79 protein-coding genes and 2 pseudogenes are annotated in these 87,783 nt (G+C 49.1%); 30 read left to right on the top strand and 51 right to left on the bottom strand.

Annotated elements, in window-relative coordinates; all coding sequences use genetic code 11:
* Window positions 1-72: 72 nt before the first annotated feature.
* From JK211_RS08795 to JK211_RS08785, 3 genes and pseudogenes are all read right to left on the bottom strand, one after another.
* Entirely contained in the window at window positions 73-648 is a 576-nt protein-coding gene (locus JK211_RS08795) for a hypothetical protein (protein ID WP_212708298.1), read from the bottom strand.
* Window positions 649-675: 27 nt separating this feature from the next.
* Window positions 676-989: pseudogene (locus JK211_RS08790) on the bottom strand (Tn3 family transposase); the annotation flags it as partial.
* A 26-nt stretch (window positions 990-1,015) separates the two neighbouring features.
* Window positions 1,016-1,768, bottom strand: a complete 753-nt coding sequence (locus tag JK211_RS08785; RefSeq protein ID WP_212708297.1) for a S9 family peptidase — start codon at window positions 1,766-1,768, stop codon at window positions 1,016-1,018.
* Between the two features lie 240 nt (window positions 1,769-2,008).
* Here JK211_RS08785 and JK211_RS08780 point away from each other — a divergent pair, with 240 nt between their 5' ends.
* Both JK211_RS08780 and JK211_RS08775 read left to right on the top strand, forming a co-directional pair.
* On the top strand, window positions 2,009-2,878 hold the full coding sequence (locus JK211_RS08780; protein WP_001567390.1) for a DMT family transporter: 870 nt from the start codon (window positions 2,009-2,011) through the stop codon (window positions 2,876-2,878).
* Between the two features lie 133 nt (window positions 2,879-3,011).
* On the top strand, window positions 3,012-4,235 hold the full coding sequence (locus tag JK211_RS08775) for a MalY/PatB family protein (protein ID WP_212708296.1): 1,224 nt from the start codon (window positions 3,012-3,014) through the stop codon (window positions 4,233-4,235).
* A 185-nt stretch (window positions 4,236-4,420) separates the two neighbouring features.
* On the opposite strand, the gene JK211_RS08770 is transcribed toward JK211_RS08775, so the two are convergent.
* The 3 genes from JK211_RS08770 to JK211_RS08760 form a co-directional block, all read right to left on the bottom strand.
* Complete coding sequence (locus tag JK211_RS08770) at window positions 4,421-5,194, bottom strand: SDR family NAD(P)-dependent oxidoreductase (RefSeq protein WP_004729618.1); 774 nt, start codon at window positions 5,192-5,194, stop codon at window positions 4,421-4,423.
* A gap of 65 nt (window positions 5,195-5,259) precedes the next feature.
* On the bottom strand, window positions 5,260-5,961 hold the full coding sequence (locus JK211_RS08765) for a DsbA family oxidoreductase (protein ID WP_001194072.1): 702 nt from the start codon (window positions 5,959-5,961) through the stop codon (window positions 5,260-5,262).
* Between the two features lie 65 nt (window positions 5,962-6,026).
* Window positions 6,027-7,133: an alkene reductase gene (locus JK211_RS08760; RefSeq protein ID WP_006687059.1), complete on the bottom strand. Its 1,107-nt coding sequence runs from the start codon at window positions 7,131-7,133 to the stop codon at window positions 6,027-6,029.
* Window positions 7,134-7,346: 213 nt separating this feature from the next.
* On the opposite strand from JK211_RS08760, the gene JK211_RS08755 reads away from it, so the two are divergent.
* Complete coding sequence (locus tag JK211_RS08755; RefSeq protein ID WP_002431133.1) at window positions 7,347-7,676, top strand: co-chaperone YbbN; 330 nt, start codon at window positions 7,347-7,349, stop codon at window positions 7,674-7,676.
* 29 nt (window positions 7,677-7,705) lie between these two features.
* On the opposite strand, the gene JK211_RS08750 is transcribed toward JK211_RS08755, so the two are convergent.
* From JK211_RS08750 to JK211_RS08735, 4 genes are all read right to left on the bottom strand, one after another.
* The gene (locus JK211_RS08750; RefSeq protein ID WP_000888080.1) at window positions 7,706-8,044 is read right to left on the bottom strand and encodes a carboxymuconolactone decarboxylase family protein; all 339 of its coding nucleotides are present in this window, start codon (window positions 8,042-8,044) and stop codon (window positions 7,706-7,708) included.
* Window positions 8,045-8,048: 4 nt separating this feature from the next.
* A complete protein-coding gene (locus JK211_RS08745) occupies window positions 8,049-8,630 on the bottom strand; it encodes a TetR/AcrR family transcriptional regulator (RefSeq protein WP_000210409.1) in 582 nt (193 codons plus the stop codon).
* A gap of 141 nt (window positions 8,631-8,771) precedes the next feature.
* Entirely contained in the window at window positions 8,772-9,329 is a 558-nt protein-coding gene (locus JK211_RS08740; RefSeq protein ID WP_000108589.1) for an OsmC family protein, read from the bottom strand.
* A 185-nt stretch (window positions 9,330-9,514) separates the two neighbouring features.
* Window positions 9,515-10,099, bottom strand: a complete 585-nt coding sequence (locus tag JK211_RS08735) for a recombinase family protein (RefSeq protein ID WP_012695450.1) — start codon at window positions 10,097-10,099, stop codon at window positions 9,515-9,517.
* Window positions 10,100-10,258: 159 nt separating this feature from the next.
* Here JK211_RS08735 and JK211_RS08730 point away from each other — a divergent pair, with 159 nt between their 5' ends.
* Window positions 10,259-13,243 (top strand): Tn3 family transposase, encoded by a 2,985-nt coding sequence (locus JK211_RS08730; RefSeq protein ID WP_212708295.1) that lies wholly within the window; start codon window positions 10,259-10,261, stop codon window positions 13,241-13,243.
* A 231-nt stretch (window positions 13,244-13,474) separates the two neighbouring features.
* Here the strand turns inward: JK211_RS08730 and JK211_RS08725 are convergent, their stop codons facing one another.
* Window positions 13,475-13,780 (bottom strand): helix-turn-helix domain-containing protein, encoded by a 306-nt coding sequence (locus JK211_RS08725; protein ID WP_249213776.1) that lies wholly within the window; start codon window positions 13,778-13,780, stop codon window positions 13,475-13,477.
* Window positions 13,781-13,884: 104 nt separating this feature from the next.
* Between JK211_RS08725 and JK211_RS08720 the strand changes: the two genes are divergently transcribed.
* Window positions 13,885-14,358, top strand: a complete 474-nt coding sequence (locus JK211_RS08720) for a hypothetical protein (protein ID WP_212708294.1) — start codon at window positions 13,885-13,887, stop codon at window positions 14,356-14,358.
* Window positions 14,359-14,440: 82 nt separating this feature from the next.
* On the opposite strand, the gene JK211_RS08715 is transcribed toward JK211_RS08720, so the two are convergent.
* The 7 genes and pseudogenes from JK211_RS08715 to JK211_RS08685 all read right to left on the bottom strand — a co-directional run bounded on the left by JK211_RS08715 (window position 14,441) and on the right by JK211_RS08685 (window position 22,952).
* Entirely contained in the window at window positions 14,441-16,357 is a 1,917-nt protein-coding gene (locus JK211_RS08715; protein WP_212708293.1) for a DNA topoisomerase III, read from the bottom strand.
* Entirely contained in the window at window positions 16,354-16,830 is a 477-nt protein-coding gene (locus JK211_RS08710; protein ID WP_212708292.1) for a hypothetical protein, read from the bottom strand. The genes JK211_RS08715 and JK211_RS08710 overlap by 4 nt, the downstream gene beginning before the upstream one ends.
* Complete coding sequence (locus JK211_RS08705) at window positions 16,823-18,700, bottom strand: site-specific integrase (protein WP_212708291.1); 1,878 nt, start codon at window positions 18,698-18,700, stop codon at window positions 16,823-16,825. Before JK211_RS08705 ends, JK211_RS08710 begins: the two co-directional genes overlap by 8 nt.
* Complete coding sequence (locus JK211_RS08700) at window positions 18,700-20,484, bottom strand: hypothetical protein (RefSeq protein WP_212708290.1); 1,785 nt, start codon at window positions 20,482-20,484, stop codon at window positions 18,700-18,702. The genes JK211_RS08705 and JK211_RS08700 overlap by 1 nt, the downstream gene beginning before the upstream one ends.
* Before the next feature lie 2 nt (window positions 20,485-20,486).
* Complete coding sequence (locus JK211_RS08695; RefSeq protein ID WP_212708289.1) at window positions 20,487-21,818, bottom strand: site-specific integrase; 1,332 nt, start codon at window positions 21,816-21,818, stop codon at window positions 20,487-20,489.
* An 82-nt stretch (window positions 21,819-21,900) separates the two neighbouring features.
* A pseudogene (locus JK211_RS08690) lies at window positions 21,901-22,218 on the bottom strand (toprim domain-containing protein); the annotation flags it as partial.
* Window positions 22,219-22,403: 185 nt separating this feature from the next.
* The gene (locus JK211_RS08685; protein WP_212708288.1) at window positions 22,404-22,952 is read right to left on the bottom strand and encodes an NAD(P)H nitroreductase; all 549 of its coding nucleotides are present in this window, start codon (window positions 22,950-22,952) and stop codon (window positions 22,404-22,406) included.
* 172 nt (window positions 22,953-23,124) lie between these two features.
* Here JK211_RS08685 and sppA point away from each other — a divergent pair, with 172 nt between their 5' ends.
* Together sppA and ansA are read left to right on the top strand one after the other, a co-directional pair.
* A complete protein-coding gene (gene sppA, locus JK211_RS08680; RefSeq protein WP_212708287.1) occupies window positions 23,125-24,990 on the top strand; it encodes a signal peptide peptidase SppA in 1,866 nt (621 codons plus the stop codon).
* Between the two features lie 103 nt (window positions 24,991-25,093).
* Window positions 25,094-26,107 (top strand): asparaginase, encoded by a 1,014-nt coding sequence (gene ansA / locus JK211_RS08675; RefSeq protein WP_212708286.1) that lies wholly within the window; start codon window positions 25,094-25,096, stop codon window positions 26,105-26,107.
* 39 nt (window positions 26,108-26,146) lie between these two features.
* On the opposite strand, the gene JK211_RS08670 is transcribed toward ansA, so the two are convergent.
* Together JK211_RS08670 and msrB are read right to left on the bottom strand one after the other, a co-directional pair.
* A complete protein-coding gene (locus tag JK211_RS08670) occupies window positions 26,147-26,428 on the bottom strand; it encodes a YeaC family protein (RefSeq protein ID WP_212708285.1) in 282 nt (93 codons plus the stop codon).
* A gap of 3 nt (window positions 26,429-26,431) precedes the next feature.
* Entirely contained in the window at window positions 26,432-26,842 is a 411-nt protein-coding gene (gene msrB / locus JK211_RS08665) for a peptide-methionine (R)-S-oxide reductase MsrB (protein WP_212708284.1), read from the bottom strand.
* A gap of 320 nt (window positions 26,843-27,162) precedes the next feature.
* On the opposite strand from msrB, the gene gapA reads away from it, so the two are divergent.
* Together gapA and JK211_RS08655 are read left to right on the top strand one after the other, a co-directional pair.
* Window positions 27,163-28,161 carry a glyceraldehyde-3-phosphate dehydrogenase gene (gene gapA, locus JK211_RS08660; RefSeq protein WP_212708283.1) on the top strand — a complete coding sequence of 333 codons (999 nt, stop codon included), beginning with the start codon at window positions 27,163-27,165 and terminating at the stop codon, window positions 28,159-28,161.
* A gap of 88 nt (window positions 28,162-28,249) precedes the next feature.
* Window positions 28,250-29,119, top strand: a complete 870-nt coding sequence (locus JK211_RS08655) for a D-hexose-6-phosphate mutarotase (protein WP_212708282.1) — start codon at window positions 28,250-28,252, stop codon at window positions 29,117-29,119.
* Between the two features lie 62 nt (window positions 29,120-29,181).
* Here the strand turns inward: JK211_RS08655 and JK211_RS08650 are convergent, their stop codons facing one another.
* A complete protein-coding gene (locus JK211_RS08650; protein ID WP_249213060.1) occupies window positions 29,182-29,931 on the bottom strand; it encodes a MipA/OmpV family protein in 750 nt (249 codons plus the stop codon).
* A 393-nt stretch (window positions 29,932-30,324) separates the two neighbouring features.
* On the opposite strand from JK211_RS08650, the gene JK211_RS08645 reads away from it, so the two are divergent.
* The 5 genes from JK211_RS08645 (at window position 30,325) to JK211_RS08625 (ending at window position 37,155) form a co-directional block, all read left to right on the top strand.
* On the top strand, window positions 30,325-32,259 hold the full coding sequence (locus JK211_RS08645) for a PrkA family serine protein kinase (RefSeq protein WP_212708281.1): 1,935 nt from the start codon (window positions 30,325-30,327) through the stop codon (window positions 32,257-32,259).
* 88 nt (window positions 32,260-32,347) lie between these two features.
* Window positions 32,348-33,622, top strand: coding sequence for a YeaH/YhbH family protein (locus tag JK211_RS08640; protein ID WP_212708280.1), 1,275 nt, complete (start codon window positions 32,348-32,350; stop codon window positions 33,620-33,622).
* Between the two features lie 197 nt (window positions 33,623-33,819).
* Window positions 33,820-33,918: a YoaK family small membrane protein gene (locus JK211_RS08635; protein WP_212708279.1), complete on the top strand. Its 99-nt coding sequence runs from the start codon at window positions 33,820-33,822 to the stop codon at window positions 33,916-33,918.
* 204 nt (window positions 33,919-34,122) lie between these two features.
* Complete coding sequence (locus JK211_RS08630) at window positions 34,123-35,838, top strand: potassium/proton antiporter (protein ID WP_371734598.1); 1,716 nt, start codon at window positions 34,123-34,125, stop codon at window positions 35,836-35,838.
* Between the two features lie 126 nt (window positions 35,839-35,964).
* Window positions 35,965-37,155, top strand: coding sequence for a multidrug effflux MFS transporter (locus tag JK211_RS08625; RefSeq protein WP_212708277.1), 1,191 nt, complete (start codon window positions 35,965-35,967; stop codon window positions 37,153-37,155).
* A gap of 41 nt (window positions 37,156-37,196) precedes the next feature.
* Here JK211_RS08625 and dadX read toward each other — a convergent pair whose 3' ends face one another.
* Window positions 37,197-38,273: a catabolic alanine racemase DadX gene (dadX, locus tag JK211_RS08620; protein ID WP_212708276.1), complete on the bottom strand. Its 1,077-nt coding sequence runs from the start codon at window positions 38,271-38,273 to the stop codon at window positions 37,197-37,199.
* A gap of 18 nt (window positions 38,274-38,291) precedes the next feature.
* Entirely contained in the window at window positions 38,292-39,590 is a 1,299-nt protein-coding gene (locus tag JK211_RS08615) for a D-amino acid dehydrogenase (RefSeq protein WP_212708275.1), read from the bottom strand.
* A gap of 457 nt (window positions 39,591-40,047) precedes the next feature.
* On the opposite strand from JK211_RS08615, the gene JK211_RS08610 reads away from it, so the two are divergent.
* Window positions 40,048-41,580, top strand: coding sequence for a SpoVR family protein (locus JK211_RS08610; protein WP_212708274.1), 1,533 nt, complete (start codon window positions 40,048-40,050; stop codon window positions 41,578-41,580).
* On the opposite strand, the gene fadR is transcribed toward JK211_RS08610, so the two are convergent.
* The gene (fadR, locus tag JK211_RS08605; RefSeq protein WP_212708303.1) at window positions 41,577-42,290 is read right to left on the bottom strand and encodes a fatty acid metabolism transcriptional regulator FadR; all 714 of its coding nucleotides are present in this window, start codon (window positions 42,288-42,290) and stop codon (window positions 41,577-41,579) included. The two genes, JK211_RS08610 and fadR, sit on opposite strands and share 4 nt — an antisense overlap.
* A gap of 258 nt (window positions 42,291-42,548) precedes the next feature.
* On the opposite strand from fadR, the gene dsbB reads away from it, so the two are divergent.
* Window positions 42,549-43,067: a disulfide bond formation protein DsbB gene (gene dsbB, locus JK211_RS08600; RefSeq protein ID WP_212708273.1), complete on the top strand. Its 519-nt coding sequence runs from the start codon at window positions 42,549-42,551 to the stop codon at window positions 43,065-43,067.
* A 27-nt stretch (window positions 43,068-43,094) separates the two neighbouring features.
* Here dsbB and JK211_RS08595 read toward each other — a convergent pair whose 3' ends face one another.
* The 3 genes from JK211_RS08595 to JK211_RS08585 all read right to left on the bottom strand — a co-directional run bounded on the left by JK211_RS08595 (window position 43,095) and on the right by JK211_RS08585 (window position 44,784).
* Complete coding sequence (locus JK211_RS08595) at window positions 43,095-43,544, bottom strand: YcgN family cysteine cluster protein (RefSeq protein WP_212708302.1); 450 nt, start codon at window positions 43,542-43,544, stop codon at window positions 43,095-43,097.
* Between the two features lie 67 nt (window positions 43,545-43,611).
* A complete protein-coding gene (locus JK211_RS08590) occupies window positions 43,612-44,271 on the bottom strand; it encodes a fumarylacetoacetate hydrolase family protein (protein WP_212708272.1) in 660 nt (219 codons plus the stop codon).
* 240 nt (window positions 44,272-44,511) lie between these two features.
* Window positions 44,512-44,784, bottom strand: a complete 273-nt coding sequence (locus JK211_RS08585) for a YcgL domain-containing protein (RefSeq protein ID WP_212708271.1) — start codon at window positions 44,782-44,784, stop codon at window positions 44,512-44,514.
* A gap of 159 nt (window positions 44,785-44,943) precedes the next feature.
* Here JK211_RS08585 and minC point away from each other — a divergent pair, with 159 nt between their 5' ends.
* The 3 genes from minC to minE are packed head-to-tail and all read left to right on the top strand — an operon-like array spanning window position 44,944 to window position 46,776.
* Complete coding sequence (gene minC / locus JK211_RS08580) at window positions 44,944-45,657, top strand: septum site-determining protein MinC (protein ID WP_212708270.1); 714 nt, start codon at window positions 44,944-44,946, stop codon at window positions 45,655-45,657.
* 33 nt (window positions 45,658-45,690) lie between these two features.
* Window positions 45,691-46,503 (top strand): septum site-determining protein MinD, encoded by an 813-nt coding sequence (minD, locus tag JK211_RS08575; protein WP_212708269.1) that lies wholly within the window; start codon window positions 45,691-45,693, stop codon window positions 46,501-46,503.
* Window positions 46,504-46,506: 3 nt separating this feature from the next.
* Window positions 46,507-46,776: a cell division topological specificity factor MinE gene (gene minE, locus JK211_RS08570; protein WP_212708268.1), complete on the top strand. Its 270-nt coding sequence runs from the start codon at window positions 46,507-46,509 to the stop codon at window positions 46,774-46,776.
* Window positions 46,777-46,828: 52 nt separating this feature from the next.
* On the opposite strand, the gene rnd is transcribed toward minE, so the two are convergent.
* The 5 genes from rnd to JK211_RS08545 all read right to left on the bottom strand — a co-directional run bounded on the left by rnd (window position 46,829) and on the right by JK211_RS08545 (window position 53,306).
* Window positions 46,829-47,950: a ribonuclease D gene (rnd, locus tag JK211_RS08565; RefSeq protein ID WP_212708267.1), complete on the bottom strand. Its 1,122-nt coding sequence runs from the start codon at window positions 47,948-47,950 to the stop codon at window positions 46,829-46,831.
* Between the two features lie 99 nt (window positions 47,951-48,049).
* Window positions 48,050-49,744, bottom strand: a complete 1,695-nt coding sequence (locus JK211_RS08560; RefSeq protein ID WP_212708301.1) for an AMP-binding protein — start codon at window positions 49,742-49,744, stop codon at window positions 48,050-48,052.
* 129 nt (window positions 49,745-49,873) lie between these two features.
* The gene (locus tag JK211_RS08555) at window positions 49,874-50,473 is read right to left on the bottom strand and encodes a Slp family lipoprotein (protein ID WP_212708266.1); all 600 of its coding nucleotides are present in this window, start codon (window positions 50,471-50,473) and stop codon (window positions 49,874-49,876) included.
* 61 nt (window positions 50,474-50,534) lie between these two features.
* Complete coding sequence (gene tsaB, locus JK211_RS08550; RefSeq protein ID WP_212708265.1) at window positions 50,535-51,245, bottom strand: tRNA (adenosine(37)-N6)-threonylcarbamoyltransferase complex dimerization subunit type 1 TsaB; 711 nt, start codon at window positions 51,243-51,245, stop codon at window positions 50,535-50,537.
* 144 nt (window positions 51,246-51,389) lie between these two features.
* Complete coding sequence (locus JK211_RS08545) at window positions 51,390-53,306, bottom strand: ATP-dependent DNA helicase (protein ID WP_212708264.1); 1,917 nt, start codon at window positions 53,304-53,306, stop codon at window positions 51,390-51,392.
* Between the two features lie 122 nt (window positions 53,307-53,428).
* Between JK211_RS08545 and JK211_RS08540 the strand changes: the two genes are divergently transcribed.
* A complete protein-coding gene (locus JK211_RS08540; RefSeq protein ID WP_212708263.1) occupies window positions 53,429-53,773 on the top strand; it encodes a RidA family protein in 345 nt (114 codons plus the stop codon).
* An 11-nt stretch (window positions 53,774-53,784) separates the two neighbouring features.
* Here JK211_RS08540 and JK211_RS08535 read toward each other — a convergent pair whose 3' ends face one another.
* Entirely contained in the window at window positions 53,785-53,982 is a 198-nt protein-coding gene (locus tag JK211_RS08535) for a YoaH family protein (protein WP_212708262.1), read from the bottom strand.
* A 112-nt stretch (window positions 53,983-54,094) separates the two neighbouring features.
* On the opposite strand from JK211_RS08535, the gene pabB reads away from it, so the two are divergent.
* The 3 genes from pabB to JK211_RS08520 all read left to right on the top strand — a co-directional run bounded on the left by pabB (window position 54,095) and on the right by JK211_RS08520 (window position 57,528).
* Window positions 54,095-55,474, top strand: a complete 1,380-nt coding sequence (pabB, locus tag JK211_RS08530) for an aminodeoxychorismate synthase component 1 (RefSeq protein ID WP_212708300.1) — start codon at window positions 54,095-54,097, stop codon at window positions 55,472-55,474.
* Window positions 55,464-56,027: a CoA pyrophosphatase gene (locus tag JK211_RS08525; RefSeq protein WP_212708261.1), complete on the top strand. Its 564-nt coding sequence runs from the start codon at window positions 55,464-55,466 to the stop codon at window positions 56,025-56,027. Before pabB ends, JK211_RS08525 begins: the two co-directional genes overlap by 11 nt.
* A 136-nt stretch (window positions 56,028-56,163) precedes the next feature.
* The gene (locus JK211_RS08520) at window positions 56,164-57,528 is read left to right on the top strand and encodes an L-serine ammonia-lyase (RefSeq protein WP_212708260.1); all 1,365 of its coding nucleotides are present in this window, start codon (window positions 56,164-56,166) and stop codon (window positions 57,526-57,528) included.
* 45 nt (window positions 57,529-57,573) lie between these two features.
* On the opposite strand, the gene JK211_RS08515 is transcribed toward JK211_RS08520, so the two are convergent.
* The 5 genes from JK211_RS08515 to JK211_RS08495 all read right to left on the bottom strand — a co-directional run bounded on the left by JK211_RS08515 (window position 57,574) and on the right by JK211_RS08495 (window position 61,615).
* Window positions 57,574-59,136 carry a TerC family protein gene (locus JK211_RS08515; protein ID WP_212708259.1) on the bottom strand — a complete coding sequence of 521 codons (1,563 nt, stop codon included), beginning with the start codon at window positions 59,134-59,136 and terminating at the stop codon, window positions 57,574-57,576.
* A gap of 274 nt (window positions 59,137-59,410) precedes the next feature.
* On the bottom strand, window positions 59,411-60,229 hold the full coding sequence (rlmA, locus tag JK211_RS08510; protein WP_212708258.1) for a 23S rRNA (guanine(745)-N(1))-methyltransferase: 819 nt from the start codon (window positions 60,227-60,229) through the stop codon (window positions 59,411-59,413).
* Between the two features lie 138 nt (window positions 60,230-60,367).
* Window positions 60,368-60,577, bottom strand: coding sequence for a transcription antiterminator/RNA stability regulator CspE (cspE, locus tag JK211_RS08505; protein WP_001062678.1), 210 nt, complete (start codon window positions 60,575-60,577; stop codon window positions 60,368-60,370).
* Between the two features lie 42 nt (window positions 60,578-60,619).
* Complete coding sequence (locus tag JK211_RS16895) at window positions 60,620-60,706, bottom strand: hypothetical protein (RefSeq protein WP_249213072.1); 87 nt, start codon at window positions 60,704-60,706, stop codon at window positions 60,620-60,622.
* 612 nt (window positions 60,707-61,318) lie between these two features.
* A complete protein-coding gene (locus JK211_RS08495; protein WP_212708257.1) occupies window positions 61,319-61,615 on the bottom strand; it encodes a YebO family protein in 297 nt (98 codons plus the stop codon).
* Window positions 61,616-61,821: 206 nt separating this feature from the next.
* Here JK211_RS08495 and JK211_RS08490 point away from each other — a divergent pair, with 206 nt between their 5' ends.
* On the top strand, window positions 61,822-62,076 hold the full coding sequence (locus tag JK211_RS08490) for a YobH family protein (RefSeq protein ID WP_212708256.1): 255 nt from the start codon (window positions 61,822-61,824) through the stop codon (window positions 62,074-62,076).
* 31 nt (window positions 62,077-62,107) lie between these two features.
* Here the strand turns inward: JK211_RS08490 and htpX are convergent, their stop codons facing one another.
* From htpX to JK211_RS08470, 4 genes are all read right to left on the bottom strand, one after another.
* Window positions 62,108-62,989 (bottom strand): protease HtpX, encoded by an 882-nt coding sequence (gene htpX, locus JK211_RS08485; protein ID WP_212708255.1) that lies wholly within the window; start codon window positions 62,987-62,989, stop codon window positions 62,108-62,110.
* Between the two features lie 238 nt (window positions 62,990-63,227).
* Complete coding sequence (gene prc / locus JK211_RS08480) at window positions 63,228-65,261, bottom strand: carboxy terminal-processing peptidase (RefSeq protein ID WP_212708254.1); 2,034 nt, start codon at window positions 65,259-65,261, stop codon at window positions 63,228-63,230.
* A gap of 19 nt (window positions 65,262-65,280) precedes the next feature.
* On the bottom strand, window positions 65,281-65,961 hold the full coding sequence (proQ, locus tag JK211_RS08475; RefSeq protein ID WP_212708253.1) for an RNA chaperone ProQ: 681 nt from the start codon (window positions 65,959-65,961) through the stop codon (window positions 65,281-65,283).
* Between the two features lie 95 nt (window positions 65,962-66,056).
* On the bottom strand, window positions 66,057-66,557 hold the full coding sequence (locus tag JK211_RS08470; RefSeq protein ID WP_212708252.1) for a GAF domain-containing protein: 501 nt from the start codon (window positions 66,555-66,557) through the stop codon (window positions 66,057-66,059).
* A 220-nt stretch (window positions 66,558-66,777) separates the two neighbouring features.
* Between JK211_RS08470 and yebS the strand changes: the two genes are divergently transcribed.
* The 3 genes from yebS (at window position 66,778) to rsmF (ending at window position 72,126) form a co-directional block, all read left to right on the top strand.
* On the top strand, window positions 66,778-68,022 hold the full coding sequence (yebS, locus tag JK211_RS08465; RefSeq protein WP_212708251.1) for a paraquat-inducible protein A: 1,245 nt from the start codon (window positions 66,778-66,780) through the stop codon (window positions 68,020-68,022).
* Window positions 67,991-70,618, top strand: coding sequence for a PqiB family protein (locus JK211_RS08460; RefSeq protein WP_212708250.1), 2,628 nt, complete (start codon window positions 67,991-67,993; stop codon window positions 70,616-70,618). Before yebS ends, JK211_RS08460 begins: the two co-directional genes overlap by 32 nt.
* 80 nt (window positions 70,619-70,698) lie before the next feature.
* Window positions 70,699-72,126, top strand: a complete 1,428-nt coding sequence (rsmF, locus tag JK211_RS08455; protein ID WP_212708249.1) for a 16S rRNA (cytosine(1407)-C(5))-methyltransferase RsmF — start codon at window positions 70,699-70,701, stop codon at window positions 72,124-72,126.
* 162 nt (window positions 72,127-72,288) lie between these two features.
* Here rsmF and JK211_RS08450 read toward each other — a convergent pair whose 3' ends face one another.
* Window positions 72,289-72,630, bottom strand: coding sequence for a DUF2511 domain-containing protein (locus JK211_RS08450; protein WP_212708248.1), 342 nt, complete (start codon window positions 72,628-72,630; stop codon window positions 72,289-72,291).
* Between the two features lie 45 nt (window positions 72,631-72,675).
* A complete protein-coding gene (copD, locus tag JK211_RS08445; protein WP_212708247.1) occupies window positions 72,676-73,551 on the bottom strand; it encodes a copper homeostasis membrane protein CopD in 876 nt (291 codons plus the stop codon).
* A gap of 234 nt (window positions 73,552-73,785) precedes the next feature.
* Here copD and JK211_RS08440 point away from each other — a divergent pair, with 234 nt between their 5' ends.
* Both JK211_RS08440 and exoX read left to right on the top strand, forming a co-directional pair.
* Window positions 73,786-74,019: a DNA polymerase III subunit theta gene (locus JK211_RS08440; RefSeq protein ID WP_212708246.1), complete on the top strand. Its 234-nt coding sequence runs from the start codon at window positions 73,786-73,788 to the stop codon at window positions 74,017-74,019.
* A complete protein-coding gene (gene exoX, locus JK211_RS08435; protein ID WP_212708245.1) occupies window positions 74,019-74,693 on the top strand; it encodes an exodeoxyribonuclease X in 675 nt (224 codons plus the stop codon). The genes JK211_RS08440 and exoX overlap by 1 nt, the downstream gene beginning before the upstream one ends.
* On the opposite strand, the gene JK211_RS08430 is transcribed toward exoX, so the two are convergent.
* On the bottom strand, window positions 74,684-76,756 hold the full coding sequence (locus tag JK211_RS08430; RefSeq protein ID WP_212708244.1) for a S9 family peptidase: 2,073 nt from the start codon (window positions 76,754-76,756) through the stop codon (window positions 74,684-74,686). The two genes, exoX and JK211_RS08430, sit on opposite strands and share 10 nt — an antisense overlap.
* Window positions 76,757-76,960: 204 nt before the next feature.
* Between JK211_RS08430 and purT the strand changes: the two genes are divergently transcribed.
* Entirely contained in the window at window positions 76,961-78,139 is a 1,179-nt protein-coding gene (gene purT / locus JK211_RS08425; protein WP_212708299.1) for a formate-dependent phosphoribosylglycinamide formyltransferase, read from the top strand.
* Window positions 78,140-78,358: 219 nt separating this feature from the next.
* On the opposite strand, the gene JK211_RS08420 is transcribed toward purT, so the two are convergent.
* From JK211_RS08420 to JK211_RS08395, 6 genes are all read right to left on the bottom strand, one after another.
* Window positions 78,359-80,653: a catecholate siderophore receptor Fiu gene (locus JK211_RS08420; RefSeq protein ID WP_212708243.1), complete on the bottom strand. Its 2,295-nt coding sequence runs from the start codon at window positions 80,651-80,653 to the stop codon at window positions 78,359-78,361.
* A gap of 269 nt (window positions 80,654-80,922) precedes the next feature.
* The gene (gene zwf, locus JK211_RS08415; protein ID WP_212708242.1) at window positions 80,923-82,398 is read right to left on the bottom strand and encodes a glucose-6-phosphate dehydrogenase; all 1,476 of its coding nucleotides are present in this window, start codon (window positions 82,396-82,398) and stop codon (window positions 80,923-80,925) included.
* Window positions 82,399-83,500: 1,102 nt separating this feature from the next.
* Window positions 83,501-84,643: a hypothetical protein gene (locus JK211_RS08410; RefSeq protein WP_212708241.1), complete on the bottom strand. Its 1,143-nt coding sequence runs from the start codon at window positions 84,641-84,643 to the stop codon at window positions 83,501-83,503.
* An 83-nt stretch (window positions 84,644-84,726) separates the two neighbouring features.
* Window positions 84,727-85,140, bottom strand: a complete 414-nt coding sequence (locus JK211_RS08405) for a hypothetical protein (protein WP_212708240.1) — start codon at window positions 85,138-85,140, stop codon at window positions 84,727-84,729.
* Window positions 85,141-85,570: 430 nt separating this feature from the next.
* Window positions 85,571-86,260 carry a Rha family transcriptional regulator gene (locus JK211_RS08400; RefSeq protein WP_212708239.1) on the bottom strand — a complete coding sequence of 230 codons (690 nt, stop codon included), beginning with the start codon at window positions 86,258-86,260 and terminating at the stop codon, window positions 85,571-85,573.
* A 746-nt stretch (window positions 86,261-87,006) separates the two neighbouring features.
* Complete coding sequence (locus JK211_RS08395; protein ID WP_212708238.1) at window positions 87,007-87,213, bottom strand: hypothetical protein; 207 nt, start codon at window positions 87,211-87,213, stop codon at window positions 87,007-87,009.
* Window positions 87,214-87,783 lie beyond the last annotated feature (570 nt).

The raw sequence follows: 87,783 nt of genomic DNA, 5'->3' as shown, positions 1-87,783 counted from the left end.
AGTCAGTTGAACTGCATGACAAAGTCATCGGGTACTACATGACAATAAATCACTATCAATAAATTGGAATCATTACCGACATGTAGTATCACTCTCTCTCGCGACACTACCGACAAGTAGTTCCCAGATGAAACCAGCATGAGTTTCATCGACTTTAATTCTACCCAAAGCAAGATAGGCTTGGTTTCTAACAGCGCTATTGCTATGAATAATCAGCTTTTCTATAGTTTGGATAGCTTCATGCATACGATTTGAATCATAAGCAAGAATCGAGCAAGATAGAAAAGGTGCGTATAAGTCAAGTTCATTTTGGGTAAGGATTAATTCAACGCTTACTTTTGAACGTTGAGCATCCACCTGACAGAAATGCTGAAAGGCCCCATACAATCTGCCAGCAAAATTCTTTTGTGTCAGGTGAACCAAACAACTTATGACATCTTCAACTTTTGACTTAAGTAAAGGTAATGTGATTTCAAATATGTGCAGAATCGTAAAAAAATTTTTGCAGGAGCTTTTATCAATTTCTTTCACTATTTTGACGAAATCAATATCTCCGGAATTGTGCAGCTCAGATAGTGCTTCAGCTAAAACGAGCTTCTCGGAACGTTGCTCTTGGTAATAGGGGTCCGCTTGGAAAACGGAAATCATCCCACGCTAAGACTATATTTTGTACAGCAGTGGAGAAGGATGAGAGACCAGCAGTTCATTAACAGGGACTCCTTTTTGCTTAAGCGGCTCAATGGTTCTTTCTATATAAACCGTATTCCAGAGTGTTATCGCCGCCGTATGTAGTGTCAGCGCCGGTGGCGTGGTAACGCTGATCCTCTCACCCCCAGATCCCTGATTTCATTCAGCCGGTGCATGAAGGATGCTCGCCCAAGGGCCTCACCCTTATTCAGCCCCACCTGTATGCATCGGCCTAAGCCTTTATCGCAAAATCAGTCCAGCATAAACAGCGTCCGATCTCTGCAGAAAATCGCCCTCTGCGCTACGAGTTTGAACGCATTTACTCTGTTTATAGGTAACATTCGCTCCACGATATAATGATATCGGCAACGTATTCAGCATCCTGAGTATGAGTCAGAAGGTGATCCGCCTTACCCAACGAAATGAAACTCTTGGGATGCTTTGCTGCTTTGAATATTTTTTCGGCCTGCTCAATTAACACAGTATCATCTTCAGTCGCATGAAAAATAAGCAGAGGCTTGTTCATGGCGAACACCTTATGAGCGATTTTGTGTTCCTGAATATTGTCCAGCATCTGTTTCTTTAAGGTAAATACCCGCCCGGCCAGCTCAACGGGATAGGCTCCATGCTGGTTAATGTTTTCAACATCATCCTTAAAAAGACGTTTTACGTGTGTCAGTTCTCCGGGTGATCCTATGGTGACAACGGACTTTGCCTCAGGAACTTCGCCGGCAATAGACAGAATGGCCGATCCCCCCAGGCTATGGCCGATGAGCAAAGAAGGCGCTTCGTACTGTCGGCGGAGATAATCTACCGCGCAAAGCAGGTCCGAAATATTGGATGAGAAGTTGGTGTTGGAAAAATCCCCTTCGCTGTTTCCCAGACCAGTAAAATCAAACCGGAGAACGGCGATAGCATTCTCTGTCAGTTTCCGCGCAATACGCGCCGCGCCTTTGAGGTCTTTGCCACACGTAAAACAATGAGCTAACAGCGCAAACGCTTTAGGATTTTCAGGAAGTTCAAGCAATCCGGCCAGTTCTTCACCAGCCGCATTTTTGAACGTAAATTTTAGTTTTTTCATAGGATATTCCAGGTCTTAAACTGATTTCATATGTTTGATCGCAGGGAAAAATAATCTTCTGCTCTGCATCTGGCATTACGCGTTTTCCTTCCTCTACTGGGGATGTGAAACAGAATTCATTCCGAATGCCTGTCCTCACCTTCCAGTTTGAAAGCTGATTATTGCTTCCTGTTCGGTGATCACTTACGCTATGCTACCAACTAGATGGTAGTTTACAAGAATTTTATGAGGTCTCACTGAATGGCCAATTGCGCGCTCATTCTTAAAATATCCCTGGCAATGCTGGCATTTGCTGCAAACTCTATTCTGTGCCGTCTGGCCCTGCAGGGAGGCCACATTGATCCCCTTTCATTCAGCAGCCTCAGGCTGGCCAGTGGTGCACTCGTCCTGTCACCTTTCTTGTTTTATCACGCAAAAACTACATTATCGCTGTGGCGTCCGCTGAGCGGATTTTACCTCATGGTGTACGCAGTGCTCTTCTCTGTCGCCTATATCCATCTCGATACCGGGGCAGGTGCGCTGTTACTTTTTGGTGCCGTACAGTTTGCGATGGTGATCCACGGATTATTTAAAGGGGAATCACTCTCCGTTATGCGGGCTTGCGGTTTAGTTATTGCTCTGGCAGGAATTGCTGCCCTGCTGTTACCCGGGGCGAAGGCACCGCCGCTTTACAGTGCACTTATGATGATCGTTGCCGGATTAGCCTGGGCCGCCTATTCCGTCAGGGGGAGGGCGGGCCAGGCGGCCGGGGCTTCAACGGCGGCAAATTTTGTACTCGCCACGCCGATGGCTCTCGCTCTTTCGTTGCTGTTTATGAAGCAGGGTCACTATGATGCTGCGGGCATTGCTTTGTCATTGCTGTCCGGTGCCGCCGCCTCAGCCGGTGCATATGTATTGTGGTATACCCTTTTACCCTCTCTCGGCTCTATCACCGCCAGTACCCTTCAGCTCAGCGTTCCCTGTCTGGCAATGCTAGGGGGTGTGGTATTCCTGGATGAATCACTGACGGTCAGAACGATATTTTCTGCCCTGGCGGTGCTGACTGGCATTGTGATGGTGACACGCGAGAAATCCCCCCGTCAGTCGATGACAAAGGCGAGAGAACCTTAATAACGCAATTAATTCATGCAGTTGTGATGATTCTCTTATGTTAATCACACGAGCCAGTTTTCCCGCTCCGGCATCAGACTGACAGTAATACTGAGGTCGACGTTTCTGACTACACCTAAGGCAGGTTTATGAAATGAAATATGATTTTGATGAGTACGTAAGCAGAGAGAAAACAGACAGTCTCACCGTGGACGGCTGGCGGGAATACCTGTTTTCGGGACAGTCCGAATTTGCAATGCGGTATCCGGCAGAAGGGCTAATCAACCTCTGGGTTGCTGACATGGCTTTTGCCACACCAGAGCCGATTCTTCAGGCCATCAGAGACCGTCTGGATAGAAAAATACTCGGCTACACTAAAATCTACGACGAAGAATACTATGAGATCTTTGGCAGCTGGTGTGAGCGACAATATGGTCACCGTTTCAAAACGGAAGACATTGTGCTGTCTCCGGGCATTATTCCCGCGCTGAACCGTCTCGTCCCGCTTCTGACCGACATGGATGACAGTATTCTTATTATGACGCCTTCATATGGCCCGTTTAAAAAGGCGGGTGAATACAGTCAGCGTCGCGTGGTGTACTCGGCGTTAAAAAAATCAGCAGGCGGCTGGGAACCTGACTGGGAAGACTTTGCACGCAAAGCCAGTCAGGCCGATTTACGTGTGAAAATTCTTTTCCTGTGTAATCCGCATAACCCGACCGGACGAGTCTGGCGGCCTGATGAACTTAAGCGGATTATTGAAATTTGCCTGGCCAATGACATCTGGGTGATATCTGACGAAATTCACTGCGACCTGTCCCGAAGCGGTATCGGTCATACACCGGCCGCCTCTCTTTTCCCTGATTCTACACGCATTATTACCTGCATGTCCTCGAGTAAAACATTCAATCTGGCCGGGAATTTGTTGGCAAATATTATTATTCCGGATCCCGGTGTCAGAAGCGAGTGGCGTCTCAGACACGACGAGTTCATCTCTCCACTGAGCCTGGCAGCAAACAAAGCGGCGTGGAGTGAATGTGATGACTGGCTTGTCCATCTGAGGGAATATATTGACGGCAATTTCCAGTACCTGCACGACTATCTCAAAAACTATTTACCCGAAACCAGGTTCTCGATCCCCGAAGGGACATATCTGGCCTGGATAGATATTAGCCGCTACCTGCCCGACACCGCAGGTGAGGATTTATCGCTGTATTTTGCCCGGGAGTCAGGGGTCCTTCTTGAAGGGGGCTTGCTGTTTGTCGACAATGGGGACGGATATATCCGGTTAAATCTGGCCTGCCCACGGAGTATGCTGACAGCAGGGATGAAAAGAATTTCACAGGTACTGCGGATACCGGATCCTCATCGTGTATAACCCCTTTCTCTCTGGCCGTTTTGTCCTGTCAGGATGTCGTCAGAACCCGGCATAACACCCTGTGCCGGGAACACAAAAGGCACGGATGAACAGGTCGTGAATATTCTTAGTGAAGCCTGCTGATGACATGTCTGGCGACAAAAAAATGCCGCCCTTAAGGGGCGGCTTATGCCAGCGTCACGGGGTTATCGTCTGACCGCCATGATGCCCGCATCGACATCCCAGATAGCGCCCGTCACCCATGAGGTTTTGTCAGACAACAGGAAGAGAATAGTGTTTGCCACATCTTCGGCAGTTCCGACGCGTCCCAGCGGGTGGAAATCGTTCAGCGACTTCATAGCATCTGCGATATCCGCTTTGTCCATGAAGCCTTCGTATATCGGCGTATGAACAATCCCGGGAGACACCGCGTTGACACGAATACCCGCGCTGGCCAGCTCAATCGCCAGATTACGCGTCAGGGCATGCAGACCCGCTTTTGCCATTGAATAGGCCGAGGCCGGCGAGTCACCCAGTGCAGCCTGAGCACCAATCGAACCGACGTTGACGATAGACCCTTCGAGCTTCGCGGCGAGCATGTTCTTCACGACATCCTGTGTAATAAAGAACGTGGCTCGGTTCAGCGAAAGATACATGTCATAATCGGCAAAGCTGTGCTCGGTAAATCCTTTGGGCATGAAGATACCGGCGGCATTCACCATCAGGCTGATATCGCGATGGTGAGCATTAATTTCCTGACGGATAGTTTCCATACCTTCTTCGGTCATCAGGTTCGCCGCGATGACCGCAACCGGTCCCAGAGGGCTCAGTTCTTTTTGCACCGCTTCGGCTTTGTCTTTTTTATTCCCGGTCAGCACGACACTGCCGCCCGCTTCCAGTACCATGCGTGCCACGGCCAGGCCCATGCCGCTGGTACCGCCGACGACGAGCAGTTTTTTACCTTTGAAAAAAGTGTTCATTTTCTGACTCCATTACTGGTGGGTAAGACGTTGCCGGCAGCGTGAAACTGCCGGCGGTTGACGGATTAAATACTGCAGCCATCCGTTCCGCAGGTCTGACCCGCAGTGGCTGAAAATTCGGTTTGCTGTTCATCCCAGACCTGACGCAGGGCATTCAAAAAGTTATCTGCTGCCTGAGCCCCGCTGATGGCATATTTTTCGTTCATCACAAAAACCGGAACGCCGCTGAGGCCAATAGACTGTGCGTGGGCTTCATCGTCGGAAACGGTGGCGCGAAAATCGTCATTTTCCAGGGCGGCTTCAGCGTCAGCTTTCGGCATACCGGCTTCTACGGCCATGGCAACGAGCTGCTGACGGTCAAAGAGAGAGCGACCTTCGGTGATACTGCCATGATAAAAACGTTCTTCCACCGCGTCCGCAATTCCGGCCTTACGCGCGGCAACCAGCAGGGTGTGTGCATCTTCTGTATCACCAAACATCATGCCGTCGAAGTTGTAGATCAGACCTTCAGATTTACCGGCGGTGCCCACCTGATTCATCATCAGCTCCGCTGAATGCTGACTGCCCAGCTTTTTAACGATGGCATCCTTAAAAGGCATCGCGGGAGTACCACCGGCCAGACGGTAGCTGTGATGGCGGATCACCACCTGGTCGCGAAATTCAAAGCGATTCAGACCCTGTTCAAATCTTTTTTTAGCAATCCAGCACCACGGGCAGACCAAATCTGACCAGATATCGATGGTAAGGGTGGGTTTCAGCGTTTGCATAATGATTCCTCAAAGACGTTGGGCGGTCGGATCTCACTTATCAGAGAACCGCGACCGTATGGGATTTATTGCGCCTGCCAGACCGGGTAATCGGTATAGCCTTTTTCCGGGGAACCACTGACGCCGTAGTAGGTGGCGCGGTCACTTTCTGCCAGTGGCCAGCCGTTTTGCATTCTTTCAACCAGATCCGGGTTAGCGATGTAGGGCACACCAAATGCCACCAGATCCAGCTCATCATCTTCCAGAGCCTGCTCTGCGATATCACGGGTAAAACCGCCGGCAGCGATGATGGTGCCTTTAAACGTGTTGCGAAAACGGCGGCGGAAGCCTTCCGGAAGTGGCGCTTTGGTGTACACCGGCTGATAGTAAAGGTGTACGTAGGCCAGTTCCCGCTGACCGAGCGCGTCGGTGATGGCTGACCAGGTTTGCTCTTCACCTTCATACGGCGCGAGGTCATAAATGCGGCCGAACGGTGACAGGCGCACGGCAACGTGGCTGTTACCCACGGCTTCCGCCACGGCGTCAATGGTCTCCAGCAGGAAACGCTGACGATTTTCCACCGAGCCGCCGTATTCGTCGGTGCGGGTGTTCAGTTCGCTACTGAGGAACTGGTCAAAGATGAATCCGTTTGCCGCCATGATTTCCACGCCGTCAAAGCCGGCTTCCATCGCCAGGCGTGCGGAGTGCACGAAGTCTGCAGTGATGCGTTTAACTTCATGCGTTTCCAGCGCGCGTGGCTGGCTTGGTACAACCGGGCCCGGTTCTCCGGATTCGGTCAGCGCAAAAACGGTGGTATTGACCGCCTGAACGGTGCCCGCTGAAACCGGCGCTATGTGGCCTGGCTGAAGAGAGACGTGAGACATACGGCCGACGTGCCAGAGCTGCGCGAAAATACGGCCACCTTTGGCGTGAACCGCTTGTGTCACCTTACGCCAGCCCTGGACGTGTTCGTCGTTGTAGATACCAGGGGTATAAAGGTAACCCCGGCCTTCTTCTGAAACCGGCATCCCTTCGGTGATGAGCAGGCCAGCAGAAGCACGCTGTGCATAGTACAAAGCCACGACCTCATCCGGCACGTCATTCATGGTGCGGGTGCGGGTCATCGGTGCCATGACTACACGGTTTTTTAACGCCAGGCCAGACAGATTGTAGGGGGTGAAAAGCTTACTCATCGTATACCTCACAAAAAACAAAAAGGAGTATCCCGGCAGGGATTTGCACAGCCCGGCAGTATCATCGACTGGACGTCGCGCACTGAAGTTGCATAAACATCTGATGGGTGGCAATATATCAACCATCTAGTAGGTAGGTCAATGGGTGTGTCGTATTTTTTTGTCATAACGCAGCCATTTCTGAATTGTCACTCATTTTGCGAGGTCATCACCATGCGTACATTAACAGCTTATAACGAAGATAATTTCCGCCAGATAGAGCAGTACAAAGGAATATCGGTGGTACGTTTCTCTGCACCCTGGTGTCCGCCCTGTCAGGCCAGCGAAGAAATGTTCAGTCAGTTTGCAGACCGGCTCGATAGAGATATTCAGGTGGGGAAAGTCAATGTAGATCAGGCGCCGGTGCTGACAACCAAATACGAGATCTGGGGGCTGCCGTCTGTGCTGATATTTCATGAAGGGCAATTAGTTAAACGCATACCGGGTGTGAAACCTGCATCGGTATATGCTCAGGCTATTGCGGACATAAAAAAAGGGCAGTAATGCCCTTTTAACGTGGAATTTATTAATGCTTAACCGCGTGCCTGACCGACGGCATCCAGAGTGCGGGCTGAATAAATGACCGCCGCGCCAGCGTTGAGGTTAATCGCCACGCCCAGCGCTTCAGCAATTTCAGCGTCGGTTGCACCGGCTTTCACAGCGGCGTCGGCGTGAAAAGCAATACAGCCGTCGCAGCGGGTTGTGACTGCGCACGCCAGGGCAATGAGTTCACGCACTTTTGCGCCCAAAAGGTCAGTTTTGTTACCTGCGTTGCCCAGGGCAACCACGCCTTTCATGGTCTCGGGGGTCAGTTTGCCCAACTCGCCTAAACGTTGCATTAACTCTGAGCGATAGTTGTTCCAGTCCAGCATAGTGTCATTCTCCTGAATGAGGGGTATTAAGAAGCAGTTTTATATACTTAAGGCTGTTGGCGAAGACTTCGGGTCTGGCCGTTGCATGCGCCACTACGCTTGAGCCTTCACAGACATTAATGATCATCAAAGCAATATCTGATGGTTCGGCATGGGATGAAAACTCACCTGACTCCATGCCCGCCCTGACGACTTTTGTGAGCCACTCGATTTGCATATCGAAATAAAGTGATGTCTGTACAGTAATTGCCTGAGGCAGATTGGCGGTCTCTGCTGACAACGCACAACACAGTGGCAGTAGCGAAGCTTTATGGCTTTGCGCGAAGATATCGATGTAAGCCGCAATTCTTCTCTCCGCGCTTTTCTCAGTCGCCTCTATCTGCTCAAATACGCGTTGTGTATCAGAGAACGCCTGTATTACCACCTGCTCACCCAGAATATCTTTGGTCGGGAAATGGTGATGAATACTGGCCTTGGTGATACCCACTATTTTTGATAAATCAGCATAGCTGAATGCTGAATACCCTTTTTCGCGCATCAGGTGTTCTGCTTCGCTGAGCAGCCGTTCCCGTGTCATGGTTGTCATAATTACTCCATATAATCTACTAGTTGATAGATTATATTGTTGCTATTTTTCCGTAGCAAGTTGTATCACTGACTCAGTATCGTGCAGAGCTGAACGTCACTGCCATCCTGCATTCTGAATGGCAGCATTACATCTCTGACATCACGCCAGGCGTGTAATCATTTCAACCGGATTAGCCAGAGTATCGTGGATTGGCGAATTCTTTTGCATTTCGCTGACCAGCGCTTCTAACTCCTCGCGACTGGCGGTCTTGCTCGTAAGGTGAACATCGACGCGAATAGATTTCGCACCTTTACGCACGTTGCTGTCCAGCCCAAGGAAGCCGTTGAGGTTGATATCGAAATTAAGATCCAGCTCGATACCGTCCAGGTCGATCCCTTTTTCAGCAGCCATCATGGTAAGGGTGGCGGTATAACAGCCAGCCAGCGCCTGCATGATGTATTCAGTCGGGCTCATGCCGGTATCGGTGCCGAGTAAACCTGCGGGTTCATCACCGATATTAGAAAATTTCCCCACACGGCTGGTATCGATAACGCCGTTCTGGATTGTGGCGCCGGTCTCTGTGCGAACGGTTAATCCGCCGCTGGAACGGGCTTTCATCTGGAAAGTCAGGTTACCCAGGCCAGGCTGGCTGCGAACTGCTTCACGGGTATTGTGGATCGCAGCTGCGTCTGCAGAAGGTTTAACGGTAGTAGACATAATGGCTCCTGTAATTTCTTGATAAAAGGTATAGCTGGTGTAATCAGTACCAACCATCTAGTTGGTAGATTAATATCGCGAACCTCTTTTGTCTACTCTTTTATAAAAGATAGGGGGAAAAGAACCCAGCAGGCTGTTTTATTTCATAATAACCATTTGATTTTTTTTATAATCTTCCCAGCCGCTCACTCTTGCAGCAATCCAGCCTTTACCCGAAGGATAGTCTGGCGGGTGGTATTAAATTCCCGGGCAATAGCACTGATACTGATGCCAGCATTTAGGCGCTCTGTCACTGTTTGCTTTTGTTCCTCGCTCAGGATGGGGGGGCGACCGAAGCGTTTTCCAGCCGCTTTTGCCCTCGCAATACCTGAATACGTTCGCTCAAGCAGCAAATCCCGCTCAAACTCCGCTACAGCAGAAATTACCTGCATAGTCATTTTTCCGGCCGGACTGGTCAAGTCAACGCCTCCGAGTGCGAGACAATGAACGCGAATATCTAAAGCCGCCAGTTGCTCTACTGTTTTTCGGATATCCATCGCATTACGACCCAGACGGTCAAGTTTGGTGACAATCAGTACATCCCCATTTTCCATGCGATCTAGCAACCGGATAAATCCGGGGCGTTCGCTGGCAGCAACCGAGCCACTGATATGCTCCTCAATAAGTCGTTGGGATCTGATGGCAAAACCCGCCGCTTCAATTTCACGACGCTGGTTTTCTGTGGTCTGTTCCAGAGTTGAGACCCTGCAGTAGGCAAAAACACGTGACATGGGAAACTTTCCGTACGAAATGGATGTCCGAATTATAACGTGTGTCCGAAATTAATTTCACTAAGTTTCGGACATGTGCTGTAAGTGGTGTACGAAACCGACCGGTTTCGGTCACAGCGAACAAATAACAGATGAAAACTATACGCGAGGGAGGCATTTATGCCACGGCGACAGATACTGAGCAGCGAAGAGCAGGAACGCTTACTGGTTATACCAGATGATGAAATTATTCTGACCCGAATGTGTTTTCTGAACGAACCGGATATTGCGCTCATTAATAAGCACCGAAGGCCAGCGAATCGCCTGGGCTTTGCTGTATTACTCTGTTATCTGCGTGGACCTGGATTTATTCCGGACAAAAGCAGTGCTCCTCACAATGGCGTTGTATCCAGGGTTGCTTCCCGACTGAAACTTCAGCCTGATTTATGGCCGGAATATGCATCCAGAGAGCAAACCCGCTGGGAACATCTGACCGAACTTTATCGCTACCTGGAACTATCCCCGTTCAGCCGGTCAATGCAAAAAGACTGTATCCGTCATCTGCACCCCTATGCCATGCGAACTGACAAAGGATTTATGCTGGCGGAAGAAATGCTCAGCTGGCTACATAACAATAATGTTATTTTCCCTTCTGTTGAAGTGATCGAACGGACGCTTGCCGAAGTCGTCACGCTCGCTAACAGATCGGTATTTTCGACACTTACCGCGCAACTGGAAAAGCAGCATAAATCAGCACTCGACAGCCTGCTCATATCAGAGGGTGAACAACCTTCCCGTCTGGCATGGCTGCTACAGCCTCCGGGTAAAATAAACGGTAAAAATGTGCTGCAACATATCGACCGGCTTAATTCCATCGCTGCGCTGGGGTTGCCTGATGGTATTGCACTTTCCGTTCACCAGAACAGGTTGCTTAAACTGGCGCGTGAGGGCCGGAAAATGAGCAGCAGGGACCTGGCAAAATTCACCGATGTCAGACGTTACGCTACGCTGGTTTGTATAATAACAGAGGCCAGGGCCACCCTGACTGACGAAGTGATTGATCTGCACGAGCGTATCCTGGGTAGTCTGTTCAGCAGGGCGAAACGCACGCAGGCCGAACGGCTCCAGCAAACGGGAAAGCTTATTCAGAGCAAGCTGAAGCAGTACGTTACCGTCGGGCAGGCGTTACTTAACGCCAGAGAATCCGGGGAAGATCCCTGGACTGCAATAGAAGATGTCCTTCCCTGGCAGGAATTCATCAACAGCGTGGAAGAAACGCGGTTTCTTTCCCGTAAGGGCAATTTCGACGCGCTTCATCTGATCACCGAAAAATACAGTACGTTGCGTAAATATGCCCCGCGTATGCTGTCAGCATTGCAGTTCATGGCGACACCTGCGGCGCAGGCGCTCAGCGATGCGCTGGACACCATAACGGAAATGTACCGTAAACAACTTCGTAAAGTGCCGCCATCAGCGCCAACAGGGTTTATCCCTGAAAGCTGGCGAAAACTGGTGCTCACGCCTTCAGGCATCGACCGCAAGTACTACGAGTTTTGCGTACTGAATGAACTCAAGGGTGCATTACGTTCCGGTGATATCTGGGTAAAAGGATCGCGCCGCTACAAAAATTTTGATGATTATCTCATCCCAACTGCTGAGTTTGAGAAATCCCGACATAATGACCAGTTACAGTTGGCCGTTCAGACCGATAGCCAGGCATACCTTCAGGCCCGTATGACTCTTCTTGCATCTCGGCTGGAAGAAGTTAACGCGATGGCGCTTGCCGGTGATTTGCCCGATGTAGATATCTCAGATAAAGGCGTAAAAATCACTCCACTGGAGAACAGCGTTCCTTCAGGTGTTTCGCCCTTTGCAGATTTGGTCTATGGCATGCTTCCCCATCCGAAAATTACGGAGATACTGGAAGAAGTTGATAGCTGGACGGGATTTACGCGTCACTTCGCGCACCTCAAAAATAATAACGTCAGACCAAAAGACGGAAGACTGTTGCTGACCACCATTCTGGCTGACGGCATCAACCTTGGGCTGACAAAAATGGCGGAATCCTGCCCTGGGGCCACAAGATCGTCACTCGAAGGTATTCAGGCATGGTACATCAGGGATGAAACTTATTCAGCGGCACTGGCCGAGCTGGTCAACGCGCAGAAAGAGCGGCCTCTGGCCGCATTCTGGGGCGACGGGACAACATCGTCGTCAGACGGGCAGAACTTTCGGGTAGGCAGTCACGGACGTTATGCCGGTCAGGTCAATCTTAAATATGGTCAGGAGCCGGGCGTGCAGATTTATACGCATATCTCAGACCAATACAGCCCGTTCTACGCCAAAGTGATCAGCCGGGTGCGCGACTCAACCCACGTGCTTGATGGCCTGCTGTACCATGAAAGCAATCTGGAAATTACCGAGCATTACACCGATACCGCAGGCTTCACTGAACATGTTTTCGCCCTGATGCACCTGCTGGGATTCGCTTTTGCGCCAAGGATCCGTGATCTTCATGACAAGCGGCTGTTTATTCATGGAAAGGCCGAGCGCTATCCGGGGCTTCAGTCTGTCATATCAACAACCTGCCTGAATATCAAAGACATTGAGTCGCACTGGGATGAGGTATTGCGCCTGGCAACCTCGATTAAGCAGGGGACAGTCACCGCATCACTGATGATGAAAAAGTTAGCCAGTTACCCAAAACAGAATGGACTTGCCAAAGCGCTGAGAGAGATTGGCCGCATCGAACGGACACTATTTATGCTGGACTGGTTCCGTGATCCCGGTCTGCGCCGACGCGTGCAGGCGGGGCTGAATAAGGGTGAGGCCCGTAATGCCCTTGCGCGAGCGGTCTTTTTGCACCGTCTGGGTGAAATAAGGGATCGTGGGCTGGAGAATCAGAGTTATCGCGCCAGCGGGCTGACATTACTGACAGCAGCGATCACGTTGTGGAACACGGTATATATAGAAAGAGCTATTGAGTCACTAAAACGAAAGGGTATCCCGATAAATGAGCAACTGGTCTCTCATCTTTCTCCCCTGGGCTGGGAACATATCAATCTGAGTGGAGATTACGTCTGGCGTAATAATCTTAAGCTGGGATCCGGAAAATACCGCTCATTACGTACAGTCGATACCGTTTTGTACAAAAAACAGTCTTAGCGTGGGATAATTTCCGTTTTCCAAGCGGACCCCTAATACAAGTCAGTAACTTGAGTAAGCAGATCTATCGCCGTTCGATTTGCAGATAGCAACCTAGCTTTTATTTCTTCTAATAACATTCCTGTGCCCCACAATTATGCTACAAACTTAGTTTTCCCAAATTACTTCTAGTCGATTTAGCTGTTCTGAAGTGGTTCTCTGAATGGTAGTTCCTGATTAATTCTCCTGAAATTATATAGTTTCACGTAGTTTACTAATCAGATTTAGCTTTGACTGTTCATCTAGATTATTAAACAGACAAACAAGTTCTGCACTCAATTCATCTTCACAAAAAAAGTAACTCAACGGGACGCCAAGTTCACTCGCAAGCTTCTTGAGCATATCCATATCAGGGATATGCCGCCCCTTTTCATAATGATTCATACGTCCGCTTGCCGAGCCCTCATCCATACCGGCTTTGATCCCCAGATCCTTTTGGGACCAACCGGCTTTTTTTCTGGCCTGCTTGAGTCGTTCGGGGAAGGGATTATTCTGCAAAATTTTTTCATCATCTGGCGTCTCGAATGTATAGATTGTCTAAGTTTCTCTCACTCCTGTATACTTAGCAATCCTAAGTTTTAGACCTATGAGTTATGATTTATATGAACCAAGGGATCTTGTTCAGCAGCAGCAAAAAATTTCTTCACATTTTAAACCAGCTAACCAATCATAAAATATTACGTAATGACTTGATTAATATTGCAATTATTGAATTTCAGCTTTCTAAGAAACAGGCTGTGGGGCTGATTGATCGTGGTATCTATCAGCTTAAGCACCAAGATCTTGTACAGGCTAGTGGGAACGTTAAAAACATTAGTTACCAATTTTCATTGGAGGTAATGAGTCATCTACCAGTTAATGTGGCTTATGATGCGGCTCAATTGCTCACTTCTGAAAAACAAGGTTTAGAAAAAGAACTCATGCAGATCCACTACGAGCAAGAAGCCTATCAAGAATTCTTGGAAAAAATTCCGAATAAGAAGCTTTCAATAATGAGGTTACAACAAGAGACCGCAGAAAAGTTTAACCAGTTGAATGGCAAGCTACGAGCAATTAACCAACTGTTAGCTCTGTAGATCAAGAGGGGTGCCAAACAGTTGGCAACCTTCTTTGCTACATGAAGTCGTAACAACCTCGCTACTAATATCAGTCTTTACTCTACCGTTTAACTGACTTTTTCGCTGAAGGCTTTTTATAGGGAGCCTTTCCTAAACCTCTCAACCCTTCAAAACGGATATTATCTACCTGATGAATAAATACATGTAGCCCATCAACCAACGGTTGCATAAACTGGCTATACTTGATTTTTTTCTCAGAAATAGCCTCTAGCTGAGATTCCCAATGTGCTGTCATATCAGGCTTTGTCATAGCTTCTGGAAGAGATAGTATCAACCTACGGCCAATATCAGTAGCATGAATTTCTTTGCCTTTTTTGGTCAAATAGTCACGCTTAAATAGTAATTCAATGATACCGGCTCGGGTCGCTTCTGTTCCCAAGCCATCTGTCTCTCTGAGCACCTTTTTAATCGCTCTATCGGTGACGTATCTGGCTATGCCCGTCATGGCTGATAGCAAAGTGGCATCGGTAAAGTGACGTGGCGGTGAGGTGTTTTTTTCATCCAGCTTGCCATCCACACAGAGTACCTCCTCCCCTTTGATGACCTCTGGCAATCTTACAGCTGAGAACTCTGGATCTTCAGATGTTGATTTCCGCTCCGGTAATAGTGCCTTCCAGCCTTTATCCACAACTTCTTTTTGCCTGCTGATAAATAAGCCGCCGTGCACTTCTGTATCGATCTGCTTTTCCTGATATTGAAAAGGTGGATAAAACTGCATCAAATACTGTCTGGCGACCAGTTCATAGATGTTCTGCTCATCAAGCGACAGACGGCTCGAATCAACGCCACGACTGGTCGGGATAATGGCATGGTGCGCACTCACTTTATCATCATTCCACGCCTTAGATTTGACTGACAAATCGGCAATTTCAACAGCTGTCGCCAGTCCAGGGATAGTTTTAGGGATCGCTTGAGTGACTCTATGTGTATCGCCAAAGTGTCCGCTGGGCAGATAACGGCAATCTGAACGAGGATAGGTAATCAGCTTATGTTTCTCATACAGCTGCTGGCACACATCGAGCGTCTTTTGGGCATTGAGATTAAAACGTCTGGAAGCATCGATTTGCAGTGCTGACAAATTATAGGGTAATGGCGGGGCTTGTTTCGCCCGTTCTTCAGTTACCGCAACCACAGTTGCTGGCTGGCCTGTTACTTTATTCAATACGGTTTCAGCCAATTTTTTCAACACCAATCGCCCCTCTTCATCCATATACGGTTCACAGGCGGCACTCGGTTTCCATTTTGCCGTATAAATTTGGTCTTTATCGGTTTTAAGATCGATAAACACGTCATAGAAGGGTTTTGAGACAAAAGTCTCGATTTCTAAATCCCGATTAACGACCAAACCTAATACTGGCGTCTGTACTCGCCCTACAGACAGCACACCGTTATAACCCGATGACTGCCCCCGTAAGGTACATAAACGAGTCATATTGATGCCATAGAGCCAGTCAGCTCGTGCACGCGCTAATGCTGAAGTAGCCAGAGGGATAAAATCGATATTACGGCGTAGGTCATTTAGCGCACGTTGGATAGCATCGGCGTTCATATCGTTAATCAAACAGCGCTTGGCTGCTTCACGCTTCTCTTTTGGTACACCGCAATAATTGATAATCTCATCAACCAGAATTTGCCCGACTCTATCGGGATCGCCCATATTGACCAGCACATCAGCTTCGTTAATTAGTTTTTTTATAACGTTAAATTGCTTTTGTGTGGCGGGCTTTACTGAGTGTTTCCACTCCACTGGCACAATAGGTAGGTGCTCCCTGCGCCACTTTTTAAAATCAGGGTTATAGGCATCAGGCTCAGCCTGTTCGAGTAAATGGCCAATACACCAAGTTACCACATCACCGTTGGCGGTTTTAATAAACCCGTCACCCTTTTGATGCGGTTTAGGCATAACATCAGCAACTGCCCTGCCAACACTCGGCTTTTCAGCTATGTACAAAATCACTGACTTCTCCTGCTGCTTATATCAACAATCTTGAGTGCTGATACTTCCCTTTCCAGATCTTTGATCTTATCGAATGCTTCGAACAAAGAGAATTCTAACTGGGCATTTTTAGCAATAATCTTATCGCAAAAGGCTTTGATATCGTCTCTTTGCACCTTATAGCGCTCCTTTAACTCGCGTTCCTTATCTCTTTGTGCGCGTATTTTGTCTACCGAAGCTTTACCAGAAGCTACAAGATCTGTTGCACTTTCAAATTTTTGTCTATCTATAATATCCTTTGCTTTTACAACAAAGTCTTTATAATAATAAATACCACCAGAACTAAGCCCAGCCTCTTTGTTTATACGGCTAAGACTCAATCTCCCATCATTTGGGGTACGCTCAGGAACTCCATTTACTAGCCTATTCAAAGCTTGCTCAAGCCTTTCAAGTGTGAGCAATGCTCTATCATCAATATTTTTATAATTATTCATTAATGAATATCCTTTTATCAAAAGGAACATATCCAAGATCATGCTCTGATAAAACTTGCTCAATAGATTTTATTTCATAAAACAGTTTAGATGTAACATTAGGCATGTCTAACCCAAGAGATTCAATATCACTGAACTTTTTAATTAACTTTTCTCTAATATCGAGAAGTGATTTTGCTTTATCTGTTGTCACAACTTTGTACTTACATGTAGTCATGTCACAAATTCTATCACAATTTGGATTAGTACAATACCCTGCGGGGTGCTCAACAATAGAAAGTTGACCATCCTGTAATTGTTTACGAATCTCATTTCTATCTAAATAAAAACGCGTATCACCCTGCTCTCGAAGGCTTTTAATTCTCTTACCCTCATGACCAGACAATATTTCTGCGTCATTATATATGTGATAGAAGACCTCTGTCATATGCTCTTGATTCTCTCCAGCGATTTCATTTTGTAGATCTGTATCAATCATCATATCAACATACGACGCAATATTTGCTTGATTTGCATACCAAGACGTCATAGTAATATTCATATGTTTAAACTGATACTTAACATCAAGTAATGATGCTAATTTATTCCTAACCAAATAGACAGCAAACGTCCGACGAAATGCGTGAGGATGTACTTTTAAAGTTTCTCCAACTTTTAGCTCACCCTTTCTTGTGGGATTGAGCAAATCAAACTCTCGGACATCATTTTCTGTTGCTCGATAACCAAGTAACTTTACGAAGTTATTAAGAGAATGAGACATTGATTGTCTACTAGCATTGGGTCGATGACCTCTCATATGGGGAAGAGTTATAAATAAGCAGTCTACTTTCTTTAAGAAATTATTCTTTTCATCAATATGCGTTATCGAATCTGCTTGTTTTTTCCATTTTTCACGGGCAAAACCAAAAGCATCCCAAAGTAGCTCTATTGCTTTTTTCGCACTCGGTATGGTGACCCATGATGTAGAACGAGCTATTCCACCTAGATTAGGTTTTGTATCCAAACCATGTAATATAGGAATGGTCATGCCTGCATATTTTTTCTCTTGATAAGAATGTATATTAAAAGACTTTATTTCTCCATCCCTACAACCTGTAAATGCAGCTATTACAATATAGCAAGCACCTCTAAGCCAAGATAACCACAATCCACTGTAGTCTAATTCTATATTTAGATCATTTGGTATTTCGCCCATACTTTTAAGAGCATGTCTTTTAACCGTAGCAGTACAAGAATAATGCTTCTCCCATTTGGTATATAAAAACATAAACTCCTCATACAAAGTGGATATCACTTTTCGATGCGGATGATAAAAATCAACTATTCTTAAAGCTTCGCCATAATATTTTGAAGAGATTTTTTCAGGGATGCAAACTGCTTGAGATACAGACTCTCCACTTACCGATAGGTAATGGGATAAACTTTCGTAATTTTCAACTATTCTTTTCGTGAATCCAAACTCATATAAATGAGACAAAAAAATAAGATAGTTTTTCCACGTTTTGAACTTCAGGCCTTGTTTTTTTGCAATAAATAATATATTTCTGTATTTTTCATCATCATTAATATCATCGTATGAAGTACCATTGTTTTCAATGATGCACTTTTGAAAAATAACCCCACCTGAAATAATATTCAAAATGGTGCTTTTTTTAGATTTAAGACTATTAGCCAATATTATTTCATGAACTAAGGACTTTACCGTTAGTTTGAATTCACCAGACAAACGTGTAAATGAAACATCAAAATCCAATGACCAAAAATTCCAAACATCTGAATTATAATAGCTGTAAGGTTTTCCTTCAGAGTCCCTTGAAACAATAATATCACCAGCAGAGAGGTCATGTTCTGTTTTTTTAAATTTTTTCATTAGTAAATTCCCAACATTAACTCTAAGTCATCAACACTATCCCAAAGGGGGTGAACACTATCCAGATATTTGTTATAAGCTTTATTATATATTATTGTGTGATCTTTTTTCATTCTATCAATAATGAGTTGTACTGTATTACTAACCTTACTTAATAAGTAAGATGGATGAGAATTAATTGCTGGCCTTGTTATTGATTCCAAAATGATATCATTGAAGGAAAGTAATAACCAAACATCATCAACTTCAGCAACAACAGCATGATGTTTACATCCAAAACATTCAAGAAACTTATGGCAAGCAACTATATCACTATCATTTGCCAATCCATTTTTTATTAAGTCACTTTTTAAATTCTTTGATTTATGTTTAAAGGAACCACCACATCTTAACCCATTAGTAAGTTTCTTAAATTTTTGGCTCACCTCACTCTCTTTAAGTGGGTCTTTATAAATGAATTTACTATCCTCAATTACTTTATCTAATGGTTTTCCTAATGCAGACTGCTCCCTAATATATAGTGCAGACGCCAGTGAAAATTCAACTGTGGTAGGATTACCATCAGCATAATATTTTGCTGATGTTTCTACTGTGTTATTCAAACCTTGTGAAACAAAAAAAACACTTTCTGTTGCTCGCATAATAAGTGATGCTTTGGTTTTTCTAAAGCGCTGGCTACTTAGTATCGGCAATCCAAGATCTGTAAATAAATTACTCAGAATTCTCGCACTAGAATCTGTCATATATGACTTTTTCCCATCAGATGGGTTAGGAAATAAAAAACCATCCTCATAAGGATCTATGACATCAATTATTCTAATCCATCTTTCGAAAAAAATCTTTGCCTCGCGAGTAAAACCGACATTTATTTCATTGACTCGACCATTCTGGCGCCCCTTCTTGATTTTGAGCTTATATATCTTCCTTGTAATATCAGTGAATAACTCATCACTTAGATCTGATTTTTTCATTTTCAAGAGTGATGTTGCATTTGCACCTGTATAAAAGCATGTTAGGTAATAAGCTACTCTAACTAAATCACTCACCCATACCATATCATGGCTATAATATGAAACCGTTCTTTCTGACAAATTCACATTCTCATATCTCTGCTCACCATTAGAATCATCAATATCATAAAGAGGAAAAATTTTTGGTATAGTTCCACTCTCAATATGTTTGCAATAATCATTGAAAATAAAACTTAACGCAGGAATTAACTCTTTGATTTCATCATCAGTATAAGGCTCAGCACTTTTAGTATCATGAGGAAATTTAATAAAGTAGTCATTGCATTTGTTAAAAAGATCTGGATCTAATTGTCTTAATAAGACTTTAATTGAATTCTGTCTTGAAAGTAGAGTTTTACCTTTAACCCCTTTATTGTAATGATCAACAAGACTTTTGGAATAAAACAAAATAGAACCAATGCAAAATATCTCTTCAAAACCCTGAGCCTCAGACATTCTTATAAATCTAACTAATTCATTGAAAATATTAATTTTAGTTCTATTAGTAGCATCTAAGTAACATAATATATTAAATATACTGACAACGAGACTCCTCCTATTAGCGTCAACAATATCTGGTTGATTTATTGGTATAGCTACTCTATATCCATCCAGGGGTAAAATTGGACATCCCCGATACAGTAACCGCTCAAAATTCGCTATTTTACCATTATCAACTATCGTGTGATCACGCATATTAATATTAACTAAATTATCCTCATTGAGGAACGATGGCATCATTGTTTTCCTTGAATTATTTTTTATAAATGCCATATTTATTCTCCATTATTGAGGATAGAGTCAATTGCTAATTCATGAATCTCATTTGCAGTTAAAATACCGCGTTCACAAAACTTGAGGTAGCCTAATAGAGTTTCTCTATTTTTATGTCCCATAACTGACTGTAGATAATCAAGAACGTTACCTTCTTTCATCCCTGCATTGAGTAATTCGTTCAATCTTTCTACGGCATATGTAGATCGTAAATTATGAAACTTATGGGAAAAGTTAGGAAATTTGTTTTTCACTAAATTCCTCACCTCTCCCCAGCGAGCATCCAATGTTTTAGAAGCATAGTAATCTCCATTTTGATTTATTAATAAGGGTGGATTTTCTTTTTGCTCTGGATGAAGAATTTCAAATTTCTTCCTACGCTCTATATATCTTGATGAATTAATATAATCATACAGTTCTTGCATCAACGTAGAAAGAATCTCTACTTGACGTACTGTCCCATTTTTCGTTTCAATACCTAATAATGGGTCAAGCAATAATCCCTCAGCACCAATCAGATATTTCCTCTTATTCTGCTCAGGATCTGGTTTATAAATCCCTTTATTCCTAAGAGTGATAATCTCATTTCTTCTTAATCCAGAATATCTACTCAGCTTAATAGCCAGAAGAAATTCCTCAGATAACACAACGAACTTATCTCCATTTTTACTTTTCGATACTCCAATTTTACTAACATTGCATATTAGCTCTACTGACTCCCACTCTATTCTGTTCAGAGGAATAAGCTTTCTAGGTAATCCAAACTGACTCGTATTATTAGGTAGCTTTAACCTTAAATCAGTTGTATCTACATAAATAAATTTACTGCGCATGTATTCATGTGTGGATCCTCTATGTAAACTAACCACTTCATAATTGAAGGGAGGATATCGAAAATTATGTTTTCTCGACAAATAAAATTTATAGAAATTAATTACTACTCTCAGGTAACTATTAGCTGTACTTCGTGCTAACGCACCCTTTTCGAATATGTTTTTTAGATGTCTCCGAAACATATAAGTTGGACGTTTTCTTAAAGGAGCCGGCATATCATCCCATAAGACATTAATATCACTGAGAAAAGTAAAATAATGTAATAATGCCTGAGCCTGTGTATTGACCTCTTTTTTCCTTAAGTTAACCTTTAAATGAATAAGCCAATTATTAACAACATGTATATTATCCCCCTCTTCTGTAAATAAAAGTGGTAATTTACCTATACACAGTCCATCACCTTCAAAATTAACTGATAACCCACCAGTGGCAGGACTAATATCTATTTTAATTTTTTGATCGACAACAAAGTTTGGCACTTCCCAAAGAATAAGACTCATCTAATCGTTTACCGTCAAAATTTCACAATTTCATTGATTATATACGTAACAATCTAATTCAATGGAAACATCGTAACAGTACCCGATCCGGGTCACCGGCATGGACAACCCGGGTGGCTTTCTGCAACAGTTCTTCAATAACGCTCAGTTGTCTGGCGACTTCCGGACGAGGCCTGAGTTGCCATTGTTCCGGCACAATCGGCAGATCAGCCAGTGACCAGCGGGCATAACGGGGATCATAATGTTCCGGCTGCGCCTGTTCCAGCAAATGACCGACGCACCAGGTGACTGTCTGATCATTCCCGCAGGCAATAAACCCCTGACCACGACGGTGCGGTTTAGGTAAAACATCAGCAATAGCCCGCGCAAGACTGGGCTTTTCGGCAATAAACAAACGCATTAACCGTGCTCTTCCTTTGTTAATCCGGGTGGGTATCTGTAAAGTTACTGTTTTCACACAGAGGAAGCAGCAGGCATCGCCCGGCAGAATACTCTTCTGAGTGATGCTCCGTGATAAAATCACGTCCTGACTCAGCCACTGACTGGCTGAGTCAGGATAATGCCAGATTCAGGGAGATAACACTGTCAGAAATAACTGACAAAAGCGCCAGTATCTTCCGGCGCGACCGGAGGGGCTTTTAATTGCGGTGTTCCGAGGTAGAGAAAACCGACAATCTGATCCTGCGGACGACAACCGAATCCTTCCCTGACGATCTGGTGTTCGGTCCATGCGCCGCTGCGCCAGATTCCGTTAAAACCCTGAGCCTGAGCAGCCATTTGCATCGCCATCACCGCACATCCGGCAGAAACAACCTGCTCCCACTGCGGCACCTTAGGATGTTCTTCACAATGAGCAATAACGGTAATAATCAGCGGCGCACGGAAAGGTGCGTTACGGGCTTTTTCCTGCCCTTTATCATCCAGACCGTCCTGTACTGCGGCCGCAGAAAGTAACTGGCTGAAACGTTCCAGTCCCTGCTGCTCTATCAGCACAAAACGCCAGGGTTTAAGCCCGCCATGATCAGGTGCACGTAGGCCTGCCTGTAAAATAGTGTCTAACGCTTCCCCTTGTGGTGCTGGTTCAGCCAGTCTGGCCGCAGAGCGGCGCTGTAATAAGAGTTCCAGAGCGTCCATATATTTCCCGTAATAAAAAGCAGTGATATGGCTAAGTCTGGCATAACAACGTCTTTTGTAACAGTCTGTCGTGATTTCCTGCTGACATTTCAGGCGCTGCTCTTTAGGATGATGCCTGAATGATCAAAACTCAGGCCGGCTTTCTGCCTGCTGACCTATTAATGGAGAAATTATGCGCACATTGGGGCGATTCATCGTCAGGCTGCTATCGGCCGGCTGGCGGGTATTGAATTTTATCAGGGAGTTCATTCTTAACCTGTTCCTGCTGGTACTGATTGTGGCAGGTGTCGGCATCTGGATGCAGGTCAGCGGTGGCTCATCTTCTTCAGCGAAAACCCTGACCGGCGGTGCATTAAAGCTTGATATCGACGGAACTATTGTCGATCAGCCTTCGGCCAATAACCGTCTGGGTAAAATAGGCCGCGAGCTTATCGGTAGCCGCAGTGAAACCCTGCAGCAGAATTCATTGTTTGATATTGTCGATGCGATCCGTCAGGCGAAAACCGATGATAAAATTACCGGCATCGTACTGGACCTGCGTAACTTTGCCGGCGGCGATCAGCCTTCCCTGCGTTATATCGGTAAAGCTTTACAGGAATTCCGCGACAGCGGTAAACCGGTTTATGCGTATGGCGATAATTACAGTCAGGCGCAATACTACCTGGCCAGTTTTGCCAGTACTGTCTACCTGTCGCCTCAGGGTGCGATTGATATTCATGGTATGGCGACCAACAATCTGTATTTCAAAACCCTGCTGGATACTCTGAAAGTCTCTTCACATGTGTTCCGTGTCGGGACTTACAAATCAGCCGTCGAACCCTTCCTGCGTGACAATATGTCACCGGCCGCCAGAGATGCCGACAGCCGCTGGATAAACCAGTTATGGGACAGCTACCTGGCGACGGTGGCTGCTAACCGGAAACTGACACCTCAGCAGGTGTTCCCCGGGGCAGATAATCTGATTGCCGCTCTGAAAGCAGACGGCGGCAATACCGCCACCTATGCCCTGAAAAGTAAGCTGGTGGATGAATTGCAGACCCGATCCGCGGTGGATCAGCAACTGATCAAAAAGTTCGGCTGGGATCCTCAGGAAAATGACTATCGCAGTGTCAGTATCTACAATTATCCGGTCAACGATCCCCACAGCAGCCAGCAAGGAAATATTGCGGTCATTGTTGCTAACGGGGCAATTGTTGACGGCGAATCTTCGTCCGGTAATGTCGGCAGTGAAACAACCGTCGCGCAAATCCGTGCTGCGCGGTTAAATAAAGCAGTCAAAGCGATTATCCTGCGGGTTAACAGCCCGGGAGGCAGTGTCACTGCTTCTGAGGCTATTCGCGAAGAACTGATGGCCGCAAAACAGGCAGGGAAACCGGTCGTTGTTTCCATGGGCGGTCTGGCCGCTTCCGGCGGATACTGGATTTCAACGCCCGCCAGTTACATTATTGCCAGCCCGACCACCCTTACCGGCTCTATCGGTATTTTCGGGGTAATTAATACCATCGAAAACACCCTGAGTACGATTGGCGTGCATACGGATGGCGTCGCCACGTCGCCACTGGCTGATGTTTCAATGACCAAAGCCCTGCCGCAACAGGTTGAGCAGATGATGCAAATCAGTATCGAAAACGGATACAGCAACTTCCTGAATCTGGTCGCTGCATCGCGGCATAAAACCACCGAACAGGTTAACCAGATAGCCCAGGGCCATGTCTGGACCGGCAGTGATGCTAAAGCAAATGGCCTGGTGGACCAGTTAGGTGACTTTGATGATGCAGTGAAAAAAGCCGCTGAGCTGGCACAAATCAAAACCCCGGTCCTGGACTGGTATCAGCAACAGCCTTCATTGTTTGACCAGGTGCTGGATCAGATGAGTGCCTCTGTCAGTGCGGCGCTGCCAGTCAGTGTCCGTGCCCTGTTACCGGCCCCGCTGGCAGAAGTGATGACCGATATCAGTAAGCAACCGGGAGTCACTGGCCAGACCGTTGATCCGCAGAATCGTTATGCTTATTGCCTTAACTGTGGCGTATTGAATTAAAAAATATGCAGCCTGAACCCTGTTCAGGCTGTTTTTCATGACAATTACTTTTATACTGCCGCCATCCTGTCTTCTGTTTTATTACTACTGACACTGAGTTTTCATGCAGAGAAAAAATATTTATGTCGCCTATACCGGCGGAACCATCGGTATGCAGCGTTCCGTTCATGGTTATGTGCCGGTCTCTGGTCATCTGCAACAACAATTGCTGACCATGCCTGAGTTCCATCGTCCTGAAATGCCTGAATTTACTATTCATGAATATCAGCCATTAATGGACTCGTCGGATATGACACCGCGTGACTGGCAGGTGATTGCCGATGATATACAGCAAAACTACGACCTGTATGACGGTTTTGTGATATTGCATGGTACAGATACCATGGCATTCACCGCATCGGCGTTGTCATTTATGCTGGAAAACCTCAGCAAGCCGGTTATTGTCACCGGATCACAAATTCCCCTGGCAGAACTGCGTTCAGATGGTCAGCAAAACCTGCTGAACTCGCTATTTGTGGCCGCGAATTACCCGATTAATGAAGTGTCGTTATTTTTCAATAATACGCTTTATCGCGGTAACCGTACTACCAAAGCCCATGCCGATGGCTTTAATGCTTTCGCCTCCCCTAATCTGACACCGTTGCTGGAAGCCGGTATTCATATTCGTCGTTTACACACTCCCCCGGCACCGGCCAGCAGCGGGCCTCTGAAGGTGCATCCCATCGAACCTCAGCCGGTTGGTGTCGTGACCCTGTATCCCGGTATTTCGGCCGATGTCGTGCGTAACTTTTTACGTCAGCCGGTGAAAGCACTGATCCTGCGCTCTTACGGAGTCGGCAACGCACCACAGAACCCGGAGTTTCTGGCCGAACTGCAACAGGCTTCACAACGCGGAATTGTGGTTGTCAATCTGACACAATGCCTTTCCGGCAAAGTGAATATGGGGGGCTATGCGACCGGTAATGCGCTGGAAAATGCAGGGGTTATCAGTGGTTTTGATCTGACGGTGGAAGCAACCTTAACCAAACTCCATTATCTGCTTTCCGCCGGTTATTCGCCGCAAGAGATTCGTCAGCTAATGCAGTGTAATCTGCGGGGCGAATTAACTCCCGACTGAGGCAGTACGGATCTGCCTGCCGGCAGATCCGTGATATTTTCAGTTCAGGGTCAGTCTGACCCTGCTCTCGTCAATACCAAACGCCTGTTTGAGCTGTTGTTTAGTTTTGATCACCATCTCTCCGCCTTTGCCAATCGACATATGTGCCGGATTATCATTGTGCTGAGCCTGCCATAACATAACCAGCTGCAGACTGTGCTCACGCTGTTGCGGTGTCAGCGCGACGCCATCAGGCCACTTTCCGGTTTCAGTCGCGGTCACCAGCCGCTGATAAACGTCCGGTGTCATGCCTGCCAGTAAGGTTTCAAGTGTTTTATTCATCAGTTATCCCGAAGTAACTTTGCCTTGTGGATCAGTAAAATTCAGTGACGCCGAATTGACGCAGTAACGCTCACCGGTTGGCTGCGGTCCGTCCGGGAAAACATGTCCCAGATGAGCATCACAGTGAGCACAGCGGATCTCAATGCGCTGCATACCATGAGAAATATCTTCCAGGTAACGAATGGCCTTATTATTCACCGGCTGATAAAAGCTTGGCCAGCCGCATCCTGAGTCGTATTTACTGTCCGAGTAAAAAAGCGGCACATTACAGACCAGGCAATGATAAATCCCCTGTTGCTTGTTATGCAACAAAGCCCCGCTGAACGGCGGTTCCGTACCGCGTTGCTGTGTAACATAGTGCTGCATTTCGGTAAGCGCAGGCTGTGAGCCATGGTTTTTATTTTCTGACGACATTGGACATCCATTGACTGTAAACAAACACAACTATCGACTACTATAACAAACAGGTAACAAAATGGGGCTGGCAATTTGTGCTGATGCCGCTAACCCCGGCAGTATCACCTGAAACTGTGAGCTATACCTTTTTTTTCGCCCCGCCGCGGACAGGCTCTGCAGCGCGTTCTGATAAGGTAAACTAATCATTTTTCGGTGTGCAAAGGGCGTCCGATGATTGATCTGCCACAACAATTGACACGATTAAGCTTGACGCCTGCAGCGGTTTTTGTAATTTTACAGCCAACCTTTTATTCAATAACCAATAGCTGGTGGAATATATGACTATCAAAGTAGGTATTAACGGTTTTGGCCGTATCGGTCGCATTGTTTTTCGTGCTGCGCAACAGCGTTCAGATATCGAGATCGTTGCAATCAACGACCTGCTCGACGCGGATTACATGGCGTACATGCTGAAGTATGACTCCACTCATGGCCGGTTTGACGGTACTGTTGAAGTAAAAGAGGGTGCATTAATCGTCAATGGTAAAAAAATCCGCGTAACCAGCGAAAAAGATCCTGCAAACCTGAAATGGGATGAAGTGGGTGTTGACGTGGTTGCCGAAGCGACAGGTATCTTCCTGACCGACGAGACTGCACGTAAACACATTACTGCGGGTGCCAAAAAAGTTGTGCTGACTGGCCCTTCTAAAGATAACACCCCGATGTTTGTACGCGGTGCTAACTTTGAAAAATATGCCGGCCAGGATATCGTTTCCAATGCCTCCTGTACTACCAACTGCCTGGCTCCTCTGGCAAAAGTTATCAACGATAACTTTGGTATCATCGAAGGTCTGATGACCACCGTTCATGCAACGACTGCTACCCAGAAAACGGTTGATGGCCCGTCTCATAAAGACTGGCGTGGTGGCCGTGGTGCTTCTCAGAACATCATCCCTTCTTCTACCGGTGCAGCTAAAGCTGTCGGTAAAGTGCTGCCTGAACTGAACGGTAAACTGACCGGTATGGCTTTCCGTGTACCAACACCAAACGTTTCTGTCGTTGACCTGACCGTACGTCTGGAAAAACCAGCCACTTACGAACAGATCAAATCAGCTATCAAAGCCGCTTCCGAAGGCCCGATGAAGGGTGTTCTGGGCTATACCGAAGACGACGTAGTCTCTACCGACTTTAACGGCGAAGTCTGCACCTCCGTATTCGATGCCAAAGCAGGTATCGCTCTGAATGATAACTTTGTAAAACTGGTTTCCTGGTACGATAACGAAACCGGTTACTCTCACAAAGTACTGGATCTGATTGCACTGGTTGCTGCTAAATAATCAGCTGCCACTAACACAGAAACAGCTATGGGCGACTTCGGTCGCCCTTTTTTCTATTATCAGGGCTATCATTTTTTGAGGTGAGAAAATGCAGGACACTTTATATAAACTGCCGGTAATCCGTCAGATAACCCCTTATATTTCTCAGCGTCAGAAAGATCAGTTACCACTGATTGTCGTTAATCATCCTCTGGTACATGCAGTGGTTGCTTTACAAGGTGCCCAGCTGATCTCGTGGCAGCCCTCAGGTGAAAAACCGGTGATCTGGCTGAGCAGTCAGACGCCCTTTAAGACAGGAAAAGCTCTGCGCGGCGGGGTTCCCGTCTGCTGGCCATGGTTCGGGCCAGCCGGTACACCGGCACATGGTTTTGCCCGCAACCTGCCCTGGACGTTACTGGCCCATGATGAAAATGACCAGGGTGTTATGTTAACTTTCGAACTGAAGCATTCACCACAGACCCTGAAACTCTGGCCTTATGAGTTTTCCCTGATTGCCCGTTTCAGGCTCGGCCGACAGTGTGAAATTGAACTGGAAGCTCACGGTGATTATCAGTCCACCGCGGCACTGCACAGTTACTTTCAGGTCGCTGATATCAGCGGGGTATCCGTCAGCGGTCTGGGGCAGCCATTTACTGATAAAGTGACCGGCAATACACAAGGTGAGCTGACGTCACCGCAAACTTATCCGGCACGTGTCGATCGCATTTTTACCGCAGCTGATGACTGTAATGTCATTACAGATAGCCGCGGCGAACGTCAGCTGGGCATCTGCCACCACAATAAAAGTGACGTTGTCACATGGAATCCGGGGCCTGAATTGTCCTGCAGTATGGATGATATGGCGAATGATGGTTATAAAACCATGGTGTGTGTGGAAACCGCGCGGATTTCGGTCCCGATGGTCAGTAAAGCTGATGCCCCTGCCCGTTTAGGCGTCACTTTTCGGGTCAATAAATAACCTTATAACGTACCGCAAGTAAAAACGGGACTGTGTTGATTGTCCCGTTTTTATCTGATCACTCAGAAAGTGTAACTGACACCACTCCACACCATTAACTGGCCGGATTTTGCCACCATCGGGCTGTCTTTAATGGCGCTGTCAAACCACTGATAACGACCGCCGAATCCCAGTTGCCAGCGTTCGGTTAATGGATAAATAGCGCTGACTTCGGCATACGGATTCCAGCTGTCCCCCGTATGATAGCGCGAGATCCCGGATCTGGCCGATTCAGCAGAAGAGACGCCGTAGTAATAATCTGTCTGATGAGCACTATTCCAGCTGACCCCCGCCCCCGGGTTGACGGCAAACCCGCCAATCATTAACGGATAATGCCAGTTAGTATTCCAGATCAGCCCGTTGCTTTCGTCGAGTACATCGCCTGTCAGTGACGTTTTCAGAACCCCCCAGTCGGCAGTGTGCTGCCACATCCCACCGCCCATCAGAGTCATATGACGTTTATCCAGCCGCTTCATGTCACTGTAGTCATTTTTACCCGGTTTGAACTCTTCCCCGGAGGTCGTAATAATCAGGGAGAACTGGTCCTGATCATCTTTCCACAGATTATAACCCGCCTGCCAGCCGGAAATAAAAAAGTGCTCACCCTGATAATCCACCAGCGGCAGCGGGTAATATTTATTTTTATCGCCGTGATATGGCGATTGCATAAAGAGTACCGACGCGCCTAAGGTTAACGGCGTATTTTCCGCCAATACCTGACCAGAAAAGCACGCCCCTATCAGGGTGCTTACGCAAAAAAGTGATTTTTTCAAAATAACAAAGTCCTGTAATTATATTAACTGGCGCAGTTTATCCTTACAGGATGCTGACTAGAATCACCTGAGCACAGATTGATCACATTTTATTTTACATTATTTCCCTGTCCGCCGGGCGGCAGCAAACCGCAACTTAGCCGGAAAGCCCGCACTTATAACTCCTCCGTTAATCATAAGGGTTACGCCGCATCTGATAAACAGAGGAAAATTGCCAGATAATTACTACAGTTAAATGATACGGCCCGGTAAACAGTGACTGTTTTCCGTCCCTTATATTTTTGTGCCCCCGGTCAGGGGGAAATGACTGATCACCGGGCCGTATCTCCGGGGGCAGATCCTGCAGGAACACGCTCCTCTACCTGTGCTAACACTGAAAGGACGGGCATCCCTATGAATATATTCGATCATTATCGCCAGCGTTACGAAGCGGCCAAAGACGAAGCGTTCACATTGCAGGAATTTCTTTCACTCTGTAAACAGGACCGCAGTGCCTATGCGAATGCCGCCGAACGGTTACTGACCGCTATCGGAAAACCGGTGATGGTAGACACGGCTCAGGATCCGAGGTTATCGCGGATTTTCTCTAACCGGATTGTGTCACGCTATCCTGCCTTTGAAGAATTTTACGGGATGGAAGACGCGATAGAACAAATCGTTGCTTATCTGAAGCACGCCGCTCAGGGCCTCGAAGAGAAGAAACAGATCCTTTATCTGCTGGGGCCGGTAGGGGGAGGTAAATCCTCGCTGGCTGAACGGCTGAAAGCCCTTATTCAGCGGGTCCCCATCTATGTGCTGAGTGCCAACGGGGAGCATAGTCCGGTCAATGACCATCCTCTTTGTCTGTTCAGTCCTCAGGAAGATGCCGGACTGCTGGAGAAAGAATATGCTATCCCGCGGCGTTACACTGGCACGATTATGTCGCCCTGGGCAGCGAAACGTCTGCATGAATTCGGCGGCGACATTACCCGTTTCCAGGTGGTTAAGGTCTGGCCGTCAGTGCTGCATCAGCTGGCTATCGCAAAAACTGAACCGGGCGATGAGAATAATCAGGATATTTCGGCACTGGTGGGTAAAGTCGATATCAGAAAACTGGAACACTTTGCACAAAATGACCCGGATGCTTACAGTTATTCCGGAGCCCTGTGTCGTGCTAACCAGGGGATCATGGAGTTTGTCGAAATGTTTAAAGCGCCAATCAAGGTGCTTCATCCGTTACTCACCGCGACCCAGGAAGGTAACTATAATGGTACCGAGGGCATCTCTGCCCTGCCGTTTAATGGTATTATTCTGGCCCACTCTAATGAATCCGAATGGGTCCGGTTCCGTAATAACAAAAACAACGAAGCCTTCCTTGACCGTGTTTATATTGTCAAAGTTCCTTACTGCCTGCGGGTATCAGAAGAAATCAAGATTTATCAGAAACTGCTGAGTAACAGTGAGCTGGACAATGCCCCTTGTGCACCCGGCACCCTGGAAACCCTGGCGCGTTTTATTATCCTTTCGCGGCTGAAGTCTCCTGAAAATTCGAGTATTTACTCAAAAATGCGGGTCTATGATGGCGAAACCCTGAAAGATACAGACCCGAAAGCAAAATCCTGGCAGGAATATCACGATTATGCCGGTGTCGATGAAGGTATGAACGGCTTATCTACCCGTTTTGCTTTTAAAATATTGTCACGGGTTTTTAACTTTGATCATACGGAAGTGGCTGCCAATCCGGTTCATCTGTTTTATGTCCTGGAACAGCAGATTGAACGGGAACAATTCCCTGAGCAACAAGCCGGAAACTATCTGGAATGTATCAAAGGCTATCTGATCCCGAAATATGCTGAGTTTATCGGTAAAGAGATACAAACAGCCTATCTGGAGTCTTACTCCGAATATGGACAGAATATTTTTGACCGCTATGTGACTTATGCTGATTTCTGGATCCAGGATCAGGAGTACCGCGACCCGGATACCGGACAACTGTTCGACCGTGAGTCACTGAATACTGAACTGGAAAAAATTGAGAAACCCGCCGGGATCAGCAATCCTAAGGATTTTCGCAACGAAATAGTTAACTTCGTCTTACGGGCCAGAGCACAGAATGGCGGCAGTAATCCGAACTGGACCAGTTATGAAAAGCTCAGGACGGTGATAGAGAAGAAAATGTTTTCCAATACGGAAGAACTGTTACCGGTGATCTCGTTTAATACCAAAACTTCTACCGATGAACAGAAAAAGCATGATGATTTTATCGACCGGATGATGGAAAAAGGTTATACCCGCAAACAGGTACGTCTGCTGTGTGAATGGTATCTGCGGGTACGCAAATCTTCTTAACTACTAAGCTAACGGAGGATCTGAGGGTCTTCCGTTAGCGGGCTGTCGTAAGCTGGCCCGTTTCACAGAATATGCCCGGGGGTATGCTATGTCCTATTTTATCGATCGGCGACTCAACGGCAAAAATAAAAGTGCGGTCAACCGGCAGCGCTTTTTACGTCGTTATAAATCACAAATTAAGAAGTCGCTTTCAGAAGCCATCAAGAAACGTTCTGTCACTGATACAGAAAGCGCTGAGTCTGTGTCGATTCCGGTCGCTGATATCCTTGAACCGGTATTTCATCAGGGGGCCGGCGGCAACCGGGTGCGGGTGTATCCCGGAAATGATCAGTTTATCACCCGCGACCGTATCGAACGTCAGTCAGGCGGTGCGGGAAATGGCAGTGCTCAGGGGGATGCCAGCCCGCAAGGTGAAGGCGAAGATTCATTCAGCTTTACCCTGTCTAAAGACGAATATCTGGATCTGTTGTTTGATGATTTGGAGCTGCCGGATTTACAGAAAAATGACCATCACCGGCTCACTGAATACAAAGTACAGCGTGCCGGCTATACTGCTCACGGCGTTGCTTCGAATATCAGTGTGGTTCGTTCGTTACAAAATTCACTCGCCCGCCGTACCGCCATGACTGCGGCTAAACGCCGTCAGCTCCGGGAGCTGGAACAGTCACTGCAAGCCATCCGCGATCAGGACCCGGTTCAGCTGATGGAAGAGCAGCGATTATCCGCTGAAATTGCCAGCCTGAAAGCGGCGATAGACAGAGTGCCTTTTATTGATACTTTCGACCTGCGCTATAAAAATGTTGAAAAACATCCCGAACCTTCCAGCCAGGCTGTCATGTTCTGCCTGATGGATGTTTCAGGTTCGATGGATCAGCCGACCAGGGATATGGCAAAACGGTTTTATATTCTGCTGTATTTATTTCTTAGCCGCCGTTATAAAAATGTCGAAGTAGTCTATATCCGGCACCATACGCAGGCTAAAGAAGTCGACGAACAGGAATTTTTTTACTCTCAGGAGACCGGGGGAACCATTGTCTCCAGTGCCCTGAAACTGATGGACCAGGTGATTAAACAACGCTACGACCCGTTACAATGGAATATTTATGCCGCACAGGCTTCTGACGGTGATAACTGGGCCGATGATTCGCCGTTGTGCTACCAGCTACTGGCCAGTCAGCTGCTGCCGGTAGTCCGTTATTACAGTTATATAGAAATCACCCGCCGTGCTCATCAGACTCTGTGGCGGGAATATGAACAGCTACAGCATCAGTTTGATAATATTGCTATCCAGCCGGTCCGCGAACCTGAAGATATCTATCCGGTATTTCGTGAATTATTCCGCCGCCAGACAACCGGTAACTGATCTGATGGCCACTGACGGTGGCCGGTATTTTTACAGCAATAACAGTCCTGCTAATCAATGATTCAATTCAGTGCCGGCAAACGGTATACTTATCACCCGGCAAGTATCACCGGCTGATCCTGTACCTGGTACCGGTATTTACAGGCTGTTAATCCTTTTCTGCTGAGTGCCGCGCTTTATCCGTAAAGGTGTAAAACATGAAGACTGGTTACCTGTTTCCTATCGCTATTATTGTTGCCGGTGTGGCATTACTGATTTGGTTTATCGCCAGTGGTGCATGGATGCCAGGCCAGTAAACACTTCCGGGCCAGCCAGGGTGAAGGGCGCGCGCCCGGACCGGTTATCCCCTGTTATACCATCTGCATTATGGTGTTGTTTTATCGCCGTTGTATAACTTCGGTAACAATGGAACTGGCGGTTATGCTGCAAACGCTGCCTCCGGTATCCCGGTTCTGTTCATAAATCATCGATATTCAGGGAGCTGTCATTTGGAAACCAGCATGATTTATAGTCTTTTTGTTATTGGCTCGGTGCTGGTAGCGTCAAGTATTATCCTCAGCGCATTTTCTTCACGGCTGGGGATCCCTATCTTAGTGATCTTCCTGGTGCTTGGCATGCTGGCCGGGGAGGACGGTATCGGCGGCATCGCTTTCGATAATTACCCGGCCGCTTATCTGATCTCAAACCTGGCTCTGGCAGTGATACTGCTGGACGGAGGGATGCGTACTAAAGCCAGTGCGTTTAAAGTTGCCCTCTGGCCGTCGTTATCGCTGGCGACCATCGGCGTGTTAGTGACTGCCGGTCTGACCGGCCTGATGGCAGCCTGGTTATTTAATCTCGACCTGATGCAGGGATTTCTGATTGGTGCCATTATCGGTTCTACCGATGCAGCTGCCGTGTTTTCCCTGCTGGGCGGTAAAGGGCTGAATGAAAGGGTCAGCTCTACCCTGGAAATTGAGTCCGGCAGCAATGACCCGATGGCCGTATTTCTGACGATTACCCTGATAGAAATGATCCACAAAGGACAAAGCGGACTGGATATGATGTTCCTGGTGCATCTGGTGCAGGAGTTTGGTCTCGGGATTGTGTTTGGGATTGGTGGCGGTGTTGCTATCCAGCAATTAATTAACCGGATTTCATTGCCAGCCGGTTTATATCCCCTGCTGGCTGTCAGTGGCGGTATTCTGGTGTTTGCCTTCACCACCCTGATGGAAGGCAGCGGTATCCTGGCGGTTTATCTGTGTGGCTGCTGGCTGGGTAACCGGCCGGTACGTAACCGCCACGGCATACTGCAGACTTTCGATGGTATGGCCTGGTTAAGCCAGATCGGCATGTTTATCGTTCTCGGGTTACTGGTGGTTCCTACGGATTTATGGCATATCGCTGTTCCGGCAATGTTACTGTCATTGTGGCTGATTTTTATTGCCCGTCCGTTGTCGGTATTTGCCGGTTTACTGCCGTTCAAAAACTTTACCCTGCGCGAACGGTTTTTTATCAGCTGGGTCGGATTACGCGGCGCGGTGCCGATTATTCTCGCGGTGTTTCCGATGATGGCCGGGCTGGATAATGCCAAACTCTATTTTAATATCGCCTTTTTTGTGGTGCTGGTGTCCTTAATGCTACAGGGAACCTCACTCAGCCGGGCCGCAAAGATGGCGAAAGTGGTGGTCCCGCCGGCCGCAGAGCCTATCCAGCGTATCGGGCTGGATATTCACCCCGACAGCCCGTGGGAAGAGTTCGTTTACCAGCTCAGTGCCGATAAATGGTGCATTGGTGCCGCCCTGCGGGAGCTTGACATGCCGGAAGAGACCCGGATCGCGGCCCTGTTTCGCGATAATTTACTGATGCATCCTTCCGGATCCACGCGTCTGAAAGAGGGTGATATTCTGTGTGTCATCGGTCGTGAAAAAGACTTACCGGCACTGGGCAAAATGTTCAGTGAGAGTCCGCCGGTTGCCCTTGAACAACGCTTCTTTGGTGATTTTATTCTCGATGCCGGTACTGATCTGTTCGATATTGCTCAGGTTTACGGTCTCGAACTGGATCAGGATATTCAGCCACATCAGCCGGTGGCAAAAATAATCGCTCAGCAACTGGGGGGGATCCCGGTGGTTGGCGACCAGCTCGAATGGCTTAATGTGATTTGGACAATTGCCGAAAAAGAAGATAACCGGATTGTCAAAGTGGGTGTCAGAATGATGGAAAGTCCGTCGTAAGCGGTCACCGCTCAGAATCATACAGCGGGTAAACGTTTGCCCGTTAAAAAACCTTATTTAGCACTTCCGGCTACCGTGGAAAAACGGTAGTCTTGTGCGCTTTTCTTCGGGTCACCTGCATAATTTATGAATAAATATACGCTGTTACTGCTGAGTCTGGTTTTACTGGCCCCGCTGGGTATTGACCTGTATCTTCCCACGCTGCCACAGGTGGCTGCCGGACTGGATACCCCGGTCAGCAATATACAATCGACTATCCCGCTTTTTCTGCTGGTGATGGGGCTGGGCCAGCTGGTTACCGGTCCGCTGGTGGATAATTTTGGCCGTAAACCCGTGGCAATAGCCGGTCTGACTCTGTATATCGCCGGCAGTCTGATGGCGGCCCTTTCTTGCCACTGGCCGTTATTTTTAACTGCCAGAATTATCCAGGGATGTGCTGTCTGTTGTACTGCCGTAGTGGCATTCAGCGGCGTTCGTGACCGGCTTAGCGGAGATCAAGCAGCCAGAACCTTCGGTTTTCTTAACGGCGCATTAAATATTGTCCCGGCACTGGCTCCCCTGCTGGGGGGGACACTGGCCGAATTCTGGGGGTGGCGTGCACCCTTCGGATTTCTGATGTTTTATGGCCTGCTGACTGGCGTGATTATCTTCCTGTTTTTGCCGGAAACCCGTCCGCACAATACTCTGAAAGTCCCCTTTTTCCCACTGAAACAATATGCCGCCATACTGTCAAACCCGCGGTTTATCTGTTTCTCGCTGGCGAATGCCGGGGCTCTGGGCATGGTCCTGACCTATGTTTCTCTGGCGCCGGATGTGCTGATGGAAAAAGGCGGTTTATCCCCTTTTACCTTCGCCTTAGCCTTTGGCGCTAACGGCCTGTGGATTATGCTGGTCAGCAGCGTGGTCAGTTTTGTTATCCGCAAAGCCGGCCGGCCTTTCTGTCTGCTGTTTGGCAGCCTGTGCATGCTGTTTGCTGCAGGGATGTTAAGCGGGGAAATACTGTTTTTCAATGAAGCTGCCCGTCAGTACTGGCTGAGTTATATGTTACCGGTGGCGGTAGCAGTGGCAGGGCTGGCATTTATCATCGGCCCGGCTACCAGTTATGCACTGGAACCTTACCAGCAGCAGGCCGGTATGGCCTCCGCATTACAGGGATTTATTCAGATGGCGGGCGGTGCCGGCGGCAGCCTCTGGGTTCTGGCCTTGCCACTGAGCCCGCAACAGGCGCTGACGGCAATGATGCTGGCGGGCTCAGTTCTGGCGATCATTGCCTGGTATTGCAGTCACCGGGTAAAAGGAACGCTCCGGGAACTGTAGTATCACTGTCTCAGCCGGTTTCCGGCTGAGACAGTGACTGCTTACAGAAGCCGGAAGGGTACCCGTGGTGCAACGGCACATAACAGTTCATAACCTACCGTTCCGCATGACTGCGCCACATCATCTGCCGGTACCTGTTGCCCCCACAGTTCGACAACAGACCCGATATGTGCCGCGGGACAGGGAGCCAGGTCTATCATCATCATATCCATCGACACCGCTCCCAGGGTGCGTGTCATAACACCGTCAACAGCGACAGGTGTTCCGCTCGGCGCATGACGGGGATAGCCATCGGCATACCCGCAAGCCACTATCCCTATTTTATGCTCAGAGGCGGCATGATAGCGGTAGCCATAACCCACCCCTTCTCCCGGGGTTAACTGCTGAATACCAATAATTTCGCTGTGCAGCCCCATCACCGGCTTCAGTCCTGTTCCGGCAATATCCTGCCAGTTACCGGAAGGCGAAACGCCGTACAGAATGATCCCCGGCCTGATCCACTGATGGTGGGTTTCGGGGTGCCAGAGCGTGGCCGCAGAGTTAGCAAAACAACGCGCGGGGACGCTCCCTAAACCGGCAGCAGCCTGCGCCATCAGAGCAACCGGCTGATCGACTCCGTCGCTAAGCTCCGCCCGCGCAAAATGTGTCATCAGTGTCATTTCACCGACATTGTCTAATGCAGCCAGCCGGTTCCAGACCTCCGGGACCTGATCCGGACGAAAACCGAGACGGTTCATACCGCTGTTCACTTTGACATAGATATCAAGGGGGGCAGATAACCGGGCATTTGCCAGTGCGGTAATTTGCCATTCACTGTGTACGCTGGTGGTCAGCCGATAACCATCCAGCAGTGCGAGATCGGCTGCTTTAAAAAAGCCTTCCAGTAATAGCAACGGCTTCTGCCAGCCACTTTCGCGTAACTGAATAGCTTCTTCATAATTCAGCAGAGCAAAGCCATCACTCTCTGACAATGCAGTGTAGCAACGGGAAATACCATGCCCGTAGGCATTAGATTTCACAACAGACCAGACTTTTGCAGCAGGTGCAGCCTGTTTTACTATGGCTAAATTATGCTGTAGCGCCTGCTGGCTGACGGTTGCGATAATCGGTCGTGACATACAATTCTCCGGAAAACCTTAACGGGCAATACTTGTTTTTTTAGGTAATGACGGGTTATCAAAACCAGGTAAATAACGCATCACGGATAAATCATCAGCGGCAATATCCGGTGTTTTACCGGAAATAATATCGGCGATTAATTTCCCGGAGCCACAGGCCATTGTCCAGCCCAGAGTGCCATGTCCGGTATTCAGGAACAGGTTAGCTAATGGTGTCCGTCCGACAACCGGGGTACCATCCGGGGTCATCGGCCGCAGCCCGGTCCAGAAAGTCGCCTGTTCAATCTTGCCACCTTCAGGATAAAGATCACTGACCACCATCTCCAGCGTTTCTCTGCGGGCAGGTAACAGTTTGGTGTTAAATCCGACAATTTCAGCCATTCCGCCCACCCGGATCCGGTCATCAAACCGGGTAACAGCTATTTTGTAGGTTTCGTCGAGTACCGTAGACAGCGGAGCGGCGTGGTAATTTTTCACCGGAATCGTCAGGGAATATCCTTTCAGAGGATAAACAGGAATGGCGACAATATCTTTCAGTAATGCCGTTGAATAAGAACCGCAAGCGACAATATAACGGTCGGCAGTCAGCGTTTCGTCGCCACACTGAACACCGCTGATGCTGTTTCCTTCGCGTAATAACCGGTCAACCGTCATATTATAACGAAATACCACCCCGGCCTGTTGCGCCATCGCCGCCAGTCGCTGAGTAAAGAGTTTACAGTCACCGGTTTCATCGTTCGGCAATTGTAATCCGCCAGTCAGTTTATGCTGTGTTGCCGCCAGGGCCGGTTCAATGGAAGCTAATTCGGCGGCCTGCAGTAATTTATAAGGCACCCCGGCCTGTTTAAGCACTTCAATATCTTTTACGGCATTAGCAAGTTGTTGTTCAGTCCGGAATAATTGTAATGTGCCGCCCTGGCGCCCTTCATAATGAATCCCGGTAGTGGCGCGCAGTTCTTTAATACAATCACGGCTGTATTCGGCAATCCTGACCATGCGACTTTTATTTTGCTGGTAATGCGGCAGCGTACAATTCTTCAGCATTTGCCACATCCACTGCAACTGAAATGACGAACCATCCGGGCGAACAGACAACGGAGAATGACGCTGGAACATCCATTTCAGCGCTTTTAATGGAATACCGGGCGCTGCCCACGGAGAGGCATACCCGGGCGAAATTTGTCCGGCATTTCCGGCACTGGTTTCTTCAGCCGGCCCGCTGCTGCGATCGATCACTGTGACTTCATGGCCCGCCTGAGCCAGATACCAGGCGCTGGTCACCCCGACCACCCCACTTCCGAGAATAAGCACTTTCATTACAACCCCCGCAGCATAAAATACCAGGTCATTGGTTATCAGGTAGCGATATACACTGATAGATCAATGGCTATTAAATTAAGTCTATTTCACCTTGTTTTTATCTTTCTGGTAACAAAAATTCGCAGTTTTTTGCATATTCAGCAGTTAAGGTGGTTTTATATTAAAAATTAGTAGTTAATTATGCGGGAATGAGTTTTCAGAAACGATGTCAGAATTTTAATATGCTGCCATATATTATCCTTATATACGGGATATTATTCTGTATAGCTGTACGGAATTTAACTTTTGGCAGAAAAAATAGCCCGCGGGAAGTCTGCACCCGTTTTTGTGCCAGTTTTTACCCTGCCCTGACCTGAACCTGCAAAGTATCAGCTATCCTTAATTATCCCTGAAACGTGGAAACATATCAGGATGATGACAGGCGATCACTCACTGCCGATAAACGAGGTGCGCTATGACAACCCTTTTTGATGCCCCTTCCTTCCGCCCGGCCAGACTGAGTGACGGCCCGGACTGGACCTTTGAGCTGCTTGAGACTTACCTGTCGGAAATTGACCGTGTTGCCGGCTACTACCGGCTGGAAACTTACCCCCATCAGATAGAGGTTATTACCGCCGAACAAATGATGGATGCCTGCTCCAGTATTGGTATGCCGATTAATTATAGCCACTGGTCATTTGGTAAAACGTTTATTGAAACAGAGCAGCGCTATAAACAAGGTCAGCAGGGACTGGCTTATGAAATTGTCATCAACTCAGATCCCTGCATCACTTATCTGATGGAAGAAAATACCCTTACCATGCAGGCGCTGGTGATGGCACATGCCTGTTATGGACACAATTCCTTTTTCAAAAATAACTATTTATTCCGCAGCTGGACCGATGCCGGTTCAATTGTCGATTATCTGTTATTCGCCCGTAACTATATTGCCGAATGCGAAGAAAAATACGGTATCGAAGCGGTGGAACAACTGCTGGACTCCTGCCATGCATTAATGAACTATGGTGTGGACCGTTATAAACGCCCGCAGAAGATTTCACTACAGGAAGAGCAAGCACGCCAGCAAAGCCGCGAAGATTATTTGCAACAGCAGGTGAATAACCTGTGGCGTACTTTACCCCGCACGGAAAAACCGGCGCTTACCGCACAGCGGCAACGCTATCCGGCGGAGCCCCAGGAAAACCTGCTGTATTTTATGGAAAAAAATGCGCCACTGCTGGCGCCCTGGCAGCGGGAGATCCTGCGGATTGTTCGTAAAATAAGCCAGTATTTTTATCCGCAAAAACAAACTCAGGTGATGAATGAGGGCTGGGCCACGTTCTGGCACTACACCCTGCTGAATCATCTGTATGACGAAGGAAAAGTCAGTGAACGTTTTATGCTGGAATTTTTACACAGTCATACCAATGTTGTGGCTCAGCCGGCCTACAACAGCCAGTGGTATAACGGGATTAATCCCTATGCGCTGGGGTTTGCGATGTTCCGTGATATTAAACGTATCTGTCAGCAACCGACCGCCGAAGATTACGCCTGGTTCCCGGATATCGCCGGCAGCGACTGGCTGGATACGCTGCATTTCGCCATGCGTGAATTCAAAGATGAAAGTTTTATCAGTCAGTTTCTTTCGCCGCAGGTAATACGCGATCTGCGTCTGTTTTCGGTGGCTGATGACGATCAGAAAAATTATCTGGAAATTTCTGCGATACACGATGAGCAAGGATACCGGACTATCCGCCAGCAGCTGTCAGCCCAGTATAATCTGAGTCATCGCGAACCAAACATTCAGGTGCTGGACGCAGACCTGCGAGGAGACCGCTCACTGACATTACATTATATCCCCCAAAACCGGGCCCCGCTGGGCAGCAACACGGATGAAGTGATGAAACATATCCACCGCCTGTGGGGGTTTGATGTCCGGCTGGAACAGCAAAATGATGACGGCAGCGTTGAGCTACTGGCTCGCTGCCCGTCCCGTCAGACTGGTTAAGCCGCACCGTTGCCGGCAGGGATATTCTGTATCCTGCGCCAGAGCTGACGGCTGGTATCACCATACTGACAAACCAGCTGTACTACCTGTTGCCTGTTCACTTCCGGCAGGCAGAGCTCATGTAATGCATGATAAAACTCACAGGCCAGATCGCGGGCTTCCGGATGTGAAAAACACAGGGTTGCAGCACGGCTATATAAACCACTCAGCCCGTTAATTATCAGCCCGTAGACCAGATTACCTGAGGCAAAGGCCAGCCCGCGGAATACCTGACAGTCAATATCGCTGTAACGTTTCCCCTGCCTCCAGGCTTGCAACGCTCCGCTCAGGATCTGCCGGGACTGCTCAGGGTTATGCCCCACAGCATGGCTGATAAAGACAGCCGCAATACTGGTTCGCACCGATAACAGATTATCGATTAATTGCGGAGTACTTTCAGGATCAAGCCTGCTCAGGGTATTGAGAATATTCAGGCCTGAAGTATCCAGTACATTATTGACCCGGGTTGGTTTCCCGTGCCGGATGGTCAGCCAGCCATCACGGGCAAGGCGCTGCAGGACTTCACGCAATGTCGTGCGGGTCACCCCAATCAGATCGGCCAGCTCGCGTTCGGCAGGAAGCACAGAGCCGGGCGGGAAACGGCGATTCCAGATACTCTCGATAATATATTCTTCGGCAATCCCTGCCGGACTTTGTGCGTTTATCAGCATCATCTGTGCTCTCTTACCAGCCATGGTGTTATCATTGCATCATAACAAAAGCGTTATTTGTCATATAGCATCACCGGGGCAACAAAAGGCGATCACTGTCAATAAAACCAACACTGCGGGGCCGTTTTGCCGTACAATTCTTAATCCCCCGGCATAAGAGTGGCTGACATTTACCCCGCCCTGTAACTGTGATAGTGGTGGATTATTTGTCATTTTGGTTTACACTGCCGGGTATATGAATTGAACAAGGAAAACAGTATGTTGCGATTGTTAAACCGTTGTTCTAAGGGCCGTTCCGCCTGGGCACTTCTGGCCCTGACCGCTCTGGCTTTAGAACTCACGGCACTGTGGTTTCAGCATGTTATGGGGCTGAAGCCTTGCGTAATGTGTATTTATGAGCGCTGTGCCTTACTGGGGGTTCTGCTGGCAGGCATTGTCGGCGCAATTGCACCGGCAACGCCGTTGCGTTTTGTCGGTATCATTGGATGGCTGATTGCTGCGGGGGAAGGTCTGCGCCTGTCCTGGGAACATACCATGTTACAGCTTCATCCGCCGCTGTTCGCCACTTGCGATTTTATGGCCCGCTTCCCTTCCTGGCTACGTCTGGATAAATGGGTACCCGGCATGTTTGTTGCCAGCGGCGATTGCCTGGATCGCAGCTGGACCCTGTTCAGCCTTAGTATGCCCCAGTGGCTGGTGGTTGTTTTTGCCGTATATCTGTTGATCGGTGTTCTGGTATTCATCGCCCAGCTGAAAAACTTCAGTCGTCAGAGATAGTTTCCCGTAGCCGGCAATGGCTGCGTTTCAGCAGCCATTTTTATCCGGACGATCAATAATATGATCTTCCCAGTTACGCACTTCACTTTCCCGCACCGCGATATAACGCACAGAAATCCGTTTAGCATGCATCTCTCTGGCAGAACCGGTCAGCAACGGGTGCCAGTCCGGTAATGATTTACCTTCCGCGAGTAAACGATAGCCACAGGTCCGGGGAAGCCATGAGAAGGTCGGCAGATTTTCACGGGTCAGTTTAATGCAATCCGGCTCATACTCGAAGCGGGTAGCGTAGTGCTTACAACGGCAGCTTTTTATGTTTAATAAATTACAGGCCACATTAGTAAAATAGATTTCATCCGTATCTGCGTCCTGTAATTTATTCAGACAACACTGTCCGCAACCATCACAAACAGATTCCCACTCTTCATCAGTCATCTGATCGAGGCTTTTGGTTTGCCAGAAAGGAGGGTTTGTCATCATAAGTTAAGTCTCTTTATACAAATCGGCCGCCCGTTATAAAGAGTCATCGCCCGATATGCAAGTACTACAGCACCCTGGTAGTCACGGCGCAGTCAGCAAAAGAGACGCTGAGCGAATCCCCCGATAGCAGCGGACCCACCCCTTCCGGGGTCCCGGTTAAGATAATATCACCGGGACGTAAGGTGAAAAATCGCGACATATAAGCGATTAATGGCACAATTTTATACATCATATCGCGGGTATTTCCCGACTGTCGAATATCGCCATTAATCTCCAGGGCCAGTGGGGTACTCTGCGCATCACCGCTGAACTCCACTGCCGGAACAAATCCGGAGACCGGGCAGGAGTTATCAAATCCTTTAGATTTTTCCCACGGCTGCCCTTTCTTTTTCAGCCCTGCCTGAATGGTGCGTAGCGTTAAATCGAGTGCAACCCCGTAACCGGCAATCGCCGGTAAGACCTGATCTTCGCGGGCGTTTTGCAGCGTGCTGCCGATCAACACGGCCAGTTCCACTTCATGATGAATTTCACCCAGTTCTGATAATAACTTCAGCGGCTGGCGTAAATCACAAAGTGCAGTTTCCGGTTTGATGAATAGCACCGGCTCTTCCGGCGTAATACTGCCCATTTCACTGATATGTCTGGCGTAGTTACTGCCAACACACACCACTTTTCCGGCAGGCAGATTCAGTAATTCACCCTGCCAGTTACGATGCTGGTACATGTTATGTCCTCGTTAGCATAAGAAAGTGATCAACCCTGTTATACTTAGCAAGAAAACCAGTAAAAGAAAATAGCCCGCAGGATGACGTTTTCCCCGCCCCTTCTTCTCAGCAAGCCTCACCACCGGGTGAAATTAACCTGCTGCCAGCTATTGTATTAATTATGCGCACAATGAATCATACCGGGGATGGTAATAACGCCGCGCAGAATACTGGTTATAATTACAGAGGAATCTGAATAATTATTTTTCTTTGTTTTCCAGATGCATTTTAAGTAAGTCTTCTGGCGGTGGCGGGACCTGTAAATAATAACCTTTATCCTGTAATTCCTGCTTAACTTTATTGATATCGGCACTGCCCAGTTTCTCACGGCTGGCAAGGGATATCACCATCGCCAGCACCGGTTTACCAAAACCTTTAAGTAACTCTTGCGGGACGCGGGAAAAATCATCTTTTTTCTCGATATACAGATAAGTCTGATCCCGAAGGGCACTTCTGTAAATGGCACAAAACATATTTTTCTCCGAATTAATCTCTGTGGTGACTTGCCTGAATAATAGTGTAACTATAACATGACAGGAGTCATTCGAATATTGAACCTTCTGGGCCAGGGGCGGATTATTTAATCGCTTGTTCAGAAATAAAACTGCCATTACAGGACTGAGTCGGGACAGATGTCGCAAACGCCAATCGAACTTAAAGGCAGCAGTTTTACTTTATCTGTTGTCCATCTTCACCATTCACAACCCGGGGTGATTCGTCAGGCGCTTCAGGAAAAAATTGCTCAGGCGCCGGCATTTCTTAAAAATGCCCCGGTGGTACTGAATATTTCATCGTTATCCGCCGGGGTTAACTGGCCGAAGATGCAACAAGCCATCGTGGAAACCGGCTTACGGATTGTCGGAATCAGTGGCTGCAAAGACGAGCAGCTGAAATTACTGATTCAGGCGGCTGGTTTACCGGTACTTACGGAAGGTAAAGAAGCACGCAACCCCCGCGAAAGTGAACCGCAACCGGAGCCGGTCATAGCCGCACCGGTCGCTGACAGTGAAAAATTCGCTAAAACTCGCATAATCCATACCCCGGTACGTTCAGGGCAGCAAATATATGCTAAAAATGCTGACTTAATCGTGACCAGCAGCGTCAGCGCAGGTGCAGAACTTGTCGCTGATGGTAATATTCATATTTACGGAACAATGCGTGGCCGCGCCCTGGCAGGCGCCAGCGGTGATCAAAACGCAGGTATCTTCTGTACACATTTAGCGGCTGAACTGGTTTCTATTGCCGGGGAATACTGGATTATGGATCAAATTCCCGCCGAATTTTTTGGCCAGGCAGCCCGTTTGTCATTAACCGACGGTGTATTGTCGATAAAGACTCTTAATTAGACCCCTTTTCTATTGTTAAGGAAATCATTATATATGGCACGCATTATTGTAGTTACATCTGGTAAAGGGGGCGTTGGCAAGACCACGTCAAGCGCGGCCATCGCAACGGGTTTAGCGCAAAAAGGTAAGAAAACCGTGGTTATCGATTTCGATATCGGTTTGCGTAACCTCGATTTAATCATGGGCTGTGAACGCCGCGTAGTCTATGACTTTGTTAACGTTATTCAGGGAGATGCCACCCTCAACCAGGCGTTAATCAAAGATAAACGGACGGAAAATCTGTTTATTCTTCCCGCATCACAAACCCGTGATAAAGATGCCCTTACCTATGAGGGGGTTGAAAAAGTACTGGATGAACTGTCGACGATGGCGTTCGACTTTGTGGTCTGTGATTCACCGGCAGGCATCGAGGCCGGAGCCTTAATGGCCCTCTATTTTGCCGACGAAGCGGTGATTACGACCAACCCTGAAGTTTCTTCTGTACGTGACTCCGACCGGATTCTGGGTATTATCGCCTCGAAATCACGCCGTGCCGAAAAAGGTCAGGATCCGGTAAAAGAACATTTACTGCTTACCCGCTATAACCCCGGACGTGTCAGCCGCGGAGATATGTTAAGCATGGAAGATGTACTGGAAATACTGCGCATTCCACTGGTGGGAGTTATCCCGGAAGACCAGTCGGTATTACGTGCGTCCAACCAGGGTGAGCCTGTTATTCTGGACACTGTTTCAGATGCGGGCAAAGCCTACGCTGACACCGTCGATCGCTTACTCGGCGAAGAACGTCCCTTCCGCTTTATTGAAGAAGAGAAGAAGGGTTTCCTAAAACGCCTGTTCGGGGGATAAGCCATGGCATTACTTGATTTCTTTTTATCCCGTAAGAAAAATACTGCAAATATCGCCAAAGAAAGATTACAAATTATTGTTGCTGAACGTCGTCGTGGTGATAGTGAACCCCACTACCTGCCACAACTGAAGCGCGATATTCTGGAAGTGATTTGCAAATATGTAAAAATTGATCCGGATATGGTTACCGTACAACTGGATCAAAAAGGAGAGGACATTTCCATTCTTGAGCTGAACGTTACCTTACCGGAAGCTGAAGAAGCGGCGAAATGATCCTGCACCGCCGACAGTAATGCCGCCTGATAAAGCGGCATTCGTCTGCGGATTATTTACCGTCAATAATGGCGGTAATTTCCTGCCCCATCAGTTCTCCCCGCCAGCCTTTAAGTAACTCAGGCGTTTTGCTACGGGGCTTTATATGCCAGTGTTCACTAAGTACCTGGTTAATTTGCCGGCGTGAAGCCAGCAATTCCTGGCTGAAACCACTGCGTTCGCTGATGGTTTTAATGCAGCTTTTCAGCTCCTTAAACAGCGTTTTATATCCCGGGCAGTCAATCAGGTTTTTTATTGGCGCAGGCAGCTGATCTTCTGCGATATCCTGAGCCTCTGCTACCAGCCGGAGCAGTGTCTGGCCATGAAAGCGAATTTCCGGCCCGGCCAGTCCCAGCTGCTGAAGTTCACCGAGGGAGCCCGGTAAGTAGCGCGCCACCTTCCACAGGTTTTCTTCTTTTACTACAAAGTTAACTGCCATATCTTTGCGACGCGCATAATCCAGACGCCATTCGGCCAGTTTCTGCAGAGCTGCCAGCTGACGCGGGCGTAATTGCCATGCCTGACTGATTTCACACCAGGCCTGTGCGGCAGGTTGAATATCCTTACGCCGTTCGCACAGCATTGCACATTCACTTAACGCTTTATCCAGCACCTGCTGATCTCTGGCCTGCTGATGTAACTGACCGGCAATCGGCAGCAAATAGCCAACATCTGCCGCCGCATACTCACACTGACGTTCGGTGAGCGGCCTGGCAAGCCAGTCGGTTCGCGATTCACTTTTATCCAGCTCAACCCCGGTAAACTGTGCAACCATCGCCGCAAAGCCCAGTGACATAGGGTAACCAAGAAACGCTGCCAGAATCTGAGTATCAACCATCGGTGACGGTAATACGGAAAAACGGTTCAGGAATACCTCTAAATCTTCACCGCCCGCATGCAGATATTTAATCACTCCGCTATCGGTTAACAACGTAATAAAAGGTTGCCAGTCGGTAATATGCAGCGGGTCAATCAATGTCAGTGTCTGACCATCAAATAACTGAATCAGGCCTAATTGCGGGTAGTAAGTACGGGTACGGACAAACTCCGTATCCAGTGCAACAGCATCATGTTCAAGGGCGGCCTGGCAGACCACCGCCAGTTGTTGGTCGGTGTCGATAAGTTGATAATTCAAAACAGCATTCTCTCTTACTGTGGAAATTCTTCACAGCGATGACAAAAACAAAAACGCCGGTCAGCCCGGCGTTTACATATAAAGATGCCAGCATAACCCTCAGGGATCAGCAATGACACCACTACGAAGTTCACGACGTAAAATTTTCCCGATATTACTTTTCGGCAGCGCATCACAAAACTCGATCTGCCGCGGAATTTTATAGCCTGTCAGATTTTTACGACAATGGTCAAGTAACTCTTCACGGGTGAGGGATTTATCTCTGGCGACCACAAACGCTTTGACTGCTTCACCGGTCTTGTCACTGGGTACGCTGATCACCGCCGCCTCGGCGACTTTATCCAGAGACAGAATCACCGCTTCAACCTCACAGGGGTAAACGTTAAACCCGGAGACCAGAATCATATCTTTTTTTCGGTCAACGACCCGGATAAAGCCCTGCTGGTCAGCAGTCACAATATCGCCGCTACGCAGCCAGCCATCGCTGAATACTGCCGCCGTTTCTGCCGGCTGGTTCCAGTAGCCTGCCATTACCTGCGGTCCTTTAATTAGCAGCTCTCCGCGTTCGCCCTGCCCCCGTTCATTACCCTGTTCATCAACAATTTTAATCTCTGTTGAAGGCACAGGAATGCCCACACTGCCGGTATGTTCCCTGCTGTTACAGGGGTTGACCGCCACCAGCGGGGAGCATTCTGTCAGTCCATAACCTTCCAGCAGGTAATTACCGGTCAGCGCATGCCATTGTTCTGCCACACTGCGGGTCACGGACATTCCTCCTCCGACCGTGAGTTTCAGGGAAGAAAAATTCAGCTTTCTGAAATCCGTACTGGCCAGCAAAGTATCAAATAAGGTGTTTACTCCGGAAATTGCCGTAAAACGGTAACGACTGAGGGTTTTAATCATTCTTCGGGTATCAAGCGGATTGGTAACTAACAGATTACTGCCCCCTTTTTCAAGGAATAACAGGCAATTCACAGTCAACGCAAAAATATGGTACAGCGGTAATGCAGTAACAATCATCTCTTCACCGGATACCAGTACCCCGCCATACATGGCTTTTATCTGTTCCAGATTCGCCTGCAGGTTACGGTGTGTCAGCATTGCGCCTTTTGCCCGTCCGGTGGTACCGCCGGTATACTGCAATAAAGCAACATCATGGGGATGTAGCTCAGGGCGATGATAAGTCAGCGACTGACCACGCTGAAGGCAGTGCCGGTAGCTGCGGGCATCCGGCAAAAATCCGCCCGGCCGGTACCCTTTGATAAACCTGACCGCCAGATTCACCAGGCTGCGCTTTGGCCAGCGGAGCCCGTCACCCGGCGATGTCACTATGATATGTCTGAGCCGCGTATCCGCCATCACCTGCTGTAAGGTGGCAACAAAGCTGCTGATAATAACAATAACTTCAGCACCGCTGTCGGCCAGCTGATGGCGCAATTCTGCAGGCTTATAGCGCGGATTAACGTTGACCACGATCATCCCGGCCCGCAGCGCCCCGAATAGCGCCACCGGAAACTGTAAGGTATTCGGTAACATCAGCGCCAGCCGGGTCCCTTTCGCCAGTTTCAGTGCCTGTTGCAGATAAGCGGCGAAAGCACGGCTTTGCTGTTCCAGCTGCCGGAACGTCAGGGTCTGTCCCATACTGATATAGGCAGGTTTATGGTTGTAGCGCTGGACTGACTGTTCAAAAACATCAAGTAATGACTGACAATGATCAGCATTAATCTCCGGTAACACATTATCAGGGTAATGTGCTAACCAGGGTTTCTTCCGTGTATCCGCCTGTAAGGCCATGGTAATCCCTCGCCATTGTTCAATGAGACTGACGTGCCCGATAGTCACTGTACGGGATATCCGCCACCCTCTGTATGATCCGGAAAATCCGCAGTAATCCGGACTGCGGGCTTTCCGGTCAGCTTTCTGCTATTCGGTCAGATAAGTCTGTACCGGTGCAGGACCCGGGTTATAAAACCCCCACCAGGGGTTTCCGCCCGGGTACCCATGCCGGTAATGCCCCGGCCCCGGGCCATACCCTATCCAGGGGTCTATTGGCATCGGCGGGGTCATTATCTGACTGGCCAGTCGCCAGCGCTGATAGCCGGTGACATTAATGACCAGAAAATCATAACTGGCCTGGCCTATTTTTCCTTTCTCCGTACCGCGGATATTCCCCAGTACCGTCAGATACCGGTTATTGAAATCAACCGGGTCAACAAAGCTGTTAATATCGGCATAAATTCGGCCAACAGCGGCTGATCCCAGTACTGGCCGGGCGCTGTCATCCAGAGGCTGTACTGCCAGCTCGATACGGGTCAGACCGTTTCGGTTGATCACCTGAACCACTTTGCCGCCAAACCGTGATTCCTGGCCGGTGTATAACTGCGGGGCATTCATAACCTGTGACAGGTTCTGCTGTAGCTGAGGTGAAATACCACGAATACTCTGAGGCACGGTGACGCATCCGGCCAGCAATAACACGGACATCAGCATAAGTGCCGGACATCCCTTACTCAAACTAAACATAGTAATCTCCTGAATATTACAGGGTCAGACAGCACAAATTATCACCGGTTGCAGCCAAACCTTATCTGCCCGGTAATTTTTTCCATGTCACTTCATTACGTAAATAGACAGGTTCAATCGCGGCGACATCAGATAATGCGCCTTTACGCCACTGATTAATCGCCAGCGGCAGCATGTCTGCTGCGCACGGCAGTTCTGCGTCGCTGGCCGTCAGTTGCAGGCAATGCTCCTGTTGCAGTTGCGGGTAAGTCTGCCAGCCTGTCCCGGCAGTCACCCATGCCCCCGATAACTGTTGCATACGCTGTTGCGCTTGCTGCGGACTGAGCACCTGCTCAGTTTCACTGCCCTGCCATTCTCCCTGAGCATCACGCTGATACTCGGCCCAGTAAACTTCACCCATCCGTGCATCAATCGCCGTCAGCACCCGGCTTGCCTGCTGGCCCCGCCAGGCGCCTTCGGCGAGGGTAGCAAGGGTCGATACCCCAATCATCGGTAAATCGGCCCCCAGAGCCAGTCCCTGTGCAATGCCGATACCGATACGTACCCCGGTAAAACTGCCCGGACCACGGCAAAAAACCAGCGCATCCAGATCGGTCAGTGTCAGTTGCTGACCTTCCAGTAACTCAGAGACCAGCGGCAAAATTCTGCGTGTATGGTCACGCGGAGCGATCTCAAAACGGGCATCCTGCTGTTGCTGATTAAAAATAGCCGCCGAACAGGCTTCTGTAGCCGTGTCCAGGGCGAGTAACTTAAGTTTTGAGATATCTTGCATAATTTTTTGTAATTAATAAAAGTGAAGTCTTAACCTGCCGCACAGTCACGCGCCAGCAGTCCGTTTTCATTGTCTGTTGCCTGTCCGCAACAGACAGTATAATTGTCATTGCGCTGACAAATGAACGTTATTCGCAATAAAATGCTAGCGGGACAGCGTCCGCCCGGCCCTGATAAACTGCTCAGCCGCCCCTAAATCGCGGGTACGCGGGCAATCCGGCAGGCTATTGATAAACAATGCCCCGTAAGGCCGTGAAACCAAACGCATATCACAGATTACCAACACACCACGATCAGTTTCATCACGAATTAACCGGCCTGCCCCCTGTTTCAGAGCGATCACCGCATCAGGCAGCTGCACTTCATCAAAAGGATCGGCTCCCCGGTGCCGGGCGTCTTCCATACGGGCTTTCAGCAGCGGGTCTTCCGGTGACGTAAAAGGCAGTTTATCGATAATCACCAGCGATAACGCATCCCCCCGGACATCCACCCCTTCCCAGAAACTGCTGGTTGCCACCAGTAAGGCATTACCGGCCTCAATAAACTGCTGTAAAATTTGTCCTTTGCTGGTTTCACCCTGCAATAATACCGGTAATGTCAGCACCTGGCGGAACTCCGCGGCCAGTTCGCGCATCATCTGATACGAGGTGCAAAGAAAAAAACAACGTCCCTGATTAGCTTCAATTAAGGGGGCCAGCATTTTCACCAGTTGCTTCGCTACCCCCGGCCGCCGGGTCTCCGGCAGGTTACGTGGCACGCACAATAAGGCCTGGCGGGCATAATCGAACGGGCTGTTGAGGATCATCTGCCTGGCACCGTTAACCCCGAGCCGCCCGGCGAAATGGTCCATTTTGCCATTTACCGCTAAAGTCGCAGAGGTAAAGATCCACGAGGCTTTTCTCGCATCGACGACTTCACGGAACCTTTCAGCCACCGATAAGGGCGTCAGGGCCAGGGTGAAATGACGGGATGAACATTCATACCAGTAGCTGAAACCAGGCTGATCCGTATTACTGATACGTTTCAGGCGTGTCCGGTATTGAGCCGCCCTTTCAAAAGCCGCATCCAGCAGCGCAGAACGCCCCAGCGACAGCTTTATCACGTCGTAACACAGCTCCAGGGCATCATCCAGCAGCACCAGCATCCGCGCCACATTTTGCTGCTGTAATAATTCCCGTAAATTACCGCGAAACCCCGGGTCGCCAAGGATCATCCGGAAATCCTGGCTGGCCTGAGACAGCCGGTCGGCCGCCTTTTGCAACTGTTGCATATCGCGGACCTCAGTACGGTAGGCAATAATGATATCTTTTGCCAGGTCCTGCAGTTGCCGGCCGGAAATCTGCTGCCCGAAATACTGGCTGGCAATATCCGGTAGCTGATGGGCTTCATCAAAAATCATGACGTCTGCATCCGGAATCAGCTCAGCAAAACCACTTTCCTTCACCACCAAATCCGCCAGAAACAGGTGATGGTTAACCACCACAATGTCTGAATCCATAGCCCGTTTACGGGCTTTAACCACAAAACAGTCGTTATAACGCGGACAATCGCTGCCCAGACAGTTATCGTTGGTACTGGTCACCAGCGGCCACAACGGGCTGTCCTCAGCAACAGTGCCGCAATGACTGATATCCCCGTCCACGGTCGCTGATGACCAGCCACGGACACTGACCAGGTCAGTCAGCGACTGAACCGGTAAATCACCGCCGGACAGGTTCTGCTGATCCATACGTTCCAGACACAGGTAATTGGCACGGCCTTTGAGGATTGCCGTTTTACCGGTAAATGCCAGTGCCTTAACAATAGCGGGTAAATCACGACTATAGAGCTGATCCTGCAGCGCTCTGGAGCCCGTGGAGACAATGACTTTTTTGCCCGAACGTAATGCCGGGACCAGATAGGCATAGGTTTTTCCGGTGCCGGTGCCCGCTTCCACCACCAGCTCACTGCCGTCTTCTATTGCCTGTTCCACCGCCAGGGCCATCTGCCGCTGTGCTTCACGTGGCCGGAAGCCACGGATAGCATGGGTCAGTACCCCGCCGGGGGAAAAATCATCACTCACATCGCCTCCGGAATTACATTAAACGGGCTGATTATGTCAGTAATCTGCCACAGGGACTACCGGGGATGACATATTCCCCCTGATATGGCAGGCTGAGGGCCGAAAAATTAAAGGAGCAAGTCATGACTATCACCCGAATCGATCCTGAGCACCGCATGTCAGAAGCTGTGGTTTACCAGCAAACGGTCTACTATACCAGCGTCCCTGAAAACCTCGACGGCGATGCCCTTGCTCAGACCGCCGATGCACTGGCAGTGATTGACAAATTACTGGCCCGCGTCGGCTCAGACAAAAGTAAAATTCTTGATGCCACCATTTTTCTGACCGATAAAGCCGATTTTGAGGCAATGAATCAGGCATGGGATGCGTGGGTATCACCGGATAATGCACCGGTGCGCTGCACGGTACTGGCAGGACTGATGCATCCGAAATATAAAGTGGAAATTAAAATTATCGCAGCACTGTAATCGCCGGGCGATTACTCTTCGTCTTCATCTTCGTCATCTTCATCTTCAAAACGTGCCAGGCTCTGTCCGCCCTGGTGCGTCTCACGAATTTCGGCCGCAACTACGCCGATAGCTTCACCGCTCGACATACCTTCAGCAATCAGCTGATGGATACGCTCTACCGCCTGTTGCTGCTGCTCGCGGGAAAGTGCCGGTAATCCATTAAACATATCAACCTCTGTCAGCCAGCCAGCGACCTTCTGTTGCAGAGAAGATAACTGGTGTCAGTAATAAAAAAATATGTCAGGCTTAGCGCCAAATTCCCGCTATTGCCTGACGTTTATGACTCTGAAAACACTTTCTCTGGAATATTCACCCACTGCCATCAATCACTGGTTCTCGCCGATTGCGGATCAGCCCTGGGCGATGTTACTGAGTTCTGCAGCCGCCGAGCATCGCGATAATCGCTTTGATATATTGAGTGCTGCTCCGCTGACCACTCTGACCACCCATGGTCCGGAGACAAAAATTACCGAGCAGGGCCATTGCCGGGTATCAGGGGATGACCCGCTGACACTGGTGCAACAGGCGCTGGAACAACTGCCTGCAGTAACGACCCCGGACGCCGGGCTGCCTTTCTGCGGCGGAGCGCTCGGTCTGTTCGGTTATGATTTAGGCCGGCGTTTTGAACGCCTTCCGCAGCAGGCAACCCGTGATTTGTCTACCGCCGATATGGCCGTCGGTATCTATGACTGGGCCATGATAGCAGATCATCAACAACAACGCCTTACTCTGGTCAGCCTCGGGGATGTCCGGCAACGCCTGCACTGGCTTCAGCAACAGCAGGCCGCGCCGCGGGCACCGTTCAGACTGTTATCTGACTGGAAAAGTAATCTGTCATATCTTCAGTATCAGCAGTGCTTCGCCAGGGTACATGACTATATCCGTGCCGGAGACTGTTACCAGATCAACCTGGCACAACGTTTTCAGGCCGCATACCAGGGCTGTGAGTGGCAGGCCTTTGAATACTTAAGCCAGCAAAACCGTGCGCCCTTCAGTGCATTTCTGCGGTTAGAGGACAGTTGCCTGCTGAGCCTGTCCCCGGAGCGTTTTCTGCAGGTCAGCGACCGTCGCGTAGAAACCCGTCCGATTAAAGGAACCCGTCCGCGGATGGACGACCCGCAGGCAGATCAACAGCAGGCACAGCAACTGGCAACCGCGGAAAAAGATCGCGCCGAGAATCTGATGATCGTTGACCTGCTACGTAATGATATTGGCCGGGTGGCCGAACCGGGCAGTGTCAATGTACCGGAACTTTTTGTGGTTGAACCTTTTCCTGCGGTTCACCATCTGGTCAGCACCATCCGCGGCACATTACCCGCCACCACCAGCAACACCGACCTGTTACGGGCCTGTTTCCCCGGTGGCTCGATTACCGGAGCCCCGAAAATCCGTGCCATGGAAATCATTGATGAACTGGAACCTCACCGGCGTAATGCCTGGTGTGGCAGTATTGGTTATCTGAGCCGCTGCGGGAGAATGGACACCAATATCACCATCCGTACCCTGATCGCCGAACAACAACAACTGTATTGTACCGCAGGTGGCGGCATTGTTGCCGACAGTGTTATGCAGGACGAATACCAGGAAACACTGCATAAGCTGCAACGGATCCTGCCGGCACTGAAGACATTATCGGCCATCAGCACTGATGAATATTGAACAGTTTCGTCAGCGTTTCCTGTTACAGCTTCCCCCGCGAAGTCAGTCGGACAGCGCCGGGGGCCGCGAGGCCGCGGTGCTGTTACCGGTCATTGCCAGGCAAGTACCGGCTTTACTGCTGACCCGCCGCGCCGATCACCTGCGTCATCACCCGGGCCAGGTTGCCTTTCCGGGAGGTAAACGCGACCCTGGTGACCGTCATTTATACGACACCGTATTACGTGAAACCTCCGAAGAGCTGGGACTGAGCAGAGAAAATATAGAGATAATCGGTCAGTTACCCGCAGTCAGCAGCCAGACAGGATTCAGAGTGACCCCATTTGTTGCTATCCTGCCCGCAGACCTGCCGATAACACTTGACGCCGGTGAAGTTGCCGGGGTGTTCGAAATCCCGTTACTGCCCTGGTTGCACAGCCGCCATTTTTCTTCTCTGAATGTCATCCGCCGTGGCCAGCCCGCAGAAATCTGGTTATCCGGTTATCAGCCGCATGTTATCTGGGGAATGACCGCGGGTATACTCCGCGATTTTGGCCGGCAAATACTCGGTAAATAGTCCCCTCGTTCTGCGGAGCAAGTGGTAATATATATTAATACAGATATTTACAACGGTGACGGCGATCAGGCCGGTGCTTCAGTAAGCATACCGTTTTTTTATTGCGCTGCAGATGGTTAGTACGGGAGTTTTGGTTGTGATAAGTGTCTTCGACATGTTCAAAATAGGTATTGGCCCTTCAAGTTCTCATACGGTAGGGCCGATGAAAGCTGGCAAACAGTTCGTCGATACACTGATAGCCGAAGAAAAATTATATCAGACCACCCGTATCGCAGTGGATGTTTATGGCTCCCTGTCCCTGACCGGTCATGGTCACCATACGGATATCGCTATTATTATGGGCCTCTCCGGGGCGGCCCCGGATACGGTAGATATTGATGCTATCCCGGCTTTTGTCGCCGATGTTAATCAGCGTCAGCGTTTGCTGATCGCCGGCGGGCTGCACGAAGTGGATTTCCCCCGTGAAGGAGGCATGGTCTTCCGCAGCGATAATTTGCCATTACATGAAAATGGCCTGACCCTGACCGCCTGGAACGAAGACTACTGTCTGCTGAAAAAAACCTATTATTCGGTCGGTGGCGGTTTTATTGTCGATGAACAGCAATTTGGCCAGTCGACGTTAGAGAATGTACAGGTGCCCTATGCTTTTAATTCAGCCAAAGAACTGTTGTCCGGTTGCCATACTACCGGGCTTTCCGTGTCAGGGCTGGTGATGAAGAATGAGCTGGCAGTACATAGCCGTGACGATATCAGTCATTACTTTGCCAGCGTCTGGCAGACAATGCAGGCCTGTATTGACCGGGGATTAAATACCGAAGGCGTACTGCCGGGACCGTTGCGGGTGCCACGACGTGCCGCAGCCTTGCGCCGGTTACTCATCTCGGGCAGCAAAAACTCAACCGACCCGATGAACGTTATTGACTGGGTGAATATGTTCGCCCTGGCGGTTAACGAAGAAAACGCCGCCGGAGGTCGCGTCGTTACGGCACCGACCAACGGCGCCTGCGGCATTATCCCGGCGGTACTTTCCTACTATGATCAGTTTATCTCACCGGTCAATAACGAAGTGGCATTGCGTTACTTTCTGGCCTCCGGGGCTATTGGTATTCTGTATAAAATGAATGCCTCAATTTCCGGGGCAGAGGTTGGCTGCCAGGGCGAAGTCGGGGTCGCCTGTTCAATGGCCGCCGCCGGTCTGGCTGAACTTTCGGGGGCCAGTCCTGAACAAGTCTGCGTCGCCGCAGAAATCGGTATGGAGCATAATCTGGGACTGACCTGCGACCCGGTCGCTGGTCAGGTCCAGGTCCCCTGTATCGAACGTAATGCTATCGCCTCGGTGAAAGCGATTAATGCCGCACGTATGGCTTTACGGAGGACCAGTGAGCCAAGAGTATCCCTGGATAAGGTCATTGAGACAATGTATGAAACAGGGAAAGATATGAACGCCAAATATCGCGAAACATCACGTGGCGGACTGGCAATAAAAGTACAGTGTGACTGACCAGCAGTAACATCCTCCCCGCGGTAACGCCGCGGGGAGGACAGATTATCCGGCGTCCTGATCGTGGTTCTGCGGGTCACGGGTAATCCGGACCAGATCAATACGGTAATCCGTGGCCCGGACGATGGTAAAGTGCAGGTCGTTAATGTCTATCACTTCTCCGGTCTGCGGGATCTGGCCTTTCTGGCTGATTAACCGCCCCGCCAGTGACGCATGATCTTCTCCGGATTCAACCAGATAATGCACATCAAACAACTGTTCAAGCGAGTGCAGATCGGTTCCCCCTTTTACCAGCCAGCCATCACCGTCCGGGATAATATCCGGGGTTTCATCCTCGTCCGGGAACTCACCGGCGATCGCCTCCAGTACATCCAGCGGGGTCACTAACCCCTGCACGACGCCAAACTCATTACTGACGATAACACAGCTCCCTTTCGCTCGCCGCAAAACACCCAGCAGATTAATAGGATCAAGAGTTTCCGGTACAATAATTGCCGGCGTCGCTGCCGCAAACTGCCCGATATCAACCCCGTGATCGAGGGCGACCAGCAATTCTTTCGCGCGAACTACCCCGATAATTTCATCCAGTTCACCACGGCTGACCGGGAACAGGCTGTGGGGAGTATCCAGTAATTGCTGACGAATATCGTCAATCGGACTTTCGGCATTAACCCAGGAAATTTCACCACGGGGAGTCATCAGACTGCGGATAGAACGCGATGCCAGGGTAAGAACCCCGTTAATCATATAGCGTTCTTCATCTTTAAACGATTCGGTAACAGGCAGACTTATTTCAGCCGGAGTACTGGTCACTGGCTGAGCGTGGGTTTGCCGCCCGCCCATCAGCCGCAGGATAACTTCCGCAGTCCGTTCGCGCATTGGCCGGCGTGCCTGATGACGTATAAAATTACGACGGGCTATCTGGTTAAACATTTCAATCACTATCGAGAAACCAATAGCTGCGTACAGATATCCCTTCGGAATATGGAAACCAAATCCTTCAGCCACCAGGCTCAGACCAATCATCAGCAGGAAACTGAGGCACAGAACGACGACTGTCGGATGTGCATTGACAAACTTTGTCAGCGGCTTTGAGGCCAGTAACATCAGCCCCATGGCTATCACAACGGCGGTCATCATAATCCACAGGTGGCTGACCATTCCCACCGCTGTCACCACCGCATCCAGAGAGAAGACCGCATCCAGCACCACTATCTGGGCTACCACGGCCCAGAAGCTGGCATAACTTTTATTGCCTTCTTCTGATTCCGGCATATTTTCCAGCCGTTCGTGCAGTTCCGTCGTGGCCTTAAATAACAGAAAGATTCCCCCTGCCAGCATAATTAAGTCTCTGCCGGAGAAACCAAAATCCCCGAGATAAAACAGAGGCCGGGTCAGCGTGACCATCCATGAAATTAATGACAGCAAACCAAGGCGTAATACCAGGGCCATGCTCAGGCCAATCACCCTCGCCTTATCACGTTGCCGTGGTGGCAATTTATCGGCCAGAATGGCAATAAAGACCAGGTTGTCGATGCCCAGTACAATTTCAAGAACAATCAGTGTCAGTAACCCAGCCCAGACAGAAGGGTCCATAAATATTTCCATTAATGGCTCTCCGCTGGAAAAAATACCGGAACAACACCTTGCCAGCGGATTAACGCCGGTGTGGCTGAAAAAGCGGTGAAACTACAGGGGATGATAAATGATCTGCCGGGGTTGCACAGCAACTCAGGAAAGACTGAACGGCGTCGGTGACGATCCATAAACCGGGCTAAGCCCATTACTCCTTAAAATTAATACAGAAGTTTACTTTATCAGTTACAGCCACGCCGTCAAAAAGAATTTTTACATTTACAAACTGAATAACATTACGATACGTTCAGAGTGGCTTACGCTGCCATAACCGCAGACAGAAGTCAGCAGCACAGTGGAAATTATCGCTGTCTGCCAGAGTCTGCCAGACCTCAGGAGAAGCACGCCACGCAAAAGGCGTCATCTGCAATAGTGCTGTTGCTGCATCAGCATCGAGTGTCATCGGGTAATTCAGACGTTGTTCTTTCACGGCCACAAACTCTGCCAGCGGATGTTCACGATCTTCATGTAACTGTACTTCGGAATAAATAAGTGCTTTCAATTGCTGCAGATGCCGTGGCCCGGGAGTCACTGTGAGTAAATACCCTCCTGGCATAATCGTCCTTGCCAGCTCTTCATCTTTACACGGAGCATAAATGCGTAATACGGCAGACAGACTGTGGTCGGCAAAAGGCAGCCGGTAACTGGATGCCACGCAAAACCGGATATTTTTATAGCGCTTAGCCGCAGATTTGATTGCCACTCTGGCCACATCCAGCCCGAACACAGCCGCATCAGGGCGTGTTCCGAAATGCCGGGCGATATCGGCCGTGTAATACCCTTCTCCGCAACCAATATCGAGGATTTGTACATCCGGTTGTGGCAGATGTTCTGCCAGCATCTTTGTGACTGCCTGCTGCATTGGCTGGTAATGCCCTTGCTCCAGAAAGCAGCGCCTGGCCTGCATCATTTCCGGGCTGTCTCCCGGCGTCTTCGAGCCTTTATGCTGCACCGGCAAAAGATTAACGTACCCTTCTTTAGCCTGGTCAAAATGATGATTACTGGCACAATGCCAGCCACCGTTCTGCTGTTGCAGCAGCTGATGACATAAAGGACAAATATACACCTGAGATTACCCCGTTAAAAAAAACAGCGGGCAGTGTACCTGTTCACTGGCGGAGTCTAAAGTAAAAAACCCCGCTCAGAGAGCGGGGTTTCGAAATTCTTTATTTCAGGAGTCTGTCCTGAAAAAGATATTCGCTTATCAGATAGCAGTAACGTTAACTGCTGCAGGACCTTTCTGACCGTCCTGAATTTCGAATTCTACGTTCTGGCCTTCAGCCAGAGTTTTGAAACCATTACCCTGGATTGCAGAGAAGTGTACGAACACATCTTTGCTGCCGTCAGCAGGAGTAATGAAACCAAAACCTTTAGACTCGTTGAACCACTTAACCTGACCTTTAATCTTTGCCATTTTGCAAATTCCTTTAAATGTTTATTTTGCCCGAAGGCTGTGTTACAGAAAAACGCGGGACTTACTGAATGAGGCACTAATATCAGGTTCGGCAAAGGAAGCAGTTCTAACGATAACGTCTTTACTCATCTCTTCTCTACTGAAAATGCCATACATAAACAGAATCGTACCTCGATTAATCTATGAATTGTTATTACATATCCCATAATTAATGGCAAGCCATTTTTAATACCTTAGTGATACAGAACGCATAATTATTGATGTAAAACACGCTTTAATCACCGTGAACGCCCCGCCGCCACAGGAGGCGTACAAAAAAACAGCCATAAACCCTTAATAACTCTCAGCAACCTTTAATGGGCAAAAAGTGCTAACTGTCATCAGTGAATGTTCAATTTTATAAATATATTTACCGGCTAACGGACCCTTCACAGATAAAAATAAAACCACGTTAATCGCCATATCCAATTCAGTGACTGTATAATTATAATAACAGTACATGACAGAAATAATACCGCGATAAAACTGTCAGCCACGGTTATATTTTTTTATTATGATGTCAGAACAAAAATAACTAACCAGATACTGTCAGTCTCTCAAAACAGCTTGCCGTTATTCTCTGTGTAATACCGGCGCGCAGAATTGAGGCCGGATAATTTACCGGCCGGCTGACCGTGTGCGGTGACGGCTACAACATCGTACTTTACCGGGATCACGCGGATAATGAGCATCCCCGGCGAGTCAGCGTTCAGGGACAAACTTCATATAGCCATTTTCTTCCGTTTCCCGGAAAAGGGATTCTTCTGTCGGGGACCCGGTAATTTCGGCCTCCGGCGGAGTATGCAGTGTGACTAACTGTTTAAGTAACGCATTCTGCTTTTTTTGTTCACGCAAAAGAGCTTCAAGGATATGTACCTGTTCATTAGCCCGGACACTGGCACGGTTAACAAAAAACCAGATAATGAGGGCAAAAATAACTGCTGCGGCAATCAGCACCGGTAACAGAAATGGCCCTTCCCCCAATGAAAAATCGTTCATACCTATGCCTCAATACACCCGAATTACTGACTAAAAATATAAACGCTGATTCTACTCCGGGAAACAGAAATGATCATCCGTTGTCAGGTGCCTGCGCGCGGTTTGCCACAGAAATATTTCAGTTATCTCTGATCCCTTTCTGCAAACAGTTACCGCATGCTGACGCAGTAGCACAACGATTACCTTAAACACAGAGGTGAAAACATATGATAGTACGCAGTGTCTTAGTGTTGACTATTATCTGGCTGGGGATGCTGCTCAGTGGCTACGGGGTACTGACAGGCAGTCAAAAAATTGCGGCAGGATTAGGATTACGTTGCCAGTATCTGACGGCAAAAGGGCTTACCGTCTCTCATTACCTTCAGTCAGATAGCGGTGTCATCGGTAAATCCAGTTGTCCGTGGATAGAGCCGGGAGAGACTCCGGCTGACTATCAGAGCAATCCACTGGCAAGGGACTAGTCCGCCGGTAAGTCCGGCGGACAGCTCAGGATTACTTCAGGTAATCACCGCGGCGTAAAGCCTCTATACGCTTATCCAGCGGCGGATGAGACATAAATAACTCACTCAGAGATTTACCTTTTCCGTTAATGCAAAAGGCCATCATATTGCCAGGTTCCTGAGGCTCATAGCTGGTCTTCAGCCGCTGTAATGCCGCAATCATTTTCTCACGGCCTACCAGCTTCGCTGAACCGGCATCAGCATGGAATTCACGATGGCGCGAAAACCACATAGTAATAATGCTCGCCAGAATACCAAACACCAGCTCCAGCACTGTAGCAACAGCAAAATAGACTAAAGGATTACCGTTACTGTTTTCCTCGCTGTCGCGATCAGATGACAGGAAGCCTGCTGCGAGCTGCGCAATGATCCGCGAAATAAAAATAACAAAGGTGTTAACAATTCCCTGGATCAGCGTCATGGTCACCATGTCACCGTTAGCCACGTGGCTTATTTCGTGGGCCAGTACCGCCTCGGCTTCATCACGGTTCATATTCTGTAACAGTCCGGTTGATACCGCGACCAGCGATGCATTACGCCTTGCACCGGTGGCAAAAGCATTGATGTCAGGTGCATGGTAGATAGCCACCTGGGGCATCGCAATACCAGCCTGGCGGGCTTGTTGTGCCACCGTCGACATCAGCCAGTTTTCGGTTTCGTTGCGCGGCTGTTGAATAACCTCTCCCCCCACCGAACGTAATGCCATCCATTTGGACATCAGCAGCGAGACAAATGCACCGCCAAAGCCAAACAGACCCGCCATGATCATCAGCCCCTGGACACTGCTGGAACGAATGCCGGTCAGGCTAAGAATCAGACCAAACACCAGCATTACTGCAAGGTTAGTCAGTAAGAAAAGAGCTATACGCATCATAGACGTTTATTATCCTCATTTTTAACGCAGGTTTCTGCCACATATCCTATGTCCATTACACCGGTTTTCAAGAGTGCAACCGCACGGAACCCTTGAAAAGACATAACTTTACACTGATAACGACATATCGCAGCACTCCTCCGGCAATTCCTGACATAATAACGCTGTTATTTTCAGCAGCAGAATTACCGGCAAAAAAAAACACCGGATAACCGGTGCTTTTTATAAAGACACTGCCTTATTTTGCAGGGGCTGGCTGCGTTGCTTCCAGCTGAGCAAGATCATTGGCTATATCAACCGCCTCATCCAGATACGGATCTGGCGCTTTATAGTCTTTAGGCAGCTGATCGAGGCTGGTTAAGGTCTTTTTACCTTCAGCCTGCAGGCGTGCATTAATTCTGTCCAGACGCAGGCTGTCATCCTGTTTATTTTCTTTCTCGCGCTCAGCGTAGTTCAGGGAAACGATATCAATTTTATCTTTCATCGCATCGAAACGTTTCATATCCTGAAGGATATACTGGAACTCACGATCTTTGGCGATTCTGGCGTCATGTTCAGCCAGTAATTTCGGCAGATACTCTTTGATATCCCCGGTTTTATGGTAAGACGCGGCCGGTATACTGTCCCATGGCAACGCATTATCTTCAAACTTCTCACCGGTTTTCACTGCTTCAACCCCGGTAGGCATCAGCAGATCAGGGGTTACCCCTTTCAGCTGAGTACTGCCGCCGTTTATGCGGTAGAATTTCTGAATAGTGTATTGCACCGACCCCAGTGGCGGCCAGTCAGGACGCAGCATCTGGTCATAAATACGGTTCAGAGAACGGTATTGCTGAACCGTCCCTTTACCAAAGGTTGGTTCACCGACAATTAATGCCCTGCCATAATCCTGCATCGCGGCCGCGAAAATTTCTGACGCCGAAGCACTAAAGCGATCCACCAATACCACCAGCGGACCTTTATAGTAAACAATTCCGTCTGTATCACTGTCCTGACGAATTTTACCGGTATTATCGCGGACCTGCACCACCGGCCCGGAAGGAATAAATAGTCCGGAAAGAGACACAGCCTCAGTCAGAGCTCCGCCACCGTTGGTTCTCAAATCAATAACAATACTGTCAACATGCTGTTTTTCCAGCTTTTGTAGCTGTACTTTAACATCATCCGTCAGGCCGACATAGAAGCCGGGAATATCCAGCACACCGACTTTATGGGTGCCGACCTGATGTACCGACATCTGTACGGCACGATCTTCGAGGCGGATCTTTTCTCGCGTCAGAGTAATAATGCGTGTCTTACTGCCCTTACCGGCCGGCAGAATTTCCAGACGGACACGGCTGCCTTTCGGGCCTTTAATTTTTTCGACCACATCATCAAGACGCCAGCCGATAATGTCTTCAATCGGTTTACCTGGCTGCCCGACCCCGACAATTCTGTCACCGACTGACAGCAATTTACTGCGCGCCGCAGGGCCACCGGCAACCATAGAGTTAATCACTACATAGTCATCATCGGACTGTAACACCGCACCAATGCCTTCCAGAGACAGACTCATCTCCGTATTAAACTGCTCGGTATTACGTGGTGATAAATAGTTGGTATGCGGATCAATCTGATGTGCAAAGGCGTTCATCGCCAGCTGGAAAACATCTTCGCTATTGGTCTGCGCCAGACGCCGGATAGCGAAATTATAGCGTTTGGTCAGGATGTCCCTGATTTCTGCCTCGGTTTTTCCCGTCAGTTTCAGGTTCAGCTCATCAAATCTGACTTTAGCATCCCACAGTTTGTCCAGCTCCGCGGTTGATGTTGGCCAGGGAGCTTTACTGCGGTCAAGATTGATGGTTTCGTTTGTCGTGAAATCCATCGGGCGTTTCAGAACGTCCAGCGCATACTGATAGCGTTCAAAACGACGTTTCTGAGAGAGATTGAACAGGTCATAAAAAACATCCAGTTTACCGCTTTTCAGCTCATCACCCACCGTTGCCGCCTGATCTGAATACTTCGCAATATCAGAGGCCAGCAATACATTATGGTTGTAATCGAGCATATTCAGATAACGGTCGAAGATTTTCTTCGAAAAATCACTGTTCAGATCAATCTGCCGGTAATGGGACTGAGTGAAGCGGGTGGTTACCCGTTCACTGACAGTGACCTGCTGCGGTTCTTCATGCAGAACCGGAATTTGATCTTCGCGGGTAATAGTATCTGCCGCAAATGCCTGGCCTGCAAACAGCAGGCCGGCAATGATATTCAGCTTAAAAAAGGTGTTCATGCCCTGGTCACTCTCCGTTTCAGAACTGCAAGTGTTCTGCGCGTACTATCATTGCCATGCCGGATGAAAGCTGAACCCGAACACCCTCTTTAGATACTTCAAGCACCGTTGCATCCATTGCATTTTGTCCGGCTTTAACTTTAATCGCCTGACCTGTCTGCAATAAAGACGTATCTGTCACCGGCTGGCGAGGCGCAGAATCTGTCTGCGGGCTGCGCTTGCTGGCAGATTTGCTGGCATTGTTGCGAGGTTTACGCGGGGTATCGTCAGACGCGGGTTTACGCGGGGCAGCTTTACGCGGTTTACGTTGTTCGGTCGCCTCTTCTCCGGCTTCCGCTTTACGCGCACGCTGCTGAGCACGGTGAGCCTGTACTCTGGCTTTCGCCTCTTCCAACTGCTTACGGGCATGTTCAACGTGCTGCTCATCCAGTACACCACACGCATTACCATCGAGGTCTACACGGGTTGCGCCGGCCTTAATGCCATGCAGGTAACGCCAGCTGGAGGTATACAAACGCAACGCTGAACGTAACCGGGTTTTACTGATATTTGAATCGCCAGGTACACGTTCAACGATATCCTGAAAAATACCAATTTTCAGGGGCTTTGCTTCACCTTCAGTGCAAAAACACTGAGGGAATTGCTCTGCCAGGAAGGCGATAACTTCTTTACTGCTATTCAACTTAGGTTGATTTTCCATGAAATTTCCTGATTACAACGGTTTTGCCGACCAAAGAAGGCATGAACAGGCGCCATTATAATGACAACGTTGCTAAATGCTATGCATCCTGTCAATTAGCTGCCGTTATGTTGCAAAAATCTTTCAATTTTTGTCTCAGACAAGGCGGCAGACAGGGTTTCGGTCAAAATGCGCAAACCTTTTTCGTCTTCAGCATCAAAACGATCATAGGCGATACTGTCAATATCCAGCACACCAATAACCTTTCCGTTAACAGCTACAGGTAATACGATTTCTGAATTACTGGCTGCATCACAGGCAATATGTCCGGCAAAGGCATGAACATCTGCAACCCGTTGCACGGTATTTTCTGCAACAGCTGTACCGCAAACACCACGACCAACAGGAATTCGCACACAGGCTATTTTGCCCTGAAACGGCCCGAGGACCAGTGTATCCGGTTCGGTCAGTAAATAAAAACCGGCCCAGTTAACTTCAGATAACCGCTCAAATAATAACGCACTGCAATTACCCATCACTGCCAGAAATGAGCTTTCAGCAGCAATTAATGCCGCGAAATCACGGTTAAGCTCATCATAAAATGCTTGTTTGCTCATACACCAACCATATACATTAACAAAATATTATCGTCTTCCATGCAGTCTGCATAGCACGAAAACATACACAGACATAATGAATCAACCGCAGAGTTACTATACTCTTAGTGACTCGTTGTCCGGGACATCTCTTCATTATCGTCAGCAGAAATATAGCAGACATGCGCTGAGAACATTCAGGATTTTATGCTGCCAGACCGACTAACCATTAATTTCTTTTATGATAATTAACAAAATTCACCCGCTATTATTACATAAGGGCACCCACAGATGCCCGCAGTGTGATGCGGTTTTTTCTCTGCCGCCACTCAAATCGCACGAAACAGCGTATTGTCCGCGCTGCATGGCAAAGATAGAAAGTGGCAGGGAATGGTCATTACTGCAGCTGGCAGTGATTGCACTGCTGATGCTTATCCTGATGCCATTAGCCTTCGGTCTGCCATTAATCCGTATTCACTTATTAGGGATGGAGATTAACGCCAGCCTGTTCGAAGGTATCTTTCAGATAGTTGCTCAGGGTGATGTACTGACCGCCGCGATGGTGACCTTCGGCGCGGCAGGTGCGCCTCTGACACTGGTTCTGGCGATACTTTATCTGGTTATCGGCCACTGGCTGGGAATGAACCTGCGGCCGGTACTGCTGATGCTGGATAAGCTAAAAGAATGGGTAATGCTGGATATCTACCTGGTCGGCATTGCGGTCGCGGCAATCAAAGTACAGGATTACGCGTCACTGGATGCCGGAAATGGTCTGCTGGCATTTATTACCCTGACAGTGCTCAGCCTGCTGGTACTGATTAACCTGAATGTCGGCAAATTATGGCAGGCCTTTTATCCGCAGCCCGTCACCGGGATCGCCGCAGATAAGATAATGATCTGTCTGCACTGTCACTTCAGCGGTCTGCCTGACAGCAGGGGCCGCTGCCGGCGTTGTCATGTGCCCTTGTCCCGGCGGATACCCGCCAGCCTGCAAAAAACATGGGCCGCACTGATAGCATCAGTGATGTTACTTATCCCGGCCAACCTATTACCGATATCCGTTATTTACCTGAACGGTGCCCGCCAGCAGGACACTATTTTCTCCGGTATTCTGTCCCTTGGTTCAGGCAACATTCCGGTGGCGATAGTGGTATTTATTGCCAGTATTCTGGTACCGTTCAGCAAAGTACTGATTATGCTGTCCCTGCTGCTAAGTATTCATTTCCGCTGTGTTCAGGGGCTGAAGACCAGAATCCGCTTGCTGCGTGCAATAAAGTGGATCGGCCGCTGGTCGATGCTGGATTTATTTGTTATTTCGCTGACGATGTCACTGGTTAACCGTGACCAGTTATTAGCTTTCACCATGGGACCGGCTGCATTCTATTTCGGTTCCGCCGTAATCCTGACGATACTCGCTGCCGAATGGCTGGACAGTCGTTTACTCTGGGATGCATATGCAACAGGAAACACCGAATATGCCGATTAGACCGGCGCTGACAAAAAAGCGCAAGATTTCCCCTTTCTGGCTGCTGCCACTGGTCGCGTTACTGATCACCGGCGGGTTACTGTGGCAAAATTACCAGCAACGGGGAACCACCATTACCATTAACTTTCAGACCGCCGACGGCATCGTCCCCGGGCGGACCCCTATCCGTTATCAGGGGGTACAAATCGGTACTGTTGAAGGCATTGTGCTGAGTGATGATTACCGGACCATCCGTATTAAAGCCAGTATCAAAAATGAGATGAAGCCGGCACTGCGTGAAAACACCCAGTTCTGGCTGGTGACACCTCAGGCCTCTCTGGCCGGTGTTTCAGGTCTTGATGCCCTGGTTGGCGGTAACTATATCTCCATGATGCCGGGCAACGGCAACCCGCAGGACAGCTTCACAGCTCTGGACTCTCAGCCAAAATATAACACCAACACGTCCGGGTTAATGTTGCACCTGAATGCACCGGATCTCGGCTCGCTTTCGACGGGCTCTCTGGTCTATTACCGCAAGGTTCCGGTCGGTAAAGTGTATAACTACAGTGTGAATAGTGATAACCGTGGTGTGGTTATCGATGTTTTAATCGAGCGCCGCTACAGTTATCTGGTCAAAAAAGACAGTCGTTTCTGGAATGTGTCTGGAATTGATGCCCGTTTCGGCGCCGGCGGGGTGAATATCCGGATGGACAGCCTGCCTGCAATCATTAACGGTGCTATTGCCTTTGATTCTCCGTCAGCCAGTCAGGCGGCGGTGTCTGATGAAAATTATACCCTGTACCCGACTCTGGCAGAAAGTCACCGCGGGGTAAGTATTGCCCTTGACCTGCCTGACGGTAATAACCTGAGCGCCGGATCCACTCCACTGCTGTATCAGGGACTACAGGTCGGTACCCTGACCCGGTTAAACCTGACTGACCCGCAACATGTCAGCGGTGAATTAACCATTGACCCTTCAGTAACCGAACTGATGCGCACGCAGACACGTATCGAATTACACCGTCCGAAAATCACTTCCGCTGACGCGTCTCTGAGCAGCCTGTTAACCGGAAATACGCTGCAACTGATCCCCGGCGCAGGTGAACCCCGCAACCGCTTCACGGTTTATCCGGCGACCCGAACACTGATGTATACCCCGGGCAGCCTGAATCTGCAGTTAACTGCCGATGACAGTTACGGTATTGCTGCGGGCCAGCCGGTGATCCTGAATGGTGTTACCATCGGTACCGTCTCTGAACGGGAGCTGACCACTAATGGCGTGCGCTTTGTTATTTCGATTGCCGCGAATTATCGTCAGTTCGTCCATGCCAACAGTAAGTTTGTGGCAGACAGTCAGATTCGGGTCAATGTCAGCCCGGACGGTGTGCAGATGGTCGGAGCCAGCCCCGGAGAGTGGTTACAGGGCGGGATCCGCTTAATTGCGGGAGATAAAGGTGATCCTGCGCCCCGTTATCCGTTATACGCCGATGCAGAAAAAGCAGCACAAGGCATTACCGGGGATACCCCTGTTGCGACCCTGAACCTGACTGCACAAACCCTGCCGGATATTCAGACCGGATCGGTTGTACTGTACCGCCGTTTTCAGGTCGGGGAAATTGTCGCTGTCACTCCTCATGCAAACAATTTCACGGTAGCGGTCCATATCAACCCTGCTTACCGTCAGCTGGTCACCAAAGATAGCGTGTTCTGGGCAGAAGGCGGGGCTAAAGTACAGCTTAATGCCAGTGGTATCACGGTGCAGGCAACCCCGCTTAACCGCGCACTGAAAGGTGCGATAAGTTTCGATAATGTACAGGGAGTTGAACACTCGCCGGGTCAGAACCGGGTTCTCTATCCGACCGAGACCGCAGCCAAAGCTATCGGTAGCCAGATTACCCTGCAGACCTATGATGCCAGTAAACTGTCTGCCGGTATGCCTATCCGCTATCTCGGGATTACTGTGGGGCAGATAGAGTCCCTGTCACTCAATGCCGCCAATAATCAGGTCCTTGCCAAAGCGGTGCTCTACCCGGAATACGTCAACGACTTTGCCCGTACCGGCAGCCGTTTTTCCATTATTTCACCGGAGATTTCACCTGCCGGGGTGAATCACCTTGAGTCTATCTTACAGCCATACGTTAACGTTGATCCGGGGAAAGGCACCGCCAGCCGCAGTTTTGAACTTCAGCAGGCAACAATCACCGATTCGCGTTATCTGAATGGCAGGACCCTGTATGTCGATGCTCCGGAAGCCGGTTCACTGACCATAGGTACTCCGGTTCTGTTCCGTGGTGTTGAAGTCGGTACCGTCACCGGAACTTCTCTGGGGGCTCTGGCTGACCGGGTACAAATCGCCCTGCGCATCAGTCAGCGTTACCAGTATCTGGTCAGGAACAACTCGGTATTCTGGCTGGCTTCAGGGTATTCACTGAACTTTGGCTTGATCGGCGGTGTAGTCAAAACCGGTACCTTCCAGCAATTTATCCGTGGCGGAATACAGTTTGCCACACCGCCGACAGTGCCTCTGGCTCCTGAAGCGGGTGCCGGTAAGCATTTCCTGTTACTTAATGAAGCGCCAAAAGACTGGCAGTCATGGGGCACCGCGATCTCCCGCTAAACCCGCACCACAGATAACGGGCAGCATCGCTGCCCGTTATCATGTTACAATAACTGACTATTTTCTAACGGTACCCCCCTGTGTCCGATTCATCTCTGTTTTTCCCTGAAGACTTTCTGTCACAAATGCAACAATTACTCCCTGACGGACAGCAGTTTTCCGCGTTTAAAGCACTGTGCCACCAGCCACTGCGCCGGAGTATCCGGGTTAATACTCTTAAAATTTCGGTGGCGGACTTTCTGGCGCTGGTTGCTGACTATGACTGGCAACTGAGCCCGGTGCCCTGGTGTGAAGAAGGTTTCTGGATAAGCCGTACCGATGAATCACTGCCTCTCGGCAGCGTTGCAGAGCATTTGAACGGACTGTTTTATATTCAGGAAGCCAGCTCAATGCTGCCGGTGTCAGCACTTTTTGCCCACAGCATTGATCCCCGCTATGTAATGGATATGGCTGCTGCTCCCGGCTCTAAAACAACCCAGATTGCTGCCAGAATGCAGGACCAGGGCATGATACTGGCAAACGAATACTCAGCCAGCAGGGTAAAAGTACTGCATGCCAATATCAGTCGTTGCGGCGTCAGCCGTGCAGCCATTACCCATTTTGACGCTGCTGTATTTGGCCCGGCATTACCGGAGCAATTTGATGCAATCCTGCTGGATGCCCCCTGCTCCGGCGAAGGCGTTATCCGCAAAGATCCCCGGGCACTGAAAAACTGGAGCCTGTCGAGTTGCCGGCAGATTGCCGCTACTCAGCAGCAATTGCTGGAAAGTGCTTTCCATGCGCTGAAACCCGGCGGCACACTGGTATATTCGACCTGTACCCTTAACCGGCTGGAAAACCAGCAGGTGGTTAATCAGTTGCTGGCCAGCTACCCGCAGGCAGTGGAAGTGATTGCCCTGAATACGCTGTTTGAGGGCGCGTCACAGGCGGCAACCCGCGAAGGTTACCTGCATGTTTTCCCGCAATATTTCGATAGTGAAGGATTTTTTGTCGCCTGTTTACGTAAAACAGACAGTATTCCCCCGCTTCCGGCCCCGACCTATAAAGTCGGCAAATTCCCTTTCAGTCCGTTACCCCGGAAACAGGTTCAGGAAGTACGCCAGCGGGCAAACGACGCCGGTCTGGACTGGCCGGAAAATTTGAAACTCTGGCAGCGGGATAAAGAAATCTGGTTATTCCCTGAAGAAGCTGAGTCATTATTTGGCCGGGTACGCTTTTCACGCATCGGCCTGAAGCTGGCTGAAACCTTTGCCAGGGGTTATCGCTGGCAGCATGAGGCCGTTATTGCACTGGCAGATCCCGGGCACGACACGGTTGTTCATCTGAGTGATGCGCAGGCAGAAGAGTGGTACCGTGGCCGTGATATCTACCCTTGTCAGCCGTTACCTGCCAGTGACATGCTGGTATTCCATCGTGGTCAGCCACTGGGACTGGCGAAAAAGGTCAGTAACCGGATAAAAAACAGCTACCCCCGTGAACTGGTAAAAGAAGGCCGTTTGTTCCGCTGACACGACTAAAAAAAAGACCGGACACAACTCCTGTGGCCGGTCGGGGGAAATGGCTCAGAGAGCCGTGCGCTAAAAACTGTGGTTATGCAATAACGTTGCTCTGTTAATAAGCATAGTCTGCTTTCCCCCGGTTTCCAGTGCCATTGGCTGATGCTGTCACCGCTATTTTCCGCACAAAGACTGCGCTTTGCTGATCAATGGTTGCAGGCTCATTTTCTGACCGGGATGATTTTTATCATCCGCCACCAGCGGAGCAATTGAGCTTCCCTGAGCCAGCCCGGCATTCACTTTTTGCTGTGCTGTTTTATTCAACGGGTAATTCATTAACGTCGAAGGGTTAATGGCAAATAATGCGCCGTCCTTTTCACAGGTCAGCATAATTTCTTCACGGTTCAGGGGCCAGTGATCTTTGCCGGTTTCGAAACGACTGACGGTGATCACCTGAGTTGCCATAGCCTGACCACTGAGCAACAGCAGTAACAGGGAAGGAAATATTTTTTTCATGCAATATAAACCTTGTTTACACAATCATTGAATAACGGGAAAAATTCAGCCCGGCGATAAGGTTGCCAGCAGGCTGACCAGTCCGATGACGACCAGAGAGGTAATCAGCTCCAGTCTGGTCAGGCGAATAAATAACTGCCGACTGTCGTCGTTCGCCGCCTGTTTAAACTGTGGTACCAGCGTGTAGCGGTTATACAGCGCAATCGTCACCATCAGCATGACAAACAGCACTTTCAACATCAGCAGGCTCAGCCATAATGTGGGCTGCAGCGAAAAGCCGGCAATCGATAACGTATTAATAACACCGCTGAATAACGTAACCGCCACCGCCCAGTGACCATAACGGGAAAAACGCATCATGGACAGCAGGGCCTCCCGCTCACCGTATTCCCGTCCTGCCTGTTGCATCAGTCGCAGCAGCGGATACAAACCTCCGCACCAGAAAGCAGCTCCCAGCAGATGGACAGTCTGGCTCAGCTGCCCTGCGATACCGGCTATCCCGTCGTGCATCGCGGCATGTCCGGTCCCCGCCAGGCACAGTAGTTGAATCATACTGCTCAGCAATAATAATTTCCGGATGCGGGGCCCTGAGAACCTGATCAGCAGCAGAGTCAGTGCCGGAAGCAACATTTCCGCCCCCCAGGCCCGGCCAAAATGGGTAGCGGCCACAGCACGCCAGATGTCCGGCTGCGTAAACCCGTTTTGCTGCCCGCTCATCAATACTGTCTGGGCAGCAAATATTCCCAGCGCACTGACTAACGCAATGGCTGCACTCCACCACAAGGGGGTTTTCAGCAATGCCCCTAACTGTCCGGCGAATTTACCACGGGTCAGCAGCACCATATAGCCGAGTGTGCCGGAAAAAAATAACAGACTACTGAAATGGAAAAAACGCAGAAGTATGTAGCCGGTAACAATCACCTGTTACCTCGCCGCGGGAAAATAACCGTATCTGACATCGCGGCGACTATTGTCTGTCTGCCGCATCTCCTGTTCCGCAACACTCTGCTCTCCTGACACTGATAATAAGAACTGCCTGATTACATTAAGAATACGCCGCTACTGAACCGGTGTCGAGTTTACGCCAGCTTAGCCCGGGGGTTGATCCGCAGAAGAGAAAGCATTATTTTGACGCTAAATATTCAGGAGCACCCGATGAGCTTTAACTTAGCCCTGCTGTCTGCAGAAGAAAAAGATAAGATTAATACGGATCTGGCTGCCTCCGGCGTCGCCTTTAAAGAACGTTATAATATGCCGGTAGTCGCTGAGATTGTTGAAAGAGAACAACCTGAAGCATTACGCGACTGGTTCCGCCAGCGACTGGGGACTTTTCGCCAGACCTCCCTGACCCTGTCACGTTTACCTTATGAACCTAAACAGAAAAACTGATGTTACGGGTTATTGATACAGAAACCTGTGGCCTGCAGGGCGGCATTGTCGAAATCGCCTCGGTGGATGTGACTGATGGCAGGATAGTCAATCCGATGAGTGATTTGGTCTGTCCCGACCGGCCTATCAGCCATCAGGCAATGGCAATTCATCGGATCACCCCGCAGATGGTTGCTGATCAGCCGCCGATTGAGCAGGTCATCTCCCGTTACCAGGGCAGCGACTGCTATGTGGCACATAATGCCAGTTTTGACCGCAGGGTACTTCCTGAAATGGGCGGCGAATGGCTGTGCACCCTGAAGATGGCACGCCAGTTATGGCCGGGGCGTAAATACAGTAACCAGGCGCTGCGCCATAGCCTTAAGCTGGACATTGAACCGCCACAGCACCTGCATGCTCACCGGGCATTGTATGACTGCTATGTGACCGCCGCACTGTTAATCCGGATTATGGAACAATCGGGCTGGGATCGCCCGCAGATGCTGGCAGTCTGCCAGCCGGCAGCCAGCGCTCAGGCCGATGATATTTTCCCTTTCGGAAAATACCGCGGACAACCTATTGCTTCAGTGGCGCGGAAGGACCCGGGTTATCTGCGCTGGATGCTGGATAATCTTACGGACTTACGCCCGGCATTACGCCAGGCACTCCGGCATTATCTGAAGGGTCAGCCCTGAATCTGAGCTGGCGGAAGCAGCCCTTCCGCCAGCCCGATAAGGAAGGCACTCTCCATCGCGATATCATGATAGGCTTTAAACCGTCCCGATTTCCCCCCGTGCCCGGCATCCATATCGGTCCATAACAGCAGCAAGTGATTATCGGTTTTCAGTTCCCGCAGCTTCGCGACCCACTTGGCCGGTTCCCAGTACTGTACCTGCGAATCATGTAAGCCAGTAGTTACCAGCATATGCGGATAAGCCGCAGGGCGGACATTATCATAAGGGCTATAACTGCGGATAACGGCATAGCTTTCGGCCTGCTGCGGATTACCCCACTCATCATATTCGCCGGTGGTTAACGGAATACTTTCATCCAGCATGGTCGTCAGCACATCAACAAAAGGTACCTGTGCCACAATTCCGTGATACAGTCCGGCAGCCTGATTAACTATCGCTCCCATCAGTAAGCCACCGGCACTGCCGCCCATGGCATAGCATTGTTGCGGGTTACCATAACCCCGCGCCAGTAACTGGCGGGTTGACTGGATAAAGTCACTGAAGCTGTGCTGTTTATTTGCCAGCCGTCCGCCGTCGTACCACGCCTGCCCCAGCTCGCCACCACCACGAATATGCACCAGTGCATAGACAAATCCTCTGTCCAGCAGACTGAGACGACTGCTGCTAAAGTCTGCATCCATACTGCTGCCATACGCACCGTAACCGTAGACCAGTAAAGGATTTTCCGCCGGACGGAACAGGTCTTTTCGGTAGACCAGGGATACGGGTACCTCACAGCCATCATCCATTGTCAGCCATAAATACTCACTGTGGTATTTCCCGGCACTGAAACCTTTTACCGTGCTTTGCTTCAGAATCTGACGTTCACCGCTGTCCAGATCAAGCTGGAAGGTGGTTGCCGGGGTGGTCATGGATGAATAACCGTAACGTAATTCTGAAGTGTCCGGCGACGGGTTATAGCCCAGCCAGGTCACGTACGTCGGATCATCAAAGCGGATCAGCCGTTGTTCATCACGGAAACGATGATACTGAGACAAACAGCTCAGGCCGTTTTCCCGCTCTTCCGTCACCAGCCAGTCCCGGAATACCTGAAAGTCCTCCAGTACCCGCTGCTCTCTGACGGGGATGACCGTCTGCCAGTGCCTTTCTTCCGGCAGGGATTCTGCGGTGCGGTACAGGCCGAAATTAATCCCTTCGGCGTTGGATCGGATATAAAACTGCTGCTGATAGTGGTCCAGATCATATTCATGATCTTCCCGCCGCGGCAAAAAACATTCGGGCGCGGACTGAGGCTCACTGGCATTCACCAGCCAGACCTCGGTGCTGGTGGTACTGTCGATAATAATTTCGATAAAGTCTTCCGAGGTGGTTTTCCCCAGACTGACATAGAAGCTGTCATCATTTTCCTGATACACCAGCTGGTCCTGGTCGACCGCTGTTCCCGCAATATGTCGCCAGACCTGCCAGGGCAACAGAGTATCCGGATCCTGACGGACATAGAACAGAGTTCTGCCATCATTCGCCCATACCAGCGAAGGAGAAACGCCGGTCAGGACTTCCGGAAACCAGTGGTTATCCGCTAATGAGTACAGACGTATCTCATATTGTCGCCGTGATAAAGAATCTTCCGCGACCGCCATCAGACGATTATCCGTGGTGATATCCAGGGCTCCGAGACTATAGTACGGATGCTGCTCTGCTCTTTTGTTACAGTCAATCAGGCATTCCCACTGTGGATCTGCGGATCCGTTTTGCCGGGCGCGGAACCATGCCGGGTACTCTCCTCCGGCAGCAAAACGCTGCTGATAGAGAAAACCGTTTTTCAGATAAGGGACCGAATGATCTTTCGGCGGGATACGGGCCACCATTTCCTGGTATAACCTTTTTTCCAGGTCTTTCACCGCGGATAATTGTTGCTGGCAGTAATCATTTTCCTGACGCAGATAGTCAAGGACTTCCGGACGGGAACGCTCATCATCCCTCAGCCAGTAGTAATTATCTGTTCTGGTTTCACCATGCAGTGTCATTGTATGGGGATGTTTTGCTGCTTTTGGGATTGTCATTGTCTCTGTCCTGAAAAAATTAAGACCTGCCAGCCGGAGGAATACGTTCACCGCAAGGAAGAATCTGACCCTGTCATCGTCTGCCCTGCCGTCTGTGAAGCAGACTTTACCATTATAAAAAAGAAATCGCCTGCTAATGCCTGCGCAATCGTTTTCCTTTATACTGTGCGGCAGTTTTTGTTCAGGAATCAACGGGTGAAAAGAATGGTAACTCTCGGAACAGCACTGCGTCCGTCAGCAACACGTGTCATGTTATTAGGCTCAGGTGAACTGGGGAAAGAAGTTGCTGTGGAATGTCAGCGGCTGGGTGTGGAAGTGATCGCCGTAGACCGCTACGCCGATGCTCCGGCGATGCATGTGGCCCACCGCAGCTATGTGATCAATATGCTGGATGGTGATGCGCTGGCAGAAGTTATCGCCAGGGAAAAACCTGATTTTGTGGTGCCGGAAATCGAAGCGATTGCTACAGATAAATTACTCGAGCTTGAACAACAAGGTGTGCATGTGGTGCCGACTGCACGTGCAGCAAAACTGACCATGAACCGTGAGGGCATTCGCCGGCTGGCTGCAGAAGAACTGGCACTGCCAACCTCAGCTTATCGTTTCGCTGACAGTAAAGAGACGTTTTTTGCTGCCGCCCATGACATCGGATTCCCCTGTATCGTTAAACCGGTGATGAGCTCTTCAGGTAAAGGTCAGAGCTTTATCCGTACCCCGGACCAACTGGAACAAGCCTGGCAATACGCCCAGCAAGGTGGCCGTGCAGGGGCCGGAAAGGTGATTGTTGAAGCCGTGGTTAACTTCGATTTTGAGATCACTCTGCTGACGGTCCATGCCGCGGATGGTATTCATTTTTGTGCGCCGATCGGCCATCGCCAGCAAGACGGTGATTACCGTGAATCCTGGCAGCCACGGGCCATGAGCCCGCTGGCCCTGGAACGTGCTCAGCAAATCTCAGCGTCAGTTGTCAGGGCCCTCGGAGGATTCGGGCTGTTTGGCGTCGAGCTGTTTGTCTGCGGCGATGACATCATTTTCAGCGAAGTCTCACCACGCCCCCATGATACGGGTATGGTCACCCTGATTTCACAGGACCTGTCGGAATTTGCTCTGCATGTCCGTGCCTTCCTCGGTTTACCAATCGGCGGGATCCGTCAGTATGGCCCGTCAGCTTCTGCGGTTATCCTGCCGGAACTGGACAGCCGGGATATCCGTTTTGTGAATGCGGACCAGGCACTGGGTGCCGGTCTGCAGCTGCGTTTATTTGGCAAACCCGCCATTGAAGGCCGCCGCCGGCTGGGTGTGGCTTTAGCTACCGGAGATACCACCGAACAAGCGGTTGCCCGCGCTATCGCAGCCGCAGAAAAAGTATCAGTCAGTGGTTAATTAACCGACTGCCGCCTGTCCCCCGCAGCCCGGGGGACTTATCATTGTCAGCATCTTTACCTCCCCCGACTGCCGTCGTCTCTCCTTTTAGCCTGAAAATGTTTGCTGAGTACTGCTGTTAGCGGGACATCCGGAAGGTTACGGATCAAAAACGCTGCCCTCAGGCAGCGTTGATCAGTCTCTTCGTTCAATAACGACGGTCAGTGTTCAGACCTGTTGTCAGAAATGCACATTGGCGGTCAGCATCCAGGTACGTGGTGTGCCCGGCGTATAGCGATAGCCACTGCGGTTAAGTGCAGCAATATATTTTTTATTAAACATATTGTAGACATTCAGCTGTAAATCGAGGGTCGGATTCACCCGCCACGTCGCCATAGAGTCGGCAACCCAGTAATGATCAACCGATGAAGGTGTGCCTGACGCACCGTCTTTAATTTTATGCATACTGCCCGTGTAACGTGCACCTAAACCAACTGTCACGTCATCGGTCACATCCCAGGTCGCCCAGGAGGTAAAGGCATGACGCGGGGTGAACGGAATATAGCTGGAGCCGTCATTGGTTGCCGAGGTTTTGTCGGTACGGGTGTTCTGCAATGTATAACCGGCCATCAGATGAATATTGTCCGTAATATCCCCTGCGGCAGTCAGTTCATAACCCTGAACCCGTTTGGAACCAATCTGCTGGTACTGATTAGTAGTTGTATCCAGCTCCGCGTCATTTTTAATCGTGGTTCTGAATAGTGCAGCACTGAGTAACAGTTTTTTATTCAGTAACGACCATTTGGTGCCCAGTTCTGATGTTTCTGCACGCTCTGGTTTGAAGTTAATGTTTTCACCGCTGCGTGACGTCCTGTCAGTACTGTCGCTGGTCAGTTTGAAATCAGTGCCGCCCGGAGGCTGCTGAGATACACCGTAGTTAACGTACAGGTTACCTTCTTTGGTCAGATGATACAGAGCTCCGGCTTTCCAGTTGACCAGGTTACCTGAGTGGCTGAGATCCGTATGGCCGGTGGCACTGTCCCCGGTATAATGTGTTTTGTAGCTGTCGAGGCGCAAGCCGCCATTAAACTCAATACGCTGCGTCAGCTTAAGAGTGTCAAACGCATAAACACCGAGGGTATTGGTGCGGGCTTTTGAACCATAACCGGTGGCAGAACTGACTGCCGTATCCGCATCAGGATTCAGCAGGTTAACGCTGTTCGCCGCAAAGGCGTAAGGGTAGGAAACATAATCTTCCCGGGTCAGTTCCAGCCCGGTGCTGATATTATGTTGCATCCCGAAGGTATCGAATTTTGTCGTCAGGTTAGTCTGGTTAGTCAGAATTTTATTGACCGTATTGCTTGAGTTCATCAGGCGTGAACCATAAACATTACCGTCAGTTTCGGTGATAGTCCGGCCCAGCACCGCAGAAAGCAGATAACGCTGACGAATTTCAGACCAGCGGGTGGTATTTCGCAACGTTGTGCGGTCGTTAAAGTCGTGCTCCAGCCGGGAGGTGAAAGTATCGATCATATCGTGTTCATAATCTGAATCGGTACCGTAAAATGTACTGCGTGATACTGGTCCGGAATTGTTCAGTATGCTGTTGGTACTGCTGTAGCCCGGTAAGCCGACCGTATACACCCCGCCATCCGGAGTGTTGTCTTGCTGTTCATGGAAGTAATCAAGATACCAGCGGGTTTTGGTACCTAAACCGAAGGCCAGTGAAGGCGCGATACCGAATTTCTGGTGGTTAATATGGTCGCGATCTTTTGTATTGCCTTTATCACCCATCACATTAACACGGAAAGCCGCGGTATCGCTCAGCATCTGGTTATAATCCAGGGTAGCCCGCCGTTCAGAGGCACTGCCATAGCCGAGAGATCCATCCACCCCGGTATAAAGCTCCGGTTGTTTACTGACCATATTAATCGAGCCGGAAGGTGCAGTACGTCCGTAATCTGAGCCCGATGGCCCTTTAATCACTTCAATACTCTGGGTATTAAAGGTATCACGGGTGATACTTCCGATATCACGGATACCATCGCTATAAATACTGCCGGAAGTATCAATACCACGCATCATAATGGCATCCCCCATATTGGTGCTGCCATTCTCACCAGAGAAGAATGCACCGACTCCAGGGGAATTTTTCAGGGCCTCTGTCAGTGTGGTCGCCTGCTGTTCCTGCAATACTTTTTCCGGAATAATGGTCACGGTGCGGGTGGTATCAGCCAGCGGTGCCGTAAATTTAGGATCGGAAAGACCGGATGGCAGGTAGAGTGACGGTAAGCTGCTGCCTGTCACGACCAGAGTATTGTCACCGGCCGCTTTTTTACTGCCGGCTGCAGGCGCTGTTTTCGCTGCCGCAGCGGAATCTGTCGCTGCCGGGGTAACCTGTGCCTGCGCAACACCAGAAGCCGCGCAAAGACCGGCAAATACACTTAATGTACCGAGGGTTTTAAAAGCAGGTGAAATATTTTTTTTACTGTTCACTGATGATCCGCAATTACATGAAATGATTGTGATAATCATTTTTATTAATATTACATTAATATGTAAGGCCTGATTTACATTTACTTTCATTTCCTTAACTAAAGACATAAATAAAATCGCCGCAACACGGAACTTTTCACGACAGGCTGAAATTTATAGATAAAAATCAGGACACTGATTGCCTGAAAGCACTCGCCCTGCCCCCGGATAAATCACCGGTTGCCGGTTAGCCCTGTAAATCCGTGGTTCGATCAAAAACGGCCTGCAAAGCAGGCCGTTTCAGTTCAGATTCCGACAATCAGGAAATATTATTCAAATTCATTCCATGAACGACCATCGCGGGTGATCATGGCAACCGAAGCCACAGGCCCCCATGTACCGGCCTGGTATGGCTTAGCCCCATCGCCATCGGCTGCCCAGGCGTTAATGATCGAGTCAACCCATGTCCAGGCCGCCTCAACTTCATCCCGGCGGACAAACAGTGCCTGAATACCGCGCATCGTTTCCAGCAGCAGTCGTTCGTAGGCATCCGCCAGATGAGACTCATTAAACGTTTCAGAGAAACTGAGGTCCAGTTCAGTAGTCTGCAGTTTATGTTTATGATCCAGGCCCGGCACTTTGTTCAGAATTTCAATTGCCACCCCTTCATCCGGTTGCAGACGAATAGTCAGCTTATTCTGTGGTAACTCAGAGTAGGAATCTTTAAACAGGTTTAGCTCAGGGTTCTTAAAGTAAACCACAACTTCTGAACATTTCGACGGTAAGCGTTTACCGGTTCTCAGATAGAAAGGTACGCCAGCCCAGCGCCAGTTATCGATATCCACACGGATAGAGACAAAAGTTTCGGTAGTGCTGGTTTTATTCGCCCCTTCCTCTTCCAGATAACCCGGTACTTTTTTGCCCTGAACAAAGCCGGCGGTATACTGCCCGCGGACCGTTTTGTCACGGACATTGGTCTGGTCAATACGGCGTAATGAACGCAGAACTTTGACTTTCTCGTCACGAATACTGTCGGCGCTTAAATCTGACGGCGGGGACATCGCAATCATCGTCAGGATCTGCAGCAGGTGGTTCTGGATCATATCGCGCATCTGACCGGCTTTATCAAAATAGCCCCAGCGCCCTTCAATACCGACTTCTTCAGCCACGGTGATCTGCACGTGGTCGATGGTACGGTTATCCCAGTTATTCACGAAAATGGAGTTAGCAAAGCGCAATGCCAGCAGATTAAGGACCGTTTCTTTCCCCAGATAATGGTCAATACGGAATACCTGGCTTTCGTCAAAGTACTCACCGACACTGTCATTAATCTCACGGGATGTTTCCAGAGAAGTACCTAACGGTTTCTCCATAACCACCCGCGCAGGTTTAGCGTTCAGCCTGGCCTGCCCCAGCCCTTTACAGATAGCACCGAATGTATTCGGGGGCATGGCGAAATAGTTAATGGTGGTCCGCTTTTTCTGGTCGAGCATTTTGCCCAGACGGCTGAAGCTGCCGCTGTCGTTTACATCCAGATTACAAAAATCGAGGCGGCTGCTGAGTTTTTCCCACAGCGCTTCATCGATTTTCTCTTTCATAAAGGTTTCGAGGGCTTCACGAACAACCTTGGTATAGGCTGCTTTATCCCATTCCGCCCGTCCGACACCAATAATGCGGGACTCTTCATGGATCTGTCCGGCCTTTTCCAGTTGATACAGGGAAGGCAACAATTTGCGGCGGGCGAGATCGCCTTTGGCACCGAAAATGACCAGATCACATGCCTGGGCCTGATGGGTTACCGACATTTTATTCTCCTCGTTGCAGAATTACCGCCACTGTCTGCTGACATTGTCGGACTCTTTCATTATTCAATTACGTTACACTGTACTTCTTTCATATCACCAGGTAAATACGCGCTTAATCCCTGATGTTTCAATGTGTTCTGTGATTAAGGCCGTTAAATGGCCCGGGCTGGCCGGATGTCAGTCATATTATTTATAGTACAACCACCAGCACTGCTAATCCGTAAGCCTGATAGTAACATTATCAGACGGTTTTTACTGTCCCGCAACGCGGGTTATCACCTCTGGAAATAATAGCCGCTGGCTTTCGTCCGCAGACCGGTTAGCCCGTCCGCCGGCAGTATGCGGGGCTGCATGACAGAAAAAATTAATTCACTATAAGTTGTACCGTATCAAAGACCGGCTAATCAAATAGCGTTGAGATAATAACAGCTCACACACCGCTTGCTTTAACAAAATGACAACAGTTTAGCTCGAAACGAATAACCCGAATCAGCTAGAATACCGGCGAATATCCTGCTGCGGAACATCACTCCGCAGCTTTTTTGTTAACGGAGTCCTTCATGTCAAGACGTCTCAGAAGAACGACTCGATAGGTGGTGTGACCATAGGAGATCATAGGGTTAGACCATGTGTCAATCTCTTTGTGTCACTTCTTGTTGCTCTCTTTGTGTCGCTACTAATGTAGCTGTCGCTACCGCAGAGAAATAAATATGATGAGTGACCTTAGCTGTCCCGGAAAGATAATACTTAGGGGGTCCCCTTTAGAGGCCCTCGCTGGGACCAATGGGGATACTTTGAGACATTAATATATTAAATACCCTCTCAGATTTTTCTGTCAGATTCTTAAAGAGTCTCCCCTCAAGAGGGTCCCCTAAGTACCTACTCGTTTCAGTAAGTAAGCCAACGAGAGGTTAACCATAGCCAGCACAAGGTGATACTCATGGATGGCCTGAATGATAGCCAACATGATTTACCTCCTTGCCAGCGCTTACTGGCCTAATGTTGTCTTAATGGGTTGTATCTGTGTACCAGTACGTGAGTGCAAAAACTAAGGAGTGCCATATAGACACCCCTTTATTAGACACCACTGGTCCCTTCGTAATTACTTTTTGGTTTCTTCTTCAGCCTTCCAGACCAACTGAGTGATAACCGGGAGTTTCACCTCTACGCCGTCAGCGTCTACAGCGGTAGCGTCTGCCACGATATCGACAACGCCACGCATCTCAATGACCCATGCAGCACGTCCAGCATCGCGGCTCATAGTCACCGGGAACACATCACCAGTGGATGCAGTGCGGAATGACAGAGAGGTGAAGCGGCGAGGAATCATGAAGATACCACGGTCAGCACCTGCATAAGTCATAATGGCACAGCCCAGCAGTTCCTCCGAGTCTTCTACACCTGCACGCTGAGCGGCGCGGTCTAAGATAGGCTCCATAGACTGTGGAATCATCAGAGTAAATTCAGCGATAGAGGCACCGTAAGCGGTCTTCATGTTCATCGCCAGAAGGTCCAGAATGTCCTCAGCGACTTCAGACGGTTTACCTGAAGGCTTCGCCACTTCTACCTTCTCAGTCAGACCGCCAGCACTCAGGATATCAGCAGCGTGGTTAGCCATAGAGGCGCACACATCTACCAGAGCCTGCTCTACCATTGCCTGCATTGAATGCTGAGTCATGCCCGCAGAGTCCATGTGAATATCAAACATGCGTACACTGTGGTTGAACATTACGGCACTCTGAGCTTTCTCAACGGAGACCATAGAGCCAAACTTAACAGTGGTCTTTGGCTTGTCAGAGTCAGCATAGCGGCTGGTTGGATTGAACTTCACGCTATTGTCAGCCAGCAGAGGCAGAGCTATAGGAGTTGGCTCAGTGCGATATGGACGGGCCTCAGCACCTAAGCACTCATTCAGGCGGTCGATAAACTCAGGGTCATTAAGTGACTCATCCATTGATTGAGCGAAAGCCTCAGCGTATGCACCACTATCAGACCATGAAGTCACAAGCACTTCACCGCCACCATCTACAGCGCCCTCTACAGGACCGACAGGGGCTACAGCAGCCATCTGTACTTGATTCCAGCCTGACTCCTCATGACCTGAGACAGTCGCGTGTTTGGTCTGCAATGAGACATTAGCCAGAGCCTGCTCTTTGCGTTTCTTCTGTTCAGCGTTCAGGAACAGACCAGTTTTATCAGCAAAGCCAGCAGCCTGACCGATTGATTGACCTTTAATGTTGCTCATGTTGTATCTCCTTCTCTATAAATTTAAAATGTGGTTAGAGACCCGTAGTCTTACAGGTCCCTGAATGTGTTACTTACTGATACTTAGAACAGTGCATCAGCCTTACGGAAACGAGCAATGTTTGCAGCCTGACGTGCTTTACGCTCAGACACAGCCTTCTCGATTTCTTCAGGACTCGCAAAGATGGACTCAATGCGCTCTTGATGGGCCTTAGCTTCTGCCTGACGCTGTGCAATAGCCACACGGTTAGCCTGTAAGTGCTCCGCAAAGATACGGCTGTACTCGCCATAACCCTGAGTGCTCATACCAGCGATATGCATCGGCTCCAGAATGGACACAATGGCCCCGTGGTTAGTACCCGCAGCGTTGAGCATGGTTACCACTTGAATCTCACGGAAATACTCCTCGGTCATTGAGTGACCATACAGAGTTACTTCCTTTGCCTTAGCGTCATAGCTCAGGGCGTTATGTTTGGTAATCAGATATTTAATAGGCATGATGGGCCTCCTTAAGTTTTTACATTAGGTAGGCTCTTATCGGTCGCGCAGGGTTAGGCCTACGGTCTCTCCGCATCAGTCAAGCCAAATTGGTCATATAGGTGGGTGAATCAGTTAATCAATGAGTGGTCGCTACTCACATAGCGGTCGCTTGAGGCCAGAGAGGACACACGCTTGTGCTAACTGAGCGCGGCTATAGTGGCTCCTGTTGCTCCCATCAAGTGGCGGTAAGCCCAGCATAGCGACCATCTCAGCGGTAGGCACAGAGAGCCACCCAATCGCCTTACGGCCTTCAGGTGTCTTAGTGTTTAACTGATTGGGTAATGAGTCGATAGTGTTAGTGATAACGTTCAGTTCAGGCATGATGCGCCTCCTATGAATCCGAGGGTCAAGACCATCTGAGCAATCTCTAAGAGCTGAGGGATAGTAATCATACTGATTCACCTCCCTTGCTTTCCTGAGCCTGACGCTTGAGCATTAATTGCTTATCGGTGTCTGAGCCATAGCGCATAGTCAGCTTGTCGCGGAACTTCTGGACGTTCTCAGGCTTACTGAAGAACTCGCGGCCCTTAGCGTTGAACCTGATATTGATTCCAGTAGGGTTAAACTTGCGGTTACTCTCTTTGATAACCATGAAGTAATCACGGAAGGCCGGATTGACAGACCATGCACCACTAATGGCACTTACACGGAATAGCTTACGCTCAGCCTTAAGGATTCCCATTAGCTTCTGTGCTGGTAGACCATTGGCCTTGCAGTAGTCTCCCCATGTGACACCACGGCGATTAGCTGACTGGACCGCTGAGCGGGTCTTCTGGTCTTCCAGTTGCTTAACTTGGGACTCAAGGAACTCAAGGCGCTCAAAGCACCGCAGGCGTAGCTCAGGAGAGTAACCAGCAACCAATACAAAGGTAGCCTTCTTGGTTAACTGGTATGCCTTGCGGTCTTGATTGTTAGCGTCCTTGTATGAAATTTCGCCCACCTCAGATTTGAGGGCGGCTACTTCAAGGATATTCACACAGTCACGCATTACGTTATCGTGGCGTTTCCCGGTTAGCTCAGCGATTTCTAAGCTGGTCATTGAGACAACGTTATTTAGTTCGTTAATTAAATTACTCATAGCTTGTTTTCCTTTTAAATATGCACCCTAAGCCGCACCCTACTGGCCTACTCAAAGTCCCCAAGCGAAGGGAGACCAGCAGGACAAAGGATGCACATTTAGAATGACTTTGAGATTAATGATTGGTGTCTTGTCGCGTAGCTGTGCGTAGCTACTTTGCGGTGACACTGTGTGCAGCGTACGAAACTTTCGTAGGCTATTTCAGGGTGGATTTCCAAAATGGAAAACCGTATCGTGATAATAAAGGCATCCGCTTGTCACCCTGATAGTGCTACAGAGGCGGGTCCTTACCAGCAAGCTGGCCTTAATTACTCACTGGCTCAACTTAGAGCGTGGTTGATATTACTCGTAGATTCACAATAGATTACGGGTCCACACTTTCAGTTAATGCCATTTACTACCATCATAGAGGCTACCTTCCAAAGTCCCTCTACCAGCGATTTAGCTGGCTCTTTGTAGTCCTCACTATGAGACAAGCTACAGCCCTCCTATTAATGCGCTTGTGTCTGGCTAATACATTTCCATAAGGAGACATATAGCGAGGCGTACAGAGGCGCTCAGGAGTTCTGAGGGTATGAATCATAATGATGACTATCAAGAGGTCGCATGGCAGGGAGCTATCGGTTAGCTATGACAGAGGCGACATTGAGACAATCCATATGAGCGATACAGAGAGTAGGAATAGGACAGGCGCTGATTCCTGTCTGTCTCCCAATAGTGAGTCGCATGGATTTGACAGTGTGGAATCACTGAATGTGAGACCATGCTTTACCCTTACGGATAGCTGAGACCAGTTGTCGAGTTACTCCTAATTCACGGGCTAACTCTGAGCCGCTCTTATGGTCCACACTGTCGAGGATATATTTAACAGCGCTTTCGGATAACTTTGAGTGGGCGTTATGCTCACCCTGTCGCATAGAGTGCTCAACAGTTTTAAACTTTCTGACAGCCATTGATACGGCCTCCTGTAAACTAATAGTGATACTTAGCGATACCCTCTATAAAGAACAACAGGGCATCTCAAAGTGTTACTTAATGAGGGATGGATTAATAATATATAATTACCATCCAACCATAGAGAATGAACATTAAGTGAAACTAAAAGAAATCTTAAAGATATACTTAATGTTTACTCTTAGAGAAGATTGATAATTATAATTACAATCAATCTAAACTAATAGGGTCTTTAAGAATAACCTTTGGTCTTAACACTAAGAATAAACTCAGAGTTTTAACCAAAGGATTATCTTTAAGTTAGGATGAGGTCTGAGGTTGGTAAACCCCTTCACAGTTTAAGCCAGTGATTGGCATACCATCGATACTCACCGTGCTCAACAGACAGAGGCAACATATAGTCGCGTGTCGTAGCAAGTGTGGACACCCCTAAGTCCAACGTATCGAGGTACTCAGAGTTTTATTTAATGACCTCTCTGAGTTGGTCGTATGGAGGGTGTTCATTATTCTGTGTCAAGGCTTACAGGTCGATATGATTATCAAGTCGACCGGCGAAGTGGATCGACAAC

This window comes from Tatumella sp. JGM130, assembly GCF_018257525.1.
Lineage (GTDB): Bacteria > Pseudomonadota > Gammaproteobacteria > Enterobacterales > Enterobacteriaceae > Tatumella > Tatumella punctata.
Note: the sequence above shows the minus strand (reverse complement) of the source record. Positions and strands in the feature narration are given on the sequence as shown.

Excerpts from the sequence above, each read along its gene's own strand:
- JK211_RS08795 (WP_212708298.1), bottom strand. The coding sequence starts at position 648 with ATGATTTCCGTTTTCCAAGCGGACCCCTATTACCAAGAGCAACGTTCC.
- JK211_RS08785 (WP_212708297.1), bottom strand. The coding sequence starts at position 1,768 with ATGAAAAAACTAAAATTTACGTTCAAAAATGCGGCTGGTGAAGAACTG.
- JK211_RS08780 (WP_001567390.1), top strand. The coding sequence starts at position 2,009 with ATGGCCAATTGCGCGCTCATTCTTAAAATATCCCTGGCAATGCTGGCA.
- JK211_RS08775 (WP_212708296.1), top strand. The coding sequence starts at position 3,012 with ATGAAATATGATTTTGATGAGTACGTAAGCAGAGAGAAAACAGACAGT.
- JK211_RS08770 (WP_004729618.1), bottom strand. The coding sequence starts at position 5,194 with ATGAACACTTTTTTCAAAGGTAAAAAACTGCTCGTCGTCGGCGGTACC.
- JK211_RS08765 (WP_001194072.1), bottom strand. The coding sequence starts at position 5,961 with ATGCAAACGCTGAAACCCACCCTTACCATCGATATCTGGTCAGATTTG.
- JK211_RS08760 (WP_006687059.1), bottom strand. The coding sequence starts at position 7,133 with ATGAGTAAGCTTTTCACCCCCTACAATCTGTCTGGCCTGGCGTTAAAA.
- JK211_RS08755 (WP_002431133.1), top strand. The coding sequence starts at position 7,347 with ATGCGTACATTAACAGCTTATAACGAAGATAATTTCCGCCAGATAGAG.
- JK211_RS08750 (WP_000888080.1), bottom strand. The coding sequence starts at position 8,044 with ATGCTGGACTGGAACAACTATCGCTCAGAGTTAATGCAACGTTTAGGC.
- JK211_RS08745 (WP_000210409.1), bottom strand. The coding sequence starts at position 8,630 with ATGACAACCATGACACGGGAACGGCTGCTCAGCGAAGCAGAACACCTG.
- JK211_RS08740 (WP_000108589.1), bottom strand. The coding sequence starts at position 9,329 with ATGTCTACTACCGTTAAACCTTCTGCAGACGCAGCTGCGATCCACAAT.
- JK211_RS08735 (WP_012695450.1), bottom strand. The coding sequence starts at position 10,099 with ATGTCACGTGTTTTTGCCTACTGCAGGGTCTCAACTCTGGAACAGACC.
- JK211_RS08730 (WP_212708295.1), top strand. The coding sequence starts at position 10,259 with ATGCCACGGCGACAGATACTGAGCAGCGAAGAGCAGGAACGCTTACTG.
- JK211_RS08720 (WP_212708294.1), top strand. The coding sequence starts at position 13,885 with ATGAACCAAGGGATCTTGTTCAGCAGCAGCAAAAAATTTCTTCACATT.
- JK211_RS08710 (WP_212708292.1), bottom strand. The coding sequence starts at position 16,830 with ATGAATAATTATAAAAATATTGATGATAGAGCATTGCTCACACTTGAA.
- JK211_RS08705 (WP_212708291.1), bottom strand. The coding sequence starts at position 18,700 with ATGAAAAAATTTAAAAAAACAGAACATGACCTCTCTGCTGGTGATATT.
- JK211_RS08700 (WP_212708290.1), bottom strand. The coding sequence starts at position 20,484 with ATGGCATTTATAAAAAATAATTCAAGGAAAACAATGATGCCATCGTTC.
- JK211_RS08695 (WP_212708289.1), bottom strand. The coding sequence starts at position 21,818 with ATGAGTCTTATTCTTTGGGAAGTGCCAAACTTTGTTGTCGATCAAAAA.
- JK211_RS08685 (WP_212708288.1), bottom strand. The coding sequence starts at position 22,952 with ATGGACGCTCTGGAACTCTTATTACAGCGCCGCTCTGCGGCCAGACTG.
- sppA (WP_212708287.1), top strand. The coding sequence starts at position 23,125 with ATGCGCACATTGGGGCGATTCATCGTCAGGCTGCTATCGGCCGGCTGG.
- ansA (WP_212708286.1), top strand. The coding sequence starts at position 25,094 with ATGCAGAGAAAAAATATTTATGTCGCCTATACCGGCGGAACCATCGGT.
- JK211_RS08670 (WP_212708285.1), bottom strand. The coding sequence starts at position 26,428 with ATGAATAAAACACTTGAAACCTTACTGGCAGGCATGACACCGGACGTT.
- msrB (WP_212708284.1), bottom strand. The coding sequence starts at position 26,842 with ATGTCGTCAGAAAATAAAAACCATGGCTCACAGCCTGCGCTTACCGAA.
- gapA (WP_212708283.1), top strand. The coding sequence starts at position 27,163 with ATGACTATCAAAGTAGGTATTAACGGTTTTGGCCGTATCGGTCGCATT.
- JK211_RS08655 (WP_212708282.1), top strand. The coding sequence starts at position 28,250 with ATGCAGGACACTTTATATAAACTGCCGGTAATCCGTCAGATAACCCCT.
- JK211_RS08645 (WP_212708281.1), top strand. The coding sequence starts at position 30,325 with ATGAATATATTCGATCATTATCGCCAGCGTTACGAAGCGGCCAAAGAC.
- JK211_RS08640 (WP_212708280.1), top strand. The coding sequence starts at position 32,348 with ATGTCCTATTTTATCGATCGGCGACTCAACGGCAAAAATAAAAGTGCG.
- JK211_RS08635 (WP_212708279.1), top strand. The coding sequence starts at position 33,820 with ATGAAGACTGGTTACCTGTTTCCTATCGCTATTATTGTTGCCGGTGTG.
- JK211_RS08630 (WP_371734598.1), top strand. The coding sequence starts at position 34,123 with ATGATTTATAGTCTTTTTGTTATTGGCTCGGTGCTGGTAGCGTCAAGT.
- JK211_RS08625 (WP_212708277.1), top strand. The coding sequence starts at position 35,965 with ATGAATAAATATACGCTGTTACTGCTGAGTCTGGTTTTACTGGCCCCG.
- dadX (WP_212708276.1), bottom strand. The coding sequence starts at position 38,273 with ATGTCACGACCGATTATCGCAACCGTCAGCCAGCAGGCGCTACAGCAT.
- JK211_RS08615 (WP_212708275.1), bottom strand. The coding sequence starts at position 39,590 with ATGAAAGTGCTTATTCTCGGAAGTGGGGTGGTCGGGGTGACCAGCGCC.
- JK211_RS08610 (WP_212708274.1), top strand. The coding sequence starts at position 40,048 with ATGACAACCCTTTTTGATGCCCCTTCCTTCCGCCCGGCCAGACTGAGT.
- fadR (WP_212708303.1), bottom strand. The coding sequence starts at position 42,290 with ATGCTGATAAACGCACAAAGTCCGGCAGGGATTGCCGAAGAATATATT.
- dsbB (WP_212708273.1), top strand. The coding sequence starts at position 42,549 with ATGTTGCGATTGTTAAACCGTTGTTCTAAGGGCCGTTCCGCCTGGGCA.
- JK211_RS08595 (WP_212708302.1), bottom strand. The coding sequence starts at position 43,544 with ATGACAAACCCTCCTTTCTGGCAAACCAAAAGCCTCGATCAGATGACT.
- JK211_RS08590 (WP_212708272.1), bottom strand. The coding sequence starts at position 44,271 with ATGTACCAGCATCGTAACTGGCAGGGTGAATTACTGAATCTGCCTGCC.
- JK211_RS08585 (WP_212708271.1), bottom strand. The coding sequence starts at position 44,784 with ATGTTTTGTGCCATTTACAGAAGTGCCCTTCGGGATCAGACTTATCTG.
- minC (WP_212708270.1), top strand. The coding sequence starts at position 44,944 with ATGTCGCAAACGCCAATCGAACTTAAAGGCAGCAGTTTTACTTTATCT.
- minD (WP_212708269.1), top strand. The coding sequence starts at position 45,691 with ATGGCACGCATTATTGTAGTTACATCTGGTAAAGGGGGCGTTGGCAAG.
- minE (WP_212708268.1), top strand. The coding sequence starts at position 46,507 with ATGGCATTACTTGATTTCTTTTTATCCCGTAAGAAAAATACTGCAAAT.
- JK211_RS08560 (WP_212708301.1), bottom strand. The coding sequence starts at position 49,744 with ATGGCCTTACAGGCGGATACACGGAAGAAACCCTGGTTAGCACATTAC.
- JK211_RS08555 (WP_212708266.1), bottom strand. The coding sequence starts at position 50,473 with ATGTTTAGTTTGAGTAAGGGATGTCCGGCACTTATGCTGATGTCCGTG.
- tsaB (WP_212708265.1), bottom strand. The coding sequence starts at position 51,245 with ATGCAAGATATCTCAAAACTTAAGTTACTCGCCCTGGACACGGCTACA.
- JK211_RS08540 (WP_212708263.1), top strand. The coding sequence starts at position 53,429 with ATGACTATCACCCGAATCGATCCTGAGCACCGCATGTCAGAAGCTGTG.
- JK211_RS08535 (WP_212708262.1), bottom strand. The coding sequence starts at position 53,982 with ATGTTTAATGGATTACCGGCACTTTCCCGCGAGCAGCAGCAACAGGCG.
- pabB (WP_212708300.1), top strand. The coding sequence starts at position 54,095 with ATGACTCTGAAAACACTTTCTCTGGAATATTCACCCACTGCCATCAAT.
- JK211_RS08525 (WP_212708261.1), top strand. The coding sequence starts at position 55,464 with ATGAATATTGAACAGTTTCGTCAGCGTTTCCTGTTACAGCTTCCCCCG.
- JK211_RS08515 (WP_212708259.1), bottom strand. The coding sequence starts at position 59,136 with ATGGAAATATTTATGGACCCTTCTGTCTGGGCTGGGTTACTGACACTG.
- cspE (WP_001062678.1), bottom strand. The coding sequence starts at position 60,577 with ATGGCAAAGATTAAAGGTCAGGTTAAGTGGTTCAACGAGTCTAAAGGT.
- JK211_RS16895 (WP_249213072.1), bottom strand. The coding sequence starts at position 60,706 with ATGAGTAAAGACGTTATCGTTAGAACTGCTTCCTTTGCCGAACCTGAT.
- JK211_RS08495 (WP_212708257.1), bottom strand. The coding sequence starts at position 61,615 with ATGAACGATTTTTCATTGGGGGAAGGGCCATTTCTGTTACCGGTGCTG.
- JK211_RS08490 (WP_212708256.1), top strand. The coding sequence starts at position 61,822 with ATGATAGTACGCAGTGTCTTAGTGTTGACTATTATCTGGCTGGGGATG.
- htpX (WP_212708255.1), bottom strand. The coding sequence starts at position 62,989 with ATGATGCGTATAGCTCTTTTCTTACTGACTAACCTTGCAGTAATGCTG.
- prc (WP_212708254.1), bottom strand. The coding sequence starts at position 65,261 with ATGAACACCTTTTTTAAGCTGAATATCATTGCCGGCCTGCTGTTTGCA.
- proQ (WP_212708253.1), bottom strand. The coding sequence starts at position 65,961 with ATGGAAAATCAACCTAAGTTGAATAGCAGTAAAGAAGTTATCGCCTTC.
- JK211_RS08470 (WP_212708252.1), bottom strand. The coding sequence starts at position 66,557 with ATGAGCAAACAAGCATTTTATGATGAGCTTAACCGTGATTTCGCGGCA.
- yebS (WP_212708251.1), top strand. The coding sequence starts at position 66,778 with ATGATAATTAACAAAATTCACCCGCTATTATTACATAAGGGCACCCAC.
- JK211_RS08460 (WP_212708250.1), top strand. The coding sequence starts at position 67,991 with ATGCAACAGGAAACACCGAATATGCCGATTAGACCGGCGCTGACAAAA.
- JK211_RS08450 (WP_212708248.1), bottom strand. The coding sequence starts at position 72,630 with ATGAAAAAAATATTTCCTTCCCTGTTACTGCTGTTGCTCAGTGGTCAG.
- JK211_RS08440 (WP_212708246.1), top strand. The coding sequence starts at position 73,786 with ATGAGCTTTAACTTAGCCCTGCTGTCTGCAGAAGAAAAAGATAAGATT.
- exoX (WP_212708245.1), top strand. The coding sequence starts at position 74,019 with ATGTTACGGGTTATTGATACAGAAACCTGTGGCCTGCAGGGCGGCATT.
- JK211_RS08430 (WP_212708244.1), bottom strand. The coding sequence starts at position 76,756 with ATGACAATCCCAAAAGCAGCAAAACATCCCCATACAATGACACTGCAT.
- purT (WP_212708299.1), top strand. The coding sequence starts at position 76,961 with ATGGTAACTCTCGGAACAGCACTGCGTCCGTCAGCAACACGTGTCATG.
- JK211_RS08420 (WP_212708243.1), bottom strand. The coding sequence starts at position 80,653 with ATGATTATCACAATCATTTCATGTAATTGCGGATCATCAGTGAACAGT.
- zwf (WP_212708242.1), bottom strand. The coding sequence starts at position 82,398 with ATGTCGGTAACCCATCAGGCCCAGGCATGTGATCTGGTCATTTTCGGT.
- JK211_RS08410 (WP_212708241.1), bottom strand. The coding sequence starts at position 84,643 with ATGAGCAACATTAAAGGTCAATCAATCGGTCAGGCTGCTGGCTTTGCT.
- JK211_RS08405 (WP_212708240.1), bottom strand. The coding sequence starts at position 85,140 with ATGCCTATTAAATATCTGATTACCAAACATAACGCCCTGAGCTATGAC.
- JK211_RS08400 (WP_212708239.1), bottom strand. The coding sequence starts at position 86,260 with ATGAGTAATTTAATTAACGAACTAAATAACGTTGTCTCAATGACCAGC.
- JK211_RS08395 (WP_212708238.1), bottom strand. The coding sequence starts at position 87,213 with ATGGCTGTCAGAAAGTTTAAAACTGTTGAGCACTCTATGCGACAGGGT.